35 protein-coding genes and 2 pseudogenes (2 of these 37 running past the window's edge) are annotated in these 115,343 nt (G+C 61.6%); 16 read left to right on the forward strand and 21 right to left on the reverse strand.

What is annotated here, in order from left to right; all coding sequences use genetic code 11:
* The 4 genes from sctI to CD58_RS15355 all read right to left on the reverse strand — a co-directional run.
* Window positions 1-276 carry the 5' portion of a type III secretion system inner rod subunit SctI gene (sctI, locus tag CD58_RS15340; RefSeq protein ID WP_025213881.1) on the reverse strand. The gene continues 81 nt to the left of window position 1, outside the view, so 276 of the gene's 357 nt are visible here — the first part of the coding sequence; its start codon is at window positions 274-276; the stop codon falls past the left edge of the window.
* 52 nt (window positions 277-328) lie between these two features.
* Window positions 329-1,213 carry a hypothetical protein gene (locus CD58_RS28780; RefSeq protein ID WP_080712555.1) on the reverse strand — a complete coding sequence of 295 codons (885 nt, stop codon included), beginning with the start codon at window positions 1,211-1,213 and terminating at the stop codon, window positions 329-331.
* 61 nt (window positions 1,214-1,274) lie between these two features.
* Window positions 1,275-1,637: a hypothetical protein gene (locus CD58_RS15350; protein WP_025213883.1), complete on the reverse strand. Its 363-nt coding sequence runs from the start codon at window positions 1,635-1,637 to the stop codon at window positions 1,275-1,277.
* Window positions 1,638-1,668: 31 nt separating this feature from the next.
* Window positions 1,669-2,646 carry a sigma 54-interacting transcriptional regulator gene (locus CD58_RS15355; RefSeq protein ID WP_025213884.1) on the reverse strand — a complete coding sequence of 326 codons (978 nt, stop codon included), beginning with the start codon at window positions 2,644-2,646 and terminating at the stop codon, window positions 1,669-1,671.
* 601 nt (window positions 2,647-3,247) lie between these two features.
* Here CD58_RS15355 and CD58_RS15360 point away from each other — a divergent pair.
* Both CD58_RS15360 and CD58_RS15365 read left to right on the forward strand, forming a co-directional pair.
* A complete protein-coding gene (locus CD58_RS15360; protein ID WP_025213885.1) occupies window positions 3,248-3,691 on the forward strand; it encodes a CesT family type III secretion system chaperone in 444 nt (147 codons plus the stop codon).
* A 185-nt stretch (window positions 3,692-3,876) separates the two neighbouring features.
* Window positions 3,877-5,742, forward strand: a complete 1,866-nt coding sequence (locus CD58_RS15365; RefSeq protein WP_144238572.1) for a hypothetical protein — start codon at window positions 3,877-3,879, stop codon at window positions 5,740-5,742.
* A 90-nt stretch (window positions 5,743-5,832) separates the two neighbouring features.
* On the opposite strand, the gene CD58_RS15370 is transcribed toward CD58_RS15365, so the two are convergent.
* The 3 genes from CD58_RS15370 to CD58_RS15380 all read right to left on the reverse strand — a co-directional run bounded on the left by CD58_RS15370 (window position 5,833) and on the right by CD58_RS15380 (window position 8,819).
* On the reverse strand, window positions 5,833-6,297 hold the full coding sequence (locus CD58_RS15370) for a hypothetical protein (protein ID WP_025213887.1): 465 nt from the start codon (window positions 6,295-6,297) through the stop codon (window positions 5,833-5,835).
* Window positions 6,298-6,498: 201 nt separating this feature from the next.
* A complete protein-coding gene (locus CD58_RS15375) occupies window positions 6,499-7,050 on the reverse strand; it encodes a helix-turn-helix transcriptional regulator (RefSeq protein WP_025213888.1) in 552 nt (183 codons plus the stop codon).
* A 335-nt stretch (window positions 7,051-7,385) separates the two neighbouring features.
* Window positions 7,386-8,819 carry an HD domain-containing phosphohydrolase gene (locus CD58_RS15380; RefSeq protein WP_025213889.1) on the reverse strand — a complete coding sequence of 478 codons (1,434 nt, stop codon included), beginning with the start codon at window positions 8,817-8,819 and terminating at the stop codon, window positions 7,386-7,388.
* Between the two features lie 114 nt (window positions 8,820-8,933).
* Here CD58_RS15380 and CD58_RS15385 point away from each other — a divergent pair, with 114 nt between their 5' ends.
* The 3 genes from CD58_RS15385 (at window position 8,934) to CD58_RS15395 (ending at window position 12,195) form a co-directional block, all read left to right on the forward strand.
* Window positions 8,934-9,695: an alpha/beta hydrolase gene (locus tag CD58_RS15385; RefSeq protein WP_025213890.1), complete on the forward strand. Its 762-nt coding sequence runs from the start codon at window positions 8,934-8,936 to the stop codon at window positions 9,693-9,695.
* A gap of 370 nt (window positions 9,696-10,065) precedes the next feature.
* Window positions 10,066-11,625 carry a GMC family oxidoreductase gene (locus tag CD58_RS15390; protein WP_025213891.1) on the forward strand — a complete coding sequence of 520 codons (1,560 nt, stop codon included), beginning with the start codon at window positions 10,066-10,068 and terminating at the stop codon, window positions 11,623-11,625.
* Between the two features lie 156 nt (window positions 11,626-11,781).
* A complete protein-coding gene (locus tag CD58_RS15395) occupies window positions 11,782-12,195 on the forward strand; it encodes a DoxX family protein (RefSeq protein ID WP_025213892.1) in 414 nt (137 codons plus the stop codon).
* Between the two features lie 193 nt (window positions 12,196-12,388).
* Here CD58_RS15395 and CD58_RS15400 read toward each other — a convergent pair whose 3' ends face one another.
* A complete protein-coding gene (locus CD58_RS15400) occupies window positions 12,389-13,315 on the reverse strand; it encodes a LysR substrate-binding domain-containing protein (protein ID WP_025213893.1) in 927 nt (308 codons plus the stop codon).
* 113 nt (window positions 13,316-13,428) lie between these two features.
* Here CD58_RS15400 and CD58_RS15405 point away from each other — a divergent pair, with 113 nt between their 5' ends.
* From CD58_RS15405 to CD58_RS15425, 5 genes are all read left to right on the forward strand, one after another.
* Window positions 13,429-13,758: a nuclear transport factor 2 family protein gene (locus CD58_RS15405; protein WP_025213894.1), complete on the forward strand. Its 330-nt coding sequence runs from the start codon at window positions 13,429-13,431 to the stop codon at window positions 13,756-13,758.
* Window positions 13,755-14,531, forward strand: a complete 777-nt coding sequence (locus tag CD58_RS15410) for an SDR family oxidoreductase (protein WP_025213895.1) — start codon at window positions 13,755-13,757, stop codon at window positions 14,529-14,531. The genes CD58_RS15405 and CD58_RS15410 overlap by 4 nt, the downstream gene beginning before the upstream one ends.
* Window positions 14,532-14,602: 71 nt before the next feature.
* A complete protein-coding gene (locus CD58_RS15415) occupies window positions 14,603-16,030 on the forward strand; it encodes an anthrax toxin-like adenylyl cyclase domain-containing protein (protein WP_080712556.1) in 1,428 nt (475 codons plus the stop codon).
* 116 nt (window positions 16,031-16,146) lie between these two features.
* Window positions 16,147-16,833: a hypothetical protein gene (locus CD58_RS15420; protein ID WP_144238573.1), complete on the forward strand. Its 687-nt coding sequence runs from the start codon at window positions 16,147-16,149 to the stop codon at window positions 16,831-16,833.
* Window positions 16,834-16,968: 135 nt separating this feature from the next.
* On the forward strand, window positions 16,969-17,925 hold the full coding sequence (locus CD58_RS15425; protein ID WP_049866982.1) for a phosphoribosyltransferase: 957 nt from the start codon (window positions 16,969-16,971) through the stop codon (window positions 17,923-17,925).
* Here the strand turns inward: CD58_RS15425 and CD58_RS15430 are convergent.
* A complete protein-coding gene (locus CD58_RS15430) occupies window positions 17,910-19,394 on the reverse strand; it encodes a hypothetical protein (protein WP_025213899.1) in 1,485 nt (494 codons plus the stop codon). The two genes, CD58_RS15425 and CD58_RS15430, sit on opposite strands and share 16 nt — an antisense overlap.
* A 192-nt stretch (window positions 19,395-19,586) precedes the next feature.
* Between CD58_RS15430 and CD58_RS28785 the strand changes: the two are divergent.
* A pseudogene (locus CD58_RS28785) lies at window positions 19,587-22,237 on the forward strand (excinuclease ABC subunit A).
* Window positions 22,238-22,625: 388 nt separating this feature from the next.
* Window positions 22,626-23,354 (forward strand): helix-turn-helix transcriptional regulator, encoded by a 729-nt coding sequence (locus CD58_RS15440; protein WP_158482156.1) that lies wholly within the window; start codon window positions 22,626-22,628, stop codon window positions 23,352-23,354.
* 104 nt (window positions 23,355-23,458) lie between these two features.
* Here the strand turns inward: CD58_RS15440 and CD58_RS15445 are convergent, their stop codons facing one another.
* On the reverse strand, window positions 23,459-24,058 hold the full coding sequence (locus CD58_RS15445) for a LysE family translocator (protein WP_025213901.1): 600 nt from the start codon (window positions 24,056-24,058) through the stop codon (window positions 23,459-23,461).
* Between the two features lie 599 nt (window positions 24,059-24,657).
* On the opposite strand from CD58_RS15445, the gene CD58_RS15450 reads away from it, so the two are divergent.
* Window positions 24,658-25,431 (forward strand): acyl-homoserine-lactone synthase, encoded by a 774-nt coding sequence (locus CD58_RS15450; protein WP_025213902.1) that lies wholly within the window; start codon window positions 24,658-24,660, stop codon window positions 25,429-25,431.
* A gap of 31 nt (window positions 25,432-25,462) precedes the next feature.
* Window positions 25,463-26,329, forward strand: coding sequence for a helix-turn-helix transcriptional regulator (locus CD58_RS15455; RefSeq protein WP_025213903.1), 867 nt, complete (start codon window positions 25,463-25,465; stop codon window positions 26,327-26,329).
* 62 nt (window positions 26,330-26,391) lie between these two features.
* Here CD58_RS15455 and CD58_RS15460 read toward each other — a convergent pair whose 3' ends face one another.
* The 3 genes from CD58_RS15460 to CD58_RS15470 are packed head-to-tail and all read right to left on the reverse strand — an operon-like array spanning window position 26,392 to window position 32,002.
* Window positions 26,392-29,478, reverse strand: a complete 3,087-nt coding sequence (locus CD58_RS15460; protein ID WP_025213904.1) for an efflux RND transporter permease subunit — start codon at window positions 29,476-29,478, stop codon at window positions 26,392-26,394.
* The gene (locus tag CD58_RS15465; RefSeq protein ID WP_235195324.1) at window positions 29,475-30,527 is read right to left on the reverse strand and encodes an efflux RND transporter periplasmic adaptor subunit; all 1,053 of its coding nucleotides are present in this window, start codon (window positions 30,525-30,527) and stop codon (window positions 29,475-29,477) included. Before CD58_RS15465 ends, CD58_RS15460 begins: the two co-directional genes overlap by 4 nt.
* A gap of 47 nt (window positions 30,528-30,574) precedes the next feature.
* Complete coding sequence (locus tag CD58_RS15470; RefSeq protein WP_025213906.1) at window positions 30,575-32,002, reverse strand: efflux transporter outer membrane subunit; 1,428 nt, start codon at window positions 32,000-32,002, stop codon at window positions 30,575-30,577.
* A 291-nt stretch (window positions 32,003-32,293) separates the two neighbouring features.
* Here CD58_RS15470 and CD58_RS15475 point away from each other — a divergent pair, with 291 nt between their 5' ends.
* A complete protein-coding gene (locus CD58_RS15475; RefSeq protein WP_025213907.1) occupies window positions 32,294-33,634 on the forward strand; it encodes a diaminobutyrate--2-oxoglutarate transaminase family protein in 1,341 nt (446 codons plus the stop codon).
* Between the two features lie 187 nt (window positions 33,635-33,821).
* Here CD58_RS15475 and CD58_RS15480 read toward each other — a convergent pair whose 3' ends face one another.
* From CD58_RS15480 to CD58_RS15510, 8 genes and pseudogenes are all read right to left on the reverse strand, one after another.
* Complete coding sequence (locus CD58_RS15480; RefSeq protein WP_025213908.1) at window positions 33,822-35,783, reverse strand: MacB family efflux pump subunit; 1,962 nt, start codon at window positions 35,781-35,783, stop codon at window positions 33,822-33,824.
* A 2-nt stretch (window positions 35,784-35,785) separates the two neighbouring features.
* A complete protein-coding gene (macA, locus tag CD58_RS15485; RefSeq protein ID WP_025213909.1) occupies window positions 35,786-36,937 on the reverse strand; it encodes a macrolide transporter subunit MacA in 1,152 nt (383 codons plus the stop codon).
* Between the two features lie 78 nt (window positions 36,938-37,015).
* Window positions 37,016-51,559: an amino acid adenylation domain-containing protein gene (locus tag CD58_RS31870; RefSeq protein WP_419178841.1), complete on the reverse strand. Its 14,544-nt coding sequence runs from the start codon at window positions 51,557-51,559 to the stop codon at window positions 37,016-37,018.
* Window positions 51,560-51,607: 48 nt separating this feature from the next.
* Window positions 51,608-67,960 (reverse strand): annotated as a pseudogene (locus CD58_RS31875) (amino acid adenylation domain-containing protein); the annotation flags it as partial.
* A 344-nt stretch (window positions 67,961-68,304) separates the two neighbouring features.
* Complete coding sequence (locus CD58_RS15495) at window positions 68,305-81,483, reverse strand: non-ribosomal peptide synthetase (RefSeq protein ID WP_025213911.1); 13,179 nt, start codon at window positions 81,481-81,483, stop codon at window positions 68,305-68,307.
* Window positions 81,480-110,582 (reverse strand): non-ribosomal peptide synthetase, encoded by a 29,103-nt coding sequence (locus tag CD58_RS15500; protein ID WP_080712558.1) that lies wholly within the window; start codon window positions 110,580-110,582, stop codon window positions 81,480-81,482. The genes CD58_RS15495 and CD58_RS15500 overlap by 4 nt, the downstream gene beginning before the upstream one ends.
* 344 nt (window positions 110,583-110,926) lie before the next feature.
* The gene (locus CD58_RS15505) at window positions 110,927-112,624 is read right to left on the reverse strand and encodes a cyclic peptide export ABC transporter (RefSeq protein ID WP_025213912.1); all 1,698 of its coding nucleotides are present in this window, start codon (window positions 112,622-112,624) and stop codon (window positions 110,927-110,929) included.
* Window positions 112,625-112,658: 34 nt separating this feature from the next.
* Window positions 112,659-113,720 (reverse strand): TauD/TfdA family dioxygenase, encoded by a 1,062-nt coding sequence (locus CD58_RS15510; RefSeq protein ID WP_025213913.1) that lies wholly within the window; start codon window positions 113,718-113,720, stop codon window positions 112,659-112,661.
* 343 nt (window positions 113,721-114,063) lie between these two features.
* Here CD58_RS15510 and syrB1 point away from each other — a divergent pair, with 343 nt between their 5' ends.
* On the forward strand, window positions 114,064-115,343 hold the 5' portion of the coding sequence (gene syrB1 / locus CD58_RS15515) for a syringomycin E biosynthesis L-threonine--[L-threonyl-carrier protein] ligase SyrB1 (RefSeq protein WP_025213914.1). 568 nt of this gene lie beyond the right edge of the window; the window shows 1,280 of its 1,848 coding nt (coding positions 1-1,280); the start codon lies at window positions 114,064-114,066; its stop codon lies off the right edge, out of view.

The following is a 115,343-nucleotide window of genomic DNA, read 5'->3' on the forward strand; positions in this document are numbered from 1 at the left end:
CTGGGAAAGGGTTCCACTCATTTTCAATATATCCATCGGATCCATTGAAACGGATGCGGACTTCATCGCGCGCTCAGCCTGATGTGACAGTTCGACTTGGCCAGTGAGACGATCCGAAATCGCGCTCATCAGGCCACTTGCCAGGCCAGCAGGCTCGTGGTTGTCGCGCATGGCACTGTCAAACAGATCGACATCAGCTTGAGGGGGAGCGGAAACCATCTCCAGCTCATGGTCAGGTGCGGCGTTCCTGAATGAATTCACGTTGGAAATGGTCACCGGGTTTCTCCTGTAGAACGTAGACGATGGACTATGAACTGGCTTTTCAGGACTACGCTATGCTGGCGCGCATCACGTCAACGACGTTCTGAGCAGCCTGAGATGCCGTATGCTCGCCTTGACTCATCGCAATCCCAGATGGCGCACCGGAAGCGATTCCCAACCCCAACTGCAACCCTTGTTGAAAAGCCTCCATGCCTGCGCTGCTATTTAACATCTGGCGCAATTGGTCTATCTCACTCGTGCCGCTCGATGGCGCGGGACTGCTGCCGAAACCACCTTGCCCGCCTCCCATCATCTTTTCATTATCCGGATAATCGGTTTTATTGGGCCCGCCCGCCATATGCTGAGAGACTTGCTCGAGTGCCTGCTTAAATTTGGCGGTTTCGCCCTTAGACAGATAATTGTCTTCGTCCAGTTCTTTACTCCATGACCCGGAATCGGGCGCTCCGAAGGTGGCCTTGTTTTTATCCATATAGTCAGCCACTTGCTGAAGCAATGGTTTGTCAGCCTTGGAAAAAGTCGTGCCGTCGCCTTTGGCCTGTAGTGCGTTGTTCAGCGCGGATTGGCCCAACCCACTCGCAACCTCAGCCATGAGGTCCTTACTATCCCTGCTTCCAGCATTGGCGATAAAGTTGCTCCCCATCTTGTCTTTAACAACGTCCATCAAGGCATTTTTCAGGGTCTCTTGAGGGTTTGCTGCCAAGCCCATAAGACCCATTCCCTTATTTTCGGAAAGTTTGTCATGCACCATCTTTCCCAAGGGACTATTAAGATCCGGCTTCCCGCCGGACATCAAGGAGTTGGCTAACTCCGTAATGACACCTGACAAGGAAGGCGAGGCATTGGATGCACCGGTGTTTTTAGAAGGAAAAACACCAGAAGCACCCGACCCGCCGATAGCGGGGGCTACCAAACTGATAATAGGATTCAGCATTTTTTTAGACTCTCACTAATATTAAGCCCTTACCCCGCTACAAACGGTTGGGCTGAGGCTCTTAATAGCTAATGCCTTTCATCGTCTGAGCAACGTTGGAAATAGATTTGTTCGCCGTATCGGCTTGAGCGCCAGCGATAGAGGCCAAGGTATTCTGCATCAAGTTCTGCTCAGCCGCCTTGTTCTGCAGGGCAATCATTTGAGCCTGTTTTTTGTCCATACTTTCCATCGCCGCCATTTGTGCAGACGCGGCATCTCCCCCTCCAGACATATGCGTCGCCTGAGACTGCTGCGCGGCGTTCCCTTTAACGTTATTCGCCTCTTGTTTGGCGCCCTGAAATGCATTGACACCCGCATTTGTTGCACTACTGATTGTATTGGTAATGCTGGCAAAGGGATTATTAGACGAGATTTTTCCACCCATGGTAAAGACTCCTCATACGCTAGCAAAATTGCTAGGTAATAATAGGTGGGAAGTTCTCTAGATCAGGTTCCAATTTTTTTTCAAGCGTTGAGGCCTTACCAAATACGTCTAACGATTTGATGCGGTGATAGAGTGTTCTACGAGGTATACCCAATTCCACACTCACCGCATCAATCGAGTGCCCGTGACGCTTGAGGGCTTCTTGAATAAGGATGCGTTCGATAGCCCGCATTTGCGCCTTGAGCGTGCGTCCCTCGATCTCCGCGCTTGAGCCAAGGGTTAACGACGGCAGCCCCAGAACAAATCGCTTGGCCGCTGATTTCAACTCGCGGATATTCCCCGGCCAGGGATGACCCAAGAGCGCTTGCATGAGCTCGGGCGATATAGCCTGAGGCTCGCACCCCAGGTCTTGCGCAGCCGCGGCCACGAACTGGGAAAACAGCGGAACGATGTCTTCGCGACGGTCACGTAGCGCTGGCAACTGGATCGTTAGCACGTTGAGCCGAAAATACAGATCGCGCCTGAACTCGCCCCGATCCACCAGCTCGGCCAAGGGCCGCTGAGCCGATGCAATCACACAAATATCCAATGGAATGACCGTGGTAGAGCCCAAGCGCTCAATCGCTCGCACCTCAAGGACCCGCAGCAACTTGGCCTGCAAACTGAGGGGCATGCTATCGATTTCATCGAGGTACAAAGTCCCGCCCTGCGCAGCCTCGATGTAGCCCTTTCGCGAGCGGTTAGCCCCGGTGAACGCACCGTTGACCACACCAAACAATTCACTTTCGGCCAGCGATTCCGGGATTGCCGCACAGTTCATCGCGACAAAGGCACCCTTGCGCCCAGACATTGAGTGGATGCGCTGAGCCAGGGTGTCCTTGCCGGTCCCCGTCTCTCCAGAAAGCAACAGATCGACGCCAAGCAGTGAAGTACTTTGGGCGATGACCTTGATATCAGGCGCTTCGGTTATGCTGTCAGGTCCGCAGTAAAAGTAATCGCACACACCCATATAAACCCCGTGATCGGCACTACTTCATACGCCCTCCCGCTGCAAGCACGAGGCGAAGCATGGCCATAAGCTGCGCGATCATTAGTTATGATCGCAGGTCGGACAGACCCGTTACACCAAGCCTGACGGCTGCACGCGCACTGCGCTTACAGTCTATTTATTGATCAAATGTCACGGCAGATCCAAAAGTGCGTGTGGGACGCGCGCTGCGATCAGTTATTCCATCGAGCGTAGGTGATATTTTTTGAAACAATTTGAATGGCCACTTGGCACTATCGTACCGACCAGTTTTCCCTGGTCGCTGTCAGTGCTTCTTCTTGAAAGCCATTCAACAACTGCTGCTTTAGGGCGGCAGAGAATACCGCTCGCCCAAACCCTGTCAATCGCCGACGGTCATTTTAATTGTATTACTTCGCAGTTTGGATACAACGCGGTTTGACCGAAGCCGTCGAGAAAGTTCGATATACATCTACGCTTGACGTTATTTTTTTAAAAAAACTTGGAACTTGGTCGACACCTTGCACCACTCAGTACTTGAGACAATTCGACGCAATAAAAAGACAACGGATCATCCCCCTCAAATAGCTCAGAGAATAAAAAAATGAGTAATGAGCGCTACCATCGTTTTGTTACAGATATCTGTCAGCTCTCTCAGATCCCTGTGGCTGCGATTGATTTAGATCGGGTTCAGCTAAACGTGAAAGGCATTGCCTTCAGTTTTGCCAACTTAGCCGATACCGTCATGATTCACGCAGACTTCGGCCCGTTACCGGATCGACGCAGAGATGCCATCTTACTTCAGCTTATGAATATCAATTTTCATTTATTCAGCGGAGACCGTCCCTGCTGCTTTTCACACAACGCCGACACGGGCCAAGTACAGTTCAGTTGCACAGTCGAGCTGACCCAGATCGGCGCACCACAGTTTGTGCAGTTGCTGGGGCATATCGCTGAGTATGCGCAATCATGGCAACACAGCTACTTTCTCGATGAAGGCGCAAAACGCGCGCCTTCAGCGCGCACGAGTCTGGGGGGTTTATGCTAGGTCCGACGCTACCGGCAGGAAATTTTTTTCCCTTCACCCCAACACGATCACAGTCCACACCGCGAACAGATATCGCATTGACGCCCATGCGCCCTCGCGCGCCCGTCGACAACCCAGCCCCCCAAGCTCATCAGTCGCCACAACCAGGACAGCCCTCCCCCGCGCTAGCCAGGGAGGCCGCGCTGTTGACACCCCGACTGGGGCGGTCCGGCTTTGACGCCGCGGTAGCCAAGCAGCGCATGGTTCTGGAAGGTAGATATCTGCAGGAGCACCCCGGTACTCCCTACGCTGACATAAATGACAAGCTATTTGCGAAAGCCAATGGGAAAGCGCCCGAATCCATGACCGGACGCTTACTGGCCGATGCCAAGCAAGCGCAACAGACGCTGATCCACGAGTTGGAAAAGCTGACTGAGGATCCCCAACATTCACCGGACCTGGAGGCTTACCACAAGGTGTTGACACAGGCAGTGCGCGCGCAAACTGATTTGCTTGGCGCACACGTCGCTCTCTACGAACAGGCATTGACCGATCCACAGCTGTCGGCTGCCGACCGACAGCACATAGAACGTAGCGAAAACGCCTTCGCGCTTCATGCCCAACAGACCGTGAACCTGATACCAGACGCGTTGAAAACGGCCTTGACCAAAGCGGACGCAACGGTCAGCGCGCTGAAGCAATTGAAGCAACCCTCAGAGGACTGGGAACATATCAGCACGATGCTCAGTGATTTGGTCGAGCACACCTCAGTCGATGGCGAATTCAAAGATGCGCTGGATAACGCCAAACTTCCCGCCAAGCTGCAGCAGCTCCATCAGCACAACGACGGCTGGGGAGCGACTGCCAAGGCGGTCGTCGCGGGCGCCGTACCACAAATGCTCGCGTCGGGCCTGGCGTTCGGCTTCGCGCGGGCGGTCATGGAGTCAGCGGTCCCAAACCTGAAGGCCCAGGCGTTCGCCACAGCGCCCGTGATGGCGGCGGCACATGAAGTAGGCACCAACCTGCTCAAGCCCATGAGTCAAGAGATGCTGGGGGGGTGGGCGCTTAAACCGGTGAAAGCGTCACAGGTCATTCCAAACCCGAACCCCCGGGTCATTGTCGATGGCGAGCTCAAGCCCCTGACCGCAGAGCAAAAAGACGCCGCCATGCAGGAGGTTGATGAACTGCGCGGTCGCCATCTCAACGCCCAGCAAGCCAACAAGAATGGAACCGGCATTGGCGAGGCTGAAGCCTTCGGCGCGTTCGGCCTGGCACAAGGCATCCGGCAAGGAATAGGGCTAGCCAAGCCGCATATCCCAGTGGAGCAGTTTGGTCCTCGCACGCTGGCCTCCATGGCGGGTGGCCTGATCATGGGCGGCGTGCAATCGGGCGCGCAGCTGCGCAGTACCGTTCCTGATCGGCGCGGACGTGAACTGCCGACCCACACCTTCAAGGAAGTCGACAAACCTTTGGCGAATCGCCTGGCAAAAGCGGCTTCGGACGCGGTGTTGGCCAGCGACCCGAGCAATCCTGAGGTTCGTCAAAGCCTGTTCAGTAAAACCTACGGTTCACTCGCTGGGTTGGGCAGTGCAATGGCCGTCAGCTCAGCGGCACGGGCCTTTGGCTCAGACACGCCGGCGCAGCAGTTCGGCCAGGTACTCCTGGCAGCTTTGGGCTCGCCGGCCCTACTAATTCCGGCCTATGCAAGCTTTCAGGCGGGCGCGGAAACCGACGCCCACCAGGCGGCGCTTGAAAAGGAGCGTGAAACGCAAGAGTTGCCCGGGCCGGGCGCCCCCGCTCAAGTACCGGCGTCCAACTTCCCACGCACACAAACGGCAATGCAGAACATCCGGTCGCCCGACCGGGCCGATTTACCGCACGGGTCCATGCCGGGAACATGGGGCAGAGCTGCAGAAAATACCTACCATCGTGTCCGAGGGGGATTGCAAGTCGCGTCCCAGGTTCCGACGGAACTCACCGAGCTTGCCATCAAGAAAGTTGCCGCACACTTGGGTGAGGGCTCTGATGACGTGGCGGACCCACAACCACCCGGAGCTTTTCCGCAAGAGTGACGCGGCTCGATAGCCTCCTACCTGGACACTTCAACCGGCAGACACATCACCCCAGTGCTGCCGGTTGAAGTTTTATCGCCGTGTCCTACGCTAGAGTACGCATCGCTCTTGCAGCAGGCGCCGGGCCAGGATCCGAGCGGCCGACAGAATTCGCTCGACCTGTTGGTCCATTTTCACATTGGACAGCCCATCGAGGCTCAGCTCAAGGACTCGCAGCTTGTGACCACAGACCGACCCCAGCCAGGCGAGGCTTGGGATCGCTTCGACTTCGACATCCAACAAAAAGCAATTTGGACACACAGGGCTTAGCAACTGCCTCGCCTGACCGCAAGAAGGCGTCCCCGACTGCGTCGGCTTCGCCCCTGACTGCAGCCAGTCGAGCATCAATTCCGCTGGACGCTGGACCGCCAGATACGCAACCTGGTCCCAATCGTCCAAGGCGACGTGCACCTGATCAATGATGTATTTGGGTAACGACGCACTGATGACAATAACCACCCCGACATCCGCCGAAGGTTCCTTGATCCAGGCTGCTGCTTGTGACATCACATCCATCGCACCCACTCCCATTAATCTGTACTTATTTGCACCGCAAACCTGTCGCCAGACTCGCCCTCTGATCTTTCCTGCGCCAATACTCTTTCAACCGTTACGGAACAGGCTTGCCGCCGTCCTTACCAGGCCCATGGCCGTTTCCCAGCTTAGCCGGAACCGATATTAAAACCCGCTGCATCCAGCCGCATATTCCGCCCTGAATCAGATCAACCCCAGGCTCAGCGCTTTGAGCGTGGCCGCTGCGCGTGTGGTGCATTGCAGCTTGCGGAACATGTTTTCAACGTGAGTGCGCACCGTACTCGGGCTGATTCCAAGCTGACGCGCCACTTCCTTGTTGCTGCCGCCCTCACTGATGCAACGCAATATTTGTGCTTCACGCTCGGAGAGCAGGCTGCTGTTTGTTCTGGGTTGGACCATGGCGCGATTGCCCTCGGCGCTCAAGTCGAGTTGCCGCGGTTGCTGGCTGCGCAAGGCCTCCAAAGTCAATGTTGCAACTTGCAGTCGATAGCGAATCAGCCCTGAATCGCCTTCGAAGCCGCGGATATAGCCGCGGCCATCGAGCCGATCATAAGACTGGACCAATGCCTGGGCTGCCAACGAACGTCCATCGGCCTGGCCGCAGGCACCGACGGTCCAATGAGGCACCCTACCGTCGTCTGGAAACGCCCCAGGAATGAGCCAGACATGATGAGCCGCCATGGCATGGCTCTCGGCATCGCTTGACAGGCAACTAAAACCGTTCAGGTTCATCATGCTCAGCTCCTGATTATTTATTATTCACGCTGGGTCGACAGGTCCGCTGCTTCATCTTAGGGATATTTATCAGAAAGCGCGTTGCATCTTTTCAGCCAAACTCGAAACAATATTTCTCCGCTTATCAGATAAACTATTTTTATTTCAAATAAATTGATTTAGACGCAACAAAAGCAACCGCTCGCTTACTCAGGCATTTTTCTGACCACGCGCAAGCGCACCTGCCGAGACCGAAAATACGGTCAAGCAATTGAATCAAAAGATTAATTTCCCGATGCATCAACCTACTTCAGAGCGCGCTGCCGGCAGGACATCTCAGCCAATGTTGCTCGGCCTCAAATCAACCCTAGCGTCAGGGCTTTGAGCGTCGCAGCCGCACGAGTGGTGCATTGAAGCTTACGGAACACGCTTTCCACATGGGTGCGGACCGTACTCGGACTGATGCCCAACTGGCGCGCCACTTCCTTGTTGCTTCCCCCCGCGCTGATGCGCCGCAGAATTTCCGTTTCCCGCTCGGAAAGCAAGCCACCGCTCGGCCTGCAGGCCGTCATCGTCGCATCCCCGCGCGCCGCCGCGATAACCGCCTGACAGGCTCGAGGCTCAAAGCGTCCTTGGTCCGCCTCGTCCAACAACAGGCGGGTGGCGGCGTCCTGACTGAAGGCCGGCCGCCACGGTCGCTCGCTCAGCAACGCTTGCCAGGCCAGGGCTGCGGCGAGCAAGCGATGTTCACTTTGCAGAGCGTCAGCGTTGAGACTGCGGAAGTAACCACTGCCGTCCAGTCGCTCGTAGGCGTGAGCCGCTATCTGGCCCGACACTGCCAGCGCTGGTATCTGGCTACAGGCCCGCGACGTCCAGTAAGGCACCAGCCGCACCTGCTCAAGATCACCTTCCAATAACGCACCCGGGGTATTCCAGACCCGATTGGGTACCGCTGCGCGGCCAAGGCCGTGGACCAGCGCCGCTTGGCCGAGATGGTCTACCGATGCCTCTGATAGTCCGGAAAGTCTGGCGGCCTCTTGAACCAGCTCCGAAGAGCGTCGCGAATACCCAGACAGCCACGGCAGCTTGAGATCGATCACATCGCCGACCAGGGTCAACGGCACCGACGGTGCGATTTGTCGCGAAGCGGCAACCTGGGGCACGCGCAGTTGTGCGAGCCAATCTTCGGCGTGTTGCAGCATTTCGGCGGCGAGCGCGGCTGGATAGCGTCGATCGCTTTTGCTCGCAATCCACTGCAAGGCCGCCTCCAGACCGTGCCTGCGGGAGAGGATCTCCAGATCACCTGCCAGCAACACCTGATAAACCACCTCCGGCACCTGCGGATGACGCAGGCCGGATGGCCTTCCCTCGCCGTCGTATTGCTCGAACACATGACGTAGCCCGTGTTCGACTTCGGCGCTCAAGCCCAATGTATGAGCAATATCACCGGACACCTCGCAATGAATCTGCGCCAGCGGCGTGGACCGGCGCATCGCTCGCTGGCCCGCCGCGCTGAGGGTGTGCGTCAGCATTGCGTTGCGACCCTCGACGTCATCGCCCAGCAGTCGGGTAAAACCCTCTGCATTGGCGGTGCACCCTGACCAGCGCAGCAAGGCCACCTGGCGTCCGATCTCGGCGTGCTCGCCAGTGCCGTTGCACGCGTGCGCGAGCATCTGCACCAGGCGGGCGGTGCGGCGCGACTGATCGAATGGCTGGCCCATGCTCAAATCGCCCACCATGGACAACGCCAGGATGGCGTCTTCCGATTCGATGCAATCACCTGCCGACATGTCGTTTCCTCCGAACATCCGATTGAACATGGTTGATGGCCTCGGATAAATGACCGATACCTCAGCCGGCGAGTATCGCTGAAACTGCGCTCACCCCATACAGGAGATCGCATCATGTTCAAACCCAAGGCCCTTGCCCTCACACTCGCCATGACCTGCTCATTGCTCGGCGGCGCGGTCCATGCCGCGACGCAGCAACCTTCTGTCGTCATCGTCCATGGCGCTTTCGCCGACGGCTCCGACTGGGGCAAGGTCGTTCCCCTGCTGCAGGCGGAAGGCATCAAGGTCACCGTGGTACAAAACCCGCTGACCTCGCTGGCTGACGATGTCGCCGCCACGCAGCGTGTGCTGAACAACCAGGAGAACGACGTCGTGTTGGTCGGCCACTCCTGGGGCGGCACCGTCATCAGTGAAGCCGGCACCGACAAGAAAGTACGCAGCCTGGTGTACGTCGCCGCGTTTGCTCCGGACGCCGGTCAAGCCAGTAAAGACCTGGGCAAGGATTACCCCGCTCCGTCCGGCGTGAAAGACATCGCTGCCGACAAGAACGGTTTCCTGTACATGACCGCCGAGGGGATGGCCACCGGCTTTGCCCAGGATCTTTCTGCCGAGCAAACCGCGGTGATGGCCGCGACGCAAGGGCCGATCCGCGCCTCGGCATTCGATGACAAGACCAGCGCCGCCGCCTGGAAAGGCAAGCCAACCTGGTACGTCGTGGCCAAGGAAGACCGGATGATCCAGCCTGATCTGCAGCGGGCCTTCGCCAAGAAAATCGGCGCCAAGGTCACCGAAATCGACGCCAGCCACGTGCCACAACAATCGCGTCCAGATGATGTCGCAAAAGTCATCATCCAGGCCGTTCAGAAGGGCCAATAATTTCGGGCCTCTTCTGCGCCGGGATCGAGGGAAGTGCTGCGTCTGGATGGATTGCCACCGGTTTCAGGACAGGGTGGTCGGAAGCTCGGACGCAACGCACTTCCCTCGCTACGCTCGTCGCATCTGACGAGATTGAGCTTCGCCTCCTGTTACCCAGCCGACGGCAAACATCCGTTGGAACCTTTTGCCCGCCAGCCGTCACTCATTGCCCAACAAACGAAACGGCAGTCGATTGACCCGTCATCGTGCCCGGCTTCACCCATCAATACCCTAGCGAGATTCACCGCATGTTCTCCCCTGCAATGATTTTGCCCCTCGATCGACGCTTGAATCTGGCGAGCGATACCACACCGACCAAGGAACCTCGCTCATGCCTATGAATCCCGAGCTGAAAAAGCATCATTTCGATTTTATCGTCTGTGGTGCGGGAACCGCCGGCTCCGTCGTGGCCGGACGGCTGGCCGAGAATCCCGAGGTGCAGGTGCTGCTCATCGAGGCAGGAGGCAGCGATGACCACCCCCACGTGCTGGAACCGGGGAACTGGCCGCTGAACCTGGGCACCGAGCGCGACTGGAACTTCGTGGGCGCCGCGAACCCTCATCTCAATGACCGGAAAATCCCGCTGAATATGGGCCGCGGCTTGGGGGGTGGGTCCAGCGTCAATGTCATGTTGTGGGCCCGCGGCCACAAAAACGACTGGGAAGACTTCGCCGCACTCAGTGGCGACCCGGCGTGGAACTACGCGTCGGTCCTGAAAATTTATCAACGCGTGGAAGACTATCGGGGCACCTGCGATCCGGTGCGTCGCGGCAAGGGCGGACCGGTTCATGTCGCGCCTGTGCGAGACGCCCAACCGATTGCCGACGCCATGATCAGTGCGGCTGCCGGCATGGGTATACCGGCTTTCGAGAACCCGAACGGCGCCATGATGGAAGGCCGCGGAGGCGCGGCCTTGAATGATCTCATCGTCAAGGATGGCCGGCGTAATTCCATCTACCGCGCCTACGTCGCTCCACGCTGCGGCCAGCCCAACCTCACCGTTCTGACCGATACGCTTGTCAGCCGCGTGCTCTTCAGGGATCAACGCGCCATCGGCGTGCAAACCATAAACAATGGGCAGACCGAGTGTTTTTACGCCGATCACGAAGTGATTCTTTCACTGGGGGCGGTCAACACACCCAAGGTCCTGATGCAATCAGGCGTGGGGGCGGAGGAGGAATTGCAGCGCCATGGCATTCCGCTCGTCCAGCATCTCCCCGGCGTTGGTACCAATCATCAGGACCACGTGTCCTTTGCCGTTATTTTCGAATACCAGGCTCCACAACCGGTGGGTTATGGCGGTTCGGAGGCAACGCTCTACTGGAGCAGCGAAAGCGCCTTGCATCTCCCCGACATGTTCCACTGCCAAGTTGAATTTCCAGTGCCCAGCGCAGAGACCGCCTCACTCGGCGTTCCCGCGCATGGCTGGACAATGTTCGCAGGCCTTGCCCATCCGGAAAGTCGCGGCCGGGTCAAGCTCAGCGGTCCGAATGTGAGCGATGCCCCGATCATCCAGCCCAACACGTTGTCGCATCCCACCGATCGGCGCAACGCGCTGGAAAACATCCGATTTGTCCAGGAACTGGGCGCGCAGGCGCCCTTCAAGGGCTTGGTCAAACGTGAAAGCCTGCCTGGAAAACTCAACACCCAATCGCTCGAACATTACGCGCGCAACGCTGCCGTTACTTACTGGCACCAATGCGGTACGGCAAAAATGGGCCAGGACGCGATGTCCGTGGTCGATAGTCAACTGCGCGTCTACGGCGTCCAGGGCCTGCGCATTGCCGATGCCTCCATCATGCCGCATGTCACGAGCGGCAATACGATGGCCCCGTGCGTCGTGATCGGTGAGCGGGCCGTGGAGGCTATACGGTCCACTTACGACATTTGAGCGCCAGCAGGCACCGGTGACTCGGTTCGAGCCAGCCACCCGCCGAGGGCTGCTTCGAGCCGAATTCAGCGGGACAACCAGGCCTTGCTTGAATTGAACACGTGTGCGTCAACCCACCCAATGAGTTTTACCACGGTCCTAATCATGATTTCAGACATGCATAAAAAACCCAGCGTCGCGCACTGGACGGGCAGAGTCCTGGGCGCTCTGGTGGTGTTGGCATTGCTTGCCGACGCCGGTGTGAATCTTTTCACGCCCCAAGTCCTCGCAAAAAACATGGAGCTGACCGGATTCCCCGATCACCTCTCCTCGGTCATTGGCAGCATCATCCTGGTTTGCACGGTGCTCTACGTGATTCCGAGAACCGCCGTGTTGGGCGCAATACTGGTGACAGGATTCCTGGGTGGTGCCATTTGCACCCATTTGCGCCTGGGAGAATTCGGCTCCGCCTCGCAGATCATCAGTGCGCTGTTGGGCATTGCGGCCTGGGCTTCGCTTTACCTGCGCAGCAATGCCGTCCGCTCCCTGCTGCCGTTGGTTGAAAGCAAAGGGCGAAAATCACGTTTCTGAGCACCAGAGATTTATGGACACACGCGTGCGATTGCATTGACCCGCCGATCAAACAGCCGCGCAAGTCCAGTCATGAGTTCCTTTGGTTGGCCGCATCCAGCCATTTTTTTACGCGCTTCTTCGGGGCGCGTTTTTTTCGGTGCCATCACCCACGGTTTCCGACCAGAAGCATGACGCCGCATAGAAAGCCTGCTCAGGCCCGTCGCGCCAGTCTCTCGTTGCCGGCCGGGTTGGCCCGGGCCATATCGGTAAACGCCTTGAGCGCTGCCGAAGGGTTACGCCGGTTCGGGTAATACAGGCATAAGTTGTCTCGCGCCGGCGTCCAGTCCTCCAGGATCCGCTCAAACTCTCCGCTCTCGATTTCAGCCTGGACATCCTGCTCCATGAAAAAACCGAGGGCCACGCCTGTCCCGACTACAGCTTTGGCGAGGCCAGACTCATCCAGAGTGAACTGTCCGTGCACATCCAGTCTGATGACCTCCCCGTCACGTTCCAGGTGCCACGGGTAAATAGCACCGTTGGGTAGGCGGATCCGTAAGCAGTGATGCGTGAGAAGATCGGCGGGAGTCCGAGGTCGGCCGTGCACCTCGAAGTACGCCGGCGAGCCCACGATGGCGTAACGTTGCGGGCGGCCCAGGGGGATGACAATCATGTCGCTGGGTACCAGATTGGCAGACCGCACGCCAAGGTCGAAGCCGTCAGCAACGATATCCACCAAGCGCCCTTCGGTAACCAGATCGATATGCACCTTTGGGTAGCGCTGCGAAAACTCCAGCATCAGCGGCATCAGGGTCGTTCGAGCGGCACTTGCAAACGCATTGATGCGCAAGATTCCCGAAGGTCCGACATTGTGCGAGCGCACCGCCTCGAGCGCCGCGCGGACATCTTGTAGCGCCGGCCCGACTTGCTCCATGTACATCCTGCCGGCCTCAGTGAGCGACACGCTACGTGTCGTGCGATTGAACAGCCGCGTTTCAAGGTTCGACTCGACCTTGGCGATGGTATTGCTCAATGCCGTGGTGGAAACACTCAGGTCGATAGCCGCTTGCCGAAACGACGCCCGCCGCGCCACGGCCGTTACCGCTTCCAACTCATTGAGCCCGACACGAAGATCCGCCATCTGATTATCCTGTTTAACGGGATTAGTCATTACGTTTATGCCAGTTGAGCAAACTATCCCGTAGACCGCAAGATCGTTGGGTGTAATCAATTCCCGACAGAAAGGAGCCGCTTATGACATTCAGACTTCCCAGCGTCGTCGAGCAGTACTTCGACATCACTAATGGCGACGATGCATCAAGCCTGGCGACATGTTTCAGCGCAGACGCCACCGTGCTTGACGAAAACCGGACACACACGGGGATCGATGCGATCGAGGCCTGGCGACGCGAGACGCAACAAGCCTTCGCGTTCCAGGTCGAGCCAATCGAGGTTATCCAGGGTTCGGGCACGTTGAACGTCACAGCTCGGGTGACCGGTGATTTCCCAGGCAGCTCAGTCCAGTTGAACCACCTGTTCACGTTAGCGGATGGCCGGATCCGCGCGCTGGAGATTACCCCATGAATCTTGATTTGAAAGACAAGCGCGTTTTAGTCACCGGCGGCACCAAGGGCGTCGGCAAAGCAGTCGTCGAGTTGCTGCTCGAAGAAGGTGCAAAAGTGCTGACCTCGGCTCGCCAGGCAAACGCCGAAATGCCGCCAGATTTGTGCGTTCCGGCTGACCTGTCGACCCGCGAGGGTTGCGCGACGCTGGTGGCCGCGACCAGGCGGATATTGGGAAACGTCGACATCATTATCCACGTCCTGGGTGGCTCATCGGCACCGGGTGGTGGCTTTGCTGCACTGGATGAGGAGCACTGGCAACGCGAGCTGGATCTGAATCTGTTTCCCGCCGTGCGTATTGATCGTGCCTTGCTGCCGGACATGCTCGAACGAAACGAGGGCGTCATCATCCACGTGACTTCCATTCAGAACCGGCTGCCGCTGCCTGAAGCAACGACCGCCTACGCGGCTGCCAAGGCAGCACTCTCGACTTACAGCAAAAGCCTGTCGAAGGAGGTTTCGCCAAAAGGTGTGCGTGTCGTCCGGGTATCGCCGGGGTGGATTGAAACCGAGGCGTCGGTCGCATTGGCCGAGCGCCTGGCAAAGGAAGCAGGTACCGACTATGAAGGCGGCAAGCAGATGATCATGGATGCGTTAGGCGGTATTCCACTCGGCCGGCCCTCGAAACCTGCAGAAGTGGCGAACCTCATCGCCTTCCTGGCTTCCCCTCGGGCGGCATCCATCACGGGAAGCGAATTTGTCATCGATGGCGGCACCATTCCGACGACGTCATAAGAAGTGTGGGGCGGCCTCGACGGTCCGCCCCTAACCTTCAGGAGCAAATTCCCGAGGTTTACGGAACCAACATGCCTGATGTCGCCACTTATTCGAGAACTAAAACTCTGGAAAGCGATGGAATGACTAGCTTAGGCCCGGCTCAATGGAACCCAACGTTCAGCTTTACCCCAGCAACAGCGCCTAAGGCTGAGCATGCCACGTCAGCTTCCGCCCGCCCGTTGACTGAGGTTGTTCGCGAAGATATCGATAAAGTCAGCCAGCAAACCGGTATCTGTGGGAAGCACTTGCAGCAGCTCCATGACATCGCTCGGGAGCATCGATGCATTATCGCTTTCCGCCCTGTTGATCCACACAACGCACAACTGATAGAGATGGGCTATCCAACCAAGGGGCTGAATATAAAAGGGAAGAGTTCCACGGTCGGCCCGCTGTTCGGTTTTATTCCGGCAAATCAGCAGCTCAGTGGAAAAGGCAGCACGACATCGGCCGATACGGAAAAAGCGAATCTGCAAATCGAACAGTGCGTGGCGAACGGACATGCGGTTAAGGTGCCTTTGGAGCTGCCAGCAGCACGTATGGAATACCTGCAGCAACATAATTTGATAAGACCGCTTGTTACACCTGAGTTCGCAAGCACCAAGGAGGATGGGTCCACGTTTAACTTCACTGCTGATAAAACAGCAAACGGCACCTATCGAATATCCACGGACGGTCAGGCTGTTGAAGTGCTGGCACCGAAGGTTCAACCTCACGACAGGCCTGCTCTTCCCTTCACCGCTGACTACGACTTGCTGTTTTTGATGCCGCAATGGGATGACGTCCCACAACAGAGTCAACGGCGAAGCTCGGTAAAACCAGCCGCGCCAAACGAGCAGCCCGCTGATCTTGGCATTGCCCATATTCGATCGAAATATGAAAATGTCCCTGCCAAAGATACGGCGGGTGCCGCCCCGACTGTTGATTATGTCACCCGCCTCGAGGAACGAGTCATTGACGACATCAACCACTCATTACGCGGCGATTTGAAAACACATCTGAATATTGATGATCCATCAGACTGGAACCTGGTCCATCATGGCTCGGACGAAGGCAATCCAAGTACAGACATGCACAGGAACCTTCCAGCTACCATCATTGCCCCGCAGGCACTGGGCGAATTTGGCGCCATTGCAGTCATACCTGACAAGGTCACGTTAAACGGTTTCCTGGAGGAGGCGCGTGACGCTCACGCAAGCGGTCATACAGGCTATGTGCTGGTTGGAAACAGGCGTTGGTTTGATGATGAATTAAAGACTAACGTCGCCAACCGCAGTCAAGAAATCATGCGCAAGCTCAGTAGTCAGTCTTCGACTCTTTCTCCCCCTGACACTCGTCGCGGGAGTATAGCGTCCGGCCAAGGCAGCCGGCGTGGCAGTCATATTTCCCAGTCTGAGCTGGATTTATTGAAAGTGGCTGCCGAGCATCGGCGAATTCAGTCCGGTGGATTGACCGAATAAATCCTCGCCGACTTATGCGGTGCAAATTTATCGGGCTGACGTGGGAACCGGCACAACACTATTGGCCACTCATCTGACCGAACCAATTTGCACAAGCGCATGAGGAGAGAAGTCAAATGATATCGGGTGCCAGTAACTCTTCCGTGTTCCTTGGTCACTTGCGGCATGGGCAAGCCATCGAGCCTGCCAAGACTTCGGCTCAAACCGAGCACGTCGCTAAACTTTCACCCGCACATTTGAGTAAAAAGACCCTTGATGCTTTTAAGGAGACCTCTCCGGACATGATCCAGTCGGCCATTGCCTATATGGCCGCCGACGCCATTGCCGATGGGACGCTGAATCTCTACTCAACTGAGCACAACGAGGCAACATTCAAGCTATTGCTAAGTCAAGGAAATACCAGCCCGGGCGAAGCATTACCGCCGGAGCGGACCGCTGGAATCGGCGCTTCGCGTCCTAAGCGAAACAGCCTGGATTCGTTGGCGCTGACCGACATTTCATTGGAAACAGTCAACCAGCCTTCCGATACCAGACTGAGTCGCGTCGAACCCGGCGAACCCGATAATCCCGCGATCAAGGCCGGCGCCGAGGCCTATCAAGCGCTCAGCCCAAAGACCCGTGCGGCGCTCGACGCGATTTTGGAGCTGGTCGACAAGCATGGCGAAGCGGCGTTGTCGGATATCTCCAAAGAAGCGCGACACTCCCTGGACGAGTATCGCGACCTGTCCTACAGATTTTCCTTTGTAGACGCCGACGGTGGTGAGTCAAACGACTGGACATCGAACCCTGTGCCAACCCCATAGCCCTGTTAACGGCTCCGTAGGGCTATCAAGAGCATCAAGCACCCACCGAACGACTCGCTTTCATCACCGGATAAAACAGTGCCTGTCCAGAAATCGCACTTGCTCAAACCCGTGCTGCCTATCTCGTATGAGCAGATGGATCGCTTGGTCGCGTCGATACAGCCTACGCTTCTCGAACAGGCGTTCAGTAGCATCATCGGTATATTGCGAGGTGGAGGCCCCTTAGCGCTGATGGTCTCGCACGCCACGGGCGTTGAACCGGCCTTTTTGCGCTATTACCGGGTCGATCGGAGCGTGATTTGGGACTCGTCGGTCCCCCTTCCTCCTCCAGGCAGCAAAGTGTTGCTCTGTGAAGACATCGCTGGCACCGGGCACACCCTGAAGGACTGCCTGGCGTTCTTGCAGCGCAAGGGATTGATCGTGAGGATTTTCACTGTCGGCTTTGACGACCTGAGCGGCATACGCCCCGATTACGGGCTGGACGGGCGAGGGTATTTCTTGCAGTTCCCTTGGGAGCGCCAAGCCGTTACCCGCGCTTATCGCGATCGCTGGAACGACACCGGTGGCGGGCGTACCGGCAGAATGGCCCATGACCATGATTACGACGTGTTCGCCATCGACCTCGACGGAATACTACTTCCAGATATCCCGCTCCAACGTTATGCGGCTGACTTGAGCGCGGCGCTTGGCGAACGCGACCGCCTCGAGCCCTTCAAGCAACTGCCGCCCCTGGGGCGGGTGAAGGCGATTATCACCGGGCGCCCGGAGATGGATCGCCTTCGTACTCAAGCCTGGCTAAGCCAACACGGCCATGGCGGGACACCGCTGATCATGAGAGATACCCGCTCGTGCAACGACAGCCCGGAACAGGTTGCCCTCTACAAAGCCCGGGCATGCGTACAGTTGGGGTGCACGCACTTCGTTGAAAGCGACCCGACACAAGCGATCCTGATCGCGCAGCAAGCACCTTTGCTGCGGGTAATCTGGTGGGATGCCGGGTGCGGCCGGGGAAAATTGATCGGCGCGGCAGATTGGAAACACGGTGCGCCTGGGGCGCCAGGTTCACTGCTTAATGTTCAGCGCAAACCATAGGAATAAATCCCCAGGTCATTGTTGTCGAACCAATTGCCCTTGGCCCAGATCACCCGATCCTGCTCTGCTTGAAAGCCGATGACGCCCAGGTAGCCGTCGATGGCGAGGCGGTGCCAGGAACGCCCCCAATCCTTGGAATAAAACACCCCATCGGCGGAAATGCTCGCATCCGACCACCAGTAGAGCCAGCGCGGCGGACTGTGTTCGCTGGTGGTATTGATCAACAGACTGTTGTGCCCCACCCAGAAATTCCCGCCGCGCAACCGAGTGTCCGAGGCCAGCGGATCGAACACGCTGGGCAGTTCGCCCAAGGGACGCCAGGCCAACGCGGCTGTATCCAGTTCGGCGACGACGTCTTGTCCGCGCTCGCCTTGGTCGATCAGGCCCATCACCCGCCCAGCATCGTTTTGCACCAACGCATCGATGAACAGGTTGTCGTCACGCTGGACATCCACCACCCGCCATTGCCCGGCCTTGCGTAGCAGTCGAGTCCGTGTCGTTACGTTGAAGGCGATATTGTCGCTTACGCCATCGGGATTGCTCCCCCAAAAACGTTGTGACGCCCAGATAAACGCGTGCTGAGCATCCAGCTGGAGGACATTCGTCCGGACTTCGCCATAAGCGCCTTCGCTCGTGCGCCATTCAGTAATCTCCGGTCGTTTGTCCAGCAAGTACTCGGCGGACACCAGCAGCGGCTCGGTGGAGAATATCGGGGTGCTGGTCGCACCGCGATCAGCCGAATAGAAGACCCCCGTCGAGATGGCCCCCGTCGTCTCCGCTCCATCGTCATCGTCGGCGCCGCTCGGCCGTCCCCAGGCCCAGACCTCATCCGATCCATGGAAATACGGTTCCAGGTTCCAGGCCAACTGATCGGCGTCGGCAAACCAGCCTTTGGCCAACCAGGTCCAGCGCTTGCCTTGATCGTCGCTGCGAAAGACCACGGTCTGGTTGATGCCGTCAGCGGTTGGGGCTTCGGGTCGATCAAGGCCCGTGAGCAGGAACACGCTGGCCCCATCCGCACTGGCCACCAGGCAGGCCGCCGCGCTGACATGCGCCACCAGTTGAAATTGACCCTGGGCATCCAGGCGAGAAATGAACGAGGTTTCGTTGTCACCACGAGGGAGAAAACTGGAAAAGGCCCCAGGCTCCTCCGCCTCTTTATCCTTGTCCTCGACCGGCTTGCCATAGACCACGGCATCCAAGTCCACCACGTCGGCAGAAGGCTCCAGCTGCCTGGCGTCGCCTTCCAGCCGTCCGACCAGCCAGGTGCCCTGCTTGGTCACGACCACGCCAGTGCAATACTGGGTCATCGCCCGCAACCGGGTATCCTTCACGGCGCCCACTTGCTGCTGGTCAGGACTGTCACCGCCCCACTCCAGCTTGGCGCTGGTTATCATCCACATGTACCACAGCGCAGCGCCGCCCAGCAGCGCGACAAACAGAGTAGTGAACAGCTTTGATCGAGGCATCAGGGGGTCCGTTTCCATGACAATTGCGAAGCTTTTCTCATCTCTTCGCTTCGGAGTAAATTTTTATTGCACGAGAATCGACGAACCCGGTCGCATAAATATCAGTGCTGTGACTCAGGTTCCATTCTCCGAGTGACGCCGTTTCGCCAGAAAGCCTCAACGCGTTGAGCAGACGCAAACAAGGAACGCTCCATGCCCCCACGCTCCGGTCCCACCACCCCATTGCCTGAAAACACCGGTTTCGTCCGGGTACGTGGCGCCCGCGAACACAATCTCAAGAATGTCGACGTGGACATCCCCCGCAATGCCTTGGTGGTGTTCACCGGTGTGTCGGGTTCCGGCAAGTCGTCGCTGGCCTTCTCCACGCTCTACGCCGAGGCACAGCGCCGCTACTTCGAGTCCGTCGCGCCCTATGCGCGACGCCTGATCGATCAGGTGGGTGTGCCGGATGTAGACAGCATCGAGGGCCTGCCGCCGGCGGTAGCGTTACAGCAACAGCGCGGCACACCCAGCGCTCGATCGTCAGTGGGCAGCGTCACCACCCTGTCGAGCCTGATACGCATGCTCTACTCCCGCGCCGGCAGCTACCCGGCCGACCAACCGATGCTCTATGCCGAGGATTTCTCGCCCAATACGCCGCAAGGCGCCTGCCCGGAATGCCACGGCCTGGGACGCGTCTACGAAGTGACAGAAGCGTCCATGGTGCCCGATCCGTCGCTGACCATCCGCGAACGCGCAGTGGCGGCCTGGCCCATGGCCTGGCAAGGCCAGAACCTGCGGGACATCCTGGTGACCCTGGGTTATGACGTCGATATTCCCTGGCGTGACCTGCCGAAAAAGCAGCGCGACTGGATTCTTTTCACCGAAGAAACACCCACCGTTCCCGTGTACGCCGGGCTTACCCCGGCCCAGACCCGAGCAGCCCTAAAACGCAAGCTCGAACCCAGTTACCAGGGCACGTTCAGCGGCGCCCGACGTTACTTGCTGCACACCTTCATGCACTCCCAAAGTGCCCAGATGCGCAAACGCGTGGCGCAATACATGCGCGCCAGCCCCTGCCCCTTGTGTGAAGGCAAACGCCTCAAACGCGAGGCATTGACGGTCACCTTCGCCGGCCTGGACATCGCCGAACTGTCCCACCTGCCTTTGCTGGAACTTGCCCAGGTGCTCAAAGAGGTCGTGGCACCGGTTTATCTGGAGCAAGCCGAAGAACCAGGGGAAGTCCTTACTCATCGGCAAACCCGATTGGCTCGTGAACAACGCGCCGCCGGGGCGACAACCCTCACGCCGGAGGACCGGACGCTCGCCATACCCCCAACCTTTCCCTGGAAAAGCGCCTCGCTGCCCAGCGCATCGCCGCTGAACTGCTGGAGCGGATCGTCACCCTCATCGACCTCGGCCTTGGCTACCTGGCCCTGGAGCGCAGCACACCGACACTGTCCTCCGGCGAGTTGCAACGCCTGCGCCTGGCGACCCAGCTCAACTCCCAGCTATTCGGCGTGATCTACGTGCTGGACGAGCCTTCCGCCGGCCTGCACCCGGCTGACAGCGAAGCGTTGTTCGACGCCCTGCAACGCCTCAAGGCTGCCGGCAACTCAGTGTTTGTGGTCGAGCACGACCTGGACACCATGCGCCGCGCGGACTGGCTCATCGATGTGGGGCCGGATGCCGGTGAGCAAGGCGGGAAAGTCCTCTACAGCGGTCCACCCGCCAGTCTTGAACAGGTGCCTGAGTCACGAACCCGCGCCTACCTCTTTGCCGAAGATCACGCCGCTGCACGCAACCCCCGAGCACCCAAGGACTGGCTACGCCTGGAAGGCATCACCCGCAACAACCTTGACAACCTGAGCACAGCCTTTCCTTTGGGCTGCTTCACGGCCGTGACCGGCATCTCTGGCTCGGGTAAATCCAGCCTCGTCAGCCAAGCCCTCTTGGATCTGGTGGGCGCTCATCTGGGCCAGGCCAGCCCGACCGCCGACGCCGACGAACAAAGCCTCGAGGATGAACCGGTGCAAACCAGCGGCGGTCGCGTCAGTGCCGGCCTCGACGCAATCAAGCGCCTGGTCCAGGTAGACCAGAAACCCATCGGGCGTACCCCGCGCTCCAACCTCGCCACCTACACCGGGCTGTTCGACCACGTGCGAAAACTGTTCGCTGCGACGGAGCAGGCTCGAGAACTGGGATTCGATGCCGGACGGTTTTCCTTCAACGTCGCCAAGGGCCGTTGCGAGACCTGTGAGGGTGAGGGCTTCGTCAGCGTCGAGTTGTTGTTCATGCCCAGCGTATACGCGCCCTGCCCTACCTGCCACGGCGCACGCTACAACCCGCAGACCCTGGAAGTGAACTGGCAGGGGTTGAACATTTCCCAGGTGCTGCAACTGACCGTGAACCAGGCACTCGAGGTGTTTTCCGAGCAAGCGGCGGCGAGGCGTTCGCTGCAAGTGCTGCAGGACATTGGATTAGGCTATCTGCGCCTAGGCCAACCGGCCACGGAACTGTCCGGCGGCGAGGCACAGCGGATCAAGCTGGCGACGGAACTGCAGCGCAAGGCCCGAGGAGCGACTTTGTATGTACTGGATGAGCCGACTAACGGACTGCATCCCCAGGACGTCGATCGTCTGCTGGTGCAATTGAATCGACTGGTGGAGGACGGGCATACGGTGGTTGTAGTGGAGCATGACATGCGGGTGGTGGCCCAAAGTGACTGGGTCATCGATGTCGGCCCGGGGGCTGGAACCCAGGGCGGAAAAGTTGTGGTCTGCGGAGATCCGGAGACGGTGGCTGGATGCGGGGACAGTCGAACGGCAGCGTTCCTCAAAAGGGCTCTACAGCTTGAAAATTAACGCTTTTTTCAATGTTTCTCACTGCCTCGGAAAAGTTGTCTATACTACCTCCCAGTTAATCGTTTCAGTAGTCGAGCTTAACTGCGGCCTCACGGTTCAAAAAGCGTGAGGCTATACATGCCAGGAGGCGCAATGACATCAACCTTGTTGAGAGAAATAGAGTTTCACGGGGGGACGAGACGCCCTTATCGCTCCCTGAAGCGATTCCCGATGAACTGGACAACACCCGCTAAGACGCGCCTCTTCGGAGCGCTGACTGGGGCTATAAAACTCGCTTGTGGTTGTTGATACCAACGCTATACAACTTCGAATTCCGCTTGGCGCGCCATAAGGTAAAGCGCCTGGCTACGCCATGGTTTTATATCGAATTTTTTCGAGCGTGTCTATTATGCTCAATCCCATCTCAAGCCACCTTTTAAGTTTAATTCAAGAGGTGGAAAACAACCTGCCAGGTGTCGACAAGAACGAGTACACCGAAATACTCGGGTGGATATTCGCAAAACTGGGCATCAATAAATTTGCTTATGTTCACTTGGAACCCACACCTTTCAACAACTCGAAAATCTCCATCTACAGTAATTACCCCGCCGAATGGGTTGAAACCTATCGCAAGAACTCACTCTACAAATCAGACCCGGTCATGGCCAACGCCGCCATTACTGCCACCCCGTTCTTCTGGGATGAAATTCCGCAAGAGGTAGACAATAATCCCGAAATATTCGATCAGTCAGCCTCCTACGGCATCCAGCAAGGGTACACCGTTCCGATTCATGAACCCGGCAGATCCTTCGGCTCCATTCATTTATCTTCCGAAGAAAATGATCCCGACTTCCCCGTTATTGTCCGGTCGAACCTGGTGATCATACAAACCCTCAGCATCATCGCCAACCAACACCGCCCCGCGGAAGCCAGCATTGAAAGCAATCTAAAACTTTCACCCAGGGAAATTGAATTCCTGCGCTGGCTCGCACTGGGAAAAAACTATAAGGAAATAGGCTTGATCATGAATATCACCGAACGCACGGTGAAATTTCATGCCAAGCAGATGACTGAAAAACTGGACTGCACCAATGTCAAGCAAGCGATGTTTAAAGCCGTCCAATTGAACCTCGTTTAAATCCCCCTCTGCTATCCATCCAACCCACACTCCCTTGCGCAACCCTGGCGCCGGTCCAACAGTCCAGATCCGACGCCATGCCCAACTCGATAAGCATCGCGGACTCAAGCAAACCCCGCCTGTGATGCAATATTGAAAAGCATGCCACACGCGAACAATCCAATGACCAAAGAAATGGCTCGACTTAAAAATCGCCCCGATACAATCGCGTGTAATTTACGACCACAAAAGGCGCCTGCCGCGATCCAGACAAGTCCTACCGGGAAAATAATCACCGAAAATAGCAACATGAATGACAGGTAACTATCCAGCGACAAAAATGTACCCGCAGGTGCAACGAATGAAACAAAAAACAACCCTTTGGGATTTGTCAGCGTTGCCACGAACAGATCAGGCACTGAAATACCCGCAGGGGCGTCCAAAGCATTGTCTTTTACCGAGAACCACAGTTTCAAGGAAATATAAAACAAGAAGCACACGGCAAAAATCTTGGTTGCGATCACTACCCACGAATGGTCGGTAATCAGCATATCAATGAACACCCCCCACATTGTCATCTGAATAATGTAGGCCAGCCACTCCGCGCCAACGAACCTCATTGAGCGGGCATTGAACCCCCGGTTTATGCCAGTTTGCAGCAACAATGAGTTCGTCGGTCCCGGAACCAACAATACCGTCATCAGCGTAAGCGCAATATAGTTCATAGCGTTATCCATAGCAGGAGCCTCGCGACTCATTCTTCAGGGTCAGATCAATCCATTATTTTCCATACGACATCACACGCAAGTCATATGAGGTCAGACCAATCCACTAATAGAGCAATCACACTAGACCAACATCAATGTGCCACTCACCGTTTCAAACTCGCAGATTGTCGTCGTTGCAATCGCAGGCAAGAAAAAGATCCGCCCACGACAGCAACGCTCCCACATCTGTATTACCCGTTGATTACATGCAGCAAGTTAAACTCGGAATGCGTCAATTTTTCGAACCGACTGAGATCAACCGGTTAGCGACGAAATTTTATCGAACGTCAAAAAAATGATAGCCATATTCCACCATCCGTGCGGATCATCCATACTTGAATAATCCCAATTCGCCACTACCACCCCTATACTTTCTTGGATTCTCAGTGATACGAATCGACCAACTAACACCCTTACTAATGATTATAAGGCAGCGCTGAAACCTGCCCACTAATTAGGCTATCCACTCTATAAATCAAAGACTGTACTTTAGTACAGTTGAAATGCGTTAGTGCAAAGTTAACAGTAGCTTCACCCGCAGCCAAGAATTCGCGCCCATGAACTACTCACCCTCTACCTATCAATTTTCCGGCGTATCTACCAGCGTCGCAAGCTACTCGCAAATCCCACTCAACACCCTGGAACAAATATTATCCATTCGCAAACTAGCCTTCATCGACAGAAAAAAATGGGACATTGAAAGTTATCAAGGCAGCGCTTACGAGTGGGATGAATACGACGACCTCGACGCGATTTATATCTATGCCCATATCAACGACCGGGTGACCGGCTGTGTTCGACTGCGGCCCTCCAACAAACCGACACTTATGAATGGCGCCTTGAGTTTCATTCTTCCAACCGACCAACCCAGACCCTGTTCACGCTATTGCTGGGAAGCCACTAGATTCGCACTTTCGACTGACAGTTTCACCACGGGAGAACTCACTCAAGCTAATGTAGACATTCGCACAGCGGCACTTTTCCTGTCAATGATTAAGTTCGCCCAACAACAAAATATACACCTCTATGAAATTGTCGTTGACACCATGATGGAAAAAATTCTTAAACGTTCCGGATGGACCGTTGACAGACGCAATATCGCATTAGGCTCGAAGGGCGAAAAGATCATTTACGGAACACTGCCTTGCTCCTATGCAACTTATGAGGAGGTCCTTAGCAAGAACGCTATTAATAGAACCCGCATCTATAACCAATCCCACCAGACATGCCGTTCGTCAGGCACACTCCATAAATCCTTGGATATCGGCCAGACACTCCCTAATCGAAACATTCCAGCAAAGAGACCTATGCACACTGAGCTGCAGCTATAAATCAAACACTTGGTATGAGTTTGGAGAAAGGATGAACCTACAACGATTATTCCCGCACGTTGGCAAAGTTATTGCCAGTACAGGCAGCCGCAATTTTCCTCGCATGCTGCACGACCTGATACTCACGGAAATACCCGTAGACGCAACGCATATTACCGAGCAAAGGATAGGCACAAGTAATATTTCTGAACCGAGCACCTCCAGTATAGGATGCGTCGGCATGGACAATACATGCATCGACGCCATCATGGACGCTCATACAGCAAAGCCTTTTTTCCTGGCCGACGATATTTTTTTTGAAGATGCTGCTCCACAAAAAGTAGCCAATTTCTCCCGATGTCTGCTCCCACGCGAGCGTCCGGATAAAGCGCTTTCCTACAACACAACCACCCAACTGCATCTGACCACCCGGAAAAATGGTCGTCGTTATGTACTGTCCGTATATCGATCACCTTTTTCCAAAGGATTTTCCCCGCAGGAACATGCACTGCTGAAAGACTTCTCCTGCCTTTTATTGCCCATGGTCGAGGAACACGTTGCCGCTCTGGTTCCGTCGGAATCCGTTCGGCAGGACCCTTGCCTGCCCTTGGATGTTTCGGAAAGCGGAGGCATGGAAGCGCTACGCCAAAGATTTGCCGATCGACTGCTGTTGTCAGGATTGAGTTTGTCTTCTCGCGAAACAGAAGTGTGCGTGGGTCTGCTGGCCGGGCGCACCGCACCTGAACTTGCCGAACAACTGAACCTGAAAGTCAACACAGTCGAAAGCTATCTGAAACGTGCCGCCATAAAAATGGGGATTGGCGGACGCCGTTCGCTTATCCGATGGATGCACTCGATGGATGCCACACCCACCCACGTCGAATGGAGCGGCAATAGCGTGATTCAACAAGCCGTATGAAACTTGCCCCCAACGATTGCTCGATCACTATATGAATCGAGTATTTGTTGGGGGATTGTTGTTCACCCCCCTGCACTTCTTTCCCCTGTCACGCCTTTTTCCATTGGCCTGCGAGTTCGACGCTTCAACCACTCCAGCGCATCGTCCACATAAGTGAAAATCACCGGCACGACCAATAGACTCAACAGCGTCGACGTCAGCAAACCACCCATCACCACCACCGCCATCGGCTGCCTGAAACTCGGGTCTTCCCCCATCCCCATCGCGGTCGGTAACATCCCGGCGCCCATGGCAACGGTGGTCATCAGGATCGGCCGGGCGCGCTTGTGACAGGCATCCACCAATGCATCGTATCGGTTCAGGCCATAATCGCGGCGGGCCATGATCGCGTATTCCACCAACAGAATGGAGTTCTTGGTCACGATCCCCATCAACATCAGCAAACCGATGACGGATGGCAGGGAAAAACTGAAGTTGCACACCAACAAGGCCAGCAGCGCGCCACCCAGCGAGAGCGGCAGCGCCGAAAGAATCGTCGCCGGTTGCAAAAAGTCATGAAACAACAGCACCAGGACCGAATAGATACAAAACACACCGATGGCCATGGCCAGACTGAAACTTCCGAACAATTCGGTCATCAGCTGCAGTTCGCCCAGCTCCACCTGCTTCACTTCGGCTGGGAGATTGCGCATTCCCGGCAATTGACTGGCTTCGGCCATGACCTCACCCAGATTGCGACCGTTGAGCTCGATAGACAGGGTGATATTGCGCAGACGGTCCATCCGACTGATTTGCGCTGGCCCACTGCCCATGCTGATGTCCCCCAACGAAGACATGGCCACCTGGCCGTCTCGACCGGTCACGCGCAACTGACTGATTGCCTGCAGGTCATCGCGTAACAGCGAATCCATACGCACCCGTACATCGACCTGGCGTTGGGACAGATTGATTTTACCCAGCTGCGAGGAGTATTCGCCGTAGGTCGCCATGCGCAAGGTATCGGCGATTTCCTGGCTGGTAATGCCCAGTTCCGCAGCGCGGGCGAAATTCGGGCGCATCTGGATTTCCGGGCGCTGCAGGGCGCTGCTCGACGACACATTTCCGATCCCGTGCAATTCACGCAGCTGCGGTTCCAAGGTGCTTGCCGTGCGCTCCAGCAGATCACCATCGTCACTGGCGAGCACGATATTGAGCTTCTCTCCGCTGCCATCGCCGCCAACATTGACACGCACCCCTGGCAGTGAACGCAGCACTTGGCGCATTTCCGCTTCCACCTCCACCTGCTTGCGATCACGCGCGTCCCGAGCGACCAGTTCCACCGTCAGGACCGCATCGCTGGCGCCGGTGATACCGGCAGGCCCAGAGCCCGAACTGCTGGCGGTCCCTACCGAGACAAAGGTGTGTTTGACGTCTGGCATGTCGCGCAGCCTTTCGCTGGCTTGCAATGCCGTGGCGGTGGTTTGCTCCAACGTCGTGCCGGGCGGCAGCTCCAAGGTTATTTTGCTGCGTCCGGTGTCCTGCGCAGGCAGGAAACTGGTGGGCAGCAACGGAATCAGTGCCAAGGCGCCGACAAAGCACAGGCTGGCCAGGCACATCGTCGTCTTGCGCCGGGTCAGGCTGGTGTGAATCCAGCCCAGGTAACGGGTCATCAACGGGCCGTCGTGGGCGGTTTCATTTTTTGCCTTGAGGAAATAGGCCGCCATCATGGGTGTCAACACCCGCGCCACCAGCAGGGAAAACAACAGCGCAACCGAAGCCGTCACACCGAACTGGCGGAACAGTTTCCCGGCGATGCCCCCCATGAACGCCGTGGGTAGAAACACCGCAACCAGGGTGACGGTCGTGGCGAGCACCGCCAGACCGATTTCATCCGCAGCCTCAGTGGCGGCTTGAAGCGGGGTCTTGCCCATGCGCAAATGCCGGGCGATGTTCTCGATTTCGACGATGGCATCGTCCACCAGCACACCGATGACCAACGCCAGGGCCAGCAGGGAAACGGCGTTGAGCGTAAACCCGGCCAGGTACATCACGCCAAAGGTGGGGATGATCGACAGCGGCAGTGCCGTGGCGACGATGAGCGTGGCGCGCCAGTCCCGCAAGAACCACCAGACCACCAACACCGCCAGCAGCATGCCTTCGTAGAGCAGGTTCATCGAGTCGTGATAATTGGCGAGGACGGCCTTGACCGTGTCGTTGGCCTCCACGATCTGCACGTTGGGATGCTGCTCCACAAACGTGGTCATGGCCTTGCGCACGTCGTTGGCCACACCGACATCGGAGAACCCCAGGGAACGGGTGACCTGGAAGCCGATCACCGGCCTGCCATCGCGAAACGCCCGGGTGCTGCGTTCAGCGTGGGTGTCGCGAATATCGGCCAACTGACTCAACGCCAGCAGACGACCGTCGCCGCTGGGAATATCGATGGCACCGAGCGCCGCCGGATCGTCAATGGCCCCCAAGGTCCGCATGGCCTGCTGGCCACTGCCCAGGTTGCCCTGGCCACCGGAGTTGTCCTTTTGCATGGCCCGCAACTGGCTGGCCACGTCCGTTACCCGAATGCCCAGCCCCGCCATCAGGGCCGGGTTGAGATTGACCTGGACCTCCCGGTCGACACCGCCCACGCGCGCGATCATTGCTACCCCGGGTACCGCCAGCAGCTGTTTGCTCAGCTCATTGTCGACGAACCACGACAAGCCTTCTTCATCCAGATTGTCAGAGTCGATGACATAGGTGAGCAACGCCGAGGCGCTGGTGGTCATCCGCGAAACCGATGGTGTATCCAGGCTCGCCGGCAGCTGCGGCATCGCGCTGTCCACCGCGTTACGCACTTCGTTCAGTGCCTCGTTGCCATCCTTGTCGATGTCAAAGCTGACGCTGATGTTGACGGTGCCATCGGTGATGGTCGTCGTCACGTGCTTGAGCAAACGCAGGGAGGTCAGTTTGTCCTCGATCTTGCGCGCCACTTCCGTTTCCAGCTGCTCGGGCGCCGCGCCTTCCAATGAGGCGCTGATCACCACCACCGGCAGGTCCATGTCCGGAAAGTCCTGGATGGCGAGTTTGCCAAAACCCGACAGGCCGAAGAGCGTCAGCAAAATGAACAGCATCACGGCCGGCACCGGATAGCGGATCGACAGGGCTGAAATATTCATGGCTGCGCAACCTGGGCTTGAACGAGGGTCACACTCGCGCCGTCATTGAGAAACGCACCGCCGGCGCGCACGATCCGGGCCGGCTCGTCGAGACCGCTGAGGATTTCCACGGCCTGGTGCAGGCGCCTGCCGACCACCACCGGCCGCTGGACGACATGCATGTCATCATTGAGTGTGAACACATAAGAACGGCCGTCACGCAGGATAACGGCGGTGTCCGGCACTGTGAGCGCCTCGCGGGGCGCCAGCTCGATCTGGCCGCTGGCATACATGCCGGCCTGGGCAGCGCTGTCGGTTGGCAGGGAGATGTAGACCAGCGCCCGGCTGGTCTTGGTATTCAAGGTCGGCGACACCAACCGTACCCGCCCTTCCAGGCTCCGACCGTCGGGCAATGTCATGCGGGCGACCTGGCCGGCCTGTACTTGAGCGAGCTGGCGGGCATCCAGCTCGGCCTGCCATTCGATACGGCTGTCGCGCACCAGGCGAAACAGCTCGTCGCCGGCGGAGAGCACCTTGCCGAGCAACGCCGTGCGCGCCGAAATGACGCCGTCATCCACCGCCACGATGCGCGTCTGCTTGAGCCTGATCCGAGTGCTCTGCAATTCGGCGCGGGCGCTGGCGAGGTCAGCTTCGGCGAGGGCTACTTTGATTCGATAGTCTTCGCGCTGCTGTTCCGACAACGCCCCACCCTGTCCGACGACTTTGGCGCGACGATCATTGGATCGGGCCTGCTCCAGATTGGCCTCCGCCTGGGCGACGAGCGCCTTCTGTTTGCTTTCTTCGGCGACGACCGTTTCAGAGGCCAGCGTGGCCAGCAATTGACCTTTCTTCACCCGGCTGCCCACATCGGCCTCGATGCTGGCAATGCGCAGGCTACTGGTCTCGGCATTGATGACCGCTTCCTGCCAGGGCGCGAGCGCGCCATTGGCGAATAATAATTGCGGCCAGACCTGGCGCCGCGCCTGGACCACCTCCACGCTCAAGCTACTGACATTGGGAGCGGCCACGGCCGGTTCGGTGCCACGGCGCAAATAGATCAACGCCACCACCACGGCGATGACGACGAATGCCAGCGCATATTTACCTGACCTCGCCCTCACGTACCTTCTCCACGCATTGCCTGGTTCCGCGCCAGGGGTTGACTGGCTTGCCAGCCACCGCCCAATGCCTTGTACAAGGCGATCCAGTAGCGCACTTGGTCCTGCTGCAAGGTGATCAATTCGATCTCGGCCGTCAGTGCCTGGCGGCGCGCGGTTTCACGGTCCAGCAGGCTGACGTTGCCGGCTTGCCAGTTGCGGTCAATGGCCTCGAAAGACTCACGAAAACCGGCGGTGGAACGCGCCACATCCGACTCCCGGCGACGTGCCGCATCGAGACGCACCAGGGCCTGTTCCACTTCCATCACGCTGGTGCGCAGCGTCTGGCGATAGACCGCCAGGGCGGCGTCATAAGAGGCCTCGGCACCGTCCGCCGCCGCGCGGCGCTTGCCCCCATCGAACAGCGGAATCGACAGCACCGGGCCCAGCGACCAGGAGCGGTTACGCTGGCCCACCATGGTGCCCACGGAAAAGGTGCCGGAAAGACTCAGGCTCGGCAGCCGTTCAGCCTGGGCCACGCCGATCTCGGCATTCGCCGCTGCCAGCTCTCGTTCGCTGGAGGCGACGTCCGGACGCTGACGCAACAGGTCGGCTGGAATCTGCCGCACCTGGAGTTCGGCCGGCTGGGGCAGTTGCGCCGGCGTCTGCCCGAGCACCTCCAGCAGCCGCCCTTCATCACTGCCCGTCAGCGCGACCAGGCTTTTGAGCAGCACCTGGCATTCACTCTGCTGCTGGACCAGGGTCGCAGCGCTGCTGGCGGCGCTGGCATCGGCCAGGGCTGCGTCGGCGGAAGAAGTGAAGCCGGCCCCGAACGACTGGCGAGTGATGCGGGCAGTGTCTTGTTGGGACTGGGCCTGATCCGTGTAGGCCAGCACCAGCTTCTGGCAGCCGCGGTATTGCACGTAGTAATCGCCCACCTGGGCCGCCAGGGAAACCCGCGCGTCATGCCAGTCATCCACCCGTGCCTCGACACGGGATTTCGCCGCTTCATTGTTGCGCCGTAACTTGCCGAACATATCGAGCTCCCAGGCCGCATCCATCGTGGCCGACGAACCTGACCCACCCAGGCGTTCAGCACCAGTCTGTTGCCCGCCCCGGCCGCCGGACAATCTGCCGTCAATCTTGGGCAAGGCATCCGCGGCATCACTGGCGGCGGTTGCCCGGGCCAGCGAGATATTGGCCCAGGCCTCATCCATGGAGGGGCTATCGGTTTCGGACAGGCGCAACAGCTCGGCCAATGCCGGGTCATCGAACTGCTGCCACCAGTCGGCCAATGCCACCACGGACGCGCCGTGTGGCAACGGGGCTTGCCATTTGGCGGCGATCGGGACGTCTGGCACCCGATAGTCCGGGCCCAATACGCAGCCACTCAAGGCCACCGCACACAGTGTCACCAGCAATATCCCTGGGGGCTTGAAGACATGCATAGCGTTCTCTAGGGGGGTGACAAAGGTGAAAAACAGCAAGGCACCCGGCACAACTCAGGGAGGTGGCAGTTATTGACGATGGCTTGATGAAGCTCGTGTGGCAGTTATTTAACCCCGGGCCGGATTTGATGTCTGGCGTGGAAAACGGGGACAGCTGCCGGCAAGAAAACTCGCGATAAATACGGGGGCCTGTTGAAATGACCTGGACCTGCCAAATAACGGCTGCACCTGCTATCGGGCATGAATAAACCCGCGCTCGGTTCACGTTCCATAGCCAATGGATGATCGAATATGGAAGCACTCACTTACCTCGAAAACGTCGAGTCGAACGCACGAACCTATGCGCAGACTTTCCAGCGACTGTTCGTCAGCGGCAAGGGCATGCGGATCAAGGACGCCAGCGGCCAGGAGTTCCTCGACTGCCTGTCGAACGCCGGAACCCTGGCCCTTGGGCACAACCCGCCCGAAGTCCGCGACGCCGTGATGCAGTTCCTCGGCAGCGATCATCTGCAGCAGGCACTGGACCTGGCCACGCCGGCCAAACATGCGTTCGTGCAGGAGCTGTTCTCGATGCTGCCGGCAAAAATGCGCGCCACCAGCAAGATTCTTTTCTGCGGTCCCAGCGGCTCGGATGCCGTCGAGGCGGCCATCAAACTGGCGCGCCACTACACCAAGCGCTCGCCGTTGATGGCCTTCCACGGCGGCTATCACGGCATGACGGCCGGAGCACTGTCGGCGATGGGTAAATTGTCGCCCAAGACCGGTGACGGCATGATTGCCCAAGGCACGCACTTCCTGCCGTTCCCCTACCGGTTTCGATGCCCGTTCGGCACCGACGGCGAGCACACCGATCAACTGTCCATCGACTACATCCGCACCGTCCTGTCGGACCCCGAAGGCGGCGTTGCCAAACCGGCGGCAGTGATCGTCGAGGTGGTGCAAGGTGAAGGCGGTTGCATCCCCGCCTCGGCCAACTGGTTGAGGGCCCTGCGGGAAATCACCCTCGAACAGGACATCTTGCTGATCGTCGATGAGGTCCAGACCGGACTGGGCCGCACCGGTAGCACGTTCGCCATTGAGCACGCGGGCATCGTGCCCGACATCCTGGTGCTGTCAAAAGCCATCGGAGGCGGTTACCCGCTGGCGGTGATCGTGTATGCCGAGCATCTGGATACCTGGGAACCTGGCATGCATGCGGGCACCTTCCGAGGTAATCAGGTGGCGATGGTTGCCGGAGCGGCAACCATGCAGCAAATCAGGAAAGACAATCTCGTTGCCCATGCCGCTCGGATGGGCAAGCAGTTGGAGAGCGGCCTGGAGGACATCGCGCAACGTTTTCCATTCATCGGCGACATCCGCGGTCGCGGATTGATGATCGGCGTGGAAATCACCCAGCCGGCGGCCAACCAGCGCGCCGGCCAGGCCGACGGCGCGCGGGCACACGCCATCAAGCTCAACTGCTTCGACAACGGGTTGATGATGGAAACCGGCGGACGCCATGGCGCGGTGCTCAGGTTCCTGCCGCCGCTGACCATCACCGAGGCCGAGGTCGGCATGGTGTTGGAGCGCTTCGAACACGCGCTCGGAAAGGTCGGCGAGACCCGCTCGCTTGCCGCACGCGAAGCGGTATAAAGGGCCAGGCACAATCCTCTGTGGCGAGGGAGCTTGCTCCCGCTGGGCTGCGAAGCAGCCCTGAAACCAGTCAGCGCTAAGTGACAGGATGATTGCATTCAGCCTTGCGAGGGCTGCTTCGCAGCCCAACGGGGATAAATCCCCTCACCACAGGGGGAGTACCTGGCTTCAAGCCTGGTAGCCCGGGTCAATCACGCGCCAAGGCATTGATCGGATCGAGCCGCGCGGCATTGCGTGCGGGCACGAAGCCGAACACGATCCCTATCAGGGTCGAGCAGACGACAGCCGCGACGATCGATCCCATCGAGAAGACCATCTGCCACTCCTTGACGAAGATCGAGAAGACGTAGCCGATCCCAAACGACAAGGCGATGCCAATCGTGCCCCCCAACAGGCACACCATCACCGCCTCCACCAGGAACTGCTGGCGTATGTCGGACTGACGTGCGCCGACGGCCATGCGGATACCAATCTCACGGGTACGTTCGGTCACCGAGACGAGCATGATGTTCATCACACCAATGCCCCCCACCACGAGCGAGATGATTGCAATCAACGAGAGCAGCAGCGCCAGCGACTGGCTGGTCTTTTGCACCGTCTGCAGAACGCTGTCGAGGTTGTAGGTGAAGAAGTCCTTGATGCCATGGCGCTGCTGCAGGAGCTTGACGACGTTGTCTTCCACGACTTTGCTCGGTTGCCCGTCCTTGATCCGTACCGTGATGCTGTCCAGGAAACGCTGGCCCAGCAACCGGCCGGCGGCCGTTTCATAGGGCATCCAGATGTTCAGGCTCTTGCTGGTGTTGAAAACACTTTTGCGGTCTTCGGTCACGCCGATGACCGTGCAAGGCAGGTTGTCGACCAGAATCACCTTGCCCAGCGGGTCGGTGTGCGGACCGAACAATCTCTGGCGCGTGTTATGGTCAATGACCACCACTTGTGACTGCCGCCGGGCATCGTCCTTGCTGAACGCTACGCCCGCGCCAATCTTGATCCCGCGAACCTGGAAGTAACTCTCGCTCACACCGTTGACGGTGGCATTGAGGTCGATGTTTTCATAACGCAGTAACAGGTTGCGGCCAACGTTGGGGGTCGCGCTGTCGATGTAATACAGGTCGCTCAGGGCCGTAACGTCGGACAACACCAATGTTTCGATAGCGGTCGAGCGACTGTCCCCCCAGTCGGCACCAGGCATGATCTCGATCGTATTGCTACCGATCGCCTGGATGTCTTTCAGGACATATTGCTTGACCCCTTCGCCTATGGCCACGATCGAGACCACGGACGTGATGCCGATAATGATGCCCAGCATGGTCAACAGGGTTCGCATCCGGTGCGAGATCAACGCCACCCAGGCCATTTTGAACGCTTCGCTGAAAAGTCCGAAGCTGGCGAGCAGGCTGTTCGCCGATTTGACCTTGGCCGGGCGTGTTTCCTGAGGCGGCTGATCTTCCAGCGGCCGCTGCGGATTGGGTCGATCACTGACGATCTCGCCGTCGCGGATCTCGATGATGCGCTGGGCGTGGGCCGCCACTTTCTCATCGTGGGTCACGATGATGACCGTATGCCCCGCCGTGTTGAGCTCCAGCAGGATCTTCATCACCTCCTTGCCACTGGTGGTGTCCAGTGCCCCGGTGGGTTCGTCCGCCAGAATGATATCGCCGCCGTTCATCAGGGCCCTGGCGATGCTCACACGCTGCTGCTGACCACCCGAGAGCTGATTGGGCCGATTGCTCAAGTGCCCCATCAACCCCAGGCGCGTCAACAGCTCCCCGGCACGACTGTGTCGCTGCGACTCGGCGGCACCGGCATAAATGGCCGGCATCTCGACGTTGTGCAAGGCGCTCAAGTGCGGCAGCAAATGATAGCGCTGGAAAATGAAACCAAAGTGGTCACGGCGCAACACCGCCAGCTCATGATTGCTCATCGAACCGGTTTCGCGGCCGTCCACCTTGTAGCTTCCGGAACTCGGATGGTCGAGGCAGCCGAGCACATTCATCAGGGTCGACTTGCCGGAACCGGACGCCCCGGTGATCGCGACCACCTCGCCTGCATTGATTGTCAGGTTGATATTCTTGAGCGCCGTGAACGCCTTTTCACCCGCGATAAAACTGCGGGTGATGCCCTCGAGTTCCAACAATGGTCGCGTCATGGTCAGGCTCCCGCCACGGCTGGGGTCGGCTCGCCGATGACGACCTTGTCACCTTCAGCCAGGCCATCCTTGATCTCGGCCCTGACGTTGTTGTTGATGCCCGTCTGCACGTTGCGCGGCTGGGCCTTGCCTTCGGCGTCCAGCACCCGGACCACGAAGCTGCCATCCTGGTTTTTCGCGCCCAGGGCGGCGACGGGAACGGTCAATACGTCCTTGGCCTTGTCCAGGACGATACGCACCTGGGCCGTCATGGAAATGCGCAGGCGATGGTCGGGATTCGGCACGTCGAAAAGGCTGTTATAGAACACCGCGGTATTTTGCTTCGGCGTCCCGGCGGCCTGGGTTTCGAGGAAGTTCTGCGGCGCCGGCTCTGTGCCGCGCAGCTTGGCGTAGTAACGCTTTTCCGATTCCCCCAGGATAGTGAAATACACCTCTTGGCCGGGGACGATGTGAATCACATCGGCTTCCGATACCTGGGCCTTGACCGTCATGGTGTCCAAGTCAGCGAGCTTGAGCAGGACCGGCGCCAGTTGTTCGGCGATCACGGTCTGGCCTTCCTGGGTCACGATGCCCACCACATAGCCGTCGATCGGCGCGACGATGTGGGTGTAGGCCAGGTTGACCCGCGCGGTTTCCACCTGGATACGGGCGTCCTTGATCTGCGCATCGAGGGAAAGCAGATTGGCCGCTTCCACCTTGTAGTTCGACTCGGCGGTTTCGTACTCCTGCTTGGAAATCGCGTCGTCCGGTTGCAGCTTTTTGTAGCGATCATAGGTGGCCTTGGCGTCCTTGAGTTGCGCCGCCGTCGCCTGCCGCTTAGCCACCAGGTTCTCTTCGTTGACCAGGGTCTGGCGCAGTGAGTTCTGGGCCAGCATCGGGTCGATTTCCGCCAGCCACTGGCCCTTCTTGACCTTGTCGCCCAATTTCACCTTGAGGGATTTCAGCTGACCCGACACCTGGGCACCGACATCGACCTGCTTGATGCCCTGCAGCGTCCCGGACGCCAGCACCGCGTTCTCGATATCCGTGCGCTCGACCACAGCAGTCAGGTAATCCGGCGGTTTGCCCGGCGATTGAGCGCTGTAGAAAATCAGACCGGCCACCACGACCAGTACGAGCACGATAGCGATTTTGCGAAACTTCGACTTTTCCATAAATAACCATGAGTGCGTTGATTTCAGGCCCGGCCAGTGTGGCGCCGGGTTCCGTGGATACGCGCGAAGAAAGGACGGCTAGACGCAATCACTGGCGGCCTCCTCATCGAGCATGGGAAGGCTGTCCTGCCACCAGGCTGCCAGGTTGTGTACGTGAGGGGCCTTGAGGATCGTGAAGTGGTTACCCGGACCGTACCAGATACTGAGGTCGGGGATATGCTTGCGCCATCCTTCGATCATTTGTTCCTGTTCGCGTTTGTTACCGGCTGTGTCCAGGGTTGGATCATTCGCCAGTACCAGCCGCACCGGCCCGGTGTATTGATGTTGAGGCTGATAAACCGTACGCAAGGCCGTGCCAAAGGCCCGCGCCGGACCGCGCATCGAGTCCACCGCCGAACGCTGCGGCAGCATGCCGGCGCGGACCATGCCGGCATGCAGCAAGCGCATCTGGGCGGTATCGTCCTGGGCACCGAAGACCGTGGCATCGATACCCAGGGACTTGCCGGAAGCCAACTGCATCGCCTCGATCAACCGCTTCAAGACCCCCGTCGCGGTATACGGCTTGCCCACCACACCGTTACCACCTGGCGACTCACTGTCGATCAGCGTCAACGAGGCCACCTTGCGGCCACGGGCATGCAGGCGAGCCGCCATTTCGAACACGATCCAGCCACCGAAGGAATGACCGAGCAGATGCACCGGCCCCTCCGGTTGCACCCTGTCGATCGCTTCGAGGTACGCCTGGGCGGCGGTTTCCACGAGGCTGAAAGGCTCCGTGCTGCCGTCCAGCCCGCGGGGCTGTAGCCCATGGATTGGCCAGTCCGGGCCGAAAGCATCGGTCAGCCCGATAAAGCCGGTCACGCTGTCGCCTGCGCCCGGCACACAGAAGATTGGAGCCCGGTCAGCGCGCCCGCCCTGGATCGTCAACAGCGGCTGGTAACTGCTCCTCGACAACCTCACCGGACGCGATGCGACGGTACGCAGTGCATCGTCGATGGCCTGGCCCAATGCCTTGACCTGGGGGGCCTGCATCATCGTCTGGTGGTTGCCCGGAACCTTGACGCAATGCATCTGTGTCTTCGGCAGGACGGCGTCCCACCCCAGATAGCCGGAATGCTCGGGCGCATCGTCCTTGCGTTCCTCGGCGACCAGCAGGTGCACCGGCACAGAGATCGGATACACCGAATAATGGGCCAGCGCATGACCGTGGGCGACCTCGCGATCCAGGTAATGCCAGAGCTGGCCCGCGCTGTAGCCCGCCAGTTCAGCCGGCAACAGACCTTCGTCAGCACACCGCTGCACCAGGCCTTCGAACTCGAAGTCGCCCAGTTGAGCCAGCAGATGAGCCAGTTTGCTAAGGACCGCTGCGAGGTCTGCCTCGCCCACTGTCGAAGCCTTCCAGAACACCTCGCAACGGTCCAGCAAATGCCGTTTGTGGGCTTCGTCCGGTGACCAGCGCTCTCTACCCTGGTCCACCAGCCGAGGCAGGTAGCTGTCGATCAGGCCGACGAACTCGACCTCTTCGTCCAGCCCAATGAGCTGGATCGCGATTTCGTAAGCCAGCACGCCACCGAACGACCAGCCGGCCAGGCGATAGGGACCCTGGGGCTGGACCGAACGGATGATGCCCACCAGCCGCGAGGCCAGGCATTCCATGGTTTGCAGCTGTGGCTCGCCCCACGGGATGGCCGGCAGGCCATAGACCGGAACATCCGGGTCGATGTGCTTGCCCAGTGCCGGGAAGTAAAGATCCAGGCCGCTGAACTCATGCACCAGGAACAGCGGGTTCTGCTGGCCGGTGGTGCGCACCGGCACAAAAGCCTCCTGCACTGGGACATCGGTGGAGCGGGTCTGCAGCAGCGACGCCATCGACGCGACACTCTCGTGCTGGAACAACTCGGCCAGCGACACCGTCAGGTTGGCTTGGGCCAACAGCCCCACCAAGCGAATCGCCAACAGTGAATGCCCGCCCAATTCGAAGAAGTTGTCATGCCGACCGATCCGTTGCAGGCCCAGCAAGTCTTGCCAGATCTGCGCGAGCACGGTTTCGACTTCGCCTTGCGGGGCTTCGTAGATGCGGCTGACAACGGCCTCCTGGTCCGGTGCCGGCAACGCCTTGCGATCGAGCTTGCCATTGGCGGTCAGTGGCAGCCCGTCAAGTCGCACATAGGCTGCCGGCACCATGTAGTCCGGCAGCTGCGCGTGCAGGTGGGCCCGCAGCGCCTCGATCTCCGCCGCGACATCCGGGTCGCGCAGGGTGAAATAGGCCACCAGGCGTTTCTCCCCAGGGGCATCTTCACGCGCCAGGATGAGCACATCCTTGACGTTGTCATGCTCGGCGAGCCGGGCTTCGATTTCCCCCAGTTCGATACGGAAACCACGGATCTTCACCTGGTCGTCGTTACGCCCCAGGTAATCGACCGTGCCATCCGCGCGCCAGCGCGCCAAGTCGCCGGTGCGGTAGAGCAAGGCCTCCGGATCGGCACTGAACGGGTCGGCGATAAATTTCTCGGCGGTCAGCTCGGGACGGTTCAGATACCCCTTCGCCACGCCGTCGCCACCGATGTACAACTCGCCCGCCACGCCGATGGGTACTGGCTGTTGATTAACGTCCAAGACATAGACGCGGGTGTTGCCGATGGGCCGGCCAATCGGGATTCCGCCCTCGCCCACGCTGTGGATTTCGTGAGTGGTGGTGAAGGTGGTGGCTTCGGTTGGGCCGTAACCGTTGAGCAGATGAGCCGGTGCGCCGTCCTTGAGGACACGCCCGATCACCGCTGGGTCAAGCACATCGCCGCCCACGATCAGGTAGCGCAACTGACTGAACACCGTCATCAGACCAGCCGCGTACTGATGGAACAGGCCGGCGGTCATCCACAACACGCTGACCGATTGCTCGCGCAACAGTGCAGCAAAGCGCTCCTGGGACAACAGCACATCCTGCTCGACCACCACAACGCAGCCGCCATTGAGCAACGGCGCCCAGACGTCGAGGGTGCTGGCATCGAACGCCGGGTTGGAGGCAAAGGCCACCCGATCCCCGGCGTTAAAGTCCGCATAACCGTTGTTGATCACCAGGCGATTGATCGCCCGGTGTGGCACCAGCACACCCTTCGGTGTGCCCGTAGAACCCGAGGTGTACATGGCGTAGGCGACCGATTCGGCGCTTTGCATCAGGTCAAGGTCGTCGCCAGCTTCGTCCAGCGCGACGGTATCCAGGTCCACTCGCAGCGTGTTGTCAGGCACCGTAGCCGTGCTCAGCGCCAACAGGATTTGCGCCCCGCTGTCCTGCACCATGAACTGCTGGCGCTCCAGAGGCGCGCTGACATCCAACGGCACATAGACGGCGGCACACTTGAGGATCGCCAACTGGCTGACCAGCAACTCAATCGAACGCTGCAGCCCAATCGCCACCCGATCGCCCGGTTGAATCCCCAGGCCGATCAGATGACGGGCCAGGCGATTGGCCCTAGTGTTCAACTCGGCGTAAGTCAGGTGGTTTTCGTTGTGCACGACGGCCATGGCATCCGGCCGCACCTTGACCTGGGCCTCGAACAAGCCATGGACGGTCCTGTCCTGCGGATAGCGACGCGTGGTGGCGTTGAAATCCACCAGCAACTGGCGACGCTCGGCAGACGGCAGGATCGATACGCTGTTCAACGGCGTTTGCGGCGCCTGTTCCAGCGCTTGCACCAGATGCTCCAAGGCAATGTTCATGTAGACGCACATCCGCTGCGCACCGATCTGCGGCACGGCCAGCGCCGAAAGGCTAAAGCCTTCGCCCAGGTCATCCACCGAAAACGTCAGCGGGTAGTTGGTGCGTTCTTCACTGCCCAGGGTCTCGATGCCGTCCCAGGCAGCCAGGACTTCGCTCGAAACCGTCTGGAAAGCGCTGTGGCGGTAATTGAGCAAGGCGCTGAACAGTGGCATCGGTGCGGCTACGCCGCTGCAACGCTGGGCCAAGGCCAGCGAGGCGTGCTCGTGGCCCAACAACTCGGTCAGGCGGGCGTGAGTGGCTTTCACACCGTCACGCACGCCTTGGCTACCGACATCCACCCACAGCGGCAAGGTGTTGATGAACATCCCCAGCGCACGGTCGGCGCCGTCGCCGCCCTGCATCCGACCCATCAGCACGGTGCCGAACACCACGTCCTGCTTGCCGGACACTTGTCCCAGCACTTGCGCCCACGCCAGGTGATGCAGGCTCGCGGCGCTCACGCCCAACTGGCGGGCCTGGGCCCGCAGACGGCGACTCAGGTCGGCAGAGAGATTCAGCCCGGCCGCTTCGATATCGCTGCCATCGCCACGCACGTCCAGCAAGCCGAACGGCAGCGTTGGCTCGTCCAGATCGCCTAACATTTCGCGGAAGAACCCTTCGTGTTCCTCACGGCTGATACCCAGACGGGCCTGGGCCACGTAATTACGGAACGGCACCGCTTCACCCAGTTGATCGGCCTGGCCCAGCAGGTGCGCCTGCATCTCGTGCTGCACCACTTCCAGCGCGGTGTGATCGAGGGCCATGTGATGGAACAGCAGCATGGCGATCCAGCGCTGGTTGGCGACGTCATGGGTAAACGCCATGCGCATCAGCGGGGCCTGGCGTACATCGAGCCGCATGTGTTGCGGGTTGAAGCGTTCCAACAGTTGCCCGGCAATGTCACGGCCCGGATCGAAAACACACTCTTCCAGCACCAATTGCGCCTGGCGCAGCACCACCTGGACCGGTTCGCGCAGGCCTTCCCAGAGCACGCCGGTACGCAGGATGTCATGCCGGTCGATGACACCTTGCAAGGCGTTGACAAAGGCATCCAGCCGGGCCCGATCCTTGAGATTGAACGTGGCCTGTTGCAGATAGAGATCGCCCTGCTGTGAAGCCAGGTGGTGATACAGAATCCCTTCCTGCAGCGGCGCCAGGGCGTAGATGTCCTGGATGTTCGCCACACCGCCGGGCACCGTCGCGACAATCTGCTCGATTTCGCCTTGAGACAGATCGATGAGGGGCAGCATGTCCGGTGTGATCCGCTCGCAACCTGGAACAATACCGTTGCCCGGCACGACAATCTCCGTCGCGCTTCCTACTGCCGCCGCCAAGGCCGCCAGCGTCGGCTGGCCGAACAGCACCCGGACATCGGCGCTCAAGCCCGCCTGGCGCATGCGTTCGATCAACGTGACCGCCAACAGTGAATGCCCGCCCAGCTCGAAGAAGTGGTCGTGACGCCCCACCCGCTCGACCTGGAGCAATTCGGCCCAAAGCTGCGCCAGCGTCGTTTCGACGGTGCCCTGGGGTGCTTCGTATTCCCGGGTAATCACCGAAGCCAGGTCCGGTGCCGGCAACGCCTTGCGGTCCAACTTGCCGTTTGGCGTCAGGGGCAAGACGTCGAGCCGCACATAGGCGCTCGGTACCATGAATTCAGGCAATTGCCCTTGCAGGTGAGCCCGCAGGGTTTCGATGTCGGCAGTCTCATCGGCGGAATGCGCGGTGAAATAGGCCACCAGGCGTTTCTCGCCGGGCTCCTCTTCACGGGCCAGCACCACGGCTTCCTTCACCGCGTCGTGTTGCGCCAGCCGCGCTTCGATCTCGCCCAACTCGATGCGGAAGCCGCGGATTTTCACCTGGTCGTCGTTGCGCCCCAGGTAATCGATGTTGCCGTCCGGCAAGTAGCGACCCAGATCCCCGGTGCGGTACATCCGCGCATTCGGAGCACTGTTGAACGGATCCTTGAGAAAGCGCTCGGCAGTCAATTCCGGACGGTGCAGGTAACCCCGCGCCACCTGCACCCCGCCGATATAAATTTCCCCGGCCACGCCCATGGGCACTGGCTGTCGATGGGCATCGAGCAGGTAGATCCGCGTGTTGGCAATCGGCTTGCCGATCGGCGTGCTGTCCGGTGTATCGGCGCCCGCGCAGTCCCACGCGGTCACATCCACCGCTGCTTCGGTCGGGCCGTACAGGTTGTACAGGCCGGTCTGCGGCAGTTGCGCCTTGAAGCGCCGCACCAGATGCCCCGGCAAGGCCTCGCCGCTGCACATCACCCGCACCAGACCTTCGCACTCGCTCGCCTCGCCATGGGCCAGGAACACATCGAGCATCGACGGCACAAAGTGCAACGTGGTGATGCCCTGGGCCTGGATCACGTCGCGCAGGTACGCCGGATCGCGATGCCCACCAGGACGGGCCATCACCAGCCGCGCGCCGCTGAACAGCGGCCAGAAGAATTCCCACACCGACACGTCGAAGCTGAACGGGGTCTTTTGCAGCACGGCATCCGCGGCGCTCAAACCGTATTCGTCCTGCATCCACAACAGACGGTTGACCACCCCGCCGTGCTCGTTCATCACGCCTTTGGGCAGGCCGGTGGAGCCCGAGGTGTAGATGACATAGGCCAAGTGATTGGCATGCAGGCCATCAACCGACGGATTGTCGGTTGGCTGCGCCGAGAAACCCTCCTCGTCGGCCGCGTCCAACAGCATGACCCGGGCAGCGGTACTCGGCAGGCTGGCCTGCAAGGCACGCTGGGTCAGCACCACCGTCGGCGCACTGTTTTCCAGCATGTAGGCCAGGCGCTCCAGCGGATAATCCGGGTCGAGCGGCACATACGCCGCGCCGGACTTGAGGATGCCCAGCAGGCCGGCCACCATGTCCACGCCACGCTCCACGCAGATGGCCACACGGTCGTCCGGGCGGATGCCCAGGGCGATCAGGCGATGGGCGATCTGATTGGCGCGACGATTCAGTTGCGCGTAGCTCAGTTGTTCTTCGTCGGACACCACGGCTATCGCGTCCGGGCAGGTTTCAACACGTGCCTCGAACAAACCGTGCAAGGTCAGCCCTTGCGGGTAATCGACCGTGGTGGCATTGAACGCTTGCACCAAGTGCTGGCGCTCGCTGTCACCCAGCAGCGGAATCTGCGTTACGAGGGCCAACTCGTCGGCGACCATGGCGCGCAGCACGCATTCCAGGTAGCCGAGGTAGCGTTCCATCGTGGCCTGGTCGAACAGCGCCGTAGCGTATTCCAACGAACCGAACAGGCGCCCATCGATCAACGCCACGTCCAGCAACACATCGAACTTCGCGGTGCGACTGGTCACGCCCAGCCCTTGCAGGGACATATCACCCAGTTCCAACCCGGTGGTTTCGTTGTTCTGCCACGACAACATGGCCTGGAATACCGGACTGTGGGACAGGCTGCGCAATGGCCGGACCACCTCCACCACCTGTTCGAACGGCAAGTCCTGATGCGCCTGGGCGCCCAAGGTCTGGGCCTTTACCTGTTGCAGCAAGCCTTGGACCGTCAGTTCGGCCGCGACATCGACGCGCAGCGCCAGGGTGTTGACGAACAGGCCGATCAGGCCTTCAACCTCCGACTGCATGCGGTTCGCCACCGGCGTGCCGATGACCACGTCGTCCTGGCCAGACATGCGACTGAGCACCGTGGCCCAGGCGGCCATGACCGTCATGAACAACGTGGCGCCATGGCGCTGACTCAACGCCTTGAGGCCTTGGGTCAGGGTTTCGTCGAAAACGATGCCCACCGCACTGCCTGAGTGGTCTTGCTGTGCAGGCCGTGGCCGGTCGGTCGGCAACGACAGCAGCGCCGGGGCGTCGGCCAGGGTTTGCTGCCAGTAGCGCTCCTGGGTGTCCAGGACCTCACCCGTGAGCCAGCGTCGTTGCCAGAGGGCATAGTCGGCGTACTGGATCGGCAAGACCGGCAGCGGATCATCCCGATCCTGGCTGAACGCCTCGTACAGCACGCCCAACTCATGGGTCAGCAGATCGGCGGACCAACCATCCGAGACAATGTGATGCAGGGTCACCAACAGCGCGTGGTCATCGTCAGCCATACGAATCAGTCGGCCACGTACCAGTGGGCCGCGGGCCAGGTCGAAGGCTTGGCGCGCCTCTTCTTCAGCGATGTTCAACAGCTCGGCTTCAGCGTCAGGACGCCCCGCCAGGACCTGCTGTTGCAACGCGAAACCACTGTCAGCCGGGGCAACGCGTTGCTCCGTTTCCTGTCCCGGTTCCTGCACGAAGGTGGTGCGCAGGGCCTCATGGCGGGCCACGATGCGGTCCAGTGCGCGAGTGAGCGCCGGGACATCCAGCTTACCCCGCAGGCGAAGGCCCGTGGGGATGTGATACGCCGCACTGCTGCCGTCCAGCTGCGCCAGGAACCACAGGCGCTGTTGGGCGAAAGACAACGGCAATGCCTGCTCGCGGGACACCGGCACAATGTCTGGCCGGGTGCTACGGGCCGCCTGGGAGAGCACCTGGGCCAGCGCGCTCAACTGCGGTTGGGCAAAGACATCGTTCAGGCTCAACTCCACACCCAGTTGTTCACGCACCTGGGCAATCAAGCGCATCACCAGCAATGAATGGCCACCCAGTTCGAAGAAGTGATCATGGCGCCCCACCGACTCGACTTTGAGCATCGTTTGCCATATCTGCGCCAGGGCGATTTCAGTGCTGCCCTGAGGCGCTTCATGGCTGCGACTGGCGTAGGCCTCGCCATCGGGCGCCGGCAGCGCCTGGCGATCAAGCTTACGGTTCGGTGTCAGCGGCAGCTCGGCCAGGCTGACGAACGCGCTCGGCAGCATGTATTCGGCCAGTTGCGTCGACAGCTGCGCACGCAGGGCCGCGACGTCCAGGCTCGCTTCGGCCTGCGGCACCACATAGGCCACCAGGCGTTTGTCGCCTGGGGTGTCTTCGCGCACGATCACCGCCGCTTCCTTGACCTCGACACAATGACCCAGCCGGGCCTCTATCTCGCCCAGTTCGATCCGGAATCCCCGGACCTTGACCTGGAAGTCGTTGCGGCCCAGGTACTCAAGGCGTCCGTCCGGACGATAGCGGGCCAGGTCGCCGGTCTTGTACAGGCGGGCACCGGGCTGGTCGCTGAAAGGGTCGGCCAGGAAACGCTCGGCGCTGATAGCGTCAAGGTTCAAGTAACCACGCGCCACCCCCTCGCCGCCGATGAAAATTTCCCCCGTGACCCCGAACGGCACCGGTTGACGGTGTGCATCGAGCAGGTAAATACGGGTGTTGGCCATCGGTCTACCAATGCTGGCATTGCCGACAGCGTCACCGGCCGCGACATGTTCCATGTAAGCGGCGGTGCATGACACCGTTGCCTCGGTCGGGCCATAGGTGTTGATCAACCGGGTATGCGCCGGGCGAACCGCGTCCCACATCTGCAATTTTTGCGTCGACAAGGCATCGCCGGTGACGTTGATCAGCCGCACGTCGCACAAATGGTCCCGAGCCAGGGCCGGCGTGTTGTGCCACTCGGCCGCGAGGGTGTGCCAATGGGCAGCCGTCAGGTGCAGGAAGGTCGGGCGGATATCGCCATTGTTTTGCAGCTCGGCACTGCCAAACAGCTGCCGGGTGGGCGCCAGGGTGGCGCCGGCAAGCAGCGTCGGGAAGATCTCTTCCACCGACAGGTCGAAGTTCAGGGTGTTCTGTTGCAGCACGGTGTCGGCCGGTGTCAGGCCGAACAGCCGGACCGCATCGACGCAGTAGTTGACCAGGCCCCGGTGTTCGATCATCACCCCCTTGGGGTTGCCGGTGGAGCCCGAGGTGTAGATCACGTAGGCCAGGTGGCGCGCGCTCAGGGACGCAACGATCGGGTTGTCATCAGGCCCGGCGGCAATGCCGCAAACGGCACGTTCGTCGTGATCCAGCAACACCACCGGCGCTGCCAACGCCGGCAGACGTCCTTGCAGCTCACCCTGGGTCAACAGCGCCGTCGGGGTACTGTCGGCTAGCATGTAGGCCAATCGTTCGGCCGGATACGCCGGATCGAGTGGCACGTAGCCGGCACCGGCCTTGAGGATCGCCAACAAGCCGACCAGCATGTCGATACCGCGTTCGACACAGATCGCCACCCGATCATCCGGGCGAATACCCAGCCCGATCAGGTGATGGGCCACCTGGTTGGCCTGACGGTTCAGTTCGTCGTAGCTCAGCCGCTCACCCTCGAACACCACCGCAGTGGCATCCGGTCGTGCCACGACCTGGGCCTCGAACAGCTGATGGATCGTCTGCTCACGGGGGTACGCTGTCTGGGTGGCGTTGAGGCCTGCCAGCAAATGTTTACGTTCAGCTTCGCCCAGCAGGTCGACTCGTTCGATCACGGTCTGGTCACCGGCCACCATGGCCCGCAGCAGGCGCTCGAAATAGCCGAGATAACGCTGCACCGTCCCCTCGTCGAACAACGCCGTGGCGTATTCGAGGGAGCCGAACATCTGCCCTTGGACCTCGCCCACTTCCAGGGACAGGTCGAACTTGGCGATGTTGCTCGCCGCACCCAGGCCTTCGAGTTTCAGGTCGCCCAACACCAGTTCAGTGCTGTCCAGGGTCTGCCACGACAGCATGGCCTGGAACAGCGGACTGTGGGCCAGGCTACGCACCGGATTGAGCAGTTCCACCACTTGTTCGAACGGTAGGTCTTGATGCGCCTGGGCGCCGAGGGCTTGGGTCTTGACCCGCGCCAGCAGGGTTTCGACCGTCGGCGCTGCCGAGACGTCGACGCGCACCGCCAGGGTGTTGACGAAAAAGCCGATCAGCCCTTCGACTTCCGACCGTGTGCGGTTGGCCACCGGCGAACCGATCACCACTTCATCCTGGCCCGAAAGCCGGCTCAACAATGCGCCCCACGCGGCCATCAACGTCATGTACAGCGTGACGCCGTGGCGCTGGCTCAGCGCCTTGAGACTTGCGGTCAAGTCCGCGTCAAAGGTCACCGGCAATGCAGCCCCGGCGTAATCCTGCTGCGGCGGGCGCACCCGATCGGTGGGCAGCATCAGCAACGCTGGTGCGTCGGCGAGAGTCTGCTGCCAATAGTTGCTCTGGGTGTGCAACACATCGCCGCTCAACCAACGCCGTTGCCACACGGCGTAGTCACTGTACTGCACCGCCAGGGCAGGCAGCGGATCTTCCAGGTCATGCCGGAACGCTTCATAGAGTGCCGCCAGTTCCTTGATCAGCACGCCGATGGACCAGCCATCCGAAACGATATGATGCATGGTCACCAGCAGCACATGGTCCTCGCTGCCGAGCCGAATCAGCCGGCCCCGGATCAGCGGGCCGTGCTCCAGGTCAAAGGTCTGCGTGGCTTCCTGTGCCACCAGTACCTGCAGTTGGCCTTCGGCATCGGCCTGGCCGGACAAATCATGCAGGAGCAGCGCGAAACCGGCGTCGGCAGGTGCGATGCACTGCCTTGCCTCCTCGCCCTGTTCCTGCACGAAGGAGGTCCGCAGGGCCTCGTGACGGGCAACAATGCGATCCAGCGCCCGCTGCAAGGCAAGGCGGTCCAACACGCCGCGCAGACGCAGTCCAGCGGGCATGTGATAAGCCGCGCTGGCGCCTTCCATCTGTGCCAGGAACCACAGGCGCTGCTGGGCGAACGACAAGGGCAGGTCTTCATCACGGGCAACCCGGACGATCTCCGGCAATGTGCTGCGCCCGGCCCGGGCCACGGCCTGCGCCAAGCCCATGAGCTGGGGATGGGCGAACAGCTCGGCCAGGCTCAACTCCACGCCCAGGCGCAGACGCACCTGGGAAATCAGTTGTATCGCCAGCAACGAGTGGCCACCCAGTTCGAAGAAATGGTCATGGCGACCGACCTGTGGCAAGCCCAGCAGGTCTTGCCAGATCTGCGCCAGAGTGGTTTCAAGTTTACCTTGCGGGGCTTCGTAGCCGCGGGTGATCACCGCGTCAAGGTCCGGCGCCCGCAGCGCCTTGCGGTCGAGCTTGCCGTTCGGTGTCAGTGGCAGTGCGTCGAGGCGTACGTAGGCGGCGGGCACCATATAGGCCGGCAGTTGCGCTTGCAGGTGCGTGCGCAGGGCTTCAATGTCGACCCTCTCGTCTGGCGAGTATTGGGTGAAATAGGCGACCAGGCGCTTGTCGCCCGGTACGTCTTCGCGAGCCAGGACCACGGCTTCCTTGAGGTTTGGATACCGGGCGAGTTTGGCTTCGATCTCACCCAACTCGATGCGGAAACCACGGATCTTCACCTGGTCATCGTTGCGGCCCAGGTATTCGATGTTGCCGTCGGGCAGGTAGCGGCCCAAGTCGCCGGTCTTGTACATCCGGGCGTTTGGCGCGCTGCTGAATGGGTCCTTGAGGAACCGCTGGGCGGTCAGGTCATCACGATTGAGATAACCGCGAGCGACCCCGGCACCACCGATGTAGATTTCGCCCGGTACGCCCATTGGCACCGGTTGCTTGTGTTCATCCAGCAAGTAGAACTGGGTGTTGGCGATCGGTTTGCCGATGTGCGCGGCGAACCCGTCTTCGCGGGCCATCGATACCCAGCTTGAGTAAGTCGTGGTTTCCGAAGGACCGTAGAGGTTGCACAGGCGTTTGACCTGGGTCTGTTCGAACAGACTTTCCACCAGAGAACGTTTAAGTGCTTCACCCGCGACGTTGACCGTGTCGACCCCCTCACCCACTCCACCCGACTCCAGCAACGCCTTGAGCGCCGAAGGTACGGTGTTGATCAGCGTGATGTCATGTTCGCCCTGCTGCAGTTCCAGCACATTAGTGACCACATCGATGCTGCCACCGGAGGTCAACGGCGCGAAGCACTCGTACACAGCCAAGTCAAAATTCAGCGAGGTCGAAAACAGGGTTTTCGACAGCGTTTCGGCATCGAACGAACGGTGCGCCCAAGTCAGGAAGTTCACCGTGTTGCGGTGTTCGATCATCACGCCCTTGGGCAGACCGGTCGAGCCCGAGGTATAGATCACATAGGCCAGATGCGACGAGGTCAGGCCCGGCACCTGCGGATTGGGCGCTGACTCATCCTGCCAGACGCCCCTGTCGAGGTCGATCACCGGCACCGTCGTCTCGCCCAGCAAGCGACGTGTAGCCCCTTGTACCAGGATCGCCGCCGGGGCGCTGTCTTCGAGCATGTAGGCAATCCGCTCCTGCGGATACGCCGGATCCAGCGGCACATAACCGCCGCCGGCCTTGAGGATTGCCAGCAAGCCCACGACCATGTCGATGCCACGCTCGACGCAGATCGCCACCCGCGAATCCGGCTGCACGCCCTGCTTGAGCAGGTAATGGGCCAAGCGGTTGGCGAGCCCGTTGAGCTCGCGATAATTGAACTGTTGCCGGCCATGGCGTACCGCCACGGCATCCGGGGTGCGCAACACTTGGGCTTCGAACAGCCCGTGGATGGTCTGCTCCTGCGGGTAATCGCCTTGCGTGGCATTGAATCTCACCAGCAACCGTTCGCGCTCCGCCGCCGGGACAATCGACAACTCGCGCAACGCCAGGTCAGGCGTCTGCTCCAACGCCGCCACCAGGCTTTCCAGCGCGGTGTGCATATAACCGCAGACACGCAGGGCGCCGACTTCGACCACGGCCTGGGTCGTGAGCCTGAAGCCTTCGCCCAGGTCGTCCACGTTCAGGCACAACGGATAATTGGTCCGTTCTTCCATGCTCAGGGTTTGAATGCCGTGCCAGGCCGAGACGGCATGGTCGGACACCGCTGCGGCGGCACTGTGCCGATAGTTCAGCAAGGTGCTGAACAAAGGCAGCGAGGCCGGCACGCCACTGCAACGCTGGGCCAGGGACAGCGAGGCATGCTCGTGCCCCAGCAAGGCCGATAGCCGCCCGTGGGTCGCCCTGACCCCGGCGCGGGCCCCTTGGGCACCGACGCTGACGCGCAATGGCAGCGTATTGATGAACATGCCCAATGCCCGATCAGCCCCTTCGCCGCCCTGCATCCGCCCCATCAATACCGTGCCGAACACCACCTCTTCACGGCCCGAAACCCGGCCGAGCACTTGTGCCCAGGCCAAGTGGACCAGGCTTGCCGCGCTCACGCCAAGCTGACGGGCCTGCGCACGCAGGCGCTGAGCCAACGCGGCGTCCACGTCCTGATGCGCCTCTTCGATCCCGCTGCCGTCGCCCTGCACATCCTGCAGGCCGAACGGCAGCGTGGGCTCATCGATATCGCCCAGCATGTCGCGGAAAAACCCTTCGTGTTGCTCACGACTGACCCCAAGCCGTGCCTGGGCCACGTGGTTGCGATATGGCACAGCCGGTGAGAGCAATTGCGCCTGGCCCAGAAGGCTGGCCTGCATTTCATGCACCACCACCTCAAGCGCCGTGTGGTCCAGCGCCATGTGATGGAACAACAGAATGCCGACCCAGCGCTGATTCGCCACGTCCTGCGCATAAGCGAGGCGCATCAACGGGGCCTGGGCGATGTCGAGACGGTAATGACGCGGATCGAAGCGTGCATGCAGCTGCTGCACCACGTCGTCCGCAGCCTGGTCTGCCTCGATTTCCTCAAGGGCCAGGGTCGCATGGCGCCATACCACCTGCACCGGTGCTTCCAGGCCTTGCCAGACCATGCTGGTGCGCAAGATGTCGTTACGCGACACCACGCTCTGCAAGGCATGGGCAAAAGCTTGCACCCGCTCGCGGTTGTCGAAGCCGAACAGCACCTGCAACACGTAGGGATCGCCCTGCTCTGCGGCAAGGTGATGGTAAAGAATCCCCTCCTGCAGTGGCGCCAGCCCGTAGATGTCCTGCACATTCGCCACGCCGCCCGGTACCGTGGCCACGATCCGGTCGATGGCGCTCTGGTCCAGTTCGGCCAGGGGCAACATGTCCGGCGTAATCCGCGTGCAGCCGTCCGGGATTGCGTTGCCCGGCACCACGATTTCCCTGACGCCGGCCACGGCTGCGGCCAATGCGGCCAAGGTCGGCTGGCCGAACAGCACGCGCACATCGGCGGCCAGGTCGACCTGGCGCATGCGTTCGATCAGTTTCACGGCCAACAGCGAGTGGCCGCCCAATTCGAAGAAATTGTCGTGACGCCCGACCTGCTCGATCTTGAGCAGGTCCTGCCAGATCCCGGCGATGGCCACTTCGACCGGGCCCTGCGGAGCTTCGTACTCACGACTGATCACCGCCGACTGATCCGGTGCCGGCAGTGCCTTGCGGTCGAGCTTGCCGTTAGTGGTCAGCGGGAACGCGGTCAGCGTGACAAAAGCGCTGGGCACCATGTAGTCCGCCAGCGAGGCCAGCAAGCGGCTACGCAGGTCGGCAGCTGACAGCTGTACGTTTTCTTCGGCAATCACGTAGGCCACCAGGCGCTTGTCACCTGGCATGTCTTCACGGGCAATGACCACCGCCTCACTGACCCCCTCGCAAGCCGCCAAACTCGCCTCGATCTCACCCAGCTCGATACGGAAGCCCCGGATCTTCACCTGGTCGTCATTGCGCCCCAGGTATTCAACGCTGCCGTCCGCCAGCCAGCGACCGAGGTCGCCGGTCCTGTACATCCGTGCACCCGGCTCGCGGCTGAATGGGTTGTCCAGAAAGCGTTCGGCGGTCAGTTCGTCACGGTTCAAGTAACCGCGACTGACACCCGCACCGCCTACATACATCTCGCCCACCACACCCACCGGCACCGGCTCACGCTGGGCGTCGAGCACGTACAGTTGCAGGTCGGGAATGCGCTTGCCGATGGGGCTGACGCCAGCCAACTGCGCATCGGCCGCGCACAGTGCGCGGTAAGTCACGTGCACGGTGGTTTCAGTGATGCCGTACATGTTGACCAGCTGCGTCCGGGCATTGGCCTCGCGGGCATACCACGGCTTGAGAATCCCGGTTTCCAGAGCTTCGCCACCGAAAATCACCTGGCGCAGGCTGTGACTCAGATCGCTTTCACCCTGGGCCGCGATCATCTGCCGGAAGGCACTTGGCGTCTGGTTCAGCACCGTGACGCCGGCCTTGCACAACAGCGCATAGCATTCTTGCGGTGAACGACTGACCCATTGCGGCACTACCAGTAAGCGGCCGCCATGGGTCAACGCACCCCAGATTTCCCAGACCGAGAAGTCAAAGGCAAACGAGTGGAACAAGGCCCACACGTCTTGCGGGCCGAAGTCGAACCAGGGCTGCGTTGCCGAGAACAGCCGGGCGACGTTACGGTGTTCGACCATCACGCCCTTGGGCAAGCCGGTGGAACCCGAGGTGTAGATCACATAGGCCAGATGACTGGAGTCCAGGCCCGGCACTTGTGGGTTGGCGACGGATTCGTCCTGCCAGTTGCCGCCATCGAGATCCAGCACCGGCACCGAGACTTCGGTCAACGCATGACGGGTGACGGCTTGCGCCAGCACCGCAACCGGCGCGCTGTCGCGCAACAGGTAGGCAATGCGTTCAACCGGATAAGCCGGATCCACCGGTACATAGCCGGCACCGGACTTCAGGATGCCCAACAGGCCGACGATCATATCCAGGCCGCGCTCGGCACAGATCGCCACCCGGTCATCCGGACGAATGCCCATCGACAGCAAGCGATGGGCGACTTGGTTCGCCCGGGCGTTGAGTTCGCCGTAAGTCAGCGTCCGATCTTCGAACACCACTGCCGTCGCATCCGGCTGAGCCGCAGCCCGGACTTCGAATTGCCCATGGATCAATGCGTCATGGCCATACACGACGTCCGCAGCGTTCCAGGTTTCGAGCAACTGCTGACGCTCGGAGGCCGGCAGGATTTTCAACCCATTCAACGGGGCCAGTGGCGATTGCTCCAGTGCCTGCACCAGGTTTTCCAGCACGCATTGCATATAGCTGCACACACGCCCGGCGCCAATCGGTGCCTGAGCCATGACGGTCAGGTTGAAGTCTTCGCCCAAGTCATCCACCGACAACGTCAGCGGATAGTTGGTGCGTTCTTCACCTTCCAGCGTCCGGATACCGTCCCAGGCAGCAATGGCTTCACTGGAAGCCGTCTGCGCACCGAGATGACGATAGTTGAGCAACGCGCTGAACAGCGGTGCCGGCGCGGCCACGCCACTGCAACGTTGCGCCAGGACCAGCGAGGCATGCTCGTGTCTCAGCAGTGCCGTCAAGCGGGCATGGGTCGCCTTGACCCCGGCGCGGACACCTTGCGCCCCCAGGTTCACGCGCAACGGCAGCGTGTTGATGAACATGCCCAAGGCACGGTCGGCCCCTTCGCCGCCCTGCATGCGGCCCAGCAATACCGTGCCGAACACCACATCGTCCTTGCCCGACACTTTGCCCAGCACCTGCGCCCAGGCCAGGTGATACAAGCTTGCCGCGCTGACGCCGAGCTGGCGTGCCTGCACCCGCAGGCGCCGGCAGAGCTGGGCATCGACGCGCTGGCGGACTTCCTCGATCCCGTGCCCATCGCCCTGCACATCCAGCAAGCCGAAGGGTAGCGTTGGTTCGGCCACATCGCCGAGCATCTCGTGGAAGAACGCTTCATGTTCCTCGCGACTGACGCCCAGCCGCGCCTGGGCCACGTAATTGCGATACGGCACCGACGCCGCCAGATGCTGCTCACGCCCGGCCATATGCGCACCCATTTCCGCAGTGAGCATGCCCAGCGAGGTCGCATCATCGACCATGTGGTGGAACAGCAACATGCCCACCCAGCGATTGTTCGCCACGTCTTCGGCATAACCGATCCGCATCATCGGTGCCTGGCGGATGTCCAGGCGATAGTGGCGCGGATCCAGGCGTTCACGCAGCTGCTGGGCAATGTCCCCCTGCGCAGCGTCCAGTTCTATCTCGTCGAGACCCAGTCGGGCCTCACGCCAAACCACCTGAACCGGTTCGTCCAGGCTTTCCCAGACCACGCCGGTGCGCAGGATGTCATGCCTGGACACGACGCCTTGCAGTGCCTTGGCGAAGACGTCCAAGTGTGGGCGGCTGTCGAAAGAAAACAGCACGTATTGCAGATAGGGATCGCCTTTGGCCGCCGCGAGGTGGTGATACAAAATCCCCTCCTGCAATGGCGCCAAGGCGTAGATGTCCTGCACATTGCGCACGCCACCGGGCACCGTCGCCACCACGCGGTCGATCTCGTCCTGGCTCAGCGTGGCCAGCGGCAACAGGTCCGGCGTGATCCGCGAACAGTCATCCGGGATGATGTTGGCCGGCACCTGGACTTCTTGAGTGCCGCCCACCGCAGCGGCCAGCGCCGCCAGGGTCGGCTGGCCAAACAGCACGCGCACATCGGCCGCCAGATCGACCTGACGCATGCGCTCGATCAATTTCACGGCCAGTAAGGAATGACCGCCCATTTCAAAAAAGTGATCGTGGCGACCAACCCGCTCCACCTGCAGCAGGTCTTGCCAGATCCTGGCAATGGTCGTCTCGACTTCGCCTTGGGGAGCTTCGTATTCACGGGTCACCACCGACGACTGATCCGGCACCGGCAAGGCCTTGCGGTCGAGCTTGCCATTGGTGGTCAACGGGAACACCGTCAACATCACGAACGCGCTGGGCACCATGTATTCCGCCAGCGAGCCCAACAGCTCAGCGCGCAGCTCGGCGGCCGATGGTGGCTCGCCTTCTTCGGCAATCACATAAGCCACCAGGCGCTGATCGCCCGGCGTGTCCTGGCGTGCCACCACCACGGCCTCTCGGACACCGTTGCAGGCGGCCAGTTTGGCCTCGATCTCGCCCAATTCGATACGGAAACCACGGATTTTCACCTGGTCGTCGTTGCGCCCCAGGTATTCGATGCTGCCGTCCGCCAGCCAGCGACCGAGGTCGCCGGTCCTGTACATCCGTGCACCCGGCTCGGGGGTGAATGGGTTGTCCAGGAAACGTTCGGCGGTCAGTTCGTCACGGTTCAAGTAACCACGACTGACGCCCGCGCCGCCTACATACATCTCGCCCACCACACCCACCGGCACCGGCTCACGCTGAGCGTCGAGCACGTACAGTTGCAGGTCGGGGATGCGCTTGCCAATGGGGCTGACGCCGGCCAACTGCGCGTCGGCCGCGCACAATGCACGGTAAGTCACGTGCACGGTGGTTTCAGTGATGCCGTACATGTTGACCAGTTGCGTCCGGGCATTCGCTTCGCGGGCGTACCACGGCTTGAGAATCCCGGTTTCCAGCGCTTCGCCGCCGAAAATCACCTGGCGCAGGCTGTGGCTCAGGTCGCTTTCACCCTGGGCCGCGATCATCTGCCGGAAGGCACTGGGTGTCTGATTGAGCACGGTGACGCCGGCCTCGCACAACAAGGCGTAGCAGTACTGCGGAGAGCGACTGACCAGTTGCGGCACTACCAGCAGGCGTCCGCCTTGCGTCAACGCGCCCCAGATTTCCCAGACCGAAAAATCGAAAGCGAAAGAATGGAACAGCGCCCACACGTCTTGCGGGCCAAAATCGAACCAGGGCTGCGTAGCCGAGAACAGGCGTGCGACGTTGCGGTGTTCGACCATCACGCCCTTGGGCAGGCCAGTGGAACCCGAGGTGTAGATCACATAGGCCAGATGGCTGGCCTCCAAGCCCGGGACGTCGGGGTTGTGCTGCGCCTGCCCGTTCATTCCACCCGTTTCGGCTGGATCGAGCACAATTGTGGGGACTGACAGGGTCGGCAGGTTGTCGCGCCATTGCGGCTGGGTCACCACGGCCACCGGGCTGCTGTCATGCAACATGTAGGCGATACGTTCTGGCGGATACGCCGGGTCCAGCGGTACATACCCTGCGCCGGATTTCAGGATCCCCAGCAGGCCGACGATCATGTCCAGGCCACGCTCGACGCAGATCGCCACCCGATCATCCGGACGAACCCCATGAGCCACGAGGCGATGGGCCAGTTGATTGGCGCGGATATTGAGCTCGCCGTAGGTCAGTGCCTGGTCTTCATACACAACGGCCACTGCATCGGGTTGAGTCGCGGCCCAGCCCTCGAATTGACGATGGATCAAGGCGTCGTGGGCATACACGGCGTCGCTCGTGTTCCAGGTTTCCAGCAACTGCCGACGCTCGGCCGGTGGCAGGACCGTCAGGGCTTGCAAGGGGGTTTGCGGGGCCTGCTCCAGAGCCAGCACCAGGTTTTCCAGGGCCATGTGCATATAGCCGCAGATGCGCTGCGCACCGATGGACCTATCGACCATGGCTGTGAGCGAGAACCCCTCGCCCAGGTCATCCACATTGAGGGTCAACGGATAATTAGTGCGCTCATCACCCCCCAATGCCGCGATCCCGCTCCACGCCGACAGGGCGTCCTGGGTAACCTGTACCGCACTGTGCCGATAATTGAGCAAGGCACTGAACAGAGGCGTCGGTGCGACCACGCCGCTGCAACGCTGGGCCAGCGCCAACGAGGCATGTTCGTGGCCCAGCAGGGCCGTCAGCCGCCCGTGAGTGGCCTTGACGCCGCTGCGCACATCCTGGGCGCCCACGTCCACCCGCAACGGCAAGGTGTTGATGAACATGCCCAGCGCCCGGTCAGCCCCGTCGCCACCCTGCATCCGGCCCAGCAAGACCGTACCGAATACGACCTCCTGCTTGCCGGACACCTTGCCCAACACCTGCGCCCAGGCCAGGTGCACCAGGCTGGCGGCACTCACCCCCAACTGACGCGCCTGTGCCCGCAGGCGTCTGGACAGCGCAAGCTCGACAGGCTGGCGGACTTCATCGATGCCATGCCCTTCTCCCTGCACATCCTGCAAACCAAAGGGCAGCGTCGGCTCATCGATATCGCCAAGCATGTCGCGGAAAAACGCTTCGTGTTCCTGTTCGCTCGCACCCAAGCGGGCCTGGGCCACATAGTTGCGATAAGGCATTGCTTCGCCCAATTGCTCGCCCTGCCCCAGCAGGTGCAGTTGCATCTCATGCTGCATTACGTCCAGGGCGGTATGGTCCAGCGCCATGTGGTGGAACAGCAGGATAGCGACCCAGCGATCCTGGGCCTCGTCCCGTGCATAAGCGAGGTGCAGCAGCGGTGCCTGGCCCAAGTCGAGGCGATAGTGCCGCGCATCGAACCGAGAGGCCAATTGCGTGGCGATATCGCCGGCCGTGGCGTCAGGAACAATGCATTGCGGCTCCAGCGCAACCTGGCGCCAGACCACTTGCACCGGTTCGTCCAGGCCCTCCCAGACCACGCTGGTGCGCAGGATATCGTGGCGATCGATCACCACTTGCAGTGCACCGATGAAGGCGTCGAGGCGTTCACGGTTGTCAAAGGCGAACTGTGTCTGCAACACATAAGGGTCGCCCTGCTCGGCGGCCAAGTGGTGATAGAGGATGCCTTCCTGCAACGGCGCCAGCGGATAGATATCCTGCACGTTGCCAGCGCCACCGGGCACGCTCGCGACGATTTGGTCGATGGTTGCCTGGGTCAGGCTGACCAGCGGCAGCATGTCCGCAGTGATATGTTCGCAATCGGCCGGGATCCGGTTCGCCGGGACGCTGATTTCCTTGCCGCTACCGATGGCCGCCGCCAGCGCGGCCAGGGTCGGCTGGCTGAACAGCACGCGCACGTCGGCACTCAAGCCCACCTGACGCATGCGCTCGATCAGCGTGACGGCCAACAGCGAATGCCCCCCCAGTTCGAAGAAGTGATCGTGGCGGCCGACCTGCCCGACCTTGAGCACGTCGGCCCAGATCCTCGCCAGCGTCTGTTCGACCTCCCCCAGTGGCGCTTCGTATTCACGACTGGCATAGGCTTCGGCATCCGGTGCCGGTAGCTCACGGCGATCCAGCTTGCCGTTGGCGGTCAGGGGGAAGGACGGCAATACCACAAAGGCGCTGGGCAGCATGTAATCGGCCAACACGCTCGACAATTGTCCGCGCAGGTCGTGTACCGACAAGGTGACGCCCTCTTCAGGGATTACATAGCCCACCAGACGTTTCGGACCCGCGTCGTCCTGTCGCGCCAGCACCACCGCGTCTTTCACGCCCGCGCACTGCCCCAGCCGGGCTTCGATTTCCCCCAGTTCGATACGGAAACCGCGGATCTTCACCTGGTCGTCGTTACGACCCAGGTAATCGACCGTGCCATCCGCGCGCCAGCGCGCCAGGTCGCCGGTGCGGTAGAGCAAGGCCTCCGGATCGGCACTGAACGGGTCAGCGATAAATCTCTCGGCGGTCAGCTCGGGACGGTTCAGATACCCCTTCGCCACGCCGTCGCCACCGATGTACAACTCGCCCACCACGCCGATGGGCACTGGCTGTTGATTAACGTCCAAGACATAGACGCGGGTGTTGCCGATGGGCCGGCCAATCGGGATTCCGCCCTCGCCCACGCTGTGGATTTCGTGAGTGGTGGTGAAGGTGGTGGCTTCGGTTGGGCCGTAACCGTTGAGCAGATGAGCCGGTGCGCCTTCTTTCAGGACGCGACCGATCACCGCCGGGTCGAGCACATCGCCACCGACAATCAGGTAGCGCAACTGACTGAAGACCGTCATCAGACCAGCCGCGTACTGATGGAACAGGCCGGCGGTCATCCACAACACGCTGATCGACTGCTCAAGTAGCAGCGCACGGAAACGCTCCTGGGACAGCAAGACATCCTGCTCGACCACCACCACACAGCCGCCGTTGAGCAAGGGTGCCCAGACGTCGAGGGTGCTGGCGTCAAACGCCGGATTGGAGGCAAAGGCCACCCGATCCCCGGCGTTAAAATCGGCATAACCGTTGTTGATCACCAGGCGATTGATCGCTCGGTGTGGTACCAGCACACCCTTGGGCGTGCCGGTGGAGCCGGAGGTGTACATCACGTAGGCGACCGATTCGGTGCTCTGTATCAGCCTCAGGTCATGGTCCGCTTCAGCCTCCAGGGCCACGGTGTCCAGGTCCACACGCGCAATACCCTCAGGCACCGTCATCATGCTCCGTGCCAACAGAATCCGGGCACCACTGTCCTGCACCATGAACTGCTGGCGCTCGATAGGCGCACTGACATCCAGCGGCACATAGACGGCAGCGCACTTGAGGATCGCCAACTGGCTGACCAGCAGCTCGACGGAGCGTTCCAGCACAATCGCCACGCGATCGCCCGGTTGAACCCCCTGGCCGATCAGATGACGAGTCAGGCGGTTGGCCCGGCTGTTCAACTCGGCGTAAGTCAGGCGCTGTTCGTTGTGGACGACGGCCGTTGCATCCGGACGCGCCTTGGCCTGCGCCTCGAACAGGCCATGAACGGTCCTGTCCTGCGGATAGCTGCGGGTGGTGGCGTTGAAGTCCACCAACAACTGGCGACGCTCGGCGGACGGCAGGATCGACAATCGACTCAACGGCGTCGTCGGTGCCTGCTCCAGCGCCTGCACCAGATGTTCCAGCGCGATGTTCATATAGGCGCAGACCCGCTGCGCACCGATCTGCGGTAGGGCCAGCGCCGACAAACTGAAATCTTCAGCCAAATCGTCCACCGACAGAGTCAGTGGGTAGTTCGTCCGTTCTTCATTGCTCAGCAGTTGAATGCCGTCCCAGGCCGCCAGGGCGTCACTTGACGCCGTGCCCGCTGCGCTGTGCCGGTAATTGAGCAAGGCGCTGAACAGCGGCATCGGTGCGGCTACGCCGCTGCAACGCTGGGCCAAGGCCAGCGAGGCGTGCTCGTGGCCCAACAACCCGGTCAGGCGAGCGTGAGTGGCTTTCACACCGTCACGCACGCCTTGGCTACCGACATCCACCCGCAACGGCAAGGTATTGATGAACATGCCCAGCGCACGGTCGGCGCCGTCGCCACCCTGCATTCGGCCCATCAGCACGGTGCCGAATACCACGTCCTGCTTGCCGGACACTTGTCCCAGCACTTGCGCCCAGGCCAGGTGATGCAGGCTCGCGGCGCTCACGCCCAACTGGCGGGCCTGGGCCCGCAGACGGCGACTCAGGTCGGCAGTGAGGTTCAGCCGGCCTTCTTCGATATCGCTGCCATCGCCGCGTACGTCCAGCAAGCCGAACGGTAGCGTGGGCTCGTCCAGATCACCCAACATCTCACGGAAGAACCCTTCGTGTTCCTCTCGACTGATACCCAGACGAGCCTGAGCCACGTAATTACGGAACGGCACCGCTTCGCCCAGTTGATCGGCCTGGCCCAGCAGGTGTACCTGCATTTCGTGCTGGACCACTTCCAGCGCCGTGTGATCGAGGGCCATGTGATGGAACAGCAACATCGCCACCCAACGCTGGTTGGCGGGGTCATGGGCGAAGGCGATGCGCATCAACGGCGCTTGCTGCATGTTCAGACGGTAGTGCAGCGTGTCGAAACGCTCGCGCAACTGGCCGGCGATATCGCCCGCCTCGGCAGTCAGCACAACTTCTTCGACCGCCAGTTGCGCTTTACGCCAGACCACCTGCACCGGCTCATCGAGACCTTCCCAGACCACCGAGGTGCGCAGGATGTCATGGCGGTCGATCACACCCTGCAGGGCCTGGGCAAACGCCTCCAGCCGCTCGCGGTCCGCGACGGTGAACGTGGCTTGCAGCACATAGGGGTCACCCGTGTGCGCAGCGATGTGGTGATAGAGAATCCCTTCCTGCAACGGCGCCAGGGGATAGATGTCCTGCACGTTACGCGCACCACCCGGCACGCTTTCCACAATGCGATCGATGTCCTGCTGGTCCAGCTCGACCAAGGGCAGCATCGCCGGCGTGATCCGGGTGCACCCCAGCAGAATGCCGTTGTCCGGTACTGCGACCTCGCTGCCACTGCCCACCGCCGCGGCCAGTGCCGCCAGGGTTGGCTGGCTGAACAGTACCCGGACGTCCGCCGACAGGCCAAGCTGGCGCATCCGTCCGATCAGGCTGACCGCCAGCAGGGAATGCCCGCCCAGCTCGAAGAAATGGTCGTGGCGACCGACCTGTTGCACACCCAGCAGGTCCTGCCAGATTTGCGCCAGGGCGATTTCGGCTTCGCCTTGCGGGGCTTCATAGCCACGGGTGATCAGCGCGTCGAGGTCGGGGGACGGGAGCGCCTTGCGGTCGAGCTTGCCGTTGGGGGTCAGTGGCAATGCGTCGAGGCGGACGTAGGCCACCGGTACCATGTAGGCCGGCAGATGCGCTTGCAGGTGTGTACGCAAAGCTTCGATGTCGGCCGTTTCGTCCGGCGAGTGTTGAGTGAAATAGGCGACCAGGCGTTTGTCACCCGGTACGTCTTCGCGGGCCAGGACCACGGTTTCCTTGAGACTTGGATGCTGGGCGAGTTTGGCTTCGATCTCCCCCAGTTCGATGCGGAAACCACGGATCTTCACCTGGTCGTCGTTACGGCCCAGGTATTCGATGTTGCCGTCGGGCAGGTAGCGGCCCAAGTCGCCGGTCTTGTACATCCGGGCGTTTGGCGCGCTGCTGAACGGATCCTTGAGGAAGCGCTCGGCGGTGAGGTCATCGCGATTGAGGTAGCCGCGAGCCACACCAGCGCCGCCGATATAGATTTCCCCCGGCACGCCCAGTGGTACGGGTTGCTTGTGTTCGTCCAGCAAGTAGAACTGGGTGTTGGCGACCGGTTTGCCGATGTGCGCGGCGAACCCGTCTTCGCGGGCCATCGATACCCAGCTGGAGTAAGTCGTGGTTTCCGAAGGACCGTAGAGGTTGCACAGGCGCTTGACCCGGGTCTGTTCGAACAGGTTTTCTACCAGACTGCGCTTGAGTGCTTCACCGGCGACGTTGACCGTGTCGACGCCCTCGCCCACGCCACCCGATTCCAGCAACGCCTTGAGCGCCGAAGGTACGGTATTGATCAGCGTGATGTCGTGCTCGCCCTGTTGCAGTTCCAGCACATTAGTGACGACTTCGATGCTGCCACCCGAAGTCAGCGGCGCGAAGCACTCATAGACCGCCAGGTCGAAGTTCAACGAGGTGGAGAACAGGGTTTTCGCCAGTGTTTCAGAGTCGAACGAACGGTGCGCCCAGGTGAGGAAATTCACCGTATTACGGTGTTCGATCATCACGCCTTTAGGCAGACCGGTCGAACCGGAGGTGTAGATCAAGTAAGCCAGATGCGACGAAGTCAGCTCAGCAATTTCTGGATTCAGGGCGGACTCCTCCTGCCAGAGCCCGCTGTCGAGATTGATCACGGGCATCGACGCTTCTGCCAGCAATTCAAGGGTCGCCGCCTGCGCCAACACGGCCGCCGGAGCGCTGTCTTCAAGCATGTAGGCAATCCGATCCAGTGGATACGCCGGATCCAACGGCACATAACCACCGCCGGCCTTGAGAATCGCCAACAGCCCTACCACCATGTCCGCGCCACGCTCGACGCAGATCGCCACCCGTGAATCGGGCTCTACGCCCTGCTTGCGCAGGTAATGCGCCAACCGGTTGGCCCGCTCATTCAACTGGTGATAGCTCAAACGCTGCTCACCACGGATCACCGCGACAGCCTCCGGCGTACGCCGGACCTGAGCCTCGAACAACCCATGAATCGTCTGCTGCTGCGGGTAATCCGCCTGCGTGGCGTTGAACGTCACCAGCAATTGCTCGCGTTCCGCAGATGGCAAAATCGGCAGGCGATACAAAGCCGCCTGAGGTGTCTGTTCCAGCGCTTGCACCAGCGTTTCCAGCGCCGTGTGCACATAAGCGCAGACCCGTTGCGCGCCGATCTGCGCTGCAACCAGCACCGTCAGGTTAAAACCATTCCCCAGGTCATCAACGTTCAATGTCAGCGGATAGTTGGTGCCTTCTCCCCCATCCAGGACGTCGATCCCGCGCCACGCTTGCTGCGCCTGCGCCGAAGCCACGCCCATAGCACGGTGCCGATAGTTGAGCAAGGCGCTGAACAGCGGCAATGGCGCCGTCACACCGCTGCAACGCTGGGCCAGTGCCAGCGAAGCATGTTCGTGCCCCAGCAGCGCCGTCAGGCGCCCATGGACCGCCTTGACGCCGGCCTTGACGCCTTGATCCCCCAGGCTCACGCGAAGGGGCAAGGTATTGATGAACATGCCCAGTGCACGGTCAGCCCCTTCGCCGCCCTGCATCCGGCCCATCAGCACCGTCCCGAACACCACGTCCTGCTTGCCGGATACCTTGCCCAGCACTTGGGCCCAGGCCAAGTGCACCAGGCTGGCGGCGCTCACCCCCAGCTGACGCGCCTGTGCCCGCAGGCGCAGGTCCAAGGGCGATCCCACCAACAGGCTGGCTTCTTCGATGTCGCGCCCGCCACCCTGCACGTTGTGCAAATTGAACGGTAATGTCGGCTCGTCGATATCACCGAGCATGTCGCGAAAGAACGCCTCATGCTCTTCACGGCTCACGCCCAAGCGGGCCTGCGCCACATAATTGCGATAGGGCACCGCTTGCGCCAGTTGCCCGGATTCCCCGAGCAGGTACGCCTGCATCTCATGCTGCACCACCTCCATCGCCGTATGGTCCAGGGCGATGTGATGGAACAACAGCGTCGCGACCAGGCGCTGGTTGGCCTCGTCCTGCCCGTATGCCAAACGCATCATCGGAGCCCGGGTGAGGTCCAGCCAATGATGCCGCGGGTCGAAACGCTCGCGCATCTGCGCAGCGACATCGCCGGCGGCCGGATTGAGATCGACCGCTTCGAGGTGCAGCTTCGCCTCGCGCCAGACCACTTGGATGGGTTCATCCAGCCCGTCCCACACTATGCTGGTGCGCAAGATGTCGTGACGATCGATGACGATCTGCAGCGCTTGGACAAACGCATCGAGGCGTTCCCGGTTGTCGAAGGTAAACTGCGACTGGAGCAAATACGGATCGCCCTGCTCGGCGGCAAGGTGATGGTAGAAAATCCCCTCCTGCAGTGGGGCCAGCGGATAGATGTCCTGCACGTTGCGTGCACCGCCCGGCACTGTCGCCACGATGCGGTCGATGGTTTCCTGGGACAGGCTGACCAGCGGCACCCGCTCGGGGGTGATGCGTTCGCAATTGGCTGGAATCAGGTTCACCGGTACGCTGATCTCCCTCCCGCTGCCGACGGCGGCCGCCAGTGCGGCCAGCGTGGGTTGGCTGAACAGCACACGCACGTCTGCACTCAGGCCGACCTGGCGCATGCGCTCGATCAGGCTGACCGCTAGCAGCGAATGCCCGCCCAGTTCGAAGAAGTGATCATGACGACCGACGCGCTCGACCTTGAGCAAGTCCTGCCAGATCTGCACCAGGATGGTTTCGACGTCGCCTTGCGGGGCTTCGTAGCCACGGGTGATCAGTGCGTCGAGGTCTGGGGCCGGCAGGGCCTTGCGGTCGAGTTTGCCGTTCGGCGTCAGTGGCAAGGCGTCGAGCCGCACGTAGGCGGCGGGTACCATGTAGGCTGGCAGCTGCACTTGCAGGTGCGCACGCAGGGCTTCGATGTCCACCGCGTCGCCTGGCGAGCGTGGGGTGAAATAGGCGACCAGGCGTTTGTCGCCCGGTGCATCTTCCCGGGCCAGGACCACGGCTTCTTTCACTGCATCGTGTCGGGTGAGCTTGGCTTCGATCTCCCCCAGTTCGATGCGGAACCCGCGGATCTTCACCTGATCGTCGTTGCGCCCCAGGTATTCGATGTCGCCGTCTGGCAAGTAGCGGCCCAAGTCGCCGGTCTTGTACATGCGGGCGTTTGGCGCGCTGCTGAATGGGTCCTTGAGGAACCGCTCGGCGGTCAGGTCATCACGATTGAGATAACCGCGAGCGACCCCGGCACCACCGATGTAGATTTCGCCCGGTACGCCCATTGGCACCGGTTGTTTGTGTTCATCCAGCAAGTAGAACTGGGTGTTGGCGATCGGTTTGCCGATGTGCGCGGCGAACCCGTCTTCGCGGGCCATCGATACCCAGCTTGAGTAAGTCGTGGTTTCCGAAGGACCGTAGAGGTTGCACAGGCGTTTGACCTGGGTCTGTTCGAACAGACTTTCCACCAGAGAACGTTTAAGTGCTTCACCCGCGACGTTGACCGTGTCGACGCCCTCACCCACGCCACCCGATTCCAGCAACGCCTTAAGCGCCGAAGGCACGGTGTTGATCAAGGTGATGTCGTGCTCGCCCTGTTGCAGTTCCAGCACATTAGTGACGACTTCGATGCTGCCGCCCGAGGTCAACGGCGCAAAGCATTCATAGACCGCCAGGTCGAAGTTCAACGAGGTCGAGAACAGGGTTTTCGCCAAGAGGTCAGAGTCGAACGAACGGTGCGCCCAAGTCAGGAAATTCACCGTGTTTCGATGTTCGATCATCACGCCTTTGGGCAGACCGGTCGAACCCGAGGTGTAGATCACGTAGGCCAGATGCGCTGAAGTCAGCTCCGCAACCTCTGGATTCAGGGCAGACTCGTCCTGCCAGAGACCGCCATCGAGATCGATCACCGGCATCGAAGCGTCCATCAGCAGCCCAAGGGTCGCGGCTTGCGCCAACACGGCCGCCGGGGCACTGTCTTCGAGCATGTAGGCAATCCGATCCAGCGGATACGCCGGGTCCAGCGGCACATAACCGCCGCCGGCCTTGAGAATCGCCAGCAAGCCCACGACCATCTCGATACCGCGCTCGACGCAGATCGCCACCCGCGCATCGGGTTCGACGCCCTGCTTGCGCAGGTAATGGGCCAAGCGGTTGGCGCGCTCGTTCAGCTCTCGATAGCTCAAGCGCTGCTCGCCACGAATCACCGCGATAGCCTCCGGCGTGCGTTGCACCTGCTCTTCGAACAGTCCGTGGACGGTCTGCGCCTGCGGGTAATCCGCCTCGGTGGCGTTGAACGTCACCAGCAGTTGCTCGCGCTCCGCAGCGGGCAGGATCGACCGCCGCTGCAGCGGCGCCTCTGGTGTCTGTTCGAGCATCCCGGCCAGATTCTCCAACGCCTGCTGCATATACCCGGCAATGCGTTGGGCACCGATCCCGGCCAAGGCCAGCACACTCAGGCTGAAGCCTTCGCCCAAATCATCCACCGATAAGGTCAGCGGGTAGTTGGTGCCCTCTGCACCACCCAGTGAATGCAGTCCTTCCCAAGCCCCGAGCGTCTCTGCCGTAGGCGCTTGCGCCGTGCCGCTGTGTCGGTAGTTGAGCAGCGAACCGAATAGCGGAGCAGGCGCTGGCACACCGCTGCAGCGCTGGGCCAGGGCCAACGAAGCGTGCTCATGGCCGAGCAACGCCGTCAGGCCCGCATGGGTGGCTTTGACACCCTCACGCGCACCTTGCCCCGCCAATTTCACCCGCAACGGCAGCGTATTGATGAACATGCCCAGCGCGCGGTCGGCACCGTCGCCACCCTGCATCCGGCCCATCAACACCGTGCCGAACACCACGTCCTGACGACCGCTGACGGCACCCACTACCTGTGCCCAGGCCAAGTGGTGCAGGCTTGCCGCGCTGACGCCCAACTGGCGAGCCTGCACTCGCAAGCGACGGCTCAACGCGCCATCGATCGCCAGATGAACTTCCTCGATCACCGACTCGTCTTCAGGTACCGCGGCAAACCCCAGGGGCAGCGTCGGTTCATCGACATCGGCCAGCATCTCGCGGAAAAACTCTTCATGGGCGTCGCCGCCCACGCCCAGCCGGACCTGCGCCACATAGTTGCGATACGGCACCGCGTCAGGCAACCCATCGGCTTGTCCGAGCAGGAACGCCTGCATCTCATGCTGCACCAGCTCCAGCGCCGCGTGATCCATTGCCATGTGGTGGAACAACAGAATCGCCACCCAGCGATCGTTGACCGGGTCCTGGGCGCAAACCAGGCGCATCAACGGCGCCTGCCCTACGTCCAGGCGGTGATGCCGGGTGTGAAAGCGCTCTTGCAACTGCCCCACGACATCGCCGTCGGCAGGATCAAGTGTGATCTCTTCCAGGGCCAACTTGGCCTCGTGCCAGACCACTTGCACCGGCTCGTCCAGCCCTTCCCACACCACCGAGGTGCGCAGGATGTCGTGGCGATCGATCACGCCTTGCAACGCCTGGGTAAAGTCGTCCAGGCGGGTGCGTCGGTCCGCTCCGAACAAGGCCTGCAGCACATAGGGATCGCCCTGCTCGGCGGCAAGGTGATGATAAAGAATGCCTTCCTGCAAGGGCGCCAGGGGATAGATATCCTGCACATTGCCCGCGCCGCCCGGCACGCTGTCGACGATCCGGTCGATCGCTGCCTGACTGAGACGGGCCAGGGGCAGCATGTCCGGTGTGATACGGAAGGCCGGGCTCAGCCAGTCGCCACCATTTCTCTCCACCAGTTCGAGCAGTTCGTGCTTGTGGACGATAAGGCTGTCCCACAGAGCACTGTCCAGTCCTTCGTCGTCGCCCAGGATCACAAGATTGTCGTCGTCCTGCTGGAGACGGATCGGATGCTGGGACAGAGCTGTCATCAATTCGCTGAATTGCATCGAAGAACCTGCTTTTCTAGTTCGGAGTGGTTGACGATAAAAATGTGTTTTTCAGGTACGGCGCGGCGCCTGGACGCTGGGGTCGGCGGCGGTTGGGCCGACCTCGGCGCACGGGCCAAAGCTATGGGTAATCGTCACGTTCAACCGAAGGAGGTCCTCTGCGGACGGCCTCCTTACAGGCCAAAAAAAATTAGAACATTCGGTACGCCATGTCTGTCATGGGAAGCAGGGACAAGCCCTGACGGTGCCCAGACAGACAGTAGGAAGGAGGAGAATCCGAGGCGTGAGCCCTGCCCGGAAGGCCCGGGACAGGGCGTTACAGCACGAATGGAGACTGCTGGTACTCAGATGCTGCGTTTGCGCGTCAGCGTGGGGATTTTCGTCATGGGTACGACAATTCGTTGCACGTCGCCCACTGCGGCGGCCACTTGGGACAGCGTGGGTTGACCGAACAACACCCGGATATCGGCTTCCATACCGTCCTTGCGCATGCGCTCGATCAGCGTCACCGCGAGCAACGAGTGTCCACCCAACTCGAAGAAGTGGTCGTGACGGCCGACCCGCTCGACCTTGAGCAACTCTGCCCACAGCGATGCAAGCTTGGTCTCTACTTCGCCCTCGGGGGCTTCGTAGGGACGCGTGGAGTACGCGTTGCTGTCCGGTGCCGGCAACGCCTTGCGATCCAGCTTGCCATTGGGGGTCAGTGGCAACGCCTCGAGGCGTACGTAGGCGGCTGGGACCATATAGGCTGGCAGTCGGGTTTGCAGGTGTGTGCGCAGGGCCTCGATGTCTGCGGTTTCGTTCGAATGTTGGGTGAAGTAGGCGACCAGGCGTTTGTCACCCGGTACGTCCTCCCGGGCCAGGACCACGGTTTCCTTGAGGTTTGGATACTGGGCGAGTTTGGCTTCGATCTCCCCCAGTTCGATGCGGAAACCACGGATCTTCACCTGGTCGTCGTTGCGGCCCAGGTATTCGATGTTGCCGTCTGGCAGGTAGCGGCCCAAGTCGCCGGTCTTGTACATCCGGGCATTCGCGTTGGTACTGAACGGATCCTTGAGGAATCGCTCGGCAGTGAGGTCGTCGCGATTGAGGTAGCCGCGAGCCACGCCGGCACCACCGATGTAGATTTCTCCTGGCACGCCCAGTGGCACCGGTTGCTGGTGCTCATCCAGCAAGTAGAACTGTGTATTCGCCACCGGCTTGCCGATGTGTGCGGCGAAACCATCCTCGCGGGCCATCGATACCCAACTGGAGTAGGTCGTGGTTTCCGAAGGGCCGTAGAGGTTGCACAGGCGTTTGACCTGGGTCTGTTCAAACAGCGCCTCCACCAGACTGCGCTTGAGTGCTTCACCGGCGACGTTGACCGTGTCGACGCCCTCACCCAGCCCGCCCGACTCCAGCAAGGCCTTGAGCGCCGAAGGTACGGTGTTGATGAGGGTGATGTCGTGCTCGCCCTGTTGCAGTTCCAGCACATTAGTGACGACTTCGATGCTGCCACCCGAAGTCAGCGGCGCGAAGCACTCATAGACCGCCAGGTCGAAGTTCAACGAGGTCGAGAACAGGGTTTTCCCTAAGGTTTCAGCATCGAACGAACGGTGCGCCCAAGTGAGGAAGTTCACCGTGTTGCGGTGTTCGATCATCACGCCCTTGGGCAGACCGGTCGAACCGGAGGTGTAGATCAGGTAGGCCAGATGCGCCGAAGTCAGCCCAGCAATTTCTGGATTCAAGGCGGACTCGTCCTGCCAGAGCCCGCTGTCGAGATTGATCACGGGCATCGACGCTTCTGCCAGCAATTCAAGGGTCGCCGCCTGCGCCAACACCGCCGCCGGAGCACTGTCCTTGAGCATGTAGGCAATCCGATCCAGCGGATACGCCGGATCCAACGGCACATAACCACCGCCCGCCTTCAGAATCGCCAGCAATCCCACGACCATGTCGATGCCACGTTCGACGCAGATCGCCACCCGCGAATCCGGCTGCACGCCCTGCTTGCGCAGGTAATGCGCCAACCGGTTGGCTCGCTCGTTCAGCTCGTGATAACTCAGGCGCTGCCCACCACGGATCACCGCAATGGCAGCCGGCGTGCGTTGCACCTGATCCTCGAACAACCCATGAATCGTCTGCTGCCGGGGGTAATCGGCTTCGGTGGCGTTGAACGTCACCAGCAATTGGTCACTTTCCGTGGCCGGCAGGATCGACAGCCGATGCAGCGGGGCTTCCGGCGTCTGCTCGAGCATCCGGACCAGGCTTTCCAGCGTATGCCGCACATAGCCACAAAGGCGCTGCGCACCAATGCGCGCGGGAGTCATGACGGAGAAACTGAACGCCTCGCCCTGATCATCCACCGACAACATCAACGGGTAGTTGGTCCGCTCTTCGCCACTGAGCACCTGGATACCGTTCCAGGCCGACAGCGCCTCGACCGAAACCGCCGTGGCGGTGTGGCGGTAGTTGAGCAAGGCACTGAACAACGGCGTCGGTGCCTCCACGCCGCTGCAGCGTTGCGCCAGTGCCAACGAGGCGTGCTCGTGGCCGAGCAAGGCGGTCAGTCGTTCATGAGTCGCCTTGACCCCGGAGCGCACAGCTTGCGCCCCCAGGCTTACCCGCAACGGCAAGGTATTGATGAACATCCCCAGTGCGCGATCGGCGCCCTCGCCGCCCTGCATCCGTCCGACCAGCACGGTGCCGAACACCACATCGTCCTTGCCCGACACCTTGCCCAGTACCTGCGCCCAGACCAGGTGATACAAGCTCGCCGCACTCACACCAAGCTGACGAGCCTGGACCCGCAACCGGCGACTCAGGTCAGCCTCGACGTCCTGGCGAACTTCCTCGATGCCGCTGCCATCACCTTGCACATCCTGCAAATCGAACGGCAACGTCGGTTCGTCGACATCGCCCAACATGTCGCGGAAGAACCCTTCATGGGCTTCGCGGCTCACACCCAAGCGAGCCTGGGCCACGTAGTTACGGTACGGCACCGACGCGGACAACCGGTGTGCCTGGCCGAGCATGTGCGCCTCGATTTCAGCCGACAGCACCGCCAGCGACGTGACATCGTCCACCAGGTGGTGGAACAACAGCATGCCCACCCAGCGTTGATTCGCCGGATCTTTTGCATAGGCAATCTGCATCATCGGTGCCTGGCGGATGTCCAGGCGATAGAACCGCGGGTCGAAACGCTGGTGCAACTGGGTGGCTATATCACCCGCGGCCGGATCCAGCGCAACCGACTCGAAACTCAATCGAGCGTCACGCCAAACCACTTGCATGGGCTCGGGCAAACCTTCCCAGAGCACCCCGGTGCGCAGGATATCGTGCCTGGCTATGACGGCTTGCAGCGCTTGGGCGAACTGTTCCAGGCGGGTGAAACTGTCAAAACCAAACATCACGTGTTGCAGGTAGGGATCGCCCTGGGCTGCGGCGAGGTGGTGATACAGGATTCCTTCCTGCAACGGCGCCAGGGCGTAGATGTCCTGGACGTTCGCTGCTCCACCCGGCACCCTCGCGACAATGTCATCGATGGAAGGCTGATCCAGCTCGGCCAACGGCAGCATGTCCGGGGTGATACGTGTGCAGCCATCCGGGATGCCGTTGAGCGGCACGGCGACTTCACGGTATCCGCCGACCGCGGCGGCCAGTGCCGCCAGCGTCGGCTGGCCGAACAAGACGCGCACATCGACGCTCAGCTGGACCTGGCGCATGCGCTCGATCATTTTCACGGCCAGCAACGAGTGGCCGCCCAGTTCAAAGAAATTGTCGTGACGACCGACCTGTTCGAGATTGAGCAAGTCCTGCCAGATCCCGGCGATGGCCGCTTCGACGTCGCCTTGCGGGGCTTCGTATTCCCGTGTAACCACTGAAGCCAGGTCCGGTGCCGGCAACGCCTTACGGTCCAACTTGCCATTTGGCGTCAGGGGCAAGACGTCAAGCCGCACATACGCGCTCGGCACCATGTATTCAGGCAATTGCCCTTGCAGGTGAGCCCGCAGGGTTTCGATGTCAGCAGTCTCATCGGCAGCATGCGTCGTGAAATAAGCCACCAGCCGTTTCTCGCCGGGCACCTCTTCACGGGCCAGCACCACGGCTTCCTTCACCGCGTCGTGTTGCGCCAGCCGCGCTTCGATCTCGCCCAACTCGATGCGGAAGCCGCGGATCTTCACCTGGTCGTCGTTGCGCCCCAGGTAATCGATGTTGCCGTCCGGCAAGTAGCGACCCAGGTCACCGGTCTTGTACATCCGCGCATTCGCAGCGCTGCTGAACGGATCCTTGAGAAAGCGCTCGGCAGTCAATTCCGGACGGTGCAGGTAACCCCGCGCCACCTGGACCCCGCCGATGTAAATCTCCCCGGCCACGCCCATGGGCACTGGCTGTCGATGGGCATCGAGCAGGTAGATCCGCGTGTTGGCAATCGGCTTGCCGATCGGCGTGCTGTCCGGTGTATCGGCGCCCGCGCAGTCCCACGCGGTCACATCCACCGCTGCTTCGGTCGGGCCGTACAGGTTGTACAGGCCGGTCTGCGGCAGTTGCGCCTTGAAGCGCCGCACCAGATGCCCCGGCAAGGCCTCGCCGCTGCACATCACCCGCACCAGACCTTCGCACTCGCTCGCCTCGCCATGGGCCAAGAACACATCGAGCATCGACGGCACAAAGTGCAACGTGGTGATGCCCTGGGTCTGGATCACCTCGCGCAGATACGCCGGATCGCGATGCCCACCAGGACGGGCCATCACCAGCCGCGCGCCGCTGAACAGCGGCCAGAAGAATTCCCACACCGACACGTCGAAGCTGAACGGGGTCTTTTGCAGCACGGCATCCGCGGCGCTCAAACCGTATTCGTCCTGCATCCACAACAGACGGTTGACCACCCCGCCGTGCTCGTTCATCACACCTTTGGGTAGGCCGGTCGAGCCCGAGGTGTAGATGACATAGGCCAAATGATTGGCATGCAGGCCATCGACCTGCGGATTGTCGGTTGGCTGCGCCGAGAAACCCTCCTCGTCGGCCGCGTCCAACAGCATGACCCGGGCAGCGGTACTCGGCAGGCTGGCCTGCAAGGCACGCTGGGTCAGCACCACCGTCGGCGCACTGTTTTCCAGCATGTAGGCCAGGCGCTCCAGCGGGTAATCCGGGTCGAGCGGCACATACGCCGCGCCGGACTTGAGGATGCCCAGCAGGCCGGCCACCATGCCCACGCCGCGCTCCACGCAGATGGCCACGCGGTCGTCCGGGCGGATGCCCAAGGCGATCAGGCGATGGGCGACCTGATTAGCGCGACGATTCAGTTGCGCGTAGCTCAGTTGTTCTTCGTCGGACACCACCGCTACCGCGTCCGGGCACGTATCAACACGTACCTCGAACAAACCGTGCAAGGTCAGGCCTTGCGGATAGTCGACCGCGGTGGCATTGAACGTTTCCAGCAGATGCTGACGCTCGGCGTTGGGCAGGCTCGTGAGTTCGCACAGGGGTGTATCCGGCGCCTGTTCCAGTGCAGTGACCAGGTTTTCAAGGGTGGTCTGCATGTACTCGCCGACACGTTGCGCGCCGGTCCCGGCAAGCGCCTGTACCACCAGGCTGAAGCCCTCGCCCTCGCCCTCATCGTCCACGGCCAGCGCCAGGGGGTAATTGGTCCGCTCTTCACCGCCAATCGACTCGATGCCTTGCCACGCCGTCAGCGCCTGCGCGGTCACCTCGACCCCGCAATGGCGATAGTTGAGCATCGAACTGAACAACGGTGTCGGTGCAACCACACCACTGCAGCGCTGCGCCAGGGCCAGCGGGGCATGCTCATGGCCCAGCAGGCCGGTCAGCCGCTTGTGGGTGGCCTTCACGCCGTCGTACACACCGTGCCCGCCCAGGCTAACCCGCAATGGCAGGGTGTTGATGAACATGCCCAGGGCCCGATCAGCGCCCTCGCCGCCCTGCATCCGCCCCAACAGCACAGTGCCGAAGACCACTTCGTCGCGACCACTGACACGGCCCAGCACCTGGGCCCAGGCCAGGTGCATCACACTCGCCGCACTGACGCCCAACTGACGGGCCTGCACGCGAAGGCGGCGACACAAACCCGCCTCCACCGCCAGTTTCACTTCCTCGACACCGGAGCCATCGCCTTGCACATCCTGCAGACCGAACGGCAGGGTCGGCTCTTCGATGTCGCCGAGCATCTCGCGGAAAAACGCTTCATGTTCCTGCTGGCCGACACCCAGGCGCGCCTGGGCCACATAATTGCGGTAAGGCACCGCAGCGCCCAGTTCGTGAGCCTTGCCCAGCAGATGAGCCTGCATCTCGCGTTCCAGGGTTTCCAGCCCGGTATGGTCCAGCACCATATGGTGGAACAACAGCATCGCCACCCAGCGCTGGTTGGCCTCGTCTTCGGCGATGGCCAGGCGCAGCATCGGCGCCTGACGCACATCCAGCCGGTAATGCCGGGCATCGAAACGCTCATACAACCGGGCAACGGTGTCCCCGTGACCCGGCTCCAGCTCATCGACGCTGAGTCGAGCCTGTCGCCATACGATCTGTACCGGCTCGTCGAGGCTTTCCCAGACCATCGAGGTCCTGAGGATCTCGTGGCGGTCGATCACCCGTTGCAACGCCTGGGTAAAGTCATCCAGGCGGGCACGACTGTCAAAACCGAACAGCGTCTGCAGCACGTAGGGATCACCCTCTTTTGCCGTCAGATGGTGATACAAAATGCCTTCCTGCAACGGCGCCAGCGGGTAGATATCCTGGACGTTACTCGCCCCGCCCGGCACGCTCGCCACAATCCGATCGATCGACTCCTGGCTCAATACCGCCAGCGGCAACATGTCCGGGGTGATTCGTTCACAACCTTCGACGATGACGTTGGCCGGCACCACCACCTCACGGTGCCCACCCACCGCAGCAGCCAGCGCTCGCAGGGTCGGCTGATTGAACAAGACCCGCACGTCCACCGACAGCTCGACCTGGCGCATCCGCTCGATCAGTCTCATCGCCAGCAGCGAATGACCGCCCAGCTCGAAGAAGTTGTCGTGACGGCCGATCCGCTCCACTTTCAACAATTCCGCCCACATGCCGGCCAACGTCTGCTCGACCTCACCCAGGGGCGCCTCGTAGGCCTGGCTGGCATACGCCTCGGCCAGGGGCACCGGCAAGGCTTTGCGGTCCACCTTGCCGTTCAGCGTCAAGGGGAAAACCGGCAGCATCACGAACGCGGCGGGTACCATGTATTCGGCCAGGGAGGCAGACAATTGCTCGCGCAACGCGGCAACGGTCAGCGTGACCTGAGGCTGGGCAATGACATAGGCCACCAGGCGCTTCTCGCCCGGCTCGTCGGCCCGCACTAGCACCACGGCGTCTTTCACACCGTCACAGGCGACGAGTTTGGCCTCGATTTCGCCCAGCTCGATACGGAAACCGCGGACCTTGACCTGATCGTCGTTACGCCCCAGGCACTCCAAGCTGCCTTCCGGCAGCCAGCGACCCAGGTCACCTGTGCGGTACAGCAACGCGCCGGGATCATGGCTGAACGGATCAGCGATGAATTTCTCTGCGGTCAGGTCCGCTCGGTTCAGGTAACCCTTAGCCACGCCCTGGCCGCCGATGTATATCTCGCCAACCACACCCAATGGCGCCAGTTGCTGCCGCGTGTCGAGCACATAGACCTGGGTGTTGGATATCGGCCCACCAATGGGCACGCTTTGCGCGTCCGCAGCCACGACCTTCACTTCCAGGGTGGTGGCGTAGGTGGTGGTTTCGGTCGGACCGTAGCAGTGCACCAGGCGCAAACCGGGCGCCAGGCTCAACAAACGCTGGAAGGACGCCACGTCGGCACGTTCGCCGCCGCACAACAGGATGCGCAAGCCGCCGATGGCCTCGGGAATCAGTTGCACATACTGGTTGAAAATGGCCGTGGTCACGAACAACACCGTGACGCCCGCCTCGCCCAGTACCCGGGCAAACCGCGAAGGTTCGAGCAGGGATTCATGGTCGATCACCACCACTTGCCCGCCATTGAGCAGCGCCCCCCAGACATCCATGGTGCTGGCGTCGAAGGCCGGGTTGGACGCAAAGGCGATCCGGTCGTGCGCATTGAAATCGGCGTAGCCGTTGTTGATCACCAGCCGGTTGATCGCCCGATGGGGCACCAGGACGCCCTTGGGCTGCCCAGTGGAGCCCGAGGTGTACATGATGTAGGCAATCGATTCGCTGGACTGCTTCAGTGCCGGGTTGTCAGTCATTTCTGGCGTATCCAGCGTGTCCAAGTCGACGCGACGCGCACCCTCGGGGACCACCTCGGAACTGAAAGTCAGCAAAAACTTCGCCTGGCAATCTTCCAGCATGAAGCCCTGGCGCTCCAGCGAGGCGTTGCGATCCAGCGGCACATAGGCTGCCGCACACTTGAGGATCGCCAATTGACTGGTGAGCAGGTCGATCGAACGTGGCAACAGGATCGCGACACAGTCGTCCGGCTGCACACCCAGTCCAAGCAGGTAATGGGCCAGGCGATTCGCCCGCTCGTTCAACTCCCCGTAACTCACTTGGTGCTGCCCATGCACCACCGCAATCGCCTGCGGCAGTTGCGCCGCCTGGGCCTCGAACAGCGCCAGGACGGTCTGGTCCTGCGGATAAGGCCGCTGGGTGGCGTTGAAATCCACCAGCAGCTGGTTGCGTTCGGTTTCCGGCAGAATCTCCAGGCGGTTGAGCGGTGTTTGTGGGGCTTGCTCAAGCGCTTGCACCAGGCTCTCAAGCGCAGTGCCCATGTACACGCAAATACGCTCCGCGCCTATCCCCTGTGCGACCAAGGCGCTCAGCATGAAACCTTCGCCCAGGTCATCCACTGAGAGGGTCAGCGGGTAGTTCGTACGCTCCTCGTTGCCGAGAATTTCCATGCCTTGCCAGGCGTTCATAGCCTCGCCCGAGGTCGGACCGGCCGCGCTGTGCCGGTAGTTCAGCAGCGCACTGAACAGCGGGGCCGGTGAGGCCACGCCGCTGCAGCGCTGGGCCAGGGCCAGCGATGCATGTTCGTGGCCGAGCAAGGCGGTCAGCCGCCCATGGGTGCTCTTGACCCCGGCGCGCACGCCCTGTTCATCCAGATTGACCCGCAATGGCAAGGTATTGATGAACATGCCAAGGGCCCGGTCGGCGCCCTCGCCACCTTGCATCCGGCCCATCAGCACGGTGCCGAACACCACGTCCTCGCGTCCGGACAACCGTCCAAGCACCTGCGCCCAGGCCAAATGATGCAGGCTGGCCGCACTTACCCCGAGCTGCCGCGCCTGGGCCCGCAACCGGCGGCTCAAGCCGACGTCCACCGCAAGCTTCGCCTCTTCGATACCGCGACCGTCACCCTGGACCTGCTGCAAGCCCAAGGGCAGCGTCGCTTCGTCGACGTCGCCGAGCATGTCGCGGAAAAACGCCTCGTGCTCTTCTTCGCTGACGCCCAGGCGCGCCTGGGCCACATAGTTTCGGTACGGCATCGCCTCGGCCAATTGATCGGCCTGGCCGAGCAGGAGCATCTGCATTTCCTGTTGCACTACGTCCAGCGCGGTATGGTCCAGGGCAATGTGGTGGAACAGGAGCATCGCCACCCAGCGCTGGTTGACCGGGTCATGGGCATAGCGCAGGCACATCAGTGGGGCCTGGCGAATATCCAGGCGATGATGACGGGAGTCGAAGCGCGCATGCAGTTGGATCACCGCGTCAGCGTCTTCAGCTTTCAGCGCGAGGGCTTCGACGCTCAACAGCGCCTTGCGCCAGACCACTTGTATCGGCTGCTCCAGCCCCTCCCATAGCACCGCTGTGCGCAGAATATCGTGACGATCGATCACGCCCTGCAGCGCCTGGGCGAAAGCCTCGAGACGCGCCTCGTTGTGGAAGGCAAACATCGCCTGCAACACATAGGGGTCGCCCTGCCGGGCCGAAATATGGTGATAGAGGATGCCTTCCTGCAGCGGCGCCAGTGGGTAGATGTCCTGCACGTTGGGCGCACCGCCCGGCACCGTGGCGACGATCAGGTCGATAGCCTCCTGGGTCAACGGCGCCAGCGGCAGCATGTCAGGGGTGATCCGCTCACAACCGGGCGTGATCCCGTTGGCCGGGACCTCGATCTCATTGCCGCCACCCACCGCTGCGGCCAGTGCCGCCAGGGTCGGCTGGCCGAACAGCACGCGGACATCCGCACTCAACCCGACCTGGCGCATCTGCTCGATCAGGTTGACGGCCAGCAAGGAGTGACCACCCAGCTCGAAGAAATGATCGTGCCGCCCGACGCGCTCGACGTTGAGGACTTGTCGCCACAGGCGGGCCAGGATGATTTCGGTTTCGCCCACGGGAGCTTCGTAGCCACGGCTGATGATCGAAGCCTGGTCCGGCGCCGGCAAGGCTTTGCGGTCAAGCTTGCCGTTGGCGGTCAGCGGCAAGGCATCGAGGCGCACATAGGCGGCCGGTACCATGTAGTCCGGCAGGCGGGTTTGCAGATAAGTGCGCAGGGCTTCGATATCCGCCGCGTCATCGGGGTCGTGCAGTGTGAAATAGGCCACCAGGCGTTTCTCGCCGGGAACGTCTTCGCGAACCAGCACCGCCGCTTCCTTCACGTTATCGTGTTGTGCCAGGCGGGCTTCGATCTCCCCCGGCTCGATACGAAAACCACGGATTTTCACCTGGCCATCGTTACGGCCCAGGTACTCGATGTTGCCGTCGGCCAGGAAACGTCCCAGGTCACCCGTGCGGTACATCAGCGCCTGCGCCGTCTGGCTGAACGGGTCGACCAGGAATTTCTCGGCGGTCAGCTCGGGCCGGTTCAAATAGCCTTTCGCGACCCCCATGCCACCGATATAAAGCTCGCCGGGCACGCCTAGCGGCACCGGCCGCTGCTGCGAATCCAGCAGGTAGACCCGGGTATTGCCCAAGGGACGACCAATCGGGATGCTACCCTCGCCGACCGTCTTGATCTCGTAGGTGGTGGTGAAGGTGGTGGCTTCGGTCGGACCGTAACCGTTGAGCAGATGAGCCGGGGCGCCCTCTTTCAGGACGCGACCGATCACCGCTGGGTCGAGCACATCGCCACCGACGATCAGGTAGCGCAACTGCGCGAACACCGTCATCAGGCCAGCCGCGTATTGATGGAACAGGCCGGCGGTCATCCACAACACGCTGACCGATTGCTCGCGCAGCAGTGCAGCAAAGCGCTCCTGGGACAACAGCACATCCTGCTCGACCACCACCACACAGCCGCCGTTGAGCAACGGTGCCCAGACGTCGAGGGTGCTGGCATCGAACGCCGGGTTGGAGGCAAAGGCCACCCGGTCCTGTTCGTTGAAGTCGGCGTAACCGTTGTTGATCACCAACCGACTGATCGCCCGGTGCGGCACCAGCACGCCTTTTGGCGTGCCCGTGGAACCCGAGGTGTACATGATGTAGGCCGGCGCTTCGCTCGACTGGGGCCGCAGCCCGGCGTGGGCCGGCTGCTGGGAAAGGTCAAGGATGTCCAGGTCCACCCGGGGCACTGGTGGCGCCAGCACTTCGGTGCTGTGGGTCAAGGCCAGCACCGCGCGGCTGTCCTGGATCATGAACTGCTGGCGTTCGGCGGGCGCGTTGACGTCCAGCGGCAGGTACACCGCCGCGCACTTGAGGACCGCCAACTGACTGATCAACAGATCCAGCGAACGTGGCAGCAGCAGTGCCACGGTTTCACCGGCTTGCAGGCCAAGGCCGATCAGATGACCGGCCAGGCGTTCGGCTTGGGTGTCCAGCTCACGGTAAGTCAGGGTTTGTCCGGCCTGCACCGCTGCCGGCGCGTCCGGACGGGCTTCGGCCTGCGCCTGGAACAAGGCATGAATCAGCTGCTCCCGGGGATAATCGCGCTCGGTGTCGTTGAACGCCAGCACCACCCGTTCACGCTCCACTGCCGGCAGGAACGACAGGCTGTTGAGTCTGGAGCCGGGCGCAGACTCCAAGGCATCCACCAGGCTTGCAACGGCGGCCTGCATGTAATTGCCGACGCGCTGCGCGCCGATCGGCACGCTGGCCTGCACCGTCAAGGCAAAGTCATCGGAGAAATCATCCACCGAGAGGATCAGCGGGTAGTTAGTGCGCTCTTCCGCGCTCAGGGCTTGGATCCCGTCCCAAGCCAGGCTGACGTCCGCCGGGAGGACTTGGGCCGCGCTGGCGCTGTGACGGTAGTTCAACAACGCACTGAACAGCGGCGCCGGCGCCGCCACACCACTGCAACGTTGCGCCAGGGCCAGGGAGGCGTATTCGTGGCTGAGCAGGCTGCTCAGCCAGCCGTGGGTGCTCTTCACTCCATCGCGCACGCTCTGCGCCCCCACGTCCACGCGCAACGGCAAGGTATTGATAAACATACCCAGCGCCCGGCTCATGCTTTCGCCGGCCTGCATGCGACCCAGCATCACCGTGCCGAACACCACGTCCTCACGGCCCGAGACGCCGCCCAGCACCTGCGCCCAGGCCAGGTGAAAGAGACTCGCCGCGCTCACACCGAGCTGTCGCGCTTGCCCGCGCAGGCGCCGACTGAGGTCTGGGGCCAGGGTCAGATGGCTTTCTTCGATGGCACTGCCGTCGCCCAGCACATCCTGTTGGCCGAAGGGTAAGGTCGGCTCCTCGACGTCGCCCAGCATCTCCCGGAAGAACGCCTCGTCAGCCTGCCGCTGGCCAGCCTGGCGGGTCCGCGCGACATAGTTGCGGTAAGGAATCGCGGGCTGCAGTTGTGCGGCCTGCCCCATCAGGTAAGCCTGCATTTCACTCTGCACAACCATCAGGGCTTCGTGGTCGAGGGCCATGTGGTGGAACAACAGCATGGCGACCCAGCGCTGGTTGGCCGTGTCTTCGGCGACGACCAGCAACAGCAGCGGCGCCTGGCTGATATCCAGGCGATAGTGCCGGGGATCGAACCGCGCCTGCAATTGCGTCATCACGTCGCCCTCGATAAGGTCGGCGCTGATGTCCTTGACTCCCAGCTGGGCCCCACGCCAGACCACTTGAACCGGCTCTTCCAGCCCTTCGCGGACGATGGCGGTGCGCAGAATGTCGTGACGATCGATCACGCTTTGCAAGGCATCGACAAAATCCGTCAGGCGCTCGCGCCGGGCAATACTGAACTGCGCTTGCAAGACATAAGGGTCGCCCTGGGTGGCCGTCAGGTGGTGATAAAGAATCCCCTCCTGCAACGGCGCCAGCGGGTAGATGTCCTGCACATTGGCCGCCCCGCCCGGCACGGTGGCCACGATGCGGTCGATGGCCGGCTGATCCAGGGTCACCAGCGGTAGCATCGCCGGCGTGATGTGCACGCAACCGGCAGGGATGGCATTGACGGGAATGTCGATTTCACTGCCCTTGCTGGCATCGTATTGCCCGGCCTGGATCAACGCGATCAACGCGGTTTTGTGCTCGCGCAACAAGGCCAATACCGCAGGCTCGCTCAGCGACTGTTTCCGGCCCCGTACCACGAGCTGATCGCCCTTGACTGATAGCTGTACGTCTTTTTCTTTTAGTGTCGCCAACAGTTCGATCACACTCACAGGACAATCTCCATTTTTTCTGTCGTTGCCGCGTATTCCGAGAGCGTGGGCTGCTCGAATAACGTCCGCACATCCGCTTCCATGCCTTCCTGGCGCATCCGCTCCATCAGGCTGACGGCGAGCAAGGAGTGCCCGCCCAGTTCGAAGAAGTGATCGTGACGGCCGACACGCTCTACGTTGAGCACTTCAGCCCACAGCTGGGCCAGTGTGATTTCGGTTTCGCCGATGGGCGCTTCATAGCCACGGCTGATGAGTGAATCCAGGCCCGGTACCGGCAGCACCTTGCGGTTGAGCTTGCCGTTGGGCGTCAGCGGCATGGCGTCCAGGTAGACGTAGGCCACCGGCACCATGAAGGCTGGCAGTTGTGCTTGCAGGTACGTGCGCAGCGCTTCGATGTTCAGCGCTTCATCTGGCGAGTATTGGGTGAAATAAGCCACCAGGCGTTTTTCGCCCGGTACGTCTTCACGGGCCAGCACTGCAGCTTCCTTCACCGCCTCGTGCTGGGCGAGCTTGGCTTCGATCTCGCCCAGTTCGATACGGAAACCGCGGATTTTCACCTGATCATCGTTGCGCCCCAGGTACTGCAGCGTGCCGTCGGGCAACCAGCGCCCGATGTCGCCCGTCTTGTACAAGCGGGCGTCGGCCTGGCCATAGAACGGGTCCGCCATGAAACGTTCGGCGCTGAGTTGCGGCAGGTTGAGGTAACCGCGCGCCACACCGACACCGCCGATGTGGATCTCGCCGGGCACCCCCACCGGCAGCAACTGACCATGGCCGTCCAGCACGTGCAATTGCATGTTGCGGATCGGCTTGCCAATCGGAATCGACTGGTCCCGGTAGGTTTCCAGGTCGGTATCAGCGGTGTGCCAGGCGACCACGTCACTGCACTCGGTCGGGCCGTAGCTGTTGATCACTGTCGGCCGTGGCTGTGGCAGTTTCTCCAGCATGCCGACCTGGATCGGCTCACCGCCCAGGACCACCCGTTGCAGGCAAGCCAGTGCCTGCTGATCGTCGGCGTCCACCAGCGCATGGAAAGCGCTCGGCGACATGTTGAGGTGGGTAATCCCGGCGTCGGCGATCTGGGCGACGATGGCACGGGGGTTGAAGGGTTCTTCGGCCAAGTGCAGCGCAGCACCGACCATCAGCGGCGCCAGGATGTTCTTCTGGGTCAGGTCGAAGTTATAGGAAGACGCCAGGAGCACCGCATCGCCGGCATGGAACGCCAGGTCATCGAGGTACCAGTCCAGCAGGTTGCCCAGGCCACGCCGCTCGACCATCACGCCTTTAGGCAGCCCGGTGGAGCCGGAGGTGTAGATCACATAGGCGAGATGGGCCGGTGTCAGGTCCGTCACATGCGGGTTGTGATCCGGCTCGTCTTGCCACGGGCCGGCATCCAGGTCGATCAGCGGCACCTGAGCGTGCGACAGGAGCGCCCGGGTGCCTGCCTGCGTCAGCACCGCAACCGGCGCGCTGTCTTGCAACATGAACGCAATGCGCTCAGCCGGGTAGGCCGGATCCAGCGGCACATAACCGCCACCCGCCTTGAGCACCGCCAGCAGCCCGACCACCATGTCAACGCTGCGCTCGACGCAGATCGCCACGCGCGAATCCGGCGCCACTCCCTGCTTGCGCAGGTAATGGGCCAGGCGGTTGGCCCGTTCATTGAGCTGGCGATAGCTCAACCGTTGCTCACCTCCCAGCACCGCCAAGTCGTCCGGCGTGCGCTGTACCTGCGCCTCGAACAACGCCTCAATAGCCTGTTGTTCCTGTGGACCGTCGGCTTCGTGGGTATTGAATTCGGCCAGCAGTTTGAGGCGCTCGCCGGGTGGCAGGATCGACAACTGATGCAGCGGCGCTTGGGGGGCCTGTTCGAGCATCTCGATCAGATTCTCCAGCGTCTGCTGTACATAGCCGCAAATCCGCTGCGCACCAATGCGCGCCGGGGTCATGACGCTGAAGCTGAACGCCTCGCCCTGGTCGTCCACCGCCAACGTCAGCGGGTAGTTGGTCCGTTCTTCGCCACTGAGCACTTGCATACCGTCCCAGGCCGACAGCGCCTCGGCGGAGGTGATCGCGCCGGTGTGACGATAGTTGAGCAAGGCACTGAACAACGGCGTCGGCGCCTCCACGCCGCTGCAGCGTTGCGCCAGCACCAGCGAGGCATGCTCGTGGCCCAGTAACGCGGTCAGCCGCGCATGGGTCGCCTTCACGCCAGCACGGACAGCGGTTTGCCCCAGGCTCACCCGCAACGGCAGCGTATTGATGAACATGCCCAGTGCGCGGTCGGCGCCCTCACCGCCCTGCATCCGCCCGACCAGCACGGTGCCGAACACCACGTCATCCTTGCCCGACACCTTGCCCAGCACTTGTGCCCAGACCAGGTGATACAAGCTCGCCGCGCTCACACCGAGCTGGCGCGCCTGGGTCCGCAACCGGCGACTCAGGTCGGCCGCGACCTCCTGGCGAACTTCCTCGATGCCGCTGCCATCGCCTTGCACATCCTGCAAGCCGAAGGGCAATGTCGGCTCGTCGACGTCGCCGAGCATGTCGCGGAAAAACTTTTCGTGGGCCTCGCGGCTCACACCCAAACGGGCCTGGGCCACGTAGTTGCGGTACGGCACCGAGGCCGGCAAGCGTTGCGCCTGGCCGAGCAGGTGCGCCTCGATCTCGGCGGACAGCACTGCCAGCGACGTGGCGTCGTCCACCAGGTGATGGAACAGCAGGATGCCCACCCAGCGTTGGTTCGCCGGGTCTTGTGCATACGCGACCCGCATCAGCGGCGCCTGGCGGATGTCCAGCCGATAGTGCCGAGGGTCGAAACGCTGATGCAGCTGCGTGGCCACATCGCCCGCCGCCAGGTCCAGCTCGACCGGCTCGACCGGCAGGCGCGCCTCACGCCAGACCACCTGCATGGGCTCGGCCAAGCCTTCCCAGAGCACACCGGTGCGCAGAATGTCGTGCCGGGCGACGACGGCTTGCAGCGCCTGGGTGAAATGGTCCAGGCGCGTGAAGCTGTCGAACGCGAACATTACGTATTGAAGATAGGGATCGCCCTGGGTGGCCGCCAGGTGGTGGTACAAAATCCCCTCCTGCAACGGCGCCAAGGCGTAGATGTCCTGCACATTGCCTATGCCACCCGGGACCATCGCCACCACGCGGTCGATCTCGTCCTGGCTCAAGGTCGCCAGCGGCAACAGGTCCGGCGTGATCCGTTGGCAATCCAACGCAATACGATTGACCGGCACCACGACTTCCGTTTGCCCGCCGACCGCGGCGGCCAGGGCCGCCAGTGTCGGTTGGCCGAACAGCACCCGAACATCGGCACTCAACCCCGCGTGGCGCATGCGTTCGATCAGCTTAACGGCCAACAGCGAGTGCCCGCCCAACTCGAAGAAGTTGTCGTGACGGCCGATTCGCTCAAGGTCCAGCAGGTCTTGCCAGATCGCGGCGATGACGGTCTCGGCGTCGCCTTGCGGCGGTTCGTATTCGCGGGCCGCCACCGACGACTGATCCGGCGCCGGCAATGCCTTGCGGTCGAGCTTGCCGTTAGTAGTCAACGGGAATGCGGCGAGGACCACGAACGCGCTCGGCACCATGTACTCCGCCAACGACGCGAGCAACTGGGTCCGCAGGTCGGCGGCCGAGAGAGCGGCGCCTTCTGCGGCGATGACATAGGCCACCAGGCGCTTATCGCCCGGCTCGTCTTCACGGGCAATGACCACCGCCTCGCTGACGCCCTCGCACGTCGCCAACGTCGCTTCGATCTCGCCCAGCTCGATACGGAAGCCACGGATCTTCACCTGGTCGTCGTTGCGGCCCAGGTATTCGATGCTGCCGTCGGCCATTCGGCGTCCGAGGTCGCCGGTCCTGTACAGACGCGCGCCCTCACACCCGCTCAAGGTGTCGACGATAAAGCGTTCCCGGTTAAGCTCGGGACGATTCAGGTAACCCCGCGCCACACCCGCGCCGCCCACGTACATTTCCCCGACCACACCCACTGGCACCGGCTCGCGCCGGGCATCTAGCACATGCAGTTGCAGATCAGGAATGCGCTTGCCGATGGGGCTGACGCCGACCCGCTGCGCGTCGGCCGCTTCAAGCGCATGGTAAGTCACATGCACCGTCGTTTCGGTGATGCCGTACATGTTGACCAGTTGCGTCCGGGCATTGGTCTCGCGGGCATACCACGGCTTGAGGATCCCGGTTTCCAGCGCTTCCCCACCAAAAATAACCTGGCGCAGGTTGTGGTTGCGGTCGCTCTCGCCCTGGGCCGCAATCAACTGGCGGAACGCACTGGGCGTCTGGTTCAGCACCGTGACACCGGCTTCGCACAACAGTGCGTAGCAGTCTTGTGGAGAACGACTGACCAGTTGCGGCACCACCAACAAGCGGCCGCCATGGGTCAATGCGCCCCAGATTTCCCAGACCGAGAAATCGAAGGCAAACGAGTGGAACAAAGCCCACACGTCTTGCGGGCCAAAATCAAACCAGGGTTGCGTGGCCGAGAACAGGCGCGCGACGTTACGGTGCTCGACCATCACGCCCTTGGGCAAGCCAGTGGAACCCGAGGTATAGATGACATAGGCCAGTTGCGACGACGTCTGCCCTGGCACTTGAGGATTGGCCTCGGACTGGCTGTGCAACGCAGCGCCATCGAGGTCGATCACCCGCCCGGACTCTTCAGCCAGCCGCTCACGGGTGGCGCCGTGCACCACGATTGCCACGGGCGTGCTGTCTTCGAGCATGTAGGCGATGCGCTCCGCCGGATAGGCGGGATCCAGCGGCACATAACCGGCACCGGACTTCAGGATGCCCAGCAGGCCCACAATCATGTCCAGGCCACGCTCGACACAGATCGCGACCCGATCATCCGGACGGATGCCCAGCGACAGCAGGCGATGGGCGAGCTGGTTGGCCCGGGCGTTGAGTTCGCCGTAAGTCAGCGTGCGATCCTCGAATACCACCGCCACCGCGTCGGGCCGAGTCGCCGCCTGTGCCTCGAACTGCTGATGGATCAAGGCATCATGGGCATACACGGCGTCTGCGGTGTTCCAGGTTTCGAGCAACTGGCGACGCTCCGCCGGCGGCAACACCGCCAGGCTGTGCATCGGCGTTTGCGGCGCGTGTTCCAGGCTATCCACCAGACTGTGCAGGGCAACCTGCATATAGTCGCAGATGCGTTGCCCACCGATCCGGGATTCGACCTGCACCGTCAGGCTGAAGCCTTCTCCCAGGTCATCGACGTTCAGTGTCAGCGGATAGTTGGTGCGCTCTTCACTGGACAACATGTACATGCCGTTCCAGGCCGACAACACCTCATCGGTCACCTGGATCGAACTGTGCCGGAAGTTCAACAGCGCACTGAACAGCGGCGCTGGCGAGGCCACGTCACTGCAACGCTGGGCCAGCGCCAGGGACGCATGCTCATGCCCCAACAACCCGGTCAGCCGCCCATGGGTCATCTTCACGGCATCACGCACACTTTGTCCGTCCACGGGCACGCAGATCGGCAAGGTGTTGATGAACATGCCCAGCGCCCGGTCAGCCCCGTCGCCGCCCTGCATCCGGCCCAGCAAGACCGTACCGAAGACCACTTTCTCCTGGCCCGAGGCCAAGGCCAGGACCTGGGCCCAGGCCAGATGGACCAGGCTCGCGGCACTCACGCCGAGCTGCCGGGCTTGAGAACGCAGGCGCAGGCTCAGGGCCTCATCGACCAACGCCTTCACTTCCTCGATACCGCGCCCGTCGCCCTGTACCTGGGCCAAGCCGAAGGGCAGCGTCGGTTCATCGATCCCGCCGAGCATCTCGCGGAAAAACGCTTCATGTTCCTGTTCGCTCGCACCCAAGCGGGCCTGGGCCACGTAATTGCGGTAAGGCACCGCTTCGGTCAGTTGTTCGTCCTGCCCCAGCAGGTACAGCTGCATCTCATGCTGCATCACGTCCAGGGCGGTATGGTCCAGCGCCATGTGATGGAACAGCAGGATCGCCACCCAGCGATCCTGGGCTTCGTCCCGTGCGTAAGCCAGGTGCAACAACGGTGCCTGGCCCAAATCGAGGCGATAGTGTCGCGCGTCGAACCGCTGGCCGAGGTACGTGGCGATATCGCCCGCCGTGGCATCCGGTTCAATGCATTGCGGAACCAGCACGACCTGGCGCCAGACCACCTGCACCGGCTCGTCCAGGCCTTCCCAGACCACGCTGGTGCGCAGGATGTCGTGGCGATCGATCACCACCTGCAGCGCGCCAACGAACGCATCGAGGCGTTCACGGTTGTCGAAGGCGAACTGCGTCTGCAACACATAGGGGTCGCCCTGCTCGGCGGCCAAGTGGTGATAGAGGATGCCTTCCTGCAACGGTGCCAGCGGGTAGATGTCCTGGACGTTGCGAGCGCCACCCGGCACGGTCGCGACCAGTTGGTCGATGGCTGCCTGGGTCAGGCTGATCAGCGGCAGCATGTCCGGGCTGATGTGTTCGCAATCGGCCGGGATGCAGTTCGCCGGAACACGGATTTCCTTGCCGCTACCGATGGCCGCCGCCAACGCGGCCAGGGTCGGTTGGCTGAACAGCACGCGCACGTCAGCACTCAAGCCCACCTGGCGCATGCGTTCGATCAAGGTAACCGCTACGAGTGAGTGGCCACCCAGTTCAAAGAAGTGATCGTGACGGCCAACCTGTTCGACCTTGAGCACTTCGGCCCACAGCCGAGCCAATGTCTGTTCGACCTCCCCCAGTGGCGCTTCGTATTCACGACTGGCATAGGCTTCGGCATCCGGCGCAGGCAGCGCGCGACGGTCCAGCTTGCCGTTGGCGGTTAGGGGAAAGGACGGCAACACCACGAAGGCGCTGGGCAGCATGTAGTCGGCCAGCGATGCGGCCAGCTCGGCGCGCAGATCCTGCACCGACAAGGTGAAATCCGATTCAGGGATCACATAGGCCACCAGACGTTTCGGACCCGCGTCGTCCTGTCGCGCCAGCACCACCGCGTCTTTCACGCCCGCGCACTGACCCAGCCGGGCTTCGATTTCCCCCAGCTCGATACGGAAACCGCGGATCTTCACCTGGTCGTCGTTACGCCCCAGGTAGTCGACCGTGCCGTCCGCGCGCCAGCGCGCCAGGTCGCCGGTGCGGTAGAGCAAGGCCTCCGGATCGGCACTGAACGGGTCGACGATAAATTTCTCGGCGGTCAGCTCGGGACGGTTCAGATACCCCTTCGCCACACCATCGCCACCGATGTACAGCTCGCCCGCCACGCCGATGGGCACTGGCTGCTGATTGACGTCCAAGACATAGACGCGGGTGTTGCCGATGGGCCGGCCAATCGGGATTCCTCCCTCGCCCACGCTGTGGATTTCGTGAGTGGTGGTGAAGGTGGTGGCTTCGGTTGGGCCGTAACCGTTGAGCAGATGAGCCGGTGCGCCGTCCTTGAGGACACGCCCGATCACCGCTGGGTCGAGCACATCGCCACCGACGATCAGGTAGCGCAACTGAGCGAACACCGTCATCAGACCAGCCGCGTACTGATGGAACAGGCCGGCGGTCATCCACAACACGCTGACCGATTGCTCGCGCAACAGTGCAGCAAAGCGCTCCTGGGACAGCAGCACGTCCTGCTCGACCACCACAACGCAGCCGCCGTTGAGCAACGGTGCCCAGACGTCGAGGGTGCTGGCGTCGAAGGCTGGATTGGAGGCAAAGGCCACCCGATCCCCGGCGTTAAAGTCCGCATAACCGTTGTTGATCACCAGGCGATTGATCGCCCGGTGTGGCACCAGCACGCCTTTGGGTGTACCGGTGGAACCGGAGGTGTACATCACGTAGGCGACCGATTCGGCGCTTTGCATCAGGTCAAGGTCGTCGCCAGCTTCGTCCAGCGCGACGGTATCCAGGTCCACCCGCAGCGTGTTGTCAGGCACCGTAGCCGTGCTCAGCGCCAACAGGATTTGCGCCCCGCTGTCCTGCACCATGAACTGTTGGCGTTCCAGAGGCGCGCTGATATCCACCGGCACATAGACGGCGGCGCACTTGAGGATCGCCAACTGGCTGGCCAGCAACTCAATCGAACGCTGCAGCCCAATCGCCACCCGATCGCCCGGTTGAATCCCCAGGCCGATCAGATGACGGGCCAGGCGATTGGCCCGGCTATTCAACTCGGCGTAAGTCAGGCGCTGTTCGTTGTACACGACGGCCATGGCATCCGGACGCGCCTTGGCCTGGGCCTCGAACAAACCATGGACGGTCCTGTCCTGCGGATAGCGACGCGTGGTGGCGTTGAAATCCACCAGCAACTGGCGCCGCTCGGCAGACGGCAGGATCGATACGCTGTTCAACGGCGTTTGCGGCGCCTGTTCCAGCGCTTGCACCAGATGTTCCAGGGCAATGTTCATGTAGACACACATCCGCTGCGCACCGATCTGCGGCACGGCCAGCGCCGTCAGGCTGAAACCTTCGCCCAGGTCATCCACCGACAGGGTCAGCGGGTAATTGGTACGCTCTTCGTTGCTCAGCAGCCCGATGCCTTCCCAAGCCGCCAGGGCCTCACTCGAGACCGCGGCCACTGAGCCTGCGCTGTGGCGGTAATTGAGCAAGGCGCTGAACAGCGGCATCGGTGCGGCCACGCCGCTGCAACGCTGGGCCAAGGCCAGCGAGGCATGTTCGTGCCCCAACAGCCCGGTCAGGCGAACGTGAGTGGCTTTCACACCGTCACGCACACCTTGGGTACCGACATCCACCCGCAATGGCAACGTATTGATGAACATGCCCAACGCACGATCGGCACCGTCGCCGCCCTGCATCCGCCCCATCAACACGGTGCCGAATACCACGTCCTGCTTGCCGGCCACGTGTCCCAGCACCTGTGCCCAGGCCAGGTGCACCAGGCTGGCAGCACTCACCCCCAACTGACGCGCCTGGGTTCGTAGCCGCAGGCTCAACGTCGCCTCGACAACCTGTCTGGCTTGCTCGATAGCCTGCCCGTCAGCGCGCACATCCTGCCGGCCAAATGGCAGAGTCGGTTCATCCACATCACCGAGCATTTCACGAAAGAACCCTTCGTGCTCTTGTTGGCTCACGCCCAGACGGGCCTGTGCCACGTAGTTGCGATACGGCATCGCCACGGCCAATTGATCGGCCTGGCCCAGCAGGTGCGCCTGCATCTCCTGCTGCACCACTTCCAGCGCCGTGTGATCGAGGGCCATATGGTGGAACAACAACACCGCTACCCAGCGCTGGTTGGGCGCATCCTCGGCGAAAACCAGACGCATCAGCGGCGCCTGGGTAATATCGAGGCGGTAGTGTTGCGGGTCGAAGCGGTGCTGCAATTGTGCCGCGATATCGCCTGCGCTGCTGTCAAGGGCGATCTCTTCGAGATGCAGCTGCGCCTCGTGCCACACCACTTGGATCGGCGCGTCGAATCCTTGCCACACCACACTGGTGCGCAGGATGTCATGGCGATCGATGACGTGTTGCAGCGCACCTATAAACGCCATCAGCCGGCCACGGTTCTGCAGCTCGAACACCGTCTTCAATACATAAGGATCACCCTGCTCGGCGGCCAAGTGGTGATAGAGAATGCCATCCTGCAACGGCGCCAGCGGGTAGATGTCCTGGACGTTGCGAGCGCCACCCGGCACTGTCGCCACGACTCGGTCAATCGCTTCCTGGTCAAGATTGATCAGCGTGAGCATGGCCGGTGTGATCCGCTCAGCACCCGGCGCAATCAGGTTCGCAGGGACACTGACTTCCCTGCCACTGCCGATGGCCGCCGCCAGCGCGGCCAGGGTTGGCTGGCTGAACAGCACACGCACGTCGGCACTCAAGCCCGCCTGGCGCATGCGTTCGATCAAGGTGACGGCCAGCAGCGAATGGCCGCCCAGCTCGAAGAAGTTGTCGTGGCGACCGACCTGTTCGACCTTCAGCAGTTCTGCCCAAAGCCGGGCCAGGGTCTGTTCGATCTCGCCTTGCGGGGCTTCATATTCGCGGCTGACATAGGCGTCGATATCCGGCGCCGGCAACCCACGGCGATCCAGCTTGCCATTCGCTGTCAACGGCAGGACATCGAGGTGAACATAGGCCACCGGAATCATGTAGTCCGGCAGTTGCGCGTGCAGGTGGGCCCGCAGCGCCTCGATCTCCGCCGCGACATCCGGGTCGCGCAGGGTGAAATAGGCCACCAGGCGTTTCTCCCCCGGGGCATCTTCGCGCACCAGGATGACCGCGTCCTTGACGTTGTCATGCTCGGCGAGCCGGGCTTCGATTTCCCCCAGTTCGATACGGAAACCGCGGATCTTCACCTGGTCGTCGTTACGACCCAGGTAATCGACCGTGCCATCCGCGCGCCAGCGTGCCAGGTCGCCGGTGCGGTAGAGCAAGGCCTCCGGATCGGCACTGAACGGGTCGGCAATAAATTTCTCGGCGGTCAGCTCGGGACGGTTCAGATACCCCTTCGCCACGCCGTCGCCACCGATGTACAGCTCGCCCGCCACGCCAATGGGCACTGGTTGCTGATTGACGTCCAAGACATAGACGCGGGTGTTGCCGATGGGCCGGCCAATCGGGATTCCGCCCTCGCCCACGCTGGTGATTTCATGGGTGGTGGTGAAGGTGGTGGCTTCGGTTGGACCGTAACCGTTGAGCAGATGGGCCGGTGCGCCTTCTTTCAGGACGCGGCCGATCACCGCCGGGTCGAGCACATCGCCACCGACGATCAGGTAGCGCAACTGAGTGAAGGCCGTCATCAGACCAGCCGCGTACTGATGGAACAGGCCGGCGGTCATCCACAACACGCTGACCGATTGCTCGCGCAACAGTGCAGCAAAGCGCTCCTGGGACAGCAGCACGTCCTGCTCGACCACCACCACACAACCGCCGTTGAGCAAGGGTGCCCAGACGTCGAGGGTGCTGGCATCGAACGCCGGGTTGGAGGCAAAGGCCACCCGATCCCCGGCGTTAAAGTCCGCATAACCGTTGTTGATCACCAGGCGATTGATCGCCCGGTGTGGCACCAGCACGCCTTTGGGTGTACCGGTGGAACCGGAGGTGTACATCACGTAGGCGATCGATTCGGCGCTTTGCAGCAGGTCAAGGTCGTCGGCAGCTTCGTCCGGCATCACGGTATCCAGGTCCACACGCAGCATGTCATCAGGCACCGTCGCCGTGCTCAGGGCCAACAGAATCCGGGCACCGCTGTCCTGCACCATGAACTGCTGGCGCTCCAGAGGCGCGCTGACATCCAACGGCACATAGACGGCGGCGCACTTGAGGATCGCCAACTGGCTGACCAGCAACTCGATCGAACGCTCCAACCCGATCGCCACCCTATCACCCGGTTGAATCCCCAGGCCGAGCAGATGACGGGCCAGGCGATTGGCCCGGCTATTCAACTCGGCGTAAGTCAGGCGCTGTTCGTTGTACACGACGGCCATCGCATCCGGACGCGCCTTGACCTGCGCCTCGAACAAGCCATGGACGGTCCTGTCCTGCGGATAGCGTCGAGTCGTCGCGTTGAAGCCCGTCAGCAGTTGTTGGCGCTCGGTGTGCGGCAGGACATCCAAAGCCTGCAAGCGCGAGGCCGGGCTGGACTCCAATGCGCTGGCCAGGCTTTGCAGCGCGGTTTCCATGTAGGCGCAGACCCGCTGCGCGCCGACCCCGGTCATGGCCAGGACGGTCAAGGCGAAGTCTTCACCCAAGTCGTCCACACACATCGTCAAGGGGTAGTTGGTGCGCGCTTCGCCACCCACCGTCTCAATGCCGTGCCAGGCCGACAGTGTTTGCGCTGCATCGGCCTGTTCACTGGAATTACGGTAGTTCAACAAGGCGCTGAACAGCGGCAGTGGCGCGACCACGCCGCTGCAGCGTTGGGCCAATGCCAGCGAGGCGTGCTCATGCCCCAACAGTGCAGTCAGGCGGCCATGAACCGCCTTGACGCCGGCCTTGACGCTTTGATCACCAACGTTCACACGAAGCGGCAAGGTATTGATGAACATGCCCAATGCCCGATCAGCCCCCTGGCCGCCCTGCATGCGGCCCATCAGAACCGTACCGAACACCACATCCTGCCTGCCGGACACCTGGCTCAGCACCTGGGCCCAAGCCAGGTGATGCAGGCTCGCCGCGCCCACACCCGACTGGCGCGCCAGACGACGCAGACGACTACTCAAGTCGCCATCGAGCACCAGGCTGGCTTGCTCGATGTCGTGGCCATCGCCCTGTACCTGTTGCAAGCCAAACGGCAGCGTGGGTTCGTCGACGTCACCGAGCATCTCGCGGAAGAACGCTTCCTGCGGCTCAAGATTCCCCCCCAGACGCGCCTGGGCCACGTAGTTACGATACGGTACCGGGGCGTCCAGCCCATCGACCTGCCCCAGCAGATGCGCCTGCATTTCCTGCTGCACCACTTTCAGCGCCGCATGATCGAGGGCGATGTGATGGAACAGCAGCATCGCTATCCAGCGCTGGTTGGGCTTGTCTTCGGCGAATGCCAGGCGCATGAGCGGTGCCTGGGTTATGTCCAGGCTGTAGTGCCGGGCGTCATAACGGCTGTGCAGCTGTTGGATGATCGCTCCGGCCTGCGGGTCTGGCAGGAATTCTTCGAGGCCCAACCGCGCTTCACGCCAGACCACTTGCTGAGGTTCATCGAGACCTTCCCACAGGATCGCGGTGCGCAAGATGTCATGGCGGTCGATGACGCTCTGCAAGGCCTGGACGAAGTCGTCGAGCCGTTGCCGGCTTTGCAAGGCAAACAGGGTCTGCAGCAGATAGGGGTCGCCCTGCTCGGCCGACAAGTGATGGTAGAGAATGCCTTCCTGCAACGGTGCCACCGGGTAAATCTCTTGCACGTTGCGTACGCCACCCGGCACCGTCGCGACGATGCGGTCGATCGCGTCCTGGTCGAGGTGGGTCAGCGTCAGCATGTCCGGCGTGATCCGCGTGCATTCGAGCGGGATGCCATTGGCCGGCACCACGATTTCGCTGCCGCCACCCACGGCTGCGGCCAGTGCGGTGAGGGTTGGCTGGCCGAACAGGACGCGCACGTCGGCGCTCAAACCGACCTGGCGCATGCGCTCGATCAACGTGACCGCCAGCAGGGAATGCCCGCCCAGTTCGAAGAAGTGATCGTGGCGGCCGATACGTTCGACCTTGAGCAAGTCCTGCCAGATCTGCGCCAGAGTGGTTTCGACTTCGCCTTGCGGGGCTTCATAGCCACGGGTGATCAGTGCGTCGAGGTCCGGTGCCGGCAGCGCCTTGCGGTCGAGCTTGCCGTTGGGGGTCAGTGGCAGTGCCTCGAGGCGCACGTAGGCCACCGGCACCATGTAAGCCGGCAGGTGTGTTTGCAGGTACGCACGCAGAGTTTCGATGTCTGATGTTTCGTCGGGCGAGTGTTGCGTGAAATAGGCGACCAGGCGTTTGTCACCCGGTACATCTTCGCGAGCCAGGACCACGGTTTCCTTGAGGCTTGGATGCTGGGCGAGCTTGGTTTCGATTTCGCCCAGTTCGATGCGGAAACCGCGGATTTTCACCTGGTCGTCGTTGCGGCCCAGGTATTCGATGTTGCCGTCAGGCAGATAGCGACCGAGATCACCAGTCCTATACATCCGGGCGTTGGCAGTGGCGCTGAACGGATCCTTGAGGAAGCGCTCGGCGGTGAGGTCATCGCGATTGAGGTAGCCGCGAGCCACACCAGCGCCGCCGATATAGATTTCACCCGGTATGCCCAGTGGTACGGGTTGCTTGTGTTCGTCCAGCAAGTAGAACTGGGTGTTGGCGACCGGTTTGCCGATGTGTGCGGCGAACCCGTCTTCGCGGGCCATCGATACCCAGCTGGAGTAAGTCGTGGTTTCCGAAGGACCGTAGAGGTTGCACAGGCGCTTGACCTGGGTCTGTTCGAACAGGTTTTCTACCAGACTGCGCTTGAGTGCTTCACCGGCGACGTTGACCGTGTCGACGCCCTCACCCACGCCACCCGATTCCAACAACGCCTTAAGCGCCGAAGGCACGGTGTTGATGAGGGTGATGTCGTGATCACCCTGTTGCAGTTCCAGCACATTAGTGACGACTTCGATGCTGCCACCCGAAGTCAGCGGCGCGAAGCACTCGTACACAGCCAAGTCGAAGTTCAGCGAGGTCGAAAAGAGGGTTTTCGCCAAGGTTTCGGCGTCGAACGAACGGTGCGCCCAGGTCAGGAAGTTCACCGTGTTGCGGTGTTCGATCATCACGCCCTTGGGCAGACCGGTCGAACCCGAGGTGTAGATCAAATAGGCCAGATGCGCCGAAGTCAGCTCAGCAATTTCTGGATTCAGGACGGATTCGTCCTGCCAAAGCTCGCTGTCGAGATTGATCACCGGCATCGAAGCATCCGCCAACAATCCAATGGTCGCAGCCTGCGCCAGCACTACGGCTGGAGCACTGTCTTCAAGCATGTAGGCAATCCGATCCAGCGGATACGCCGGATCCAGCGGCACATAACCACCGCCGGCCTTGAGGATCGCCAGCAAGCCCACGACCATGTCGATGCCACGCTCGACGCAAATCGCCACCCGCGAATCGGGGCGTACACCCTGCTTGCGCAGGTAATGCCCCAAGCGGTTGGCGCGCTCGTTCAGTTCCCAATAGCTCAGACGCCGCTCGCCATGGAGCATCGCGATAGCATCCGGCGTGCGTTGCACCTGCTCTTCGAACAATCCGTGGACGGTCTGCGACCGCGGATAATCCGCCTGCGTGGCGTTGAACGTCTCCAGCAGTTGCTCGCGCTCCGAGGCCGGCAGGATCGACAGTTGATGCAACGGCGCCTCTGGCGTCTGCTCCAGCATCTGAATCAGCGCCTCCAAGGTCTGCTGCACATACCCAGACAGACGCTGCGCCCCAATGCGCTCCGGGGTCATGACGGTGAAACTGAACCCCTCACCCTGGTCATCCACCGACAACATCAGCGGGTAGTTGGTCCGCTCTTCGCCACCGAGCACCTCGATACCGCTCCAGGCCGCCAGCGCCTCGGGCGAGGTGGTCACGGCGGAATGGCGGTAGTTGAGCAAGGCACTGAACAACGGCGTCGGTGCCTCCACGCCGCTGCAGCGTTGCGCCAGCGCCAACGAGGCGTGCTCATGGCCGAGCAAGGCCGTCAGTCGCGCATGGGTCGCTTTCACCCCGGCACGGACGGCGGTTTGCCCCACATTCACCCGCAACGGCAAGGTATTGATGAACATCCCCAGCGCGCGATCGGCCCCCTCGCCACCCTGCATCCGCCCCATTAACACGGTGCCGAACACAACGTCTTCGCGACCCGATACCCGGCCCAGCACCTGCGCCCAGACCAGGTGATACACACTCGCCGCGCTCACACCGAGCAGGCGCGCCTGGGCCCGCAACCGGCGGCTCAAGTCGGCGTCGACGTCCTGGCGAGCTTCTTCGATCCCGCTGCCATCGCCTTGCACATCCTGCAAGCCGAACGGCAGCGTCGGCTCATCGACATCGCCGAGCATGTCGCGGAAAAACCCTTCGTGGGCTTCGTGACTCACGCCCAGGCGCGCCTGGGCCACATAGTTGCGATACGGCATCGCGGCGCCCAACTGGTCCGCCTGCCCCAACAGATAAGCCTGCATTTCCTGCTGCACCACTTCCAGCGCGGTGTGGTCCAGGGCCATGTGGTGGAACAGCAATAGCGCCAGCCAGCGGTCGTTAACCGTGTCTTGGGTATAAACAAGTTGCAGCATGGGTGCCCGGGTCATATCCAGGCGGTGGTGCCGCGAATCGAAGCGCTCGTACAGCTGCGCCGCAACGTCACCGCCGGCAGGATCCAGCACGGCCTCTTGCTGGATCAGCAAGGCTTGGCGCCAGACAACCTGCACCGGTTGCTCGAAGCCTTCCCAAAGCACTGAAGTGCGGAGAATGTCGTGACGGTCGATGACTTTTTGCAATGCATAGGAGAAGTCGTCCAGGCGCCCGCGGTTTTCAAAGGCGAACTGAGTCTGGAGCACATAGGGGTCGCCCTGCTCGGCGGCGAGGTGATGGTAAAGAATGCCTTCTTGCAGCGGCGCCAGCGGATAGATGTCCTGCACATTGCCCAGACCGCCCGGGACCGTCGACGCGATACGGTCGATAGCATCCTGGTCCAGATTGACCAGCGGCAGCATGTCCGGGGTGATGTGTTGGCAATTCGCCGGAATCCGGTTCGCCGGGACACTCACCTCACTGCCATTGCCGACCGCCGCGGCCAGGGCGGCCAATGTGGATTGGCTGAACAGCACGCGCACATCGGCACTCAGCCCCGCCTGGCGCATCCGCTCGATCAGGCTGACCGCCAGCAGGGAATGGCCGCCCAGTTCGAAGAAGTGATCGTGACGCCCCACTTGCTCGACCTTGAGCAGGTCGGCCCAGATCCGCGCCAGCAGTGTTTCGACTTCGCCTTGCGGGGCTTCATAGCCACGACTTGAATAGGCATCACTGTCAGGGACCGGCAAAGCCCGGCGGTCGAGCTTGCCGTTCGGGGTCAGCGGCAACGTGTCCAATTGCACGTAGGCCGACGGCACCATGTGCCTGGGCAGGTGCACCTGCAACTGTTCACGCAGACTGTCAGCCGTCAGCGCCTGATCCAAGGTGTCGTGCGCCGTGTAATACGCCACCAGGCGCTTGTCATCCGACGCTTCACCCAGCGCGACGACAACGGCCTCTCGTACACCGGGGCAAGCGCCGAGCCTGGCCTCGATTTCACCCAATTCAATGCGCAAGCCACGGATCTTCAGTTGGCTGTCGTTGCGCCCCAGATAGTCGATGTTTCCGTCCGGCGAATAGCGCCCCAAGTCACCGGTGCGATACATCCTCGCGTCCTGCGCAGGGCTGAACGGATCCTTCACAAAGCGCTCGGCGGTCAGCTGCGGACGGTTCAAATAACCCCGTGCAACCCCGGCACCGCCGATATACAGCTCACCTGCCACGCCGGTCGGAACCGGTTGCAGGTGCGCATCGAGCAGGTAGACCCGTGTGTTGGCCACCGGTTTGCCGATATGCAATACCGCCTGCGAGGCATCGATCCGCCCCGAGGTGGCGACCACGGTCGTTTCCGTCGGGCCGTAATTGTTGATCAACTCGAAGGGCAGATCGACAGGCAGTTTGCGCAGACGATCGCCACCGATCAGCAGCGTGCGCAACTGGCCGTGACCCGGGTTGCGGCCAAATGCGTACTCGGCAATGGGCGTGGGCAGGAAGCACACGTCCAGCACCTGGGCCTGCCACCAGTCGAGCAGCGCATCGACATCCTCGCTGCCCGCATGGGCCGGAGGTAGCAACAACGTCGCACCGGCGCACAGCGAAGGCCAGACTTCCCAGGCCGCCGCATCGAAACCGAAACCGGCGACACTGGAGGTGCGACTGCCGCGTTTAACCTCAAAGGCCTGACAATGCCAAGCCACCAGATTACTGAGGTTACGATGCTCGACCATCACCCCCTTGGGCAGACCGGTCGACCCGGAGGTGTAGATCACATACACCAGATGGCTGGAATCGAGACCCGGCACCTGGGGATTGGAGACGGATTCGTCCTGCCAATCGCCGCTATCGAGATCGATCACGGGCACTGACGCGTCGCCCAACAAGCCATGGGTAGCGCTCTGCGCCAACACCGCAACCGGTGCACTGTCCTGCAACAGGTAGGCGATACGTTCCACCGGGTAGGCCGAATCGACAGGGACATACCCCGCACCGGACTTCAGGATGCCCAATAGGCCAACGATCATGTCCAGGCTGCGCTCGACACAGATCGCCACCCGATCGTCCGGACGCACACCCAAGGCCAACAAGCGATGCGCAACCTGGTTTGCCCGGGCGTTGAGTTCACAGTAGGTCAGCGTCTTGTCTTCATAGACCACCGCCACCGCTTGGGGCTGCGCCGCGACCTGGGCTTCGAACTGCTGATGGATCAGCGCGTCATGGGCATACGCCGCGTCAGTCGCATTCCAGGTTTCGAGCAGTTGCTTGCGTTCGGCCGCCGGCAAGATCGCCAGGCTGTGCAACGGTGCCTGGGGCGAGTGCTCCAGCGCATCGGCCAGGTTTTCCAACGCCACCTGCATGTAGCTACAGAGGCGTTGGGCACCGATTCGGGATTCGACCTGGGCCGTCAGGCTGAAGCCTTCACCCAGGTCATCGACGCTCATGGTCAGCGGATAATTGGTGCGCTCTTCGCCACCGAGTGCCTCGATCCCTTGCCAGGCCGACGACGTGTGTAACGCGATGGGCTCGGCGAGCGAATGACGGTAATTGAGCAACGCGCTGAACAACGGCGTCGGTGCCGTCACGCCGCTGCAACGCTGGGCCAACGCCAGGGAGGCATGTTCGTGCCCCAACAAGCCGGTCAGCCGCGCATGCGTCGCCAGTACCCCGTCGCGCACGCTTTGCCCACCGAGCTGCACACCGATCGGCAAGGTATTGATGAACATGCCCAATGCCCGGTCGGCCCCCTCGCCGCCCTGCATCCGCCCCATCAATACCGTACCGAACACCACGTCTTCTCTGCCCGAGACCCGGCCCAACACCTGGGCCCAGGCCAAATGATGCAAGGCGGCCGCGCTCACCCCCAGGCGACGGGCCTGGGTGCGCAGGCGTTGACTCAAATCAGGCGCGATGTCTTGCCGCGCTTCCTCCATGCCGTTGCCATCGCCGCGAACATCCTGCAGGCCGAACGGCAGCGTCGGCTCGTCGATGTTCCCCAGCATTTCCCGGAAAAACACCTCGTGTTCTTCACGACTCACACCCAGGCAGGCCTGGGCCACGTAGTTGCGGTATGGCACCGCCTCGCCCAACTGGCCGTCCTGCCCCAACAGGTGGGCCTGCATTTCGTGCCGCACCACTTCCAGCGCCGTATGGTCAAGCGCCATGTGATGGAACAGCAGGCTCGCCACCCAACGCCGGTTGGTCGAGTCCTCGGCAAACCGGATGCACATCAGCGGGGCCTGGCGGATATCCAGGCGATGATGGCTGGCGTCAAAGCGTGCCTTCAGTTGGCTGGCGATATCGCCGTCGTCATGACTGAGGCGCACGTGCTCAACGCCCAGTACTGCCTTGCGCCAGACCACTTGCACCGGCTCGTCCAGCCCTTCCCAGGCCATGGAGGTGCGCAGGATGTCATGGCGATCGACCACGCCCTGCAGGGCCTGAGTGAAACGCTCGATACGTTCGTGGCTGTCAAAAGCGAACTGCGCTTGCAAGACATAGGGATCGCCCTGCCCGGCGGCGAGGTGATGGTAGAGAATGCCTTCCTGCAGCGGCGCCAGCGGATAGATGTCCTGCACATTGCGTACACCGCCGGGTATTGCCGCGACGATGCGGTCGATGGCGTCCTGGCTCAACGCTGCCAGGGGCAGCATGGCCGGCGTGATGTGTTGGCAATCCAAGGGAATCAGGTTCGCCGGAACGCTGACCTCGTTGTCAGCATGACCGACCGCCGCTGCCAGCGCAGCCAGGGTGGGCTGACTGAATAGAACGCGCACGTCCGCACTCAAACCGACCTGGCGCATGCGCTCGATCAACGTGACCGCCAGCAGGGAATGCCCGCCCAGTTCGAAGAAATGATCGTGACGACCGACTTGTTCCAGGCCCAACAGGTCTTGCCAGATCTGCGCCAGGGTGCTTTCGGCTTCGCCTTGCGGGGCTTCGTAGCCGCGGGTGATCAGCGCGTCGAGGTCCGGTGCAGGAAGTGCCTTGCGGTCGAGTTTGCCGTTGGGAGTCAGTGGCAGTGCCTCGAGGCGGACGTAGGCCATTGGCACCATGTATTCCGGCAGTTGCGCTTGCAGGTGCGTACGCAAGGCTTCGATGTCGACCGTCTCGTCTGGCGAGTGTTGGGTGAAATAGGCGACCAGGCGCTTGTCACCCGGTACGTCCTCCCGGGCCAGGACCACGGTTTCCTTGAGGTTTGGAGACTGGGCGAGTTTGGCTTCGATCTCACCCAACTCGATGCGGAAACCACGGATTTTCACCTGGTCGTCGTTGCGGCCCAGGTATTCGATGTCGCCGTCCGGCAGATAACGACCGAGATCACCAGTCCTATACATCCGGGCGTTGGCAGTGGTGCTGAACGGATCCTTGAGGAAGCGCTCGGCGGTCAGGTCGTCACGATTGAGGTAGCCGCGAGCCACGCCGGCACCACCAATGTAGATTTCTCCTGGCACGCCCAGTGGCACCGGTTGCTGGTGCTCATCCAGCAAGTAGAACTGTGTATTCGCCACCGGCTTGCCGATGTGTGCGGCGAACCCGTCTTCGCGGGCCATCGATACCCAGCTTGAATAGGTCGTGGTTTCCGAAGGGCCGTAGAGGTTGCACAGGCGTTTGACCTGGGTCTGTTCGAACAGCGCCTCCACCAGGCTGCGCTTGAGTGCTTCACCGGCGACGTTGACCGTGTCGACGCCCTCACCCAGCCCGCCCGACTCCAGCAAGGCCTTGAGCGCCGAAGGCACGGTGTTGATCAGCGTGATGTCGTGCTCGCCCTGTTGCAGTTCCAGCACGTTGGTGACGACTTCGATGCTGCCGCCCGAGGTCAGCGGCGCAAAGCATTCATAGACAGCCAAGTCGAAGTTCAACGAGGTCGAGAACAAGGTTTTCGACAGTGTTTCGGCATCGAACGAACGATGCGCCCAAGTGAGGAAGTTCACCGTGTTGCGGTGTTCGATCATCACGCCCTTGGGCAGACCGGTCGAACCGGAGGTGTAGATCAGGTAGGCCAGATGCGCCGAAGTCAGCCCAGCAATTTCTGGATTCAAGGCGGATTCGTCCTGCCACAGGCCGCTATCCAGATTGATCACTGGCATCGAGGCAGCAGCCAACAGTCCAATCGTTGCCGGCTGCGCCAACACCGCCGCCGGGGCACTGTCTTCAAGCATGTAGGCAATCCGATCCAGCGGATAAGCCGGATCCAGCGGCACATAACCACCACCGGCCTTCAGAATGGCCAGCAAACCCACGACCATATCGAGGCCACGCTCAACGCAGATCGCCACCCGCGAATCGGGCTCTACGCCCTGCTTGCGCAGGTAGTGCGCCAAGCGGTTGGCGCGCTCGTTCAGTTCCCAATAGCTCAGACGCCGCTCGCCATGGAGCGCCGCGATAGCATCCGGCGTGCGTTGCACCTGGTCTTCGAACAGTCCGTGGACGGTCTGTGCCTGCGGGTAATCGGCCTCGGTGGCGTTGAAATCCCGCACAAGCTGTGTGCGTTCGTCCTCCGGCAGGATATCCAGGTCATTGAGGGTCGATTGGGGAGCCAACTCCAGCGCATCCACCAGGCTCGCCAGGGCTTTGTGCATATAAGCGCCGACCTGCCGCGCATCGACCGCGCCAGCCGTCTGCACGCTCAACAGGAATCCTTCGCCCTGGTCATCCACCGACAACATGCACGGATAGTTGGTCCGTTCCATGACGGCCAGCACCTGCGTACCGGCCCAACGCTCGATGCCGTCGTTGTCCTGGAGCGGGCTATGGCGGTAGTTCAGCAAGGCGCTGAACAGCGGCAACGAAGCCGGCACGCCACTGCAACGCTGGGCCAGGGCCAGCGAGGCATGTTCATGGCCAAGCAAGGCTGTCAGCCGCTCATGGGTCGCCTTGACCCCGCTGCGTACATCCTGATCGCCCACATTCACTCGCAACGGCAAGGTATTGATGAACATGCCCAGGGCGCGATCCGAACCTTCGCCGCTCTGCATGCGGCCCAGCAGCACCGTCCCAAAGACCACGTCTTCGCGGCCGGACAAGCGCCCCAGCACCCTGGCCCACGCCAGGTGATGCAGGGACGCCGCGCTCACGCCCAGTTGCCGGGCCTGACGCCGCAGACGCAGGCACAGCGCTGCATCGAGGTTCAGCTTGACCTCTTCGATGCCGCGACCATCGCCCTGAACTTCACGCAGCCCGAATGGCAGCGTCGGCTCTTCCACGTCAGCCAGCATGTCGCGGAAGAAACCTTCGTGTTGCTCGCGGCTCACGCCCAGCAGGGTCTGCGCCACGTAATTGCGGTAAGGCATGGCCACGTCCAGACGGTCGCTTTCACCGCTGAGGAACGCCTGCATTTCATCCTGCATCACATCGAGCGCCGTGTGGTCCAGGGCAATGTGGTGGAACAGCAGGATCGCGACCCAGCGCTGATGGACACTGTCCCAGGAGCAGGCCAGACGCATCAGGGGCGCATTGCCCAGGTCCAGGCGACAGTGGCGAGGATCGAATCGTTCCTGCAGTTGTGTGGCGATATCACCCTGGACCGGATCCAGCAGCTGTTCTTCGAGCACCAGCCGGGTGCTGCGCAGTACCACTTGCAACGGCACATCGAGGCCTTCCCAGAGCACGGCGGTCCTGAGGATATCGTGCCGATCGATCACTGCCTGCAAGGCCCGGACAAAGTCGTCGAGCTGAGCGCGACTGTCCATGGCGAACGCGGCTTGCAGCAGATAGGGGTCGCCCCCTTCTGCGGCAATGTGGTGGTAGAGAATCCCCTCTTGCAGCGGGGCCAGCGGGTAAATGTCCTGCACATTGCCAACCCCGCCCGGGACGCTCTCGACTAGGCGGTCGATGGTTTCCTGGCTCAGCGTCACCAGCGTCAGCATGGCCGGGGTAATCCGTTCGCAACCGGCGGGGATGCCATTGTCCGGCACCACAACATCCGTACGCCCCCCTACCGCCGCCGCCAGCGCAGCCAGGGTCGGTTGACCGAACAGCACCCGCACGTCGGCATTGAGGCCGGCCTGGCGCATGCGCTCGATCAGTTTCACGGCCAGCAGCGAATGCCCGCCCAGTTCGAAGAAGTGATCGTGCCGCCCCACCCGCTCCACCCCGAGGACTTCGCTCCACAGCCGCGCCAGCACGGCTTCCACCTCGCCCAGAGGCGCTTCGTAGGCCCGACTGGCAAAGGCGTCCACCTCGGGTGCCGGCAGTGCGCGACGGTCGAGTTTGCCGTTGGCTGACAGCGGCAGTTTGTCCAGTCGTACATAGGCGGCCGGGACCATGTAGTCCGGCAAGAGCGCCTGAAGATGGGAGCGCAGCGCGTCGGCGTCAGGCGCCAGGTCTGCCACCGGGACGGTGAAGTACGCCACCAGGCGCTTGTCGCCTGGGCTGTCTTCCCGAGCGATGACAGCGGCCTCTTTCACACCCGGATGCTGGCAAAGCCTGGCTTCGACTTCACCCAGTTCGACGCGGAAACCACGAATCTTGATCTGGTCGTCATTGCGCCCCAGGTATTCGATGCAGCCATCGGGCTGGTAGCGCCCCAGGTCACCGGTCTTGTACAGGCGTGCCTGTCCATCCGTGGCGAACGGGTCGCGAATGAAACGCTCGGCACTCAAGTCATCACGGTTCAGATAGCCACGGGCCACGCAGACGCCGCCGATGTGAATCTCGCCCGCCACGCCCGCTGGCACCGGCCGCAGGTGTTCGTCCAACAGATAGATCCGCGTATTGGCCACCGGGCGGCCGATGGCCGGCAGCGTTGGCCAGGATGCGACATCGTCGGGCAATGTCAGCGCGGTGGTGACGTGGGATTCGGTCGGTCCGTAGTGGTTGTGCAGGCGGCAGCCGTCCAGGCGTTCGAAGAAGGCACGGATCTGTGGCGTGATGCGCAGTTGCTCGCCTGCGGTGATGACATCCCGCAGCTCGCAGGCCAACGGCCCATTCTGTCCCTCGCCAACCACCGCCTCGGCCAACGCCTGCAAGGCGATGCAAGGCAGGTAGAGACGCTCGATGCGTTGCTCGCGGATGTGTTGGAACAGCTGGTGGAAGTTCAGACGGAGGTCGGCATGGATCAGCGACAGTTCGCCACCGGCGCACAAGGTACTGAAAATTTCCTGGAACGCCACGTCGAAGCCCAGGGCGGCGAACTGCAACGTGCGTGCGGTATCCCGGCCCTGCTGCGCCGCCTGTGCGATTTGCCACTGCATCAGGTTGACCAGGGCACGGTGCGCCATGGCCACGCCCTTGGGCTGGCCAGTGGAACCCGAGGTATAGATGACATACGCAAGGCTATCGGGATTGAGCCCGTTCGCGTCCGGGTTGGTGGACAGCTGGGCGCTGATGCCGGCGGCATCGCGCTCTTCGGCGTCAAGCAGCAACACCGGTACGTTCGCCTGTGGGAAACGCGCTAGCAAATCGCGCTGGGTGAGCAGCACCTTGGGCGCGCTGTCGTCCAGCATGTAGGCCAGGCGCTCGCTCGGATAGGCTGGGTCCAGCGGCACATAGCCGGCGCCCGCCTTGAGGATACCCACCAGCCCCGCGACCATTTCCAGACTGCGATCCACGCAAATCGCCACGCGATCGTCGGCGCGGATACCGTGCTCGATCAGGCAATGGGCAATCTGGTTGGCCAGTCGATTCAGTTCAGCGTAACTCAGGCTCTGTCCCTGATAAGTCAGTGCGACAGCCTCCGGCTGGACCAGGACTTGCGCCTCGAACAGTTGATGAATCAGCAATCCCGCCGGGTAAGTCGCATCGAAGGCATTGAAGTCCTCGATCAATTGCCGGCGCTCGCTGGCGGGTACAACGTTCAGCTGGTGCAGCGGTGTGTTCACATCCTGATCAAGCGCATCGGCCAGCGCTTCGAGCACGGCGTGCATGTAAGCGCAAACGCGCTGGGCGCCGATGCCGGCCACCGCTTGCACCGTCAGCCCGAACGATTCGCCCAGGTCGTCCACCGACAGCGACAGCGGGTAATTGGTCCGTTCTTCGCCCCCGAGGATCTCCACCCCGGCCCAGGTGCGGGCCTGGCCTGCCTCCGCCGGGGCCTGCGCGGCCACGGCGGTTTGCCGGTAGTTCATCAACGCACTGAACAGCGGCGTTGGCGCGGCGACGCCACTGCAACGCTGCGCCAGGGACAACGGCGCATGCTCGTGTCCCAGCAGCGCCGCCAGTCGCCCATGGGTGGTCTTCAGCGCGGCCAATACACCCTGGGCACCCGCCTCGACGCGCAAGGGCAGCGTGTTGACGAACATGCCCAAGGCATGCCCTTCGTCCTGTCCGCTGTGCAGGCGGCCCATCAACACCGTGCCGAACACCACGTCCTGGCGCCCGGACAAACGCCCCACCACCTGGCCCCAGGCCAAATGGTGCAGGCTCGCCGTGCTCACTCCCAGGCGTCGGGCCTGGGTGCGCAGGCGCTGGGTCAGCTCACCAGCCAGCGCCAGCGAAGCCTCCTCGATACCGCTGCCGTCGCCCTGCACATCCTGCAGACCGAATGGCAGCGTCGGCTCGTCGACATCCCCCAGCATCTCGCTGAAGAATGCCTCATGTTGCTCGGGATCGCTGCCCAAGCGAATCTGCGCCACGTAATTGCGGTAAGGCACCGAGACCGGCAATTTTGCCGCGCGGTTTTCCTGGTGCGCCTCGATTTCCTTGCCCAGCATGCCCAGGGAGGTCGCGTCGTCGATCAGGTGGTGGAACAGCAGTACCGCCACCCAACTGCCGTTGGCGACGTCTTCGGCAAAATGGAGGCGCATCATCGGCGCCTGACGCAGGTCGAAGCGGGTATGCCGAGGGTCGAAGCGGGCCTGCAATTGGCCGGCAATGTCCCCCTCGGCCTCATCCAGGGCCAGTTCTTCCACCTTCAGCCGGGCTTCACGCCACACCACCTGCACCGCCTCATCGAGGCCTTCCCACATCACTGAAGTGCGCAGGATGTCGTGCCGCGCAATCACCGCCTGCAAGGCCTGCACGAAAGCATCCAGCTGGTCACGACTGCCCACGCGTAACAGGGCCTGCAACAGGTAGGGATCGCCCTGTGTGGTCGCCAGGTGGTGATACAGGATGCCTTCCTGCAACGGCACCAGCCCGTAGATATCCTGCACGTTGCCCACGCCGCCCGGTACGGTCGCGACAATCCGGTCGATCTCCGCCTGGGTCAGCGTTGCCAGCGGCAGCATGTCCGGCGTGATGCGCTCGGCATCGAGGGCAATGGCATTGTCCGGTACGACGATGCCCCCGCCGGTATCCGTGGCGGCGGCCAATGTCGCCAGCGTCGGCTGGCCGAACAGCACCCCCACATCGACATGCAAGTTGACCTGGCGCATGCGCTCGATCAGCTTGACCGCCAGCAGCGAGTGACCACCCAACTCGAAGAATCGGTCGTGCCGTCCCACCTGCTCCACACCGAGCAGTTCAGCCCATAGCCCGGCCAGGGTGATTTCCACATCGCCTGCCGGAGCTTCGTAGGTGCGACGGGCATAGGCTTCTGAATCGGGCGCCGGCAACGCCTTGCGATCGAGCTTGCCGTTGGTAGTCAGCGGGAACGCATCAAGGACCACGAACGCGCTCGGCACCATGTAGTCCGTCAAGGAACCCAGCAGCTTGGAACGCAGTTCGATGGCCGACAGTCGCGCGCCTTCGTCGGCGATCAGATAGGCCACCAAACGTTGATCGCCCGGTGCATCCTCACGCGCGATCACTACCACCTCGCGTACGTCGTCGCACGCCATCAGCTTCGCCTCGATCTCGCCCAGCTCGATGCGGAAACCGCGGATCTTCACCTGTTCGTCGTTGCGCCCCAGGTATTGCAGCTCACCGTTGTCCAGCCAGCGGCCAAGATCGCCCGTGCGATACATCCGTGCGTGTGCCGAGCCGTCGAACGGGTCAGCGATGAACCGGGTTTCATTGAGCTGTGGCCGATTCAAATAGCCCCGTGCCACGCCAGCGCCGCCGACATACAACTCGCCCTCCATGCCCACGGGCACCGGCTGGCCAAGTTGATCGAGCAGGTACAGGCGCAAGTCAGGAATACGCTTACCGATGGGGCTGACACCGACCAGCTGCGCATCGGCCGGGCACAATGCCCGGTAGGTCACGTGCACCGTGGTTTCGGTAATGCCGTACATGTTGACCAGTTGCGTCCGGGCATTGGCCTCGCGGGCATACCACGGCTTGAGAATCCCGGTTTCCAGCGCTTCACCGCCGAAAATAACCTGCCGCAGGTGGTGGCTCAGGTCGCTTTCGCCCTGGGCCGCAATCAACTGACGGAAAGCGCTCGGTGTCTGGTTCAGCACCGTGACACCGGCTTCGCAGATCAGCGCATAACAGTCCTGCGGTGAACGGCTGACCAGCTGCGGCACCACCAGCAAGCGGCCGCCATGGGTCAATGCGCCCCAGATTTCCCAGACCGAGAAATCGAAGGCAAACGAGTGGAACAAGGCCCACACGTCTTGCGGTCCGAAATCGAACCAGGCCTGCGTCGCCGAAAACAGCCGGGCGACATTGCGGTGCTCGACCATCACCCCCTTGGGCAGGCCGGTCGAGCCCGAGGTGTAAATCACGTAGGCCAAGTGATGCGGTGTCAGCGCCGCAATGTCGGGGTTGTGCTGCGGCTGCGCGGCAATACCCGCGGCCTCCGGCTGATCAAGCAGAAGCACCGGGACGGCCAGCGCCGGCAGTTGCACCGGCAGCGCCGATTGAGTGAGCAAAGCCACCGGCGCACTGTCGTCGAGCATGAATGCCAGTCGCTCCCGGGGATAGGCCGGGTCCAGCGGTACATAGCCGGCACCGGATTTCAGGATGCCCAACAGGCCGACGATCATGTCCAGGCCGCGCTCGACACAGATCGCGACCCGGTCGTCCGGGCGAATCCCCAGTGACAACAGGCGATGGGCAACCTGGTTCGCCCGAGCATTGAGTTCGCCGTAGGTCAGTTTCTGGTCTTGATACACCACTGCCAGCGCGTCGGGTTGCGCGGCCGCGTGCACTTCGAACAGGCCGTGGATCGTGCAGTCATGCTCATAGTGCTGTCCATCGTTCGCGTTCCAGGCCTGTAGCTGACGGGCTTCGGTCGGGGTCGGCAGCACGAATCCCTGGATTGGCAACGTGTCGTCGCGCAACCCTTGCTCCAATACATGCATGAAGCGGTCGGCCATTGCCTCGATTTCACCCGGCTGGAAGTACGCTTCGTTGTAGATCCAGTGCAGCCAGGCATGGTCGTCGTTCGGGTTGCTCCTGACATGGATAGCCAACGGCATCTGCTCATGACCATTCGAGCACTTCACCGAGCGGGCGGGGGTTTGCCCGAACATAAACTGGTGATCGTCCAGTTCGTAGGAGAACGACACGTCGAACAACTGGGCGCGGTTGTCCCGTAGCAGTTCCAGCGAGCGGTTCATGTCGCTCAGGGGAAATCGTTGGTTGCGATAGTCCTGCTTGAGCGTGCGCGTCACCTCGTGGACCAGTTCGCCGAACGACAAGTCGGCGCTGAATCGCAGCCGCACGGCGCTCACTTGAGTGAACATGCCCATGGTCTTCTTGAAGGCCGCATTGGAGCGATTCAGGATCGGCAAGCCGATCACCAGGTCTTCACGCTGGGTGGTACGGGCAAAAAAAACATACAGCGCGGCGAGCAGCACAGCGGAGCGTGACGATTTATGCGCCTGCGCCAGCACGTCGATCCGCTCATTCAACGTTTGCGCATAGCGCCATACGGCATGGCGGCTGGGGGCCAAGCCATTGGGGTAGCGATCACGGTCGCGGGCGACGAATAGCGGTGGCGGGACATCCTGATATTTTTCCAGCCAGTATTGCTGCTCACGCACGAAACGGGGGGAATCGCGATAGCGGGTATCGTCCTGGATGAACTCCACATACGAAGGCGCTGATACATCAGGCAACGGGTGACTTCCCAGCGCCGTGTAAAGCTCGCCGAGTTCCTTGAACATCAAGCCGATGCTCCACCCATCCAGGACAATGTGGTGAACCTGAATGACGAAATAGAACGAGACCTCATTGAGTTTGAGCAGGTCGAAGCGATACAGATCGCCGCCGTTCAGCGGGAACGCATTCGCCATCCCTTGCGCGACCCATTCCTGTGCCGATGCCTCTGGATCGGAGCGATCAGAAAAATCACGCACAGGAACCTGTACCGTCAGCGTATCGACCAGCCTCTGCATGGGCATGCCACCGGTGCCAGCGTCCAGGAGCAGTACCGTACGCAGGGCGTCGTGTTTCTGTACCAACAGGTCGACCGCCTGCTGGAAGCGTTCGGGGTCGACGGGACCTTCGATATGGAGATAGCCACCGATGTTGTACAAAGGTGAATCGCCCTTGGTCATCTGGTCCAGCCAGATGTCCCGTTGGGCTGCCGTCAGGGGATAGATTGCTGAAAGTTCAAGGGACTGATTCATACCCGCGCCCCCGACACCAGAATGCCCGTCGATAGCGGGCCGCACTGAGTTACAACAACGTCATCCACAGCATGCGCAAAGAAAAATTTCATACGTTCCTTCTCAGAGATTTGTCAGTGCTGCCCGGGACAAACACAACAGGCACGCCTGGAATTGATGCAGATCCGCGCATACAGCCTGCGCGGTACGGTGTCGGTTGAACGAGCGGATCGCCCTTGCATGGCATCGCCACCCGACAGCGCATTCGCGCTTGTCGAGTGGGTTTCAAGCCAGGCATCTTTCGCGGTTTTTCAAAAGGTGCAGTCACGCCATCGCAAGCCGGACGCTGTTGTCGAAATCGGCATTCAGGCCCGCTTGTCGCGGATAGCGCAGTTGATATCGGAAACGATTTGCCCATCGGCCAACTTGATGATCCGATCGGCCAGTTGGAAGTACTGGTCGTCATGGGTAATGATCAGCACGGTCTTGCCGCGACGCTTGAGGTCAGGCAGCAACTCTTCGTAGAAAAACTTCTTGAACGGCGGGTCCTGGTCGGCGGCCCATTCATCCAGTACATAGACCGAGCGGTCTTCCATGTAGGCGCACACCAGTGCCAGGCGCTTTTGCTGGCCATAGGACAAGGCCTTCATGGTTGAATAACCCAGCCCTTCTATCTTGATTTTGTCGGCCAGCCCCAGGGTTTCCAGGTACTTGCGCGCAAGCGTAGGGTTGCCGTCCTCTTCATCGGGGCCGATGAGGCGGTTGAACAGATGAAAGTCGGAAAACACGGCGGAAAACAGATCGCGATAGTCACTGCGACTTTCATCCGTAATGGGTTTGCCATCGAGCAGCACCTCGCCACTCTGCGGAATGTAGAGTCCGCAGATAAGCTTGGCCAAGGTACTTTTGCCGCAACCGTTGCCACCGACGATGTAGATCAGTTCACCGGTCTGTACCTCCAGGTCGATGGGGCCCAGGGCGAACCCGGTTTCTGCGTTCAGCTCCTGGTAATGCATCTGGACCGCCTTCAATTCGATGCGTTTCCAGGACTTCTTGTGCTCCAGCAGATGGACCTTGGGCACCTCGCTCTCGATGGGCTCCGGGTGCGGATCGTTGATCGAGAAACCGAATTCCGAAAGACGCGTACACGCCACCCGGCCCGCCGCCAGCAAGGGCATCGCGCCCACCAGCAACGAAAGCGGCCCCATGATGTACAACACGGCCAGGACGCTGGCGGTCATGATTTTCGGGTCCACCGCACCGACCAGGGGCGCGGCGAACAACAGGCAACCGATCAACAATGACAGGGTGAATTGCCCAACGTTGTCGGCGGCGGTGTACCACAGGCGCTCGACGAAGTTGTAGCGCGCCACACGAGTGGAAGACGCCTCGATGGCCGAGCGACCGAACCAACGGCGCCGCACGCCATTGAGCTTGAGTTCCTTGAGGCCGAACACCAGGGCGTGGGTGTATTCATTGAACGCGGTGTATTCATCCCGTACCCGGGAAGTGTTCCTGACGCCACAGGAAAAGAAGAACAGATACAGCCCCACCCCCAGGATCATCAGTGAAACCGTCAAGGCCAGCACGACCCACGACAGGTAGGCCAGGTAGCCGATGCCAAACAGAAAGACCGTCGTCTCCACCAGGATCGTGGGCATGATGATCAGTGTCGTATTCAATTGCGGGATGTCGTTGGTCAACATCGTCAGCACATTGGGCGGGCCGCGCCGGTCCACTTCTTCAAGTGGCGTGGCGAGAATCTTGCGGCACAGCGCAATGCGCAAGCGCGTCATGATCCGCATGCTGGCGTAGGCCGGGAACAGCGCCGCACCGTTGCGCAGGATCAACGCCGTGGCACTGAGCCCGATGAACCAGTACAGCGCATGCAGGCGCGAGCCGTCATTGTGGATAGCCTCGTTGATCACGCTCACCACCGCGATGGACGCCACCCCGCTGATGACACCGCAGATCAACGTAAAGAGCGTCAGCCAGGGATGGTTACGCCACAGCAGGCGCATGACCGAGCCTGGCTTGGGCTTCTTCGCTTTCTTCTCTTTCATGAGTTGCTATCCTCGAATGGACTCGCGAAATGGCTCAGGCCGGCTGCCATACGTCATTCCTGTCGGTCATCTCGCCCATGGCGACGACAATCAGGCGCGGTTCCTCGTAAGGATCGCGAGCATGGGCAGCCAACATGTTGTCGAGCATCACCACGTCGCCCTTGCGCCAGGCGAACCTGACCGCGCAGGCCTCATAGGCCTCGCCGAGCAACGCCATGACGGTGTCTTCTATGGGCGTTCCGTCGCCATAACTGACCATGCGCGGCAGACGATCGGCGCCGAACATATCGAGCAGGTCCTCACGCATTTCCTCGCCAAGACAAAACGGATGGTGCAGCTGGACCTGGTTGAAAAAAGCCCGCTCCCCTGTCGTCGGGTGTCGGATGACCGCCGGACAAAGGGTGCGTACTTGCAGGGTTTCGCCGTCGAGCCATTCAAAGTCGGTGCCCTGTTCCCGGCAACGCTGTTCGACGGTCGCGCGGTCACTGGTGCCGAAGAACGATGCCCAGCTCGGCTCGACGCCAGCGGTAAACGTGCGGCTGTACATCAGGCCTTTTTGTTCGAATCGAGCCACTACCTCCGCAGGCAAGCACTGCAGCACCTGACGGATGTCCGCCAGCGGCGTCGCGCCGCCGACCCGTGATGGCTGCTCGCAATAAAACCATTGCTTGCGCGGCCAGCTTTCCAGGTGCGAGCTCTCGTTGTGATACAGGATCATCTCGCGCTCGGGATAAGGCGTGGAGCGGTAGACGTTGCGGCCGCCCTCCTTCTTCGGCAAGTCGCCGTAACTGCCATGCAGACCGGGCGACAAGGCTTCGGCGAACGCCTCGAAGGCCGGTACCGAGCCGAGGTCGAACCCGCGAAACAGCACCGCGCCGTGGCGACACAACAAGACCTCGATCGCCTCGCGATGGGTACCGGCCCACAACGAAGGGTCCAGTCCCGGCTCAATAGGTTCGATCACCACCGGCAAACCCAAACCGTCGGCGAGCAACGACAGCCGTACCGATTCGCCGGCTCCCTGACCGGGCCAGTCCAGTGAATCCGCCATCCCATCAGCGGGCATGACGGGCGAAGCGTCAGTTTGAAGACTCATGAATAACTCCTGAACCACAGATCCTCGGATCCACGTCGCAGGGCCGAATCAATACGCCCCACCATCGGGCAAGGATAAAAACACTGATCCGGGGTGATGTCTGGCACCGCAAACAGGGACAGAGCCCGGCACGCGCCGACGGTGCCAACGCTGCGATCCCCGGCAGGCTCGTTTGTCCCCATTTCCCGCGACAGACGCGGACACGAAGTCGGTGCTGAAATGCGGCAGCTGCGAATCGCACAGGTACCTGAAACGATCCCGTGGGCCGCAGTGACGTCTCGAGTGCAACGGTTTGCGCCACACGCAAACACGCTGTGCATGGCCATTAACAGGAGCGTTAGTCATGCCGATTAAGAACACTGGCGGATCGGTCAAACCCGCGCCAGCCCCCCTCACGCCTGGCGTATTGCTGCATGAAATATTCACCGCCCGGGCACGTGAATTCCCCGAGCGAACCGCGGTGTCCGACGCCACGCGCTCGTTGAGCTATGCGCAACTCGATGCCACTTCGTCACAGCTGGCGGCCAGACTGCGCCAGGAAGGCGTCAAGGACGGCATGCTGGTGGGGATGTGCCTGCCACGCGGCGTCGACCTGGTCATCAGCCTGCTGGGCATCCTCAAGGCGGGCGGCGCGTACGTCCCGGTCGACCCGCAGTACCCTGGCAAACGTGTCGAACATATCGTGCGCGACAGCGGCCTGAGCCTGATGATCGGGGAACTCGCCGACCTGCCGCAGAGCGCCTCCGTGCGTGTCTTGTCCCTGGTCGAGCTGCTGGCCGGCCCGGCATTGGAACCCCTCCCCGACAACGACCGCCGCAATCCCGACGAGGCCGTGGCGTATGTCATCTACACCTCCGGCTCCACCGGTGAACCCAAGGGTGTGCTGGTGGCCCACGGCAACGTCAGCCGTTTGCTGGAAAGCACCCAGCGCTCGTTCGCCTTCACCGAGCACGACGTCTGGTCGATGTTCCACTCCATCGGTTTCGATTTTTCGGTCTGGGAAATCTGGGGCGCCCTCGCCCACGGTGCCCACGTGGCCGTGGTGCCTTACGCGGTCTCGCGCTCGCCAGGCGACACGCATAGATGGCTGGCTGACCAGGGCGTGACCGTCCTGAGCCAGACGCCTTCGGCTTTCCGTGGCCTCGATGACGCCGACCGTTCTGCCCATGCACCGCTGGCGCTGCGCTATGTGGTGTTCGGCGGCGAGGCGCTGCCAGCCACCGTGCTGCGTCCGTGGGTCGCGCGACATGGCGATCAGAAGCCTGCATTGGTCAACATGTACGGCATCACCGAAGCCACCGTCCACACCACTTTCAAACGTGTACTCGGCCAGGACCTGGAAAGCACCGCCATGGTGTCCATCGGCGCACCACTGGATGGCTGGCGTCTGCACCTGCTCGATGCCGATCAGCAACCGGTGCCCCAAGGCAACGTCGGGGAGCTGTACATCGAAGGCGCCGGTGTAGCGCTGGGCTACCTGAATCGTCCAGCCCTGAGCGCCGAGCGCTTCGTCCAGCTGCCGGGCACCTCAAGCCGTGCCTATCGCACCGGCGACCTGGTGGTCTTGGGGGATGACGGCGAGTACCGCTACGCCGGTCGTTGCGATGAACAATTGAAGGTCCG

The sequence above is a fragment of the Pseudomonas brassicacearum genome (genome assembly GCF_000585995.1).
GTDB lineage: Bacteria > Pseudomonadota > Gammaproteobacteria > Pseudomonadales > Pseudomonadaceae > Aquipseudomonas > Aquipseudomonas brassicacearum_A.

Excerpts from the sequence above, each read along its gene's own strand:
- CD58_RS28780 (WP_080712555.1), bottom strand. The coding sequence starts at position 1,213 with ATGCTGAATCCTATTATCAGTTTGGTAGCCCCCGCTATCGGCGGGTCG.
- CD58_RS15350 (WP_025213883.1), bottom strand. The coding sequence starts at position 1,637 with ATGGGTGGAAAAATCTCGTCTAATAATCCCTTTGCCAGCATTACCAAT.
- CD58_RS15355 (WP_025213884.1), bottom strand. The coding sequence starts at position 2,646 with ATGGGTGTGTGCGATTACTTTTACTGCGGACCTGACAGCATAACCGAA.
- CD58_RS15360 (WP_025213885.1), top strand. The coding sequence starts at position 3,248 with ATGAGTAATGAGCGCTACCATCGTTTTGTTACAGATATCTGTCAGCTC.
- CD58_RS15370 (WP_025213887.1), bottom strand. The coding sequence starts at position 6,297 with ATGGATGTGATGTCACAAGCAGCAGCCTGGATCAAGGAACCTTCGGCG.
- CD58_RS15375 (WP_025213888.1), bottom strand. The coding sequence starts at position 7,050 with ATGATGAACCTGAACGGTTTTAGTTGCCTGTCAAGCGATGCCGAGAGC.
- CD58_RS15380 (WP_025213889.1), bottom strand. The coding sequence starts at position 8,819 with ATGTCGGCAGGTGATTGCATCGAATCGGAAGACGCCATCCTGGCGTTG.
- CD58_RS15385 (WP_025213890.1), top strand. The coding sequence starts at position 8,934 with ATGTTCAAACCCAAGGCCCTTGCCCTCACACTCGCCATGACCTGCTCA.
- CD58_RS15390 (WP_025213891.1), top strand. The coding sequence starts at position 10,066 with ATGCCTATGAATCCCGAGCTGAAAAAGCATCATTTCGATTTTATCGTC.
- CD58_RS15395 (WP_025213892.1), top strand. The coding sequence starts at position 11,782 with ATGCATAAAAAACCCAGCGTCGCGCACTGGACGGGCAGAGTCCTGGGC.
- CD58_RS15400 (WP_025213893.1), bottom strand. The coding sequence starts at position 13,315 with ATGGCGGATCTTCGTGTCGGGCTCAATGAGTTGGAAGCGGTAACGGCC.
- CD58_RS15405 (WP_025213894.1), top strand. The coding sequence starts at position 13,429 with ATGACATTCAGACTTCCCAGCGTCGTCGAGCAGTACTTCGACATCACT.
- CD58_RS15410 (WP_025213895.1), top strand. The coding sequence starts at position 13,755 with ATGAATCTTGATTTGAAAGACAAGCGCGTTTTAGTCACCGGCGGCACC.
- CD58_RS15415 (WP_080712556.1), top strand. The coding sequence starts at position 14,603 with ATGCCTGATGTCGCCACTTATTCGAGAACTAAAACTCTGGAAAGCGAT.
- CD58_RS15420 (WP_144238573.1), top strand. The coding sequence starts at position 16,147 with ATGATATCGGGTGCCAGTAACTCTTCCGTGTTCCTTGGTCACTTGCGG.
- CD58_RS15425 (WP_049866982.1), top strand. The coding sequence starts at position 16,969 with ATGGATCGCTTGGTCGCGTCGATACAGCCTACGCTTCTCGAACAGGCG.
- CD58_RS15430 (WP_025213899.1), bottom strand. The coding sequence starts at position 19,394 with ATGCCTCGATCAAAGCTGTTCACTACTCTGTTTGTCGCGCTGCTGGGC.
- CD58_RS15440 (WP_158482156.1), top strand. The coding sequence starts at position 22,626 with ATGCTCAATCCCATCTCAAGCCACCTTTTAAGTTTAATTCAAGAGGTG.
- CD58_RS15445 (WP_025213901.1), bottom strand. The coding sequence starts at position 24,058 with ATGAACTATATTGCGCTTACGCTGATGACGGTATTGTTGGTTCCGGGA.
- CD58_RS15450 (WP_025213902.1), top strand. The coding sequence starts at position 24,658 with ATGAACTACTCACCCTCTACCTATCAATTTTCCGGCGTATCTACCAGC.
- CD58_RS15455 (WP_025213903.1), top strand. The coding sequence starts at position 25,463 with ATGAACCTACAACGATTATTCCCGCACGTTGGCAAAGTTATTGCCAGT.
- CD58_RS15460 (WP_025213904.1), bottom strand. The coding sequence starts at position 29,478 with ATGAATATTTCAGCCCTGTCGATCCGCTATCCGGTGCCGGCCGTGATG.
- CD58_RS15470 (WP_025213906.1), bottom strand. The coding sequence starts at position 32,002 with ATGCATGTCTTCAAGCCCCCAGGGATATTGCTGGTGACACTGTGTGCG.
- CD58_RS15475 (WP_025213907.1), top strand. The coding sequence starts at position 32,294 with ATGGAAGCACTCACTTACCTCGAAAACGTCGAGTCGAACGCACGAACC.
- CD58_RS15480 (WP_025213908.1), bottom strand. The coding sequence starts at position 35,783 with ATGACGCGACCATTGTTGGAACTCGAGGGCATCACCCGCAGTTTTATC.
- macA (WP_025213909.1), bottom strand. The coding sequence starts at position 36,937 with ATGGAAAAGTCGAAGTTTCGCAAAATCGCTATCGTGCTCGTACTGGTC.
- CD58_RS31870 (WP_419178841.1), bottom strand. The coding sequence starts at position 51,559 with ATGTTGCCCCTGGCCGAACTGGACCAGAGCGCCATCGACCGGATCGTG.
- CD58_RS15500 (WP_080712558.1), bottom strand. The coding sequence starts at position 110,582 with ATGAATCAGTCCCTTGAACTTTCAGCAATCTATCCCCTGACGGCAGCC.
- CD58_RS15505 (WP_025213912.1), bottom strand. The coding sequence starts at position 112,624 with ATGAAAGAGAAGAAAGCGAAGAAGCCCAAGCCAGGCTCGGTCATGCGC.
- CD58_RS15510 (WP_025213913.1), bottom strand. The coding sequence starts at position 113,720 with ATGAGTCTTCAAACTGACGCTTCGCCCGTCATGCCCGCTGATGGGATG.